84 protein-coding genes are annotated in these 90874 nt (G+C 68.9%); 38 read left to right on the top strand and 46 right to left on the bottom strand.

The genetic code is table 11. The features are described from left to right. The 6 genes from AAHB17_RS13000 to AAHB17_RS12975 form a co-directional block, all read right to left on the bottom strand. Positions 1–2316, bottom strand: a 2316-nt coding sequence (locus AAHB17_RS13000; RefSeq protein WP_342131022.1) for an ATP-binding protein, incomplete at its 3' end; no start/stop codon positions are given. Continuing rightward, complete coding sequence (locus tag AAHB17_RS12995) at positions 2316–3140, bottom strand: ABC transporter substrate-binding protein (protein ID WP_342131021.1); 825 nt, start codon at positions 3138–3140, stop codon at positions 2316–2318. The genes AAHB17_RS12995 and AAHB17_RS13000, both read right to left, overlap by 1 nt. A gap of 105 nt (positions 3141–3245) precedes the next feature. Beyond that, positions 3246–6002 (bottom strand): PAS domain S-box protein, encoded by a 2757-nt coding sequence (locus tag AAHB17_RS12990; RefSeq protein WP_342131020.1) that lies wholly within the window; start codon positions 6000–6002, stop codon positions 3246–3248. After that, positions 5999–7114, bottom strand: a complete 1116-nt coding sequence (locus AAHB17_RS12985; protein WP_342131019.1) for an ABC transporter substrate-binding protein — start codon at positions 7112–7114, stop codon at positions 5999–6001. Before AAHB17_RS12985 ends, AAHB17_RS12990 begins: the two co-directional genes overlap by 4 nt. Before the next feature lie 16 nt (positions 7115–7130). After that, complete coding sequence (locus AAHB17_RS12980; protein ID WP_342131018.1) at positions 7131–9374, bottom strand: putative bifunctional diguanylate cyclase/phosphodiesterase; 2244 nt, start codon at positions 9372–9374, stop codon at positions 7131–7133. 153 nt (positions 9375–9527) lie between these two features. Then, entirely contained in the window at positions 9528–9782 is a 255-nt protein-coding gene (locus AAHB17_RS12975; RefSeq protein ID WP_446719599.1) for a c-type cytochrome, read from the bottom strand. Between the two features lie 177 nt (positions 9783–9959). Here AAHB17_RS12975 and AAHB17_RS12970 point away from each other — a divergent pair, with 177 nt between their 5' ends. From AAHB17_RS12970 to AAHB17_RS12930, 9 genes are all read left to right on the top strand, one after another. Then, the gene (locus tag AAHB17_RS12970; RefSeq protein WP_342131016.1) at positions 9960–10706 is read left to right on the top strand and encodes an MgtC/SapB family protein; all 747 of its coding nucleotides are present in this window, start codon (positions 9960–9962) and stop codon (positions 10704–10706) included. Positions 10707–10974: 268 nt separating this feature from the next. After that, complete coding sequence (locus AAHB17_RS12965) at positions 10975–13308, top strand: bifunctional salicylyl-CoA 5-hydroxylase/oxidoreductase (RefSeq protein ID WP_342131015.1); 2334 nt, start codon at positions 10975–10977, stop codon at positions 13306–13308. Further along, on the top strand, positions 13305–14069 hold the full coding sequence (locus AAHB17_RS12960) for an SDR family NAD(P)-dependent oxidoreductase (RefSeq protein WP_342131014.1): 765 nt from the start codon (positions 13305–13307) through the stop codon (positions 14067–14069). The genes AAHB17_RS12965 and AAHB17_RS12960 overlap by 4 nt, the downstream gene beginning before the upstream one ends. A 20-nt stretch (positions 14070–14089) precedes the next feature. Continuing rightward, a complete protein-coding gene (locus AAHB17_RS12955; protein WP_342131013.1) occupies positions 14090–14941 on the top strand; it encodes an enoyl-CoA hydratase family protein in 852 nt (283 codons plus the stop codon). Position 14942: 1 nt separating this feature from the next. Continuing rightward, a complete protein-coding gene (locus tag AAHB17_RS12950; RefSeq protein ID WP_342131011.1) occupies positions 14943–16094 on the top strand; it encodes an acyl-CoA dehydrogenase family protein in 1152 nt (383 codons plus the stop codon). A 20-nt stretch (positions 16095–16114) separates the two neighbouring features. Further along, positions 16115–17722, top strand: a complete 1608-nt coding sequence (locus AAHB17_RS12945) for an AMP-binding protein (RefSeq protein WP_342131010.1) — start codon at positions 16115–16117, stop codon at positions 17720–17722. 97 nt (positions 17723–17819) lie between these two features. After that, complete coding sequence (locus tag AAHB17_RS12940) at positions 17820–18239, top strand: acyl-CoA thioesterase (RefSeq protein WP_342131009.1); 420 nt, start codon at positions 17820–17822, stop codon at positions 18237–18239. 11 nt (positions 18240–18250) lie between these two features. After that, positions 18251–18643, top strand: coding sequence for a RidA family protein (locus AAHB17_RS12935; RefSeq protein ID WP_342131008.1), 393 nt, complete (start codon positions 18251–18253; stop codon positions 18641–18643). Between the two features lie 190 nt (positions 18644–18833). Next, positions 18834–19280, top strand: a complete 447-nt coding sequence (locus AAHB17_RS12930; RefSeq protein WP_342131007.1) for a MaoC family dehydratase — start codon at positions 18834–18836, stop codon at positions 19278–19280. Positions 19281–19293: 13 nt separating this feature from the next. Here AAHB17_RS12930 and AAHB17_RS12925 read toward each other — a convergent pair whose 3' ends face one another. From AAHB17_RS12925 to AAHB17_RS12880, 10 genes are all read right to left on the bottom strand, one after another. Then, positions 19294–20031, bottom strand: coding sequence for an SDR family oxidoreductase (locus tag AAHB17_RS12925; protein WP_342131006.1), 738 nt, complete (start codon positions 20029–20031; stop codon positions 19294–19296). Continuing rightward, positions 20028–20843, bottom strand: a complete 816-nt coding sequence (locus AAHB17_RS12920) for a cyclase family protein (RefSeq protein ID WP_342131005.1) — start codon at positions 20841–20843, stop codon at positions 20028–20030. Before AAHB17_RS12920 ends, AAHB17_RS12925 begins: the two co-directional genes overlap by 4 nt. A gap of 1 nt (position 20844) precedes the next feature. Next, positions 20845–22098, bottom strand: coding sequence for an SDR family NAD(P)-dependent oxidoreductase (locus tag AAHB17_RS12915; protein ID WP_342131004.1), 1254 nt, complete (start codon positions 22096–22098; stop codon positions 20845–20847). Then, positions 22095–23273 (bottom strand): thiolase family protein, encoded by a 1179-nt coding sequence (locus AAHB17_RS12910; RefSeq protein WP_342131003.1) that lies wholly within the window; start codon positions 23271–23273, stop codon positions 22095–22097. Before AAHB17_RS12910 ends, AAHB17_RS12915 begins: the two co-directional genes overlap by 4 nt. A 47-nt stretch (positions 23274–23320) precedes the next feature. Further along, positions 23321–24286, bottom strand: coding sequence for a Bug family tripartite tricarboxylate transporter substrate binding protein (locus AAHB17_RS12905; RefSeq protein WP_342131002.1), 966 nt, complete (start codon positions 24284–24286; stop codon positions 23321–23323). A 53-nt stretch (positions 24287–24339) separates the two neighbouring features. Next, positions 24340–25953, bottom strand: a complete 1614-nt coding sequence (locus tag AAHB17_RS12900) for an ATP-dependent acyl-CoA ligase (RefSeq protein WP_446719596.1) — start codon at positions 25951–25953, stop codon at positions 24340–24342. 125 nt (positions 25954–26078) lie between these two features. Further along, a complete protein-coding gene (locus AAHB17_RS12895) occupies positions 26079–26561 on the bottom strand; it encodes an aromatic-ring-hydroxylating dioxygenase subunit beta (RefSeq protein WP_342131001.1) in 483 nt (160 codons plus the stop codon). Further along, entirely contained in the window at positions 26558–27889 is a 1332-nt protein-coding gene (locus AAHB17_RS12890; protein ID WP_342131000.1) for an aromatic ring-hydroxylating dioxygenase subunit alpha, read from the bottom strand. Before AAHB17_RS12890 ends, AAHB17_RS12895 begins: the two co-directional genes overlap by 4 nt. A gap of 8 nt (positions 27890–27897) precedes the next feature. Continuing rightward, positions 27898–28860, bottom strand: a complete 963-nt coding sequence (locus AAHB17_RS12885) for a Bug family tripartite tricarboxylate transporter substrate binding protein (protein WP_342130999.1) — start codon at positions 28858–28860, stop codon at positions 27898–27900. Positions 28861–28925: 65 nt separating this feature from the next. Continuing rightward, entirely contained in the window at positions 28926–29909 is a 984-nt protein-coding gene (locus AAHB17_RS12880; protein ID WP_342130998.1) for a PDR/VanB family oxidoreductase, read from the bottom strand. Positions 29910–30089: 180 nt separating this feature from the next. Between AAHB17_RS12880 and AAHB17_RS12875 the strand changes: the two genes are divergently transcribed. Both AAHB17_RS12875 and AAHB17_RS12870 read left to right on the top strand, forming a co-directional pair. Further along, a complete protein-coding gene (locus tag AAHB17_RS12875; RefSeq protein WP_342130997.1) occupies positions 30090–30578 on the top strand; it encodes a MarR family winged helix-turn-helix transcriptional regulator in 489 nt (162 codons plus the stop codon). Between the two features lie 219 nt (positions 30579–30797). Next, the gene (locus AAHB17_RS12870) at positions 30798–31613 is read left to right on the top strand and encodes a Crp/Fnr family transcriptional regulator (protein ID WP_342130996.1); all 816 of its coding nucleotides are present in this window, start codon (positions 30798–30800) and stop codon (positions 31611–31613) included. A gap of 24 nt (positions 31614–31637) precedes the next feature. On the opposite strand, the gene AAHB17_RS12865 is transcribed toward AAHB17_RS12870, so the two are convergent. After that, entirely contained in the window at positions 31638–32528 is an 891-nt protein-coding gene (locus AAHB17_RS12865) for a DMT family transporter (protein ID WP_446719598.1), read from the bottom strand. A 128-nt stretch (positions 32529–32656) separates the two neighbouring features. On the opposite strand from AAHB17_RS12865, the gene AAHB17_RS12860 reads away from it, so the two are divergent. Then, positions 32657–33826, top strand: a complete 1170-nt coding sequence (locus AAHB17_RS12860; protein ID WP_342130994.1) for an acyl-CoA dehydrogenase family protein — start codon at positions 32657–32659, stop codon at positions 33824–33826. Positions 33827–33878: 52 nt separating this feature from the next. Here the strand turns inward: AAHB17_RS12860 and AAHB17_RS12855 are convergent, their stop codons facing one another. Next, positions 33879–34676, bottom strand: a complete 798-nt coding sequence (locus tag AAHB17_RS12855) for an amidohydrolase family protein (protein ID WP_342130993.1) — start codon at positions 34674–34676, stop codon at positions 33879–33881. A gap of 34 nt (positions 34677–34710) precedes the next feature. Between AAHB17_RS12855 and AAHB17_RS12850 the strand changes: the two genes are divergently transcribed. From AAHB17_RS12850 to AAHB17_RS12835, 4 genes are all read left to right on the top strand, one after another. Continuing rightward, positions 34711–35472 (top strand): GntR family transcriptional regulator, encoded by a 762-nt coding sequence (locus AAHB17_RS12850; RefSeq protein WP_342130992.1) that lies wholly within the window; start codon positions 34711–34713, stop codon positions 35470–35472. Between the two features lie 36 nt (positions 35473–35508). After that, positions 35509–36504, top strand: a complete 996-nt coding sequence (locus tag AAHB17_RS12845; RefSeq protein ID WP_446719595.1) for a tripartite tricarboxylate transporter substrate binding protein — start codon at positions 35509–35511, stop codon at positions 36502–36504. A 111-nt stretch (positions 36505–36615) separates the two neighbouring features. Then, positions 36616–38184, top strand: coding sequence for a thymidine phosphorylase family protein (locus AAHB17_RS12840; RefSeq protein WP_342130990.1), 1569 nt, complete (start codon positions 36616–36618; stop codon positions 38182–38184). 5 nt (positions 38185–38189) lie between these two features. Further along, positions 38190–39095, top strand: coding sequence for a ribose-phosphate diphosphokinase (locus AAHB17_RS12835; RefSeq protein WP_342130989.1), 906 nt, complete (start codon positions 38190–38192; stop codon positions 39093–39095). Positions 39096–39109: 14 nt separating this feature from the next. Here AAHB17_RS12835 and AAHB17_RS12830 read toward each other — a convergent pair whose 3' ends face one another. Next, complete coding sequence (locus AAHB17_RS12830) at positions 39110–39778, bottom strand: GntR family transcriptional regulator (protein ID WP_342130988.1); 669 nt, start codon at positions 39776–39778, stop codon at positions 39110–39112. A 196-nt stretch (positions 39779–39974) separates the two neighbouring features. On the opposite strand from AAHB17_RS12830, the gene AAHB17_RS12825 reads away from it, so the two are divergent. Genes AAHB17_RS12825 through AAHB17_RS12815 form a run of 3 tightly spaced genes read left to right on the top strand, consistent with a single transcriptional unit; the run spans position 39975 to position 42527 of the window. Then, a complete protein-coding gene (locus AAHB17_RS12825) occupies positions 39975–40829 on the top strand; it encodes an NAD(P)-binding domain-containing protein (RefSeq protein ID WP_342130987.1) in 855 nt (284 codons plus the stop codon). A 40-nt stretch (positions 40830–40869) separates the two neighbouring features. Beyond that, positions 40870–41844 (top strand): Bug family tripartite tricarboxylate transporter substrate binding protein, encoded by a 975-nt coding sequence (locus AAHB17_RS12820; RefSeq protein WP_342130986.1) that lies wholly within the window; start codon positions 40870–40872, stop codon positions 41842–41844. Between the two features lie 5 nt (positions 41845–41849). Then, the gene (locus AAHB17_RS12815) at positions 41850–42527 is read left to right on the top strand and encodes an RraA family protein (protein ID WP_342130985.1); all 678 of its coding nucleotides are present in this window, start codon (positions 41850–41852) and stop codon (positions 42525–42527) included. Between the two features lie 13 nt (positions 42528–42540). Here AAHB17_RS12815 and AAHB17_RS12810 read toward each other — a convergent pair whose 3' ends face one another. The 3 genes from AAHB17_RS12810 to AAHB17_RS12800 all read right to left on the bottom strand — a co-directional run bounded on the left by AAHB17_RS12810 (position 42541) and on the right by AAHB17_RS12800 (position 45599). Continuing rightward, positions 42541–43425, bottom strand: coding sequence for a Bug family tripartite tricarboxylate transporter substrate binding protein (locus AAHB17_RS12810; protein ID WP_342130984.1), 885 nt, complete (start codon positions 43423–43425; stop codon positions 42541–42543). Between the two features lie 138 nt (positions 43426–43563). Then, positions 43564–44517, bottom strand: a complete 954-nt coding sequence (locus tag AAHB17_RS12805; protein WP_342130983.1) for a PDR/VanB family oxidoreductase — start codon at positions 44515–44517, stop codon at positions 43564–43566. Then, a complete protein-coding gene (locus tag AAHB17_RS12800; RefSeq protein ID WP_342130982.1) occupies positions 44514–45599 on the bottom strand; it encodes an aromatic ring-hydroxylating dioxygenase subunit alpha in 1086 nt (361 codons plus the stop codon). Before AAHB17_RS12800 ends, AAHB17_RS12805 begins: the two co-directional genes overlap by 4 nt. Before the next feature lie 100 nt (positions 45600–45699). On the opposite strand from AAHB17_RS12800, the gene AAHB17_RS12795 reads away from it, so the two are divergent. After that, complete coding sequence (locus AAHB17_RS12795) at positions 45700–46674, top strand: LysR family transcriptional regulator (RefSeq protein WP_342130981.1); 975 nt, start codon at positions 45700–45702, stop codon at positions 46672–46674. 39 nt (positions 46675–46713) lie between these two features. Here the strand turns inward: AAHB17_RS12795 and AAHB17_RS12790 are convergent, their stop codons facing one another. Genes AAHB17_RS12790 through AAHB17_RS12780 form a run of 3 tightly spaced genes read right to left on the bottom strand, consistent with a single transcriptional unit; the run spans position 46714 to position 52602 of the window. Continuing rightward, positions 46714–48198 carry an efflux transporter outer membrane subunit gene (locus tag AAHB17_RS12790; RefSeq protein WP_342130980.1) on the bottom strand — a complete coding sequence of 495 codons (1485 nt, stop codon included), beginning with the start codon at positions 48196–48198 and terminating at the stop codon, positions 46714–46716. Further along, complete coding sequence (locus tag AAHB17_RS12785) at positions 48191–51343, bottom strand: efflux RND transporter permease subunit (RefSeq protein ID WP_342130979.1); 3153 nt, start codon at positions 51341–51343, stop codon at positions 48191–48193. Before AAHB17_RS12785 ends, AAHB17_RS12790 begins: the two co-directional genes overlap by 8 nt. 11 nt (positions 51344–51354) lie before the next feature. Beyond that, the gene (locus AAHB17_RS12780) at positions 51355–52602 is read right to left on the bottom strand and encodes an efflux RND transporter periplasmic adaptor subunit (protein ID WP_342130978.1); all 1248 of its coding nucleotides are present in this window, start codon (positions 52600–52602) and stop codon (positions 51355–51357) included. A 108-nt stretch (positions 52603–52710) separates the two neighbouring features. Here AAHB17_RS12780 and AAHB17_RS12775 point away from each other — a divergent pair, with 108 nt between their 5' ends. Beyond that, positions 52711–53358: a TetR family transcriptional regulator gene (locus AAHB17_RS12775; protein ID WP_342130977.1), complete on the top strand. Its 648-nt coding sequence runs from the start codon at positions 52711–52713 to the stop codon at positions 53356–53358. Positions 53359–53396: 38 nt separating this feature from the next. On the opposite strand, the gene AAHB17_RS12770 is transcribed toward AAHB17_RS12775, so the two are convergent. Together AAHB17_RS12770 and AAHB17_RS12765 are read right to left on the bottom strand one after the other, a co-directional pair. Next, positions 53397–54551 (bottom strand): MFS transporter, encoded by a 1155-nt coding sequence (locus tag AAHB17_RS12770; RefSeq protein ID WP_342130976.1) that lies wholly within the window; start codon positions 54549–54551, stop codon positions 53397–53399. Then, positions 54548–55915, bottom strand: a complete 1368-nt coding sequence (locus AAHB17_RS12765) for a DNA recombination protein RmuC (RefSeq protein WP_342130975.1) — start codon at positions 55913–55915, stop codon at positions 54548–54550. Before AAHB17_RS12765 ends, AAHB17_RS12770 begins: the two co-directional genes overlap by 4 nt. Positions 55916–56131: 216 nt before the next feature. On the opposite strand from AAHB17_RS12765, the gene exaC reads away from it, so the two are divergent. From exaC to AAHB17_RS12750, 3 genes are read left to right on the top strand one after another with little or no spacing between them, the layout of a single operon-like run. Then, positions 56132–57652 (top strand): acetaldehyde dehydrogenase ExaC, encoded by a 1521-nt coding sequence (gene exaC, locus AAHB17_RS12760; RefSeq protein WP_342130974.1) that lies wholly within the window; start codon positions 56132–56134, stop codon positions 57650–57652. A 7-nt stretch (positions 57653–57659) separates the two neighbouring features. Continuing rightward, a complete protein-coding gene (locus tag AAHB17_RS12755) occupies positions 57660–58028 on the top strand; it encodes a DUF779 domain-containing protein (RefSeq protein WP_342130973.1) in 369 nt (122 codons plus the stop codon). Between the two features lie 57 nt (positions 58029–58085). Then, a complete protein-coding gene (locus tag AAHB17_RS12750; RefSeq protein WP_342130972.1) occupies positions 58086–60494 on the top strand; it encodes a Lon protease family protein in 2409 nt (802 codons plus the stop codon). A gap of 84 nt (positions 60495–60578) precedes the next feature. Here AAHB17_RS12750 and AAHB17_RS12745 read toward each other — a convergent pair whose 3' ends face one another. The 3 genes from AAHB17_RS12745 to AAHB17_RS12735 form a co-directional block, all read right to left on the bottom strand. After that, positions 60579–62516 (bottom strand): GNAT family N-acetyltransferase, encoded by a 1938-nt coding sequence (locus tag AAHB17_RS12745; RefSeq protein WP_342130970.1) that lies wholly within the window; start codon positions 62514–62516, stop codon positions 60579–60581. A gap of 89 nt (positions 62517–62605) precedes the next feature. After that, positions 62606–63340 carry an ATP-binding cassette domain-containing protein gene (locus tag AAHB17_RS12740; RefSeq protein ID WP_342130968.1) on the bottom strand — a complete coding sequence of 245 codons (735 nt, stop codon included), beginning with the start codon at positions 63338–63340 and terminating at the stop codon, positions 62606–62608. A gap of 8 nt (positions 63341–63348) precedes the next feature. Then, positions 63349–64389 carry a tripartite tricarboxylate transporter substrate binding protein gene (locus AAHB17_RS12735; protein WP_342130967.1) on the bottom strand — a complete coding sequence of 347 codons (1041 nt, stop codon included), beginning with the start codon at positions 64387–64389 and terminating at the stop codon, positions 63349–63351. 103 nt (positions 64390–64492) lie between these two features. On the opposite strand from AAHB17_RS12735, the gene AAHB17_RS12730 reads away from it, so the two are divergent. The 8 genes from AAHB17_RS12730 (at position 64493) to AAHB17_RS12695 (ending at position 72305) form a co-directional block, all read left to right on the top strand. Then, a complete protein-coding gene (locus AAHB17_RS12730; RefSeq protein WP_342130966.1) occupies positions 64493–65500 on the top strand; it encodes a PQQ-dependent catabolism-associated beta-propeller protein in 1008 nt (335 codons plus the stop codon). Then, positions 65500–66681, top strand: a complete 1182-nt coding sequence (locus AAHB17_RS12725) for a branched-chain amino acid ABC transporter substrate-binding protein (RefSeq protein WP_342130965.1) — start codon at positions 65500–65502, stop codon at positions 66679–66681. The genes AAHB17_RS12730 and AAHB17_RS12725 overlap by 1 nt, the downstream gene beginning before the upstream one ends. Beyond that, positions 66663–67520: an ABC transporter permease gene (locus AAHB17_RS12720; RefSeq protein WP_342130964.1), complete on the top strand. Its 858-nt coding sequence runs from the start codon at positions 66663–66665 to the stop codon at positions 67518–67520. Before AAHB17_RS12725 ends, AAHB17_RS12720 begins: the two co-directional genes overlap by 19 nt. 2 nt (positions 67521–67522) lie before the next feature. Then, positions 67523–68311 carry a quinoprotein dehydrogenase-associated SoxYZ-like carrier gene (locus tag AAHB17_RS12715; RefSeq protein ID WP_342130963.1) on the top strand — a complete coding sequence of 263 codons (789 nt, stop codon included), beginning with the start codon at positions 67523–67525 and terminating at the stop codon, positions 68309–68311. After that, positions 68308–69267: a quinoprotein relay system zinc metallohydrolase 1 gene (locus AAHB17_RS12710; RefSeq protein WP_342130962.1), complete on the top strand. Its 960-nt coding sequence runs from the start codon at positions 68308–68310 to the stop codon at positions 69265–69267. Before AAHB17_RS12715 ends, AAHB17_RS12710 begins: the two co-directional genes overlap by 4 nt. 261 nt (positions 69268–69528) lie before the next feature. Then, positions 69529–71232, top strand: coding sequence for a PQQ-dependent methanol/ethanol family dehydrogenase (locus AAHB17_RS12705; protein WP_342130961.1), 1704 nt, complete (start codon positions 69529–69531; stop codon positions 71230–71232). Further along, on the top strand, positions 71232–71960 hold the full coding sequence (locus tag AAHB17_RS12700) for a hypothetical protein (RefSeq protein ID WP_342130960.1): 729 nt from the start codon (positions 71232–71234) through the stop codon (positions 71958–71960). The genes AAHB17_RS12705 and AAHB17_RS12700 overlap by 1 nt, the downstream gene beginning before the upstream one ends. Positions 71961–71978: 18 nt before the next feature. Further along, on the top strand, positions 71979–72305 hold the full coding sequence (locus AAHB17_RS12695) for a c-type cytochrome (RefSeq protein ID WP_342130959.1): 327 nt from the start codon (positions 71979–71981) through the stop codon (positions 72303–72305). Between the two features lie 152 nt (positions 72306–72457). Here AAHB17_RS12695 and AAHB17_RS12690 read toward each other — a convergent pair whose 3' ends face one another. The 10 genes from AAHB17_RS12690 to pqqA form a co-directional block, all read right to left on the bottom strand. Further along, positions 72458–72727 (bottom strand): hypothetical protein, encoded by a 270-nt coding sequence (locus tag AAHB17_RS12690; protein ID WP_342130958.1) that lies wholly within the window; start codon positions 72725–72727, stop codon positions 72458–72460. A 237-nt stretch (positions 72728–72964) separates the two neighbouring features. Beyond that, a complete protein-coding gene (locus tag AAHB17_RS12685; protein ID WP_342130957.1) occupies positions 72965–73651 on the bottom strand; it encodes a hypothetical protein in 687 nt (228 codons plus the stop codon). An 11-nt stretch (positions 73652–73662) separates the two neighbouring features. Beyond that, positions 73663–74187, bottom strand: a complete 525-nt coding sequence (locus AAHB17_RS12680) for a hypothetical protein (RefSeq protein ID WP_342130956.1) — start codon at positions 74185–74187, stop codon at positions 73663–73665. Positions 74188–74219: 32 nt separating this feature from the next. Beyond that, a complete protein-coding gene (locus AAHB17_RS12675) occupies positions 74220–74831 on the bottom strand; it encodes a hypothetical protein (protein ID WP_342130955.1) in 612 nt (203 codons plus the stop codon). Positions 74832–74920: 89 nt separating this feature from the next. Next, entirely contained in the window at positions 74921–75685 is a 765-nt protein-coding gene (locus AAHB17_RS12670) for a hypothetical protein (RefSeq protein WP_342130954.1), read from the bottom strand. Between the two features lie 6 nt (positions 75686–75691). Then, positions 75692–76816, bottom strand: a complete 1125-nt coding sequence (pqqE, locus tag AAHB17_RS12665) for a pyrroloquinoline quinone biosynthesis protein PqqE (RefSeq protein ID WP_342130953.1) — start codon at positions 76814–76816, stop codon at positions 75692–75694. Beyond that, positions 76809–77078 (bottom strand): pyrroloquinoline quinone biosynthesis peptide chaperone PqqD, encoded by a 270-nt coding sequence (pqqD, locus tag AAHB17_RS12660; protein ID WP_342130952.1) that lies wholly within the window; start codon positions 77076–77078, stop codon positions 76809–76811. Before pqqD ends, pqqE begins: the two co-directional genes overlap by 8 nt. Next, the gene (pqqC, locus tag AAHB17_RS12655) at positions 77075–77806 is read right to left on the bottom strand and encodes a pyrroloquinoline-quinone synthase PqqC (RefSeq protein ID WP_342130951.1); all 732 of its coding nucleotides are present in this window, start codon (positions 77804–77806) and stop codon (positions 77075–77077) included. The genes pqqD and pqqC overlap by 4 nt, the downstream gene beginning before the upstream one ends. Before the next feature lie 11 nt (positions 77807–77817). Beyond that, positions 77818–78732, bottom strand: a complete 915-nt coding sequence (gene pqqB / locus AAHB17_RS12650; RefSeq protein ID WP_342130950.1) for a pyrroloquinoline quinone biosynthesis protein PqqB — start codon at positions 78730–78732, stop codon at positions 77818–77820. A gap of 72 nt (positions 78733–78804) precedes the next feature. Next, positions 78805–78879 (bottom strand): pyrroloquinoline quinone precursor peptide PqqA, encoded by a 75-nt coding sequence (gene pqqA / locus AAHB17_RS12645; protein WP_086121059.1) that lies wholly within the window; start codon positions 78877–78879, stop codon positions 78805–78807. Positions 78880–79079: 200 nt separating this feature from the next. Between pqqA and AAHB17_RS12640 the strand changes: the two genes are divergently transcribed. Together AAHB17_RS12640 and AAHB17_RS12635 are read left to right on the top strand one after the other, a co-directional pair. After that, complete coding sequence (locus AAHB17_RS12640) at positions 79080–80033, top strand: alpha/beta fold hydrolase (RefSeq protein WP_342130949.1); 954 nt, start codon at positions 79080–79082, stop codon at positions 80031–80033. Beyond that, positions 80030–81025 carry an MBL fold metallo-hydrolase gene (locus AAHB17_RS12635; RefSeq protein WP_342130948.1) on the top strand — a complete coding sequence of 332 codons (996 nt, stop codon included), beginning with the start codon at positions 80030–80032 and terminating at the stop codon, positions 81023–81025. Before AAHB17_RS12640 ends, AAHB17_RS12635 begins: the two co-directional genes overlap by 4 nt. 105 nt (positions 81026–81130) lie before the next feature. Here the strand turns inward: AAHB17_RS12635 and AAHB17_RS12630 are convergent, their stop codons facing one another. Further along, entirely contained in the window at positions 81131–83191 is a 2061-nt protein-coding gene (locus AAHB17_RS12630; protein ID WP_342130947.1) for a sigma-54-dependent Fis family transcriptional regulator, read from the bottom strand. A 396-nt stretch (positions 83192–83587) separates the two neighbouring features. Here AAHB17_RS12630 and pedF point away from each other — a divergent pair, with 396 nt between their 5' ends. The 3 genes from pedF (at position 83588) to cynS (ending at position 85484) form a co-directional block, all read left to right on the top strand. After that, positions 83588–84079, top strand: coding sequence for a cytochrome c-550 PedF (gene pedF / locus AAHB17_RS12625; protein ID WP_342130945.1), 492 nt, complete (start codon positions 83588–83590; stop codon positions 84077–84079). Continuing rightward, the gene (locus AAHB17_RS12620; RefSeq protein WP_342130944.1) at positions 84076–84945 is read left to right on the top strand and encodes a substrate-binding periplasmic protein; all 870 of its coding nucleotides are present in this window, start codon (positions 84076–84078) and stop codon (positions 84943–84945) included. Before pedF ends, AAHB17_RS12620 begins: the two co-directional genes overlap by 4 nt. Before the next feature lie 95 nt (positions 84946–85040). Beyond that, entirely contained in the window at positions 85041–85484 is a 444-nt protein-coding gene (cynS, locus tag AAHB17_RS12615; RefSeq protein ID WP_342130943.1) for a cyanase, read from the top strand. A 13-nt stretch (positions 85485–85497) separates the two neighbouring features. Here cynS and AAHB17_RS12610 read toward each other — a convergent pair whose 3' ends face one another. The 5 genes from AAHB17_RS12610 to AAHB17_RS12590 form a co-directional block, all read right to left on the bottom strand. After that, positions 85498–86145, bottom strand: coding sequence for a Crp/Fnr family transcriptional regulator (locus AAHB17_RS12610; protein WP_342130942.1), 648 nt, complete (start codon positions 86143–86145; stop codon positions 85498–85500). A 112-nt stretch (positions 86146–86257) separates the two neighbouring features. After that, the gene (locus AAHB17_RS12605; protein ID WP_342130941.1) at positions 86258–87271 is read right to left on the bottom strand and encodes a TRAP transporter substrate-binding protein; all 1014 of its coding nucleotides are present in this window, start codon (positions 87269–87271) and stop codon (positions 86258–86260) included. A gap of 43 nt (positions 87272–87314) precedes the next feature. Then, positions 87315–88607: a TRAP transporter large permease gene (locus tag AAHB17_RS12600; RefSeq protein WP_342130940.1), complete on the bottom strand. Its 1293-nt coding sequence runs from the start codon at positions 88605–88607 to the stop codon at positions 87315–87317. A gap of 2 nt (positions 88608–88609) precedes the next feature. Then, positions 88610–89125, bottom strand: coding sequence for a TRAP transporter small permease subunit (locus tag AAHB17_RS12595; RefSeq protein ID WP_342130939.1), 516 nt, complete (start codon positions 89123–89125; stop codon positions 88610–88612). Beyond that, complete coding sequence (locus AAHB17_RS12590; protein WP_446719597.1) at positions 89122–89610, bottom strand: gluconokinase; 489 nt, start codon at positions 89608–89610, stop codon at positions 89122–89124. Before AAHB17_RS12590 ends, AAHB17_RS12595 begins: the two co-directional genes overlap by 4 nt. Before the next feature lie 204 nt (positions 89611–89814). Here AAHB17_RS12590 and AAHB17_RS12585 point away from each other — a divergent pair, with 204 nt between their 5' ends. After that, complete coding sequence (locus tag AAHB17_RS12585) at positions 89815–90840, top strand: LacI family DNA-binding transcriptional regulator (RefSeq protein ID WP_342130937.1); 1026 nt, start codon at positions 89815–89817, stop codon at positions 90838–90840. Positions 90841–90874: the final 34 nt, after the last annotated feature.

The following is a 90874-nucleotide window of genomic DNA, read 5'->3' as shown; positions in this document are numbered from 1 at the left end:
GGTTGGTGTCGCCGGCCAGGCAGGCCACGATGTCGGCGTCGCCGGCCGGCCCCGCGCGGGCGGGGCGGCGCCGCGGCCACCCCCCCCCGGCGCGGGCCCCCCGCCCCCCCCCCCCCCCCCCCCCCCCCCCCCCCCCCCCCCCCGCCCCCCCCCCGCGCGCCCGGGCGCGCCCCCGCCCCCCCCCCCCGGCGCGGGTGCCGGTGCGGGGGCCGGCGGCAGTGGCACCTCGAACCAGAAGGTCGCGCCCTCGCCGGCCCGGCTGCGCACACCGATGCGCCCGCCCATGGCCTCCACCAGCTGGCGGCAGATGGACAGGCCCAGCCCGGTGCCACCAAAGGCCCGCGAGCTGGAGCTGTCAACCTGCGAGAAAGGCTGGAACAACCGGGCCTGGGCCTCGCCATCGATGCCGATACCGCTGTCCTGCACCTCCACGTGCAGGCCCGGGAAACGGGTCGGCGCCCCCGCCCGGGTGGGCCCCAGCCGCACGATCACGGCACCCCGCGCGGTGAACTTGATGGCGTTGCCGATCAGGTTGATCAGCACCTGCTGCAGGCGCTTGGCGTCGCCCAGCACGGTCTCGGGCAGCCCTGGCGCCAACACCAGCTGCAGCTCCAGGCCCTTGGCCTGCGCGGTCACGAGCAGCCGGTTGCAGCACACCCGCGCCAGCTCGGCCGGCTGCAGGGGCGCCGGGTACAGCACCAGCTTGCCTGCCTCGACCTTGGAGAAGTCCAGGATGTCGTCGATCAGGTGCAGCAGCGATTCGGCGCTCTCGCGCAGCGTCAGCGCCTGTTCACGTTGCTCGGGCTCCAGGTGGGCATCGAGCAGCAGGCTGACGATGCCGATGACGCCGTTCATGGGCGTGCGGATTTCGTGGCTCATGTTGGCCAGGAAGGCGCTCTTGGCGCGGGTGGCGGCCTCGGCGCGGTCGCGTGCCTGGGCCAGCTCGGCCAGCGTGCGTTTTTCCTCGCTCAGGTCGTGCTCGATGCTCACGCCATGGGTGATCCGGCCCCACACGTCGCGCAAGGGCGCGGCCACCACCTGGGCGACGAAGGTGCTGCCATCGCTGCGCCGGCGCAGCACCTCGCCACGCCAGATCTGGCCAACGCGCAGCTCCCCCAGCATCTGGGCAAAACGTGGCGCCGCCTCGTCGCCACCATCGAACAGCAGCGGCGTGTTGCCGAGCACCTGCGCCGGGGCGCAGCCGGTCAGTTCGCAGAAGAAGCGGTTGCAGTACTCGATGCGCCCCCGATCGTCAAAGATCAGGATGCCGCTGGGGCTTTGCTCCAGGGCCTGCGACAGCCGCACGATGGTGGTCTGCTGCCGAGCCTCGGCGCGCTCGCCCTCGCGGATGCGGCGCATCATCCAGACGTACCCGCTCAGCACCGCCGCCACGCCCAGCAGCGTGGCCAGGCCCAGCGTGAGGGCGCGCCGGTGCCAGTCGACCAGCACGGCGGCGCGGTCGACCTGCACGGAGACAAACACCGGGTACTTGGCCGAGCTGCGGAAAGCGGTGAGCTGCGCACCACTGGCGCTGCCGATCTCCTCCGCGTGGATGCGGGTCAGCAGCTCGGTGAAGGGATAGTCCTGCCCGCTGGGCACGTCGTCGGTGGTGATCAGAACCCGGCCGTCGAGGCGCGCCACGTGCACGCGGTCGCTGTCCTCACGGTGGAAGCGGTCCATGCGGCCCAGCAGGTGGTCCGGGTTGAGGGCGGCCAGCAGCCACACCGCCTGCGCGCCCTCGCCCAGGCGCAGCAGCAGCGGCACCAGGTAGGGCTGGCGGGGGTCGCCCGGTGCCACCGGCTGCGTGGGCCGCCCGCCCGCCAGGTCCCGCCCTTCCCAGACCGGACCGACACGCAACACCGAGGATTCGCCACGCCCGGCATCCTCGGGCAGGAACGCCTGCAGGTCGAGTTGCTGTCCCAGGTTGGCTGGCTGCGAGCTGGCCCGCACACGCCCAGCCTGGTCGAGCACCGACAGCGAACGCATCGAGGGCTGGCTGTGCCTGAGGCGGCGCAACACGTCGTTGAGCTGCTCGGGTGGCGCCTCGCCCAATGGCGCGTCCACCACCTCGGGCAAGGCCCGCAGGGTGTTCTCCACCAGTTGCAGGCTCTGGGTGGTGTCGTCCTCGAAGATCAGCGCGTTGCCTCGGGCCCGCTCCAGCTGCTGCGCCAGTAGCACGTCGTGGTCACGCACGATCGCGTACGCGACGGCACCGACCACGGTGGCGAGGAACAGCGCCAGCAGCGCCTGGGCCAGCCACAGGTAACGCGCGGCACGCGGCGCCGCGGCGTTGTCGACGGTGGCCGACCGGGCCATCAATTGAGCACGGCGATGGACTCGAGCTTGTAGCGGCTGGCCGCGCGCAGCAGGCGGCCGTCGCGCTTGATGTCGCGCACGAACTGCTCCACCCGGCCCAGCCACTTCTCGTCGCCCGGCGCGACAGCGTAGGCGTAGTCGGTCATGTGGTAGCTGCTGGTGGGGGCCACCAGGCGCGCCCAGTCGGTGGTCTCCAGCATGCGCCGGCTGTAAGGGAAGTCGGTCATGAAGACGTCCGCCCGGCCGGACTCGACCTCCTGCTCGCGCGCCATCGGCGTGTCCAGCACCAACAGGGTGGCCGCCTTCAAACGGGCCCGCATCACGGGTTCGTGAAGCGTGCCCTTCATCACGGCCACCACCACGCCGGGCTTGTCGATGTCGTCCCAGGTCTTGATGCGGCGGTTGCTGCGGGTGGTGATGGCGTAGATGTCGCTGGCCAGCGTGGGACGGGTGAACATCAGCTTCTCGGCGCGCTGCGGTGTCACGCCGACGGCGAACATCGCCAGGTCGCAGCGGTCGCCGGTGACGTCGGATACCAGCTTGGCAAAGGAGCTGTCCACGTACTCCACCGCCACGCCCAGGTCCCGGCCCAGCTCCTGCGCCAGGTCGGCGTCGACGCCGGCCAGTTGCTGGGTGCGTGGGCTGCGCAGGCTGACACCGTAGTAGTCGGGCCAGATGCACACGCGCACCTTCTTGGCCGCCAGCACCCGCTCCAGCCGGTTCGCGGCCGGCGGCGTCTGGGCAGCAGACAACTGCACCGTGCCCAGGGCACACAGCAACAGCAAACCCGTCCGAACGGACCGGACCCAGGATGAAGGGAACATGGCGTGTCTCTCGTTGGTGTGTTGGTCAGGCCGGCAAGGCCCGCGGCGAAGCGGCAGCGCCCCACCGCCCTGGCAATTGACATTTTGCAGGATTTCCGTTGCCGCTCACGCCACCCGGTGCTCAGGCGCCACCAGCGGCACCCGCACGTCGAACACCACCCCGCCCTCGGCGCGGTTGCGGAAGTCGATGCCGCCCCCCAGCGCGCCGGCCACGATGTTGCGCACGATGGACAGGCCCAGCCCGCTGCCGCCCTGCCCCAGCTTGGTGGTGAAGAAGGGGTCGAACACATGGCGCCGTGCCGACTCGGGGATGCCCGCGCCGTTGTCGGCGACGCTGAGCAGCAGCATGTCCTGCTCCACCCGCGCCACGATGTCGATGCGGCCGTGCGCGTGGCCGTCCAGGCCATGGATGTGGGCGTTCTGGATCAGGTTGGTGAGCACCTGCCCCATGGCGCCGGGGAAGCTGTCGAGCGCGATGTCCGCCGGCACGTCGCACACCACCTCGTGGGTGCTGCGCTTGAAGGTGGGCTGCAGCGTGAGCAGGATTTCGTCGACCACCTCCAGCAGTTGGAAGTGCCGCCGTTGGTCGCTGGTCTGGTCCACCGCCACCTGCTTGAAGCTGCTGAGCAGCTCGCTGGCACGCTCCAGGTTGCGCAGGGCGATGTCGCCGCCGGTCTCCACCTGCGACACGAAGGCGTCGAGATCGGAGCGGCGCAGACCACCTCCGATGCGCTGGCGGAAATCGCGCACCCGCTCGCGCACGGTGGACACCGCCATGCGCCCGTTGCCGATCGGCGTGTTGAGTTCGTGCGCCACGCCGGCCACCAGCGAGCCCAACGAAGCCAGCTTCTCCGACTGCACCAGGCGGTCCTGCGAGGCCACCAGCCGCTCTTGCGCCAGTTGCACGGTCTGCAGGGCCTGCGCCAGCTCGGTGTTGGCGATGCTCAGGCTCTGGGTGCGTTCGGTGATGCGGGACTCCAGCTGGGCGTTGAGTTCGCGCAGGCCGGCCTCGGCCACCTTGCGCTCGGTGATGTCCACGTCCATGCAGACAAACACCGGCTGGGGTTCGCCGCGTGGCGACTCGCCCGTGATGCGAATGGTGGTGGACAACAGCCAGCGCGTGTGGCCATCGCGGTGCCGGACCTCGCCTTCATAGGGTCCGTGCGGCTGGCCGCTGCGCTCGACCTCGGCCAGCACGGCCATGAACTCGGCCTGCTGCGCGGGGTTGTAGATCATGTCGCCCAGCGTGCGGCCCAGGGCTTCCTCGCGGGTCCAGCCGAACAGGGTGGTGGAAGCCGGATTCCATTCGATCACGCGGCCCTGGGCATCGAACCATTGCACCGCCAGCGTGGGTGTGCTGTCGATGATGGCGCGCAGCCGCTCCTCGCTGCGCCGCACCGCCGCATCGGCGGCGCGCTGTGTCGTCACGTCGATGCCGATGCAGCGGTAGCCCAGCAGCGTGCCGTCGGCCCGGCGGTCGACGCTGGAACTCCAGGCGATGTCGCGCACCGAGCCACGGGTGTCCAGCATGCGCAGGTCCTGCCGGTAGGTGTTGCGGCGCAGATCGGCACCGACCGCCAGGAAGCGCCGGACCTTCTCACGGTCCTGCGGCGCCACCAGGTCGAGGATGTTGCAGCCCGCCAACTCCACGCCATCGCCGCCCAGCGCCTCCTGCGCGCTGCGGTTGCGGTAGAGGATCTGGCCACGGGCGTCGAGTTCGAGCACCAGGTCGGCGGTGTTCTCCACCAGTTCGCGGAAACGCCGGTCCTGCTCGGCGAGCAGGCGTTCGCGCTGGCCGATGGCCAACGCCACCTGCTGCAGATCGGTGCCCAGCCGCTGCAGCTCGACAATGCCGCTGCGGGGCACCGCGCCGTCGTAGCGGCCGGCGGCGATCGCCTGCGCGAAGCGGGTGACGCCATGGACCACGCGGTCGATGCGGCGAGCCAGCCAGCCCGACATCACCACCCCCACCATCAGGCCCACGAACAAGGTGGCCACCGGGATGAACACGGCCTCGTTGCGGGCCGCGTTCACCACCTCCACCGGGTAGGCCACCAGCAGGCCCCAGCCCAGGCGGGCCGAGCGGCGTGTGGTGCCGCTGTAGGCCTTGCCGTCGAACTCGAAACCGCCAAAGGCCTCCTCGCCCACCAGGGCCGACTGCACCAGCGGCAGGTTCATGAGGTTGGTGCGCTCGCGCACCAGGCGCAGGCTGGGCGCCGAGACCAGCTCGCCGTGGCTGTCCACCGCCAGCAGGGTCAGGCCGTCACGCTGGTTGGGCCGGTTGGTCAGCGCCCCCAGCCGCTCCATCGACAGCTCGCCCAACAGCACGCCGCCTTCGAAAGGCAAGGCCACCGCCACCACCGGCAAGCCCTGCACGGGCGACAGGAACTGCGCGCTCCACAGCAGCGTTTTGCTCGCCAGGGCCTCCGACACCACGGCGATGCCGCTGAGGTCGTTGCCCACCCACTCCTCGGCCCGGGCGGCCAGACCCGCGCGCAGGAACACGCGGTGCAGCTTCAGGTTCTGGTCGACCAGGTAGACCGCGTCCAGCAGGTTGTCGTCGGTCAGCAACTGGCGGGTGGTGATGGCCAGCGCGTCGTCTTGCCCACCCCCGGTGGGCACGGCCCCCCGCAGGCCCGCCAGCGCGCGCAGCAGGCCCTGCGTGTTGTCCAGCCCCTGCTCCAGCGTGAGCAAGGCCAGATCGGCCACCCGGCTCTGCTCCTGGCGTGCCTGTGCCTGCACCAGCGGCAGCCGCCAGGTCAGCATCAGCAGCGCCAGCGCCAGCGCGGCCACCGCCATGGCGGCCAGGAACTGGCCCACCAGCAGGCTGCGCAAGCGCCAGGGGCGGCGCGCGACGGTCAAGCCTGTACCTCGTAACGGCCGTTGCGCACCCGGGTCAGGTAGGTCTGGCGCACGGCATCGCCCTGGGGGGTGAATTCCACCGGGTGCTGGGCGCCGTCAAAGCGGCGCACACGCACCAGGGTCTGTTTGAGTGTTTCGCCGTTGGCCTGCGCCGCCAGGGCCTGGACGGCCACGCCCATGGCATCGAAGCCGGCGAGTTCGGCGAAACCGACGCCGCGTCCGAAACGTTGCTGAAAATTTTTCAGCAGTGCCAGGTAGGCCGGCGCCTGGTTGTCGCGGTCGAGGAACTGGGCGGCCATCACACCCTCGGCCGCCGCGCCGGCCAGCGCGAGCAGTTGTTCGGTGGCGGCCCATTCGGCGGTCATCACCGGCAAGGCCGGCCGCAGCTTGCGCACCTGCTGCAGCAGTTGGGCGGCGTCCACCGCCCCGGTCAGCAGCAGCAGGCCATCGGGCTGGTTGACCAGCGCCCGCTGGGCCACCTCGGCAAAGGCCATGCCTGGCTCGAAACGGTAACCGGCGCGGGTGATGACCTCGCCGCCCAGCTGCTGGAACGCCTGCTCGAAGTCGGCCAGCCAGCGTTCGGTGTAGGCCGCATTGGACATGTCCAGGATGGCCGCCACCCGGCTGAGCTTGCCGCGCTGGGCGTGGTAGCGCGCGCTGGCGATGGCGTATTCGCGGGTTGACGAAATGACGCGGAAGAACTGGTCGTCCAGCCCGGTGAGGGCGCTGGTGGTCACGGTGGGCGAGAGCAGCAGCAGGCCCGCGGCATTGGCCATCGGCACCATGACCATGGCCATGGCGCTGGTCATGGGGCCCAGCACCAGGGACACGCCGGCGTCTTGCAGGCGCTTGAAGGCATCGACCGCCCGTTCGGGGTTCTGCTGGTCATCCGCCGTGACCAGTTCCAGCATCCGCCCGTCCACGCCACCGGCCGCGTTGGCCTGCTCCAGCGCCAGCAAGGCACCGTCGCGCCCGGCCACGCCCAGGTCGGCCGTGCGCCCGGTGAGGCCACCCACAAAGCCGATGCGTATCGGTGCCCGGGCACAAGCCGACAGGCCCAGCACGACTCCGGCAAGCGAGCCGATGAAGGCGCGGCGCGGCAGGGCAGACATGGGTCGGGACGTCCCTTCAGTGGGCGGACAGGGGCGAAGTCGCACCTGAGGCGCGCAGGCGCAGCCACTTGAGCAAGCTGTCCCGGTCCATGGGCTGGGCAATGTGGTAGCCCTGCCCCTCGTGGCAGCCCATGGAGCGCAGCGCGATCCACACCTCGGCATCCTCGATGCCTTCGGCCAGCACCCGCAGGCCCAGCTTGCGGCCCAGCTGGGTGACCATCTCGGCGATGCGCGGTCCCCTGGGCTCGGTGATCTGGCGCACGAAGGTGCGGTCGATCTTGATGCGGTCCAGCGGCAGGCGCTCCAGGTAACTGAGCGAGGAGTAGCCGGTGCCGAAGTCGTCGATGGCGATCGACACGCCGCTGGCGCGCAAGCCCGCCAGCGTGGTCTCCAGGTAGGCGGTCGGCAGCACCGCCACCGACTCGGTGATCTCCAGCTCCAGGTGGCCGCCCTGCAGCCGGGTCTGCGCCAGCACCTCGCCGACATGGTCGGCGAAGGCCTGGTCCTGCAACTGCACCACCGACACGTTGACGGCCATGCGCCGTGGCGCCAGCCCCATGTCCAGCAGGTCGCGCATCATGCGGCAGGCCGAACCCAGCACCCACTGGCCCAGCGGCGCCATCAGACCGGAGCGTTCGGCCACCGGAATGAACTGATCCGGTGGCACAAAACGGCCGTCCTCGGTGCGCCAGCGCAGCAGCGCCTCCAGCCCGATCAGTTCCTGCGTCTCCAGGTCCAGCTGGGGCTGGTAGACCAGGTAGAGCCGCTCGGCATCGAAGGCCGCCCGCAGCTCGGACAACATGTAGGCGCGGGCACGCGCCTCCGCGCCCAGGTGGGCGGAAAAAATGACGTAGTGACCCTTGTGGTCCTTCTTGGCTCGCTTGAGGGCGATGCTGGCGTCCTTGAGCAGGTCGGCGCCGGAACTGGCGTCGGCCTGCAGCGCCACGTAGCCGCAGGTGAAGGACAGCTTGTGGGCGATGCCCTCGATCTGGACCGGCAGGCGGGCGCAGGCCATCAGCGCCTCCGGGTGGATGTCTTCCTGTGGCCCGAGCACGCCGTAGGTATCGCTGCCGATGCGGGCGATCACCGTCTGCGGCGGCAGGCTGTCGCGCAGGCGCCGCGCCACCGCGTTGAGCAACAGGTCACCGAAGCGGTGGCCCATGACGTCGTTGGTGGCGCTGAAGTCGTCGATGTCGACCAGGGCCAACGCCTGGCCCAGGGCGCCCTGGGCGATGCGCCGGTCCAGCGACTCGACGAAACTGGCCCGGTTGGGCAGGCCCACCAGCTGGTCGTAGAAGGCGAACTCGTGCAGGCGCTGCATGAGGTTGCGGTTGCGCAGCAGGTTGCCGATGTTGACGCAGAAGACGTCGAGCAGGCTGCGGTCGGTGTCGGTCGGCGCATCCTGGGTGTCGATGAACACCGCCATGTCGTTGCCGTTGCGGTAACCCACGTACAGCGCCACGCCGGCGGCGCTGGACACATTCTCGTGGCCCTGCAGCGCCTGCAACAGCATCTGGCGCACCTCGGCCTGCGGCAGCGTGTCCAGCGGCTGGTCGATCAGGTGGGCGAACTGCCCGGCGGCGGCGAGCACCTTGTAGACCAGGCCGCCGCGTTCGGCCTGGGCGCAGACCAGGCCCTCGGGCGCGGTGCCCAGCAGGCCAGCGAGCTGGGTGATCACCCCTTGCGCGAAGGTGTGCAGGCCGGTCTCCTCCATGAAATCGGCGCTGGAGCGCACGATCAGTTCCAGGCCCCGGCGGTTGGCCTCGATGGCGCAGATCTGCTCGTAGGACCGGATCGCGGTGGTCAGCGTGGTCAGCAGCTTGTGGCGCGTGAGTTCGGACTTGGTCTTGTAGTCGTTGATGTCGTAGCGCAGGATGGTTTCGTGCTCGGGCGCGTAGCCCGGCTGGCCGGTGCGCAGCACGATGCGGGTGGCTTTCAGGCCCGCCTGGTTGCGGATGAAGTCGACCAGTTCCAGGCCCGCGCTTTCGGTCTCCATCACCACGTCGAGCAGCACCAGCGCCAGGTCCGGCGTCTGCAATAGCAACTCACGCGCCTGCGCGCCGTTGTAGGCGTGCAGGAAACGGATGGAGCGGCCAAACACCTGGACGCCGTCCAGCGCAAACAAGGTCGCCTGGTGCACGTCGTCGTCGTCGTCGACCACCAGCACCAGCCACTCGCGCGCCGCCCTCGCGGGCACCGCAACGCCCCCCTCAGGGTGCTCGTCCTCAAAAGCAAACAGCTCGTCGTGTGGCTGACCCATGTGCACCGCGCCATTGAAATAATTGGTCTCAGGTGTGAGGTATATCACGCCACCCTACCGTCCAAGCGCGACGGGCGCCGCGGGACAAAAAAAAGCGCCCCCCGCGAAGACGGGGGACGCCTGACGCACCGTGGCGCGTCGACCGGGCAGGCCTTACTTGGCGCCGCCCAGTATCCAGCTGGCCAGGGTCTTGGCATCGGCGTCGCTCAGCGCGGCCTGGGCGGGCATGGGCACCGCGCCCCATTTGCCGGAGCCACCGGCCTTGATGCTCTTGACCAGGGCGTCGACCGCGTCCTTCTGCCCCGCGTACTTCTTGGCCACGTCCTGGTAGGCCGGGCCCACCAGCTTCTTGTCCACCGCGTGGCAGGCCATGCAGGCGTTTTTCTGCGCCAGGGCCAGGTTGGCCATGGCCGGACTGGTGGCCAGGGCGGCCAGGGCCGCAGCGGCCAGAACAAAAGCGTGTTTCATGAAGATCTCCAGAATGAACGGATGAGAAAAACGACAGGACAAATGAAAACGCCTGGACCGGAGCCAACACTCGGCGTTAAATATCATTATCCACTGATTTAGCATCCCCACAGCGCCATGAACACGCCTGTCACCGTCAACACCTACTGGTCGCTTCCCTTCATCGAGGTCAACCTGCTGGTGTTCGCCAACCTGCTGGGCGCCCTGCTGCTGGGCCTGCTGGTGGGCTACGAACGCTCCTACCACGGACGCGCCGCCGGCATGCGCACCTACGGCATCGTCTGCATGGCCTCGGCCGCGCTCACCGTGTTCGCCGGCTACCCCGGCTTCTGGTGGGGTGGCATCGAAGGCGGCGCCGCGCCGGTGGACCCGACCCGCGTGGTGCAGGGCATCGTCACCGGCGTCGGTTTCCTGGGCGCGGGCGTGATCATGAAGGAAGGCATGAACATCAGCGGCCTGACCACGGCCGCCTCGATCTGGGCGTCCTCGGCCATCGGCGTGCTGGTGGGCGTGGGCTTTTACGCCGCGGCCATCCTGCTCGCGCTGCTGTCCGCCGGTCTGATGATGTGGGGCTCCAAGCTGGAGATGCGCCTGCCCTCGCGCCGCGCGCTGGGCGTGACGCTGGGTTTCGCCAGCGGTGTCGAACCCGACGAGGTAGGCATGCGGGCCCACATGCGGCACTGGGGCTACAGCGTGGCCGAGGGCTCGCTGCACATCGCCCGCCACCACCACCAGGTGACCTGGCAGTTTGTCATGGTGGCCAACACCAGCAAGCCCGAGGCGGGTTCGCTGTTCGAACTCTCGCGTCGCCTGCGGCAGCTCGACGGCGTGGACACCCTGCAACTCTCCCACGCCAGGAACTGAGTACGCCCCCCTGCGCCGCCTGCGGCGTCACCCCCCCAGGGGGCGACACTGGCCGTCCGGCGGAGCCGGCCCGGCGGTGTCCTCGGCTGGAGGCACTTCGCGCCGGTGAGGCGAGCCGCACGACTTCGGGTAAACCCCCATGCAGGGATTTTTCAGACCGCTTGCCAAACGGGTCCAGTCCTTCTAAACTGCGGTCAAATACTTTAAACATAAACTATTCGGCTCTGAATTGAGTCGCCCTTGATCCGACCCAACTGAAGGAACTGCGATGAAGATTGTGTGTATTGGTGGCGGCCCGGCCGGTCTGTATTTCGGCTTGCTGATGAAGCAACTGGACCCCGCCCACGACATCACCGTGGTCGAGCGCAACAAGCCCTACGACACCTTTGGCTGGGGCGTGGTGTTCTCCGACGCCACCATGGACAACATGCGTCAGTGGGACCCGGCCACCGCCGCCGAGATCGAGCAGGCCTTCAACCACTGGGACGACATCGAGCTGCTGTTCAAGGGCCGCACCATCCGCTCGGGCGGCCACGGTTTTGTCGGCATCGGCCGCAAGAAGCTGCTCAACATCCTGCAGGCGCGCTGCGAGCAGTTGGGCGTGAAGCTGGTGTTCGAGACCAACGCCGATTCCGACCTGGCCTACGCCGACGCGGACCTGATCATCGCCAGCGACGGCATCAACTCGCAGATCCGCACCCGCTACGCCGACACCTTCAAGCCCGACATCGTCACCCGCCCCAACCGCTACATCTGGCTGGGCACGAACAAGCTCTACGACGCCTTCACCTTCGATTTCGTGCGCACCGAGCACGGCTGGTTCCAGGCCCACATCTACAAGTTCGACGACCAGACCACCACCTTCATCGTCGAGTGCCCCGAAGAGGTCTTCCTGGCCCATGGCCTGGACCAGGCCGACCAGGAGCAGTCCATCGCCTTCTGCGAAAAGATCTTCGCCGACAACCTTCAGGGCGCCAAGCTCATGACCAACGCGCGCCACCTGCGCGGCTCGGCCTGGCTCAACTTCCAGCGCGTGGTGTGCGAGCAGTGGTGGCTCAAGAACGAACACAACAGCCACGTGGTGCTGATGGGCGACGCCGTGCACACCGCCCACTTCGCCATCGGCTCGGGCACCAAGCTGGCCATCGAGGACGCGATCGAGCTGACCCGCCAGTTCAAGCTGCTGGGCGACAGCCCCGACAAGATCGGCGAGGTGCTGACGACCTACCAGGAACTGCGCCGTGTGGAGACGCTGCGTCTGCAGAACGCCGCCTGGAACGCCATGGAGTGGTTCGAGGTCTGCGGCAAGCGCTACTGCGACCAGCTGCCGCCCGAGCAGTTCATGTACTCCATGCTCACGCGCAGCCAGCGCATCAGCCACGAAAACCTGCGCCTGCGCGACAAGGGCTGGCTGGACGGCTACGAACAGTGGTTCGCGAAACAGGCCGGTGTCGACAGCCCCGTGCCGGTGCCGCCCATGTTCACGCCCTACACCGTGCGTGGCCTCACGCTCAAGAACCGCGTGGTGGTTTCGCCCATGGCGCAGTACAGCGCGGTGGACGGCGTGGCCGGCGACTACCACCTGGTGCACCTGGGCGCGCGCGCCATGGGCGGCGCCGGCCTGGTGTTTGCCGAGATGAGCTGCGTCAGCGCCGAAGGCCGCATCACCCCGGGCTGCCCGGGCCTGTACAAGCCCGAACACACCACCGCCTTCAAACGCATCGCCGACTGGATCCACACGAACACCGATGCCAAGTTCGGCATCCAGATCGGCCACGCCGGCGCCAAGGCCTCCACCCGCCTGGCCTGGGACGGCATCGACCAGCCGCTGCCCGAGGGCAACTGGCCCATCATGTCGGCCTCCGAGCAGCAGTACCTCGAAGGTGTGAGCCAGGTTTCCAAGGCCATGACCCGTGCCGACATGGACACCGTGCTGGCCCAGTTCGTGGCGTCCGCCCAGGCCGCCCACGCCGCTGGCGCCGACTGGCTGGAGCTGCACTGCGCCCACGGCTACCTGCTCTCCAGCTTCATCTCGCCGCTGACCAACCACCGTTCGGACGAATACGGCGGCAGCCTGGCCAACCGCCTGCGTTATCCGCTGGAAGTGTTCAAGGCCGTGCGCGAAGTCTGGCCGGCGGGCAAGCCGATGTCGGTGCGCATTTCAGCGCACGACTGGGTCGAGGGCGGCATCACGCCCGACGACGCGGTCGAGATCGCCAAGGCCTTCAAGGCCGCCGGCGCCGACATGATCGACTGCTCGTCGGGCCAGGTCAGCAAGAAGGAAAAACCGGTCTACGGCCGCATGTTCCAGACCCCGTTCGCCGACCGCATCCGCCAGGAAGCCGGCATCCCCACCATCGCGGTGGGCGCCATCAGCGAGGCCGACCACGCCAACTCCATCCTGGCCGCCGGCCGCGCCGACCTCTGCGCCGTGGCCCGCCCGCACCTGGCCAACCCGGCCTGGACCCTGACCGAAGCGGCCAAGATCGGCTTCACCCCGGTGAGCTGGCCCAAGCAATACCGCTCGGCCAAGGGCCAGATGGAATCCATCTTCGCCCGCGAGAAGGCCATGGCGGCCGCAACGGCAGCAGGCAGCAAATGAGCAGCGTGCCACGCCATGCGCTGGTGACCGGCGGCGGCCAGGGCATCGGTGCCGCTGTCGCCCGCGCCCTGGTGGCGCGTGGCCTGAACGTGACCGTGCTGGGTCGCCGGCTGGACGTCGTCCAGGCCCTGGCCGACTCCGACCCCGCCCACCTGCACGCGGTGCGCGCCGATGTGGCCGACCCGGACCAGGTGGCGGCGGCGGTGGCCGAAGCGGTGGCCCGTTTTGGTCCGGTCGACGTGCTGGTCAACAACGCCGGCCAGGCCCAGACCGCGCCCTTCCTCAAGATGGACCTGGCGCTGTGGAACCAGATGCTCAGCGTCAACCTCACCGGCACCCTGGTCTGCACCCAGGCCGTGCTGCCCGGCATGGTGGCGCGCGGCTGGGGCCGCGTGGTCAACGTGGCCAGCACCGCCGGCCAGGTGGGCTACGCCTACGTGTCGGCCTACTGCGCGGCCAAACACGGCGTGGTCGGCCTGACCAAATCGCTGGCGCTGGAGATGGCCAAAAAAGGCGTCACCGTCAACGCCGTCTGCCCCGGCTACACCGAAACCGACATCGTGCGCGAGAGCATAGCCCGCGTGGTCGCCAAGACCGGCCGCAGCGCCGAGGAAGCCCGTGCCGAATTCGTCAAGTCCAACCCCCAGGGCCGGCTGGTCCAGCCCGAACAGGTTGCCGATGCGGTGGCCTGGCTGTGTGGCGATGGTGCGTCGGCCGTGACCGGCCAGCAAATTTCCGTCGCCGGTGGCGAAGTCATGTGAACACGAACTAGGAAGACAAGATGAACAAGCCCCTCGATCCCTCCCTGCTCGCCGGCAACCACAAGCCCCTGGCCGGCTACCAGGCCCAGCACTTCCTGTGGTCCGTGCAAGACGGCGTCGGCACCATCACCCTCAACCGCCCCGAGCGCAAGAACCCGCTGACCTTCGACAGCTACGCCGAACTGCGTGACCTGTTCCACAACCTCAAGTGGGCCAGCGACGTCAAGACCGTGGTGGTCACCGGTGCGGGTGGCAATTTCTGCTCGGGCGGCGACGTGCATGAAATCATCGGCCCGCTGATCGACCTCAAGGCCCCCGAGCTGCTGATGTTCACCCGCATGACGGGCGAGCTGGTCAAGATGATGCGCGTGTGCCCGCAGCCCATCGTGGCCGCCATCGACGGTGTCTGCGCCGGCGCCGGCGCCATCATCGCCATGGCCTCCGACCTGCGTCTGGGCACGGCCCGCAGCAAGACCGCCTTCCTGTTCAACCGCGTTGGCCTGGCCGGCTGCGACATGGGCGCCTGCGCCATGCTGCCGCGCATCATCGGCCAGGGCCGCGCCAGCGAGCTGCTCTACACCGGCCGCAGCCTGGGCGGCGAGGAAGGCGAGCGCTGGGGCTTCTTCAACCGCCTGTGCGAGCCCGAGGCCCTGCTGGCCGAGGCGCACAAGCTGGCCGCCGACCTCACCGCCGGCCCGAGTTTTGCCAACGGCATCACCAAGACCATGCTGCACCAGGAATGGGCCATGACCATCGAGCAGGCCATCGAGGCCGAGGCCCAGGCCCAGGCCATCTGCATGCTGACCGAGGACTACGGGCGCGCCTACCGCGCCTTCGTGGCCAAACAGAAACCCGTGTTTCAAGGCAACTGACATGGCCGACACCAACTACCTCGACTGGCCCTTCTTCGAGCCACGCCACGCCGACCTGGCCCGTGCCCTGGACGCCTGGGCGAGCGAGAACATCCCGCACGATCACGGTCCGGACGTGGACGCCGAGTGCAAGGCCTTGGTCAAGTCCCTGGGCGCGGCCGGCTGGCTGCGCCATGCGGTGGGCGAGTCCGCGCAAACCATGGACGCACGCGCCATCTGCGTGATCCGCGAAACCCTGGCCCGCCACAGCGGGCTGGCCGATTTCGCCTTTGCCATGCAAGGCCTGGGCTCGGGCGCCATCTCGCTGCACGGCACGCCCGAGCAGCGCCAGAAATACCTCAGCAAGGTCGCCACCGGTGAAGCCATCTCGGCCTTCGCCCTGTCCGAGCCCGACGCCGGCTCCGACGTGGCGGCCATGGCCTGCGCGGCCCTGGCCGATGGCGACGGCTACGTGCTCAACGGCGAAAAGACCTGGATCTCCAACGGCGGCATCGCCGACTTCTACGTCGTTTTCGCCCGCACCGGCGAGGCCCCCGGCGCACGCGGCATCAGCGCCTTCATCGTCGAGGCCGGCACGCCCGGTTTCGAGATCGCCGAGCGCATCAACGTCATCGCGCCCCACCCGCTGGCGCGCCTGCGCTTCACCGACTGCCGCATCCCCGCCACGCAGCGCGTGGGCGCCGCCGGCGAGGGCTTCAAGGTGGCCATGCGCACGCTGGACGTATTCCGCACCTCGGTGGCGGCCGCCTCGCTGGGCTTCGCGCGCCGCGCGCTCGACGAAGCCCTGCTGCGCGCCACCACCCGCAAGATGTTTGGCGGCGTGCTGGCCGATTTCCAGCTCACCCAGGCCAAGCTGGCCCAGATGGCGACCATGATCGACAGCGCCGCCCTGCTGACCTACCGCGCCGCCTGGCGACGCGACCAGGGCCACAGCGTGACCAAGGAAGCGGCCATGGCCAAACTCACCGCCACCGAAAACGCGCAGCAGGTGATCGACGCCGCCGTGCAGATGTTCGGCGGTCTGGGCGTGGTCAGCGAGCAGCCGGTGGAGCGCCTCTACCGCGAGATCCGCTCGCTGCGCATCTACGAAGGCGCGACCGAGGTGCAGCAGCTCATCATCGGCCGCGAGCTCCTGAAAGAAGCCGCCCGCTGACCCCCTGGGAGACACACGCCATGACCACCGCCCACGTCGACACCTTCGCCCGCGACAACCTGCCACCGGCCGACCAGCAGCCCGAGTTCGTCTTCGACCTGCCCGAGCTGCAGTTCCCCGACCAGCTCAACTGCGCCACCGAACTGCTGGACCGCCACGTGGCCGCTGGCCACGGCGACCGCGTCTGCATCCGCGCGCCCGGCCTGACCTGGACCTACGCCGATCTGCAGGACAAGGCCAACCGCATCGCCAACGTGCTGGTGCAGGACATGGGCCTGGTGCCGGGCAACCGCGTGCTGCTGCGCGCGCCCAACAACCCCATGCTGGCGGCCTGCTGGTTCGCGGTCATGAAGGCCGGCGGCATCGCCGTGGCCACCATGCCGCTGCTGCGCGCCAAGGAGCTCAAGGCCATCGTCGACATCGGCCAGGTCAGCCACGCGCTGTGCGACGCCGCGCTGGCCGACGAGATGCGCCTGACCGCGCTCGACGCGCCCACCCTGCGTCACCTGCGCCACTTCAACTACCAGGGCCCGGACAGCCTGGAAGCGGCCATGGAGCGCGCATCGCCCTGGTTCGACAACGTGGCCACCGCGTCCGATGACACCTGCCTGCTGGGCTTCACCTCCGGCACCACGGGCGTGCCCAAGGCCACCATGCACTTCCACCGCGACGTGATGGCCATCTGCCACTGCTGGCCACCGCACGTGCTCAAGCCCACGGCCGACGACGTGTTCATCGGCAGCCCGCCGCTGGCCTTCACCTTCGGCCTCGGTGGCCTGGTGCTGTTCCCCATGTCGGTGGGCGCCTCCACCGTTCTGCTGGAAAAAGCCAGCCCGCCGCAACTGCTCGACGGCATCAAGGAATTCCACGCCACCGTGCTGTTCACCGCGCCCACCTCCTACCGCACGCTGGCCGCGCGCGGCGTGGAGCTGCGCCGCACGCCGCTGCGCAAGTGTGTGTCGGCCGGCGAGGCCCTGCCCGCCTCCACCCGCGCGCTGTGGAAAGAGGCCACCGGCATCGAGCTGATCGACGGCATCGGCGCGACCGAACTGCTGCACATCTTCATTTCGCACGACGAGAACAACGCCCGCCCCGGCGCCACCGGCAAACCCGTGCCCGGCTACCAGGCCAAGGTGGTGGACGACCAAGGCCGGGAAGTGCCCCCCGGCACCGTGGGCAAGCTCGCGGTGAAAGGCCCGACCGGCTGCCGCTACCTGGCGGACGCACGCCAGAAGGCCTACGTGAAGGACGGCTGGAACCTCACCGGCGACGCCTACCTGATGGACGCCGACGGCTACTTCTTCTACCAGGCCCGCACCGACGACATGATCATCTCGGCCGGCTACAACATCGCCGCGCCCGAAGTGGAAGACGCGCTGATGCTGCACCCGGCCGTGGCCGAATGTGCGGTGATCGGCGTGGCCGACGCCGAGCGCGGCCAGATCGTCAAGGCGTATGTGGTGCTGCGCCCCGGCCAGGAACAGGACGCCGGCATGGTCAAGACCTTGCAGGACTTCGTCAAACAGACCGTGGCGCCCTACAAGTACCCACGCGCCATCGAGTTCACCGACAAGCTGCCGCGCACCCAGACCGGCAAGCTGCAGCGCTTCAAGCTGCATGAGTCATGAAACCCCCACGCTCCACCGCTGCGCGGGTCGCTGCCCCCCCAGGGGACGGGCCTTGCTTGGCGCGGCCCGGCGCGGCGGCCGTCACGGACCACACACCATGAAACGCTTCGAAAAACCGCTGCGCATCCGCTTCGGTCACTGCGACCCGGCCGGCATCGTCTATTTTCCGCAGTACCTGGTGATGCTCAACGGCCACCTGGAGGACTGGTTCACCGACGGCCTGGGCGTGAGCTACGCCGAGCTGCTGGGGCCACGCCGCGTCGGCACGCCCACGGTGCGGCTGGAATGCGACTTCAAGGCCATCAGCCGGCCCGGCGATGACGTGGTGCTGAGCCTGCAGGTGCAACACCTGGGCCGCAGCTCCTTCACCGTCGATTTCGACATCCGCGCCGGCGACGAACTGCGCATGAACGCGCGCAAGGTGCTGGTGTTCACCAGCCTGGACACCCACAAGCCCATCCCGGCGCCCGACGACGTGCGCCAGGCCATCGAGACCCGTTTTCTGAACCTTCCCTGACTGGAGACCACATGCAAGTTCTGCTTCCCCCCGGCTGGCCCCGCCCGCGTGGCTACGCCAATGGTGTGACCGCCCGCGGCCGCATGGTGTTCGTGGCCGGCATGATCGGCTGGGACGCCCAAGGCGAATTCCACACCGACGACATGGCCGGCCAGGTGCGCCAGGCGCTGCAAAACATCGTCGACGTCCTGACCGCCGGTGGCGCCAAGCCCGAGCACATCGTGCGCATGACCTGGTACGTGACCAACAAGAAAGAATATGTGGCCGCCTACCCCGAGATCGGCAAGGCTTTCAAGGAGCTGATCGGCAGCTTCAACGCCGCCATGACCGCGGTGGAAGTCGCCGCACTGGTGGAAGACCGCGCCAAGGTCGAGATCGAGGTCACGGCCGTGGTGCCGGACTGAACCCACCCCCGTCGCTTGCCCGCTGCGCGCGACCGCATCCCCTCTCAAGGGGGCGCACCCGGTGGACCGGCACAGCCGGACCCACGGGTACACTGAGTGAAGACACCTCGCGCCGCGCCTTGCGCGTTGGCGAGGTGCCAGATCGAGACCGGGGTACACCGGTCACAACAAAAAGCACCAGGGAGACACCATGAACGAAATGAACGGCCACGACATCGAGGACCTGCGTCCCGGTCAGAGCGCCACGTTTTCACGCACCATCACCGAGGCCGACATCGTCCTGTTCGCGGGCGTTTCGGGCGACAACAACGCGGTGCACCTGAACGACGAGTTCGCGCGCACCACCGCGTTCGGTGGGCGCATCGCCCACGGCATGCTCAGCGCCAGCGTGATCTCGGCCGCCATCGCCAACCGCCTGCCCGGCCCGGGCACCGTCTACCTGAGCCAGCAGCTCAAGTTCCGCGCACCGGTGCGCCCTGGCGACACGGTGCATGCCACGGTGGAAGTGGTGTCGGTGGACCTGGCGCGCTCACGGGCCGTGTTGTCCACCACCTGCCGCGTGCGCGATCAGGTGGTGATCGACGGCGAGGCCACCGTCATGGCCACCTCGTCGCGCCAGCGCGCCCAGGCCGCCTGAGGCCAAGGCGGACTCAGAGCGCCAGGCTGCCCACGCTGGTGCCGCCGCAGACGTACAAGACCTGGCCGGTGACGAAGCTGTTGCGCTCATCGGCGAAGAAGCCCACCGCACGCGCCACGTCGGCCGACTCGCCCAGGCGCTTGACCGGCACCGACGCGGCCAGGGCACGTTCCCGCTCGCTGCCCTGCTCCACCACGTCGTAGAACATGTCGGTGCGTATCGGCCCCGGCGCCACCACGTTGACCGTGATGCCCTCGGGCGCCAGCTCCAGCGCCCAGGTGCGCGCCATGCCCAGCATGCCGGCCTTGGTGGCCGAGTAGCTGGTTCGGGTCTGCAGGCCCAGCGCCGCGCGCGAGGACAGCAGCACCACCCGCCCGAAATGGCGCGCGCGCATGGCCGGCAGCGTGGCCTGGACCAGCTGGATGGCACAGCCCAGGTGCAGGTCGACCAGGGCATCGAGGTCGTCCAGCTTCACGTCGGGCAGCAGCGCGGCGCGGATCACGCCGGCGTTGTGCACCACCGTGGTCACCTCGTGTTGTTTCACCATCTCGCGCACCGCCTCGCCGGTGGCGGCGCGGTCGCTCAGGTCCACCTCCACGCTGTGCAGGCGCGGGTGGGCGATGTCGGTGGCGCGGCGCGACAGCGAGACCACCTCGTAGCCATCGGCCAGCAGCTGTTCGCAGATCACACGGCCGATGCCGGCGCTACCGCCGGTGACCGCGGCGACACGGTTCGGGTGGGCCGCGCTCATGCGCCGCCTCCCACCAGGGCCAGCACGCGCAGCGGGCTGCCACTGCCCTTCTGGATCTTGAGCGGCGCGCTCATGATGACCGCTCCGGTGGGCGGCAGCTGGTCGAGGTTGGTCAGGCACTGCAGGCCGTACTTGCCGGCGCCGTGCATCAGCGAATGGCAGGGGTAAGGCGGGCGCAGGTGGTAGCCCTGGCCAGCGTCGGTTCCGATGGCCTCGGAACCGAAACCCAGCACGTCGCGTTCCTCCACCAGGAAACGCACGGCCTCGGTGCTGGGGCCGGGCGTGTGCTGGCCGGTTTCGTCGAAGTTCTGGTAGGCCTCGCCGTCGTGGTGGCGCGACCAGCGCTGCGACCAGTCGGTGCGCATCAGCACCCAGGCGCCGGCGGGAATGCGGCCGTGCGCGGCCTCGAAGGCCTCGATATCGGCCACCGTCATCAGGTAGTCCGGGTCGCTGGCGGCCTGCGCCGTGCAGTCGATCACACAGGCCGGCGCCACGAAGTGCTGTGGCGGGATCGTGTCGACCGAGTTGTTGGGCAGGTCGCGGCCCGAGATCCAGTGGATGGGCGCGTCGAAGTGGGTGCCCGTGTGTTCACCGCAGGAAAAATTGTTCCAGTACCAACCCGGCCCGCGCTCGTCGTAGGCCGAGATCTGCTCCATGCGGAAGGACTGGCTCTGGCCCATCTCGGGCGGCAGCACGATGGCCGGGAATTCGGGCATCAGCGTCTGGGTCAGGTCGACCACGCGCACGCCGCCACTGGCCAGCGCCGCCACCAGGCCACCGAGCACGCCGCCCGCTTGTGTTGTTGTGCTCATCTCAAAGACCTCCTGCGGCAAGTTCACGTTCCAGCACCTTGGGGTTGTCGCGCCAGCGGGCCAGCCACTCCTGCGCCACGTCGCCGGGGTAGATGTCCTCGACGCCGTCCTGCAGGCCCTTGACGATGGCCGAGGCCAGCGCGGCCGGGGTCAGCTTGGGCGGTGGCATGTTCTGGTTCCATTCGTCGTCGATGGGACCGGGAAAGGCGTTGAGCACGCGGATGCCGGCCGGGCGCATCTCGGCGCGCAGGCACTGGGCCAGCGACAGCGCCGCCGCCTTGGACGCCGAAAAAGTCCCATGGGCCGGGAAGTTGGCCAGCGCGAACACCGACAGCACATTGACCCAGGCCGTCGCATGGTTCACACCGTCGGCCGCGCGGCCCTTGAGCGCCGGACCAAAGGCCTGGGCCAGGCGCAGCAGGCCGAAGTAGTTGATCTCCATCTCGGCCTTGGCGACGTCGGTGCCACGGCGCGCCGCGATGCCGAACGTGCGGTGCAGCTCGGCCGTGTTGACGACGATGTCGACCTTGCCGCCGATCTCGCCCGCGAGTTCGGTCACCGAGCGCTCGTCGCTCAGGTCCAGCGGCACCAGCGTGACCTGGGGCATCGCGGCGATCTCGGCCAGGCCGGGCAGCTTCTTCCAGGGTTCGGCGTGGCCGACCCAGACGATGTCGGCACCGGCCTTGACCAGCGCCCGCACCACCGCCTGGCCCACCGGGGTCTTGCCATCGGTGACCAGCACCTTGCGCTGGCGCGGGTCGCTGCCCATTTCGCGCAGCATCTTGTCCTGGTTCATGGTTTCGCTCTCTTTCTCGGGGAATCCGATCAACACCGCCTGGCCTGCGCGGTCCAGCCGCGCACCGATGCGAACACGGGCCGGCGCATCGCCGACCTCGCCGTGCAGGTGCACCATCACGCTGGGGCCGGCGTCCAGCCGCACCATGCCCAGCCGCCACGGCAGGCGTTCGCGGAAATACAGGTCGTTGCTGTGGCCCAGCGTGGTGGTGGCCAGCAGCGTGCCTTCGCCGCTCTGGGGCTGCCAGCGCAGATCGGGCGACACGCAGCGCAGGCAGGCTTCGCGCGGCGGGTACTGCACGGCGCCGCAGCAATCGCACACCTGCAGCTCCAGCCGGCCTTCGGCGGCGGCGGCCGTCAGGCCCAGGGCCACGCGGCCGCGCGCGCTGGGCGGCAGGTTCATCTGCGGCGTGCGCAGGACGGGGTTCTTGCGCTTGGGGCGCGGGATGGGGATGCTCATGCCGACGCTCCAAGGATGACCGCGCCCGTGCACAGGCAGCGGTCGTAGGTCACCATGCCAAAACCGCCGACCAGGCCCAGTTTCGCATCGGGCACGGCGCGTTCGCCGGCCTGGCCGGTGAGCTGGCGCAGGGTTTCGGTCAGGCCCATGAAGCCGCCGGCCGCGCCGGCCTGCCCGGCCGAGAGCTGGCCGCCGCTGGTGTTGTTGGGGAAGTCGCCGTCGTGGGTCATGCGATGCCCGCGCACGAAGGCCGGGCCTTCGCCCTTGTCGCAAAAGCCCAGGTCCTCGAACTGCATCATGACGATGACCGGGTAGTCGTCGTAGGTCTGGATCAGGTCGATGTCGGCCGGCCGGGCATCGGCCATGGCGTAGAGCTCGTCGCGGTCGACGCGCCAGCCGCCGCGCACCATGATGGGATCGTCGGCGAAGGCGTTGTGGCGTTCGATGGCGCCGCGCACCAGCGCATGGGGCAGGCCCAGCTCGCGCGCCTTGGCCTCGCTCATGACCAGAAAGGCTTCGGCGCCGGCGCAGGGCATGACGCAGTCGAACAGGTGGATGGGGTCGGAAATGGCCTTGGCGTTCAGGTACTCGTCCAGCGTGAGCGGCTTCTTGAACAGCGCGTTGGGGTTCTTCAGCGCGTTGCTGCGCTGGTCGACCGCGATGCGGCCGAAGTCGGCGCGGGTGGCGCCGTACTGGCGCATGTAGTGGTCGGTGATGAAGGCGAACACCGAGTTGGGGCCGCCGGCACCGTAGGGATAGGTGGCGTCGCGGGCGAAGTCGCTGAAGGCGCCCAGGGTCAGGCGAAAGGAGTCGACGTGGTTGGTGTCGCCGGCCAGGCAGGCCACGATGTCGGCGTCGCCGGCCTGCACCGCGCGGGCGGCGCGGCGCAGCGCCATCACGCCCGAGGCGCCACCGGTGGGGATGTGGTCCAGCCATCGCGGCGACAGACCCAGGTGCTGGGTCACGCCCACCGCGGTGTCGGGTGCCAGCGAGAAGCTGCTGACGGTCAGGCCGTCGATCTGCGCCTTGTCCAGCCCCGACTGCTGGAGCAGCGCGTGCAGCGCCTGCCCCAGGAACCAGTGCGCGCCGCGGGTGGAATAGCGCTCGTAGGGCACGGTGACGGGAACCGCCACCGCCACCCCTTCGTAGCCTTTGCGTGTGTGGAAATGAGCCATGCGTGGTTGTCAGAACAGGCGACGCGAAGCGGCGCGGGGGGAGGCCATCAGTCGATGCGAATGCCGGCGCTCTTGATGATGCGGGAGAACTTCACGGTGTCGTCCTTGATGGTCTGGGCAAACTGCTCGGGCGTGCCGGCCACCACCGTCATGCCCATGCCCGAAAGCTGCTCGCGCACCTCGCGCAGTTGCAGGATGCGCACGATCTCGTGGTTGAGCTTGGCCACGATGGCCTTGTCCACGCCGGCCGGGGTGAGGAAGCCGATCCAGGTCACGAGGTCGATGCCGGGCACGCCGGCCTCGGCCAGGGTAGGCACCTCGGGCAGCAGCGGGCTGCGCGTGGCGCTGGTCACGGCCAGGGCACGCACCTTGTTGCCCTTGATGTGGGCCATGGCCGGGCCAAGGGCGTCGAAGATCACCGGCACGGTGCCGCCGATGGTGTCGGTCATGGCGGGCGCGCCGCCCTTGTAGGGCACGGCCAGGATGTCTGCGCCGGTGCTGGCCTTGAAGGTCTCGCCGGCCACCTGTGCGGGCAGCGCGCCATGGGCGTAGGCCAGTTGGCCGCCACGCTCCTTGGCCAGGGCCAGCAGCTCCTTGACGTTCTGGGCCTTCACCGAGGGATGGACCGCCAGCACCATGGGCATGTTGATGGCCATGGTCACCGGCGCGAAGCTGGCCACCGGGTCGTAGGGCAGCTTGGCGTAGAGCGAGGGGTTCATGGCCAGCGTCGAGTCGATGGCGACAAACAGGGTGTAACCGTCGGGCGCTGCCTTGGCCGCCGCCTCGGCACCGATCAGGGTGTTGCCGCCGGGCCGGTTGTCCACTGTCACCGGCACCTTCCAGCTCTCGCTCAGGCGGGCGGCCACGGCGCGGCCCACGGTGTCGGTGCCACCGCCCGGCGGGAAGGGCACGATGATGCGGATGGGCTTGCTGGGATAGGCGTCCTGGGCCAGGGCGGCCACGGACAACAACGTGGCACAGGCCACGGTCAACAGCGTGCGGATCGGTTTCATGCGGACAACTCCTGAGGGACAAGAAAGTGGCACAACGGTGGGTCAACAGGCGCTCAACGCGCGAGTTTGTAGCCGGCCGCCTCGCGGTCCCAGGTGTCGGGGGTCACGCCGCGTTCGCGCAGCTTGAATTTCTGGATCTTGCCGTTTTCGGTGGCCGGCAGCTGGGCCAGGAATTCCACGTAACGCGGCACCGCGAAATAAGACAGGCGCGGCTCGCAGAAGCGCATCAGCTCGACCTCGTCGAGCGAGGCGCCTTCGCGCAGCACGATGGCGGTCATGACCTCGTCCTCGGCCATCTCGCTCTTGACCGGGAACACCGCCGCCACCTCCACCGCCGGGTGGCTCAGCAGCACCTGCTCGACCTCGTAGGACGAGATGTTCTCGCCCCGGCGTCGGATCGCGTCCTTGAGGCGGTCCATGAAAGTGAAGTAGCCGTCGGCGTCGCGGACCACGCGGTCGCCGGTGTGGAACCACAGGTTGCGCCACGCCTCGACGGTCTTGTCGGGCATGCCGAAGTAGCCGGTGGCGAAGGCAAAGGGCTCGCTGGCGCGCAGCAGCAGCTCGCCCGGCGTGCCGGCGGGCAGTTCGTTGTCGTCCTCGTCCACCACCCGGGCCTCGAAGCCGGGACGCACCCGGCCCATGGTGCCGGGGCGCTGGTCGGCGATCTCGGCGCCGATGACGAAGTTGCTTTCGGTGGAGCCGTAGCCGTCGAGCAGGGCCATGCCGAAGCGCTCGGTGAAGTCGGCATGGAACTGCGGCGGCACGCCCGGCGCCAGGGCGATGCGCACACGGTGCGCCTTGTCGTCTGCGGTGGCGTCCTTGGACAGCAGGATGGGCACCATGGCGCCCAGCACGTAGGTGACGGTGGCCTGGTGGCGCACCAGCGCGGCCCAGAAGGCCGACGCCGAGAAACGCTTTTCCACCACCAGCGTGGCGCCCATCATCAGGGCCTGGAAAAACGCGTTCATGGCGTTGGTGTGGAACAGCGGCAGCGTGGTCAGCAGCACGTCGCCTTCGACCAGGCCCAGCAGGGTGCTGCTATGGGCGCCCCACCAGAAGAACTGGCCATGGGGGCAGCACACGCCCTTGGACAGGCCGGTGGTGCCCGAGGTGTAGAGGATGGCCAGGGTGTCCGCCGGGCGCACGGCGGCGGCGGGCAGGTCGCTCTGGCCCGGGTCGGCGGGAAAGGCGCTGCAGCGGCGGTCGCTGCCGGCCGCCAGCGTGCCGTCGATCAGCCAGATGGCTTCCAGCGGCAGGGGCGCGCCGTCCTGTGCGTCCAGCGCCTGCACCACCTGCAGGCCATCGGCCTCGGTCACCAGCAAGCGGGCGCCGGAGTTGGTCAGGACGTGGCGCAACTGCGCGCCGCGCGAGGCGGTGTTGATGGGCACGGTGACGGCGCCTATCCACGCGCAGCCCAGGAAGACCTGCATGAACTCGGCGCGGTTGGAGCACAGCAGCGCCACCCGGTCGCCGGCCCGGATGCCGGCCCGGACCAGGGCCGCGCCATAGGCCTGCGCCTGCGACAGGGCCTGGGCATAGCTCCAGCGCACCTCGCCGGCGACGAACAGCGGGCGGTCCGCGTGTTGCGCGGCCTGCCGCGCCAGGATGCGGGGCAGGCAGCGTTCAGACGCGGGAAAGGCTTGGGCGAAGGCGGTCAACATGTCCATGGCGGGTCTACGGTGAAATCGATACAACGGTCGTCACGGCCCCAGTGTCGGGTCGGCGGCGCAGCGGGGCAATCCGTTTTACGAGCGTCCCTGTCCGGAAAACGCCAAACTGCCCGCCGGCGGCGCTACATGAAAAGCTGGATGTTGCCGAAGGCGGCGTCGCAGTTGACGAGGTCGACCCGCTTGAGGCGGATGCGCAGCGCGCCGTCCTGCCACACCAGGGTGTGGGTGGCCCAGCCGGCGTACAGCGTCTGGGTGTCGAGCCGGCTTTCGACATAGTGGAAGGCCGTGCGACAGGTGTAGCTGCCGGCCGCGTCGTCGCGCGCCGTCACCACCGGCAGCTGCAGCAGGTGGTGGCAGCGGCTGGTGGGTTGCTGCGAGAAGGTGCGTGTGCCGTGCAGCCGCGCGATGCGCACCTGCAGCAGCAGCTTGTCCTCATACATCAGCGAGGCATGCAGGCGGGCGTCGGTCTGGCCGTGGGCCAGCGGCATCCAGTAGTGGCCGTCGTCGGTGAACAGCTGCAGCCAGTCGTCGAAGCGCAGTTCGTCGAGCAGGGCCGCCTCGGCGACCACGAAGTCGATCAGTTGCTGGTTCGTGGGCGCGTTCATGGCGTGACCTCCTCTTTCATGCTGGCCGTCATGTACTTCACCCAGGCCCGCATCTGGCTGCGCATCTGCCATTCGTTGGTGCCGTTGGTGACGACGTTGGCCTGGCTGCGTTCGGCCGGGTCGTACAGGCGGCCGACGTTGATCCACTGCGACCCGCGCGAGTGCAGGCCCTCCTGGGCGCGTTCGTACATCTCCAGGTCGTCGTGGCCGACCACCGAGGTCGGCGCGTTGACCAGGCGGTTGTACATGAGGGTGCGCTCCAGCAGCAGGTCGGGCGCGCCCACCAGGCGGAAGGTCCAGCTCTCCACCAGGGTCTGGCGGGCCGAGATGGGCTTGAAGATGCGCAGCGTCTGCACCGGCCCCTTGACCATGATGTTGGGGAAGTAGACGGTGTTGTGGCGCACGTCACCCACGATGGCCTGGGCACGTTCCTCGCCGTAGGCCGCCACCATGCTTTCCCAGTAACCGGGGGCGGGCGAATACTCGGCGTGGATGGAATCGCTGACGCCGGTGTGGCCGTGGCCGTTGTCCCACACCCGTATGCCCATGTTCTCGAAGAACTCGTAGGGACTGACGAAGGGTGCGAACAGCTCCACCGCCATGGGCTTGGGCGTGCCGGCCGGGGCCTGGTTCCAGACCTGGACGGCGGTGCCGGCCGAGGACTCGTGCGCCACCATGGGGTGGCAGGTGTCGGTCTGGTTGTCGACCAGCATCTTCCAGTTGCACTGATGCATGTAGCGCATCACGCCACCGGCCACCTCCAGCCGGCCCTCGGGCGAGCGGTCGACCATGTTGTCCAGGGTGCTGAGCGAGGCGCCGAAGTAGTCCTCGAAACCCACGCCCTCGGGGTTGAGGCGACAGAAGACGAAGTCGCGGTAGACCTGCACCGCGCCCACGGCGGCCATGCCCTGCGCGGCCTCGCTGCCCTCGAAGCCTGTGTTGTCGTAGCCCTTCTTCAATGGGATGGACAACAGCTGGCCGTCGGTGCGGTAGGTCCAGGCGTGGTAGGGGCAGCGGAAGAACTTGCCTGTGTTGCCACAGCCCTCGGGCGCGACCTTCACGCCCTTGTGGGCGCAGCGGTTGTGCAGCACCCGGATGCTGCGGTCGGTGTGGCGCACCATCACCACCGGCTGGTCGCCCACGGTGGTGGCGTAGAAGTCGCCGGGCTTGGGCACCTGGCTGGCGTGGCCGACGTAGACCCAGGTGTTGGCGAACAGGTGCGCCATCTCCAGCTCGAAGATCTCGTCGTCGATGTAGCAGTCCTTGTGCACCTCGGTGTCGCGCACCAGGGCCGCCACGGCCCCGGGCTGGTTGCGGTACTTGGCCATGGCCTGCCTCAGTCCAGCTTGATGCCGGCTTCGCGGATCACACGGCCCCAGCGGTCGCGCTCCTGGGCGGCGTAGCGGGCCAGCTCCAGGGAGCTGGTGGGCAGCGGCTCGATGCCCAAGGTCTGCATGCGGGCCTTGACGACGGTGGAGTTGAGCGCCTCGTTGAGGTGCTTGTTGAGCAGGGCCACGGTGGCCGGCGTGGCGCCGGCCGGCGCCACCAGCGCCTGCCAGGCGTAGGCCTCGAAGCCGGCCAGGCCCTGTTCGATCAGGGTCGGGATCTCGGGCATGGTGGACAGGCGCTGGGCGCTGGCCACGCCGATGGGGCGCACCTTGCCGGAGGTGATGAAGGCGCCACCGCTGGAGGTGTCGACGAACATGAAGGGCAACTGGCCGCCGACCACGTCGGCCATGGCCGGCGCGGCGCCACGGTAGGCGACGTGGGTCAGGTTCAGGCCGGTCTGCAGGCGGAACAGCTCGCTCACCAGGTGGTGCGGGCTGCCGTTGCCAGGGCTGCCGTAGCTGGCGTTCCTGGCGTCGCTCTTGACCCAGGCCAGGAACTCCTTGAAATTCTTCACCGGCACGCTGGGGTTGACCACCAGCACCAGCGGAAAGCGGGCAATCATGCCCACGGGAGCGAAGTCCTTTTCGGCGCTGTAGCTGAGCTTGCTGAACAGGAAGGGGTTGGCGGCCAGCACGGCCGAGTCGGCGGTGAACACCGTGTGTTCAACCTCGCGCGCCTTGGCCACGTAGTCGGCCGCGATGTTGGAGCCGGCGCCGGGCTTGTTGACCACCAGCACGGTCTGGCTCAGGCTCTTGCCCATGGCGTCCGCCAGCATGCGCGCCACCACGTCGGAGCCGCCGCCGGCGGCGTAGCCCACCACCCACTCCAGGGGTTTGCCGTCACCGGGGGCGGCCATGGCCACCATGGGGCTCAAAGCCAGCAAGACACGCATCAACAGCTTGGAAATCATCACAAAACTCCTGGGTCTGGGTTGAAAGGAAACGGAAAGGGGAAACGGGGGTGGCGGGGACGGGCTCAGAGATCAAGCACCAGTCGGGCACCCTTGGCGCGCGAGACGCAGATCTGCATCACCCGGCCAGCGGCTTTTTCACTGGCGCTGAGCACGTGGTCGCGGTGGTCGACCTCGCCTTCGATGACGGGCACGGCGCAGACGCCACATTCGCCACGCTGGCAGTCGAACAGCGGGTCGCAGCCGTGGGCGACCAGGCAGTCCAGCAGGGTCTGGTCGGCGGGCACGGTCAGGGTCTGGCCGCTCTGGGCCAGCACCACCTCGAAGGGCTGGTCGCCGGCCTGGGCGGCGGGCGCGGCGAACAGCTCGAAGCGCACCCGCTCGGGCGCCCAGCCACGGGCCTGGGCGGCGGCCAGCACGGCGTCGAGCATGACCCGCGGGCCACACACGTGCAGGGTGTCGTCGGCGCCACAGGCGTCCAGCAAGGCCCCGGCGTCGAGCGGCGCGCCCTGCTCCGCGTCGGCATGCACCACCAGGTCGTCGCCCAACAAGGCCTGCAGTTCGGGCAGGAATGCCATCAGTTCGCGGCTGCGCCCGGCGTAGACCAGGCGCACCGGCCGGCCCTGCGCCCGACAGGCCGCGGCCATGCCGGTCAGGGGCGTGACGCCGATGCCGCCGGCCACCAGCACGGCGCGGCCGGCCGGGACGCCGGCCAGGGGAAAGTCGTTCCTGGGCGGCTCGATGCTCAGGGTGTCGCCTTCCCGCAGCGTGTGCATGTAACGCGAACCGCCACGCCCTTCGTCCTCGCGCCGCACGGCGATGGTGTAGCGGGCGGGGGCTTCGGTCGCCCCGGCCCCGGTACCGAGGTCGATCAACGAATAGTGGCGCCAGTCGGTCGTGCCGTCGGGCAGGGTCACCGACACCCGCACATGGGCGCCAGCGCTGAAACCCGGCAGGGCCGCGCCATCGGTGGCGCGCAACGTGAGGGCACAAATCAGCGGATTGAGCATCCGCGACGCGACCACCTGGACCTCAAGCTTGCTGCTCATCTGCATTCTCCAAACCACAAACAACGCCCTGCCATGCTGCTTCACTCCGTGCCGGCGAGGGCCTTAATTACATCCATATGGATATATTTAGGAGTGATTAAATTCGTTTGGAATCGATTTGAACATGAGGGTTTGTACGTAGCCCACGGACCGTGCCGACCGGCGGGCGACAATCGGCCCATGAAGTCAGCCGCCCAAGCGCCCGCCGAATCCCGCCCGCTGTTTGCCAGCGACTACCTGCCCGCCCTGCTGGCGCAGGCAAGCGAATTGATCTCGCACGAATTCCACCGGGTGGTGCTGAGCAAGGGGTTCACCGTGACCGAGTGGCGGGTGCTGGCCTCGCTGTCCAATGCCGTGGCCTTGTCCATCGGCCAGATCGCCCGGCTGTCGGTGACCACCCAGCCGACGGTGACACGGGTGATCGACAAACTGGAAGCGCGGGGCGATGTGCGCCGCCTGGCCGGCCAGGGCGACCGGCGCATCACGATGGTGGAGATCACGCCCGCCGGGCGCGAGGTGGTGGCCGAACTCATCGACCTGGCCCGCCAGAACGAGCAGCGGGTGCTGTTGCCCTTTGGCCAGAAGCGCTCGGCCGAGCTGAAAGCGGCGCTGCAGCAGATCATCGCGCTGCACGGCGGCGACCAGCCCCCGGCCCAGGCCAGGGACTGACACGGCTTCGCCTTCAAGCGCGGAGCCAGGCGGTCGCCGCAGACAGTGCGCCGCGCCCACGCCACGCGGGTCTGCGCGGCCACATCCGTACGGCAGCGTACGCTGACCGCACAAGCCCCCTTTCATCCGCAGACTCCGCCTGAACAGATCGCCCCTTGCCGGGCGTTTTCCCGCCCCCGGGCAGGTTTCAGGAAATGCCGATGCAACACCAACCGTCCGTTGTGGGCACCACCGCGCCAGGCCGCGCAGGGGTGTGGCCCGCAGGCGTCAACCCAGGCCCTCCGAGGATCCCATCGGACATGCGCCACCGCGCCGGTTGAGAAAGCCTGTATCAACCACGCCCTGGGCAACCGACTTCTGAAACGGCTGGAGCCACACGGCCGGCAGCGCCTTCTGGCGCAGGCCGAGCTGGTCGAGCTGAGCCCGTCCACCGCGCTGGGCGAGGGAGGCGTGGCGCCCACCCATGCCTACTTTCCCACCAGCTGCATGATCTCGTTGCTGGCGCCCGCACAGGACGGCAAACAACTCAACCTGGGCCTGACCGGGTACGAGGGCGTGTACGGAGGTGCCTGCGCCTTGGGCATCTTTGCCTCGGCCTTTGGGGCGGTGGTGAGTGCCGCGGGCCTGGCGTGGAAAATCGAGGCAGACCGACTGGCACGGCATGGCAGGGACCATCCGCAGTTGGTCCGGCTCGTCAGCCATTTTCTGTACGTGGAGCTGCGCCAGCTGGGCCTGCAGGCCGCTTGCAACCACTTTCATCCCGTGCTCCAGCGGCTCACGCGTTACCTGCTCATGAGCCAGGACCGCATGCGCTCGCGCGATCTCTGGCTGACCCACGACCACCTGGCCGACATGCTGGGCGTGCGGCGTGCCGGCGTCACCGAAGCGGCCGGCCAACTGCAACGGCTGGGGCTGATCCACTACAACCGCGGGCACATCTATATCACCGACCGACCCGCCCTGCTCAGGGCCAGCTGCGGCTGCTACCAGCAGGGTCGCGCCATCTACCGGCAGGCGATGGGCATCACGGGCTAAGCACCGTCAAGCCGGGCCAGTCTTTCAAGCCAGCAACGCCGCCCGGCGTTCGCGCACCGTCAGCCACGCGCCCAGCGCGCCACAGCCGGCGATCATGGCCATGCCCAGCAGCGACAGCGCGTCGGGCACGTGGCTGAACACCAGCCAGCCGCCCACCATGGCAAAGGCGATCTGGGCGTACAGGTAGGGCATCAGCGTGGACGCCGGTGCCCGCTGGTAGGCCAGGATCAGCAGGTAGTGCGAAAGGGTGCCGAACACACCGATGGCGACCAGGCCCGCCCAGTGGGACAGGGAATCGATGTCGGCCCAGACCCAGGGCAGCGGCAGGGTGGCGATCAGCGCGCCGATCCAGCCGCTGTAGAACTGCATGGTCATGGGGTCTTCGGTGCGCGACATGCGGCTGGTCAGCAACTGGAAACCGGTGGTGGACGCCACCAGTCCCACCGCCAGCAGGCCGTTCCAGCCCAGCTCGTCGCCGCCCGGGCGGGTGATGACCAGGGTGCCGGCAAACCCGCCCAGCACCAGCAGCCAGCGCAACAGCGTGACCCGCTCACCGAGCATGCGCGCCGACAGCAGCGTGACCAGCAGGGGCGTGATCATGACCACGGCGGTGAACTCGCCCACCGGCATCACACGCAGGCACATGAAGGCAAAGAAACTGCTCGACAACAAGGCCACGCCCCGCCCCAGGTGCAGCCACGGGTGCTCGGTGCGCAGCAGTGCCCGGCCACGGCGTGGCCACTCGGTGGCACTGACTGCCACGGCCTGGAACAGGTAGCGGAACCACAACACCATGAGCAAAGGTACGCTGGCGGTCACCCATTTGGTGGTGGTGTCCAGGGTGGCGAACCCGGCCACGGCGCACAGGGCGAGAAGGATGCCGGTCAGTGTCTGGAGGGGATGTCCCACGGGCAGGGCGCGGCGGGCCGCGTGTACTGGTAGAAACCCTGATCATAAAAGCATGAGCCGCGGGTGACAGTGGCTGGGCACAGAGCCCCGCGATACTGCCGGCCTTTTCCACCCCACCGCGCCGCCCACCCACCATGGACTTCAGCCTCAGCCCCGCCCAGATCGACCTGCAGGCGCGCACGCGCCGCTTCATCGCCGACGAGATCATCCCGATGGAAAAGGATCCGCGCCAGGACAGCCATGGCCCCCACGAGGCGCTGCGCCGCGATCTGGTCGAGCGCGCCCGGCGCGCCGGCCTGCTCACGCCCCACGCCAGCACCGAACTCGGCGGCCTGGGCCTGTCCCACATCGACAAGGCCATCGTTTTCGAGGAAGCCGGCTACTCGCCGCTGGGTCCGGTGGCGCTCAACATCCACGCCCCCGACGAAGGCAACATCCACCTGATGGAGGTGGTCGCCACCCACGAACAGAAAGAACGCTGGCTGCGGCCGCTGGTGCAAGGCCACATCCGCTCGTGTTTCTGCATGACCGAGCCGGCGCCCGGCTCCGGCTCCGACCCGTCCATGCTGCAGACCACCGCCACACGCGTCCACGACAGCGGCGGCGACCACTACCTCATCAACGGCCTCAAGTGGTTCATCACCGGCGCCACCGGGGCCAGCTTCGCCATCATCATGGCGCGCATGGAAGACGGCAGCGCCACCATGTTCCTGAGCGACATGGACCGCGACGGCATCGTCATCGAACGCCAGATCGACGCCCTGGACAGCTGCTTCACCGGCGGCCACGGCGTGGTGCGCTTCACGAACCTGCGCGTGCCTGCCAGCGACGTGCTGGGCCGGATCGGCGAGGGCTTCCGCTACGCCCAGGTGCGGCTGGCGCCGGCCCGCCTGACCCACTGCATGCGCTGGCAGGGCCAGGCGCGGCGCGCCCACGAGGTGGCCACCGCCTACGCGCGCCAGCGCCAGGCCTTCGGCAAACCCCTGATCGAACACGAGGGCGTGGGCTTCATGCTGGCCGACAACGACATGGACCTGCACAGCGCCCGCCTGGCCATCTGGCACTGCGCCTGGGTGCTGGACCAGGGACACAAGGGCCGCCACGAGTCGAGCATGGCCAAGGTGCTGTGCTCCGAGGCCCAGTGGCGCGTGGTCGACCGCTCGGTGCAGGTGCTGGGCGCCAGTGGCGTATCGGACGAGACCATCGTCGCCCGCATCTTCAAGGACATCCGCGCCTTCCGCGTCTACGACGGCCCGTCCGAGGTGCACCGCTGGAGCATGGCCAACCGGCTGGGCCGCGGCTGAAAAAATGCAAACTGCGCGCTGAAGCCGGGGCAGCGCCCTTATCGGCGGCGGCTCACAGCCCCCAGTACAGCGCCAGGGGGTTGTCCCGCAGCACCTTCTCGGCCACGGCATCGCCGACCCATTGGCGCAGCGCGTTCAGCAGGCCCGCATAGTTGACCTCGGTCTCGTGGTTGGTCCACGGCCAGTCGCTGCCCCACACCAGACGGTCCTCACCGAGCAGGGACAGCCACAGCCGGGCCACATCGCGGGCGGGGCGCCCACCCAGCCGGTAGGGCCCGCTGAGTTTGACATGGACCGAGGACCGGCGAAGGCGTTGCAGCACGCATTGGAATGTGGGGTCGTTGGCGGCCGCGCGATCGGGCTTGCCCATGTGGTCGATCACCAGCGGCAGATCACCGGGCAGCTGGCTCAGCACATCCGACAAGGCCCCCACATCGGTGTGCAACTCCAGATGCCAGCCCAACTCGGCCATCACCGACCACAAGCGGTCGGCCTCGCGCCATTGCGGGATCTGGTGTGAAACGCCCGCCAGGTTGATGCGGATACCCCGCACGCCGCCCACATGCCATTGCCGCAGCAGCGCTGGCTCGACATCCGGCGCCACCACCACCACCCCCCGCAGGCGTTCAGGCTCGGCCGCCAGTTCGTGCAAGAGGCGGCTGTTGTCCGTGCCCATGAAGCTGGTTTGCACCAGCACACCACGCCCCACGCCAGCGGCCAGGGCAAGCCCTTGCCAGTCGCTGAGCGAGGCACGGTAGGCCGGCTTGTAGCGCGCACCGGGCAGGCCATCGCCTGCGTTGAACACGTGAAAGTGGGCATCGACCGCTGGTTTTGACATGTTGCTGTTCATGCCGTATATTCTAGTCATCTAGAGGACTAAATCAATGAAAATCACACCAACCAGCTCGCCGGTGACGCCAGAAGGTGAACCCGAACCAGGCCAGAGCCGCTATGGCTGGCTGGCGGCCGGCATGCGGTCGCGCATCGTCCAGGGTGAGTGGCCAGCCGGCGAGCCGATCCCACCTGAGGCCCTGCTGGCCAAGACCCATGGGGTGGCGCTGGGGACGATCCGCCAGGCACTGGCCCTGCTGGTGGCAGAAGGCCTGCTCGAACGGCGACACGGCAAGGGCACCTATGTCAGGGCCGGCCTGGGTGGGGCGTCGATGATGAGATTCTTCCGGTTTCGCCACGGCAGTGAAGACCAGTCCGTGCCGCAATCGCGCATCTTGCGCGTCAAACGGCGGCTGGCCGATGCCGACGAGGCCGACGCGCTGGGCCTGCCTGAAGGTGGCAGCGTGCTGCAGGTGGAGCGCATGCGCTCACTGCACGGCCGGCCTTGTCTGCTGGAGCACCTGGTGCTGGGCCTGCCACGCTTTGACGCCCTGGCCGAATCCAACCCCAAGGACTGGGACGACCTGCTCTACCCGATGTACCAGCGGGTCTGTGGCGTGGTGATCTTGCGCGCGCAGGATGAGCTGAGTTTTGAACTGCTCAACAGCGCCGACGCCAGGCGGCTTGAGCTGGACACCGCACACCCCTGCGTTCGGGTGCAGCGCAAAGCCTTCGACATGAGCAACCAGTGCGTCGAGTTGCGCACCACACTGGGTGACGCCTTTGCCTTTCAGTACACCGCGCAGGTTCGGTAATTCCATACCGCCAGTTTCAACACCCCGGAGACATCCATGAAAACATCCGCATCCCATCTGCCCACACGCCGCCACCTGCTTCCCCTGGTGGCGCTGGGTCTGTGTTGCCTCAACACACCCGGCTGGGCACAAGGCGCCTGGCCCAGCAAACCCATCACGCTGGTGGTGACCTATCCGCCTGGCGGCGGTGCCGATGCCATGGCCCGCCTGTTGGCACCCAAGTTGGGTGAGGCCCTGGGCCAGAGCGTGGTGGTGGAAAACCGTCCCGGGGCGGGTGGACAAATCGGTGCGGGCGCGGTGGCCCGGTCCCCGTCTGACGGGCACACACTGCTGTTCGATGCATCGTCGTTTGCGGTCAACCCATCGCTCTACCCCAAACTGCCCTACGACACCAGCAAAGCCTTCCAGACCATCGGTGTCGTCGCGCTCTTCCCGAATGTGGTGCTGGTCAACGCACAGTTCCCTGCCAAAAACATCGCTGAGCTGACGGCGCTTGCAAAGACCAAAAAAGACGCAGTCTCCTACGCTTCGTCGGGCAATGGTTCTGCGCAGCATCTGGCCGGCGCCCTGTTCGAATCGGCGGCAGCGGTCGACATGGTGCATGTGCCCTACAAAGGCGGTGGTCCCGCACTCAACGACGTCATCGGTGGTCAGGTGCCGCTGTTCTTCGGCAACCTGGCCTCCACCTTGCAGCATGTGCAATCCGGCAAGTTGCGCGCCCTGGCAGTCACTTCCAACAAACGGGCGTCGGCGCTGCCGGACGTGCCCACACTCGCCGAGGCCGGAGTGCCAGGCGCCGAGATCCACGAGTGGAATGCCTTGTTCGCGCCTGCAGGCACGCCCGCTGCCGTCATCGCCAAGTTGTCCGACGCCATGCAGAAAGCCCTCGATGCGCCCGAGGTGAAGGCACGCATTGCCCAACTCGGCGGGGTGGTTCAGTCCGGCGGCCCGGGGGCTGCGCATGCGTTTGTTCAGACCCAGATGACACAGTGGGCCCAACTGATCAAGGCCAAGAACATCACTGTCGAGTGATGCGTGACATGTGGCCGCCGGCATGGCGGCTTGACGGAGCGTGAATACAAGCCGCAAGGTGTGCGGCTGCGCTAGGATGGCATCCGAGACAGCCCCTACAAGAAGCGCGCCATGCACCACGCCCCCCCCGCCACCGACGGCGCCGCCACGCTGGCACTGCGCCGCGTCGCCATCGACACCCACCACGAGAACGTGGCCTACCTGCACCGCGATTGCGCCCTCTACCGTGCCGAAGGCTTCCAGGCGCTGTCCAAGATCGAGGTGCGGGCCAACGGCAAACGCATCCTGGCGGTGCTCCACGTCAGCAGCGACCCGCGTATCGTCCAGTGCGACGAACTGGGCCTGTCGCAGGATGCCTTCGACCGCCTGGGCCTGGCGAAAGGCCACCCGGTCACGGTCTCGCAGGCCGAGCCACCCGAGTCCATCCCGGCGCTGTTCCGCAAGATCGAGGGTGAGCGCCTGACCCAGGCCGACTTCACCGCCATCGTGCGCGACATCGCCGACCACCGCTACTCCAAGATCGAGCTGACCGCCTTCGTGGTGGCCTGCAACCGCGCCGAACTCGACCGCGAGGAGGTCTATTTCCTGACCGAGGCCATGGTGGCCGCCGGCCGCCGACTCGACTGGCAGGCGCCGCTGGTGGTGGACAAGCACTGCATCGGCGGCCTGCCGGGCAACCGCACCTCCATGCTGGTGGTGCCCATCGTGGCCGCCGCGGGCCTGGTGTTTCCCAAGACCTCGTCGCGCGCCATCACGTCGCCCGCCGGCACGGCCGACACCATGGAGGTGATGGCCCGGGTCGAACTGCCGGTCGAAGAACTCACCGCCATCGTGCGCCGCCACAAGGCCTGCCTGGCCTGGGGCGGCACGGCCGACCTGTCGCCCGCCGACGACGTGCTGATCTCGGTCGAGCGGCCGCTGTCCATCGATTCACCGGGCCAGATGGTGGCCTCCATCCTGTCCAAGAAAATCGCGGCTGGCGCCACCCACCTGGTGCTGGACATCCCCATCGGCCCGACGGCCAAGGTGCGCTCCATGCCCGAGGCGCAACGCCTGCGCCGCCTGTTCGAGTACGTGGCGCAGCGCCTGCACCTGACGCTGGACGTTGTCATCACAGACGGCCGCCAGCCCATCGGCCAGGGCGTCGGTCCGGTGCTGGAAGCGCGCGACGTGATGCGGGTGCTGGAGAACGATCCGCTGGCGCCCATGGACCTGCGGCAGAAGTCCCTGCGCCTGGCCGGCCGCCTGATCGAGAACAACCCCGACGTGCGCGGTGGCGACGGCTTCGCCATCGCCCGCGACATCCTCGATTCAGGACGGGCGCTGGCGCAGATGAACGCGATGATCGAAGCACAAGGCTCGCGCCATTTCGACCACCACCACCCGCCGCTCGGCCAACTGCACTTTGAGGTGCTGGCGCCGGCCCATGGCGTGGTCACCGGCATCGACAACCTGCAGATCGCGCGCATCGCCCGGCTGGCCGGCGCGCCCAAGGTGCAGGGCGCCGGCGTGGACCTGTTTCACAAACTGGGCGACACGGTCGCGGCCGGCGAACCGCTGTACCGCGTCTACGCCGACCACACGGCCGACCTGGCGTTCGCGCGCCAGGCCACCTTGCGTTCCACCGCCTACAGCCTGGGCACCCCCGAGCAGCTGCCTCACGTTTTTGTCGAGTTCTGAAACCCATGTCCGCGAACGCCTGCCTCCTGTGCCTGGAAGACGAAGCCGGCATTGCCGGGCGCGCGGCGACCGCCGCCGGCCTGCCACTGCAAGTGGTGGAGCGCCACCGCTTCCCCGATGGCGAACTGCGCCTGCGCCTGCCGCCTGCCTTGCCCCCACACGTGGTGCTGTGGCGCACCCTGGACCACCCCAATGAAAAGCTGGTCGAGCTGCTGCTGATCGCACGCAGCGCGCGGGCCGCGGGCGCGTCCTGGCTCGGTCTGGTGGCGCCCTACCTGGCCTACATGCGCCAGGACATCGCCTTCCAGCCCGGCGAAGTCGTGAGCCAGCGCGTCGTGGGTGGTTTCCTGGCCGAGCTGTTCGATGCCGTGCTGACGGTGGACCCACACCTTCACCGCGTGGCAACGCTGCTGGAAGCCGTGCCGCTGCGCGATCCGGCGCTGGCCGTGGTGCTCAGCGGCGCGCCGCTGTTGGCCGCCCTGATCGCGCAGCACCACACGGCGCCGCTGCTGCTGGGGCCGGACGAGGAATCGCTGCAGTGGGTGGCCAGCGCCGCCCAGGCCCGAGGCTGGGACCACGCCGTGTGCGTCAAGCAGCGCCATGGCGACCGCCACGTCGAGATCGCCCTGCCCGACGTGCCGGTGGCCGGCCGCGCCGTGGTGCTGTTGGACGACGTGGCCAGCTCCGGCCAGACGCTGGTGGCCGCCACGCGCCTGCTGCTCGCCGCCGGCGCCACCTCGGTGGACGTGGCGGTGACCCACGCCCTGTTCGCGGGCGACGCCATCGAGCGTGTGCGGTCCTCGGGTGCGCGGCACGTCTGGAGCAGCGACTGCATCGCCCACGCCAGCAATGCGGTCAGCATCGTGCCGGCGGTGGCCGCCGTGTTGCGCGGCTGGGCCGCCAGGGACTGAGCCGGCCGCCGCCCTCAGGCGCCCGCGTTCGCCGCCGCCGCCGCCGCGCGGTATTCGGTGCGGTGTGTCATGAAGCGCATGTTGGCCATGCGCAGGTGCAGCTGCATCACCTGGCGGGCCAGTTCGCCATCGCGCGCTGCCACCGCCTGGGTCAGGTCCTCGTGGTGGTGCAGGCTTTGGCGGTGCTCGTCCGGGGTGGCGATGTAGAAGGAGCGCACGATGATGGGCATGTCGATCATGGTCTCCAGCATGCCGCGCAGCCGGGGCGCGCCGCAGGCGCCGACCAGGGCCCGGTGGAAATCGCTGTTGGCGGCCTGTATGCCAGCGATGTCGCCGGCCGCGATGGCTTGTGCCATGCGCGTGTTGCTCTCGCGCAGGCTCTGGGTCAGCTCGTCGCCGCCGCGCACCGCCGCCAGACTGGCGGCAAAGGGCTCCAGCAGCAGCCGCAACTGAAAGGTCTCGTCGATGTCGGCCTCGGTCCATTGCGAAGCGTGCACGCCCTGGCCCGCGTCGGCCGTGGCCAGGCCGTCGTCCACCAACCGCTTCAAGGCCGCGCGCACCGGGGTGCGGCTGAGGTTCAGTTCGCGCGCCAGCGGCTCTTCCTTCAGCTGGGTGCCGGGCTTGTAGTGCCCGCCCACCAAGCGCTCACGGATGATTTCGTAGGCCTTGTCTGATCCCTTCATTGCCACCTGCTCGCCTGTCGTTTGGATGCGCCATTCTAGGCCAGGGGCCTGCATGGCTCAGTGAACGATTGTTTGAATGTACTTTTTATGTTTATTAATTAGTGAATTTTAGGGGTTTACCCGCAGTTTTGTTTTATTTTTGTACTTTCTTTGTTTTTTATTTGTACACTTCGACACCAACACAGGAAGCACAGCAATGAAACTCGCACTCATCGGTGGTGGCATGGTGGGCCGGTGCTACGGCGGCGCCTTCGCCGCCCAGGGCATGGCGCTCTGCGGTATCTGGGACGCCCAAGCCACCGAGGCCTTGACCCGCTTTGCGCACAGCCACGGCACCTCCTTGCACGCCCGCGCAGGGCGTTGGTTGAGCGAAGCCGACATGGTGATCAGCGCCGTGTTCGGCACCGCCGCGCTGGATGTCGCCAGCGCCGCCTTGCCCCACCTGCGCCCGGGCGCTCTCTACATCGACATGACCACCGCCGACCCCGAGGACATGCGGCGTGCGCAGGTCATAGCCACGCAGGCCGGCCCGCATTTTGTCGATGTGGCGATCACCGGCGCGGTGAATCTGCACGGCACCAAGACACCCCTGCTGTGTGCCGGCGAACACGCTCCGCAAGTGGCCGAACTGTTCCGCGCGCTGGGCGCCCCCATTCAGGTGGTGGGCACACAGGCCGGGGACGCTGCCTCGCTCAAGCTGCTGCGCAGCATCTTCACCAAAGGACTGGAAGCGCTGTCGGTCGAATGCCTGCTGACGGCACAGCGCCAGGGCCTGCGGCAGCAGTTGCACGACATCCTGTCCGACATCGACCAAGGGCACCTGCAGACCTTGATGGAGTCCATGGTCCAGACCCACATCGAGCACTCGGCACGGCGGCAGAAGGAAGTGGCCGAAGCGCAGCGCCAGATGCGGCAGGTGGGCCTGAGCCCCCTGGTGCTGCCCGCGGTCGAGGCGCTGTTTCAACGCACGGCGACCCACCAGACGCGCACGCCCTACAAGGGCCAGGGCATTGAAGACGCCCTGGAGTGGCTGAACGAATCGGCCCGCTGACCTCACCCCACACCCCCACCGATCACCAGGAGACAAGACCATGCAACTCATCCGCACCTGCCTCGTCGCGGCTGCCGTCAGCGCCATCGCCGCCACCGTTCCGGCAACCGCCCAGACCTATCCCGAGCGCCCCATCCGCATCGTCGTGCCCTTTCCCGCCGGCGGCGGCACCGACAGCCTGACCCGCCTGATCGCCAACGCCGCCAACACCAAATACGGCTGGACCATCGTGGTGGAGAACAAACCTGGGGCCGGTGGCAACCTGGCGCTCGAAACCGTCTCCAAGTCCAAGCCCGACGGCTACACCCTGGTCATGGCGCAGACCGACAACGCGGTCCTCAACCCGCTGCTGTACAAAAAGCTCAGCTACGACGCGGTCAAGGATTTCGAGCCCCTGGGCATGGTGGCCAAGGGCGCGGCCGTGCTGACGGTGAAGGCCGACTCACCCTACAAGACCCTCGCCGACGTGGTGGCCGCCGCCAAGGCCAAGCCCGGACGCGTGACCTTTGCCACGCCAGGCACCGGCACCGTGGCCCACATGATCCTGCAGCTCTGGGAAGGCGCCTCGGGCATCGAATTCACCCACGTGCCCTACAAGGGCGTGGCGCAGGCCCTGCCCGACCTGATCGGCGGCCAGGTCGACCTCTACATGGGCTCCGTGCCCACCATGCAAAGCCACATCGATGGCGGCAAGGTGCGCGCCCTGGGCGTGACCTCGGGCCAGCGTTCCAGCGTGCTGAAGAACACCCCCACCTTCACCGAGGCCGGCATCCGTGGCGTCGAACTGGCCAGCGTCTGGGGTCTGATGGCACCGGCCGGCACGCCCGCGCCCGTGGTGGACAAGTGGAACAGCGTGATCAACGAGCTGATCGCCCAGCCGGACGTGCGCCAGAAGATCCTGGACACCGGCGGCGAGATCGTCGGCGGCAGCGCCAAACAGATGAAGGAGGCCTATGCCGCCGACCGCGCGCGCCTGGCCCCGCTGATCCAGAAATCCAACATCACCCTCGACTGAACACCATGAACCACGGACTTCGCATTCTCAAGCGCCAGCGCGCGGTCGACCTCGCACTCGCCCGCCAGTTTCTGACGGTGCCGGTGGCCAACGTGAGCGACTGCATGGCCCGCATGACGGCCGGTGGCGCCCGCCTGCGCCCCATGCACGCCGGTGGCCGCATGGCCGGCCCGGCGCTGACCGTCAAGACCCGCCCCGGCGACAACCTGATGGTCCACAAGGCCCTGATGCTGGCCCAGCCCGGCGACGTGATCGTGGTCGACGCGGGCGGCGATCTGACCAACGCGCTGATCGGCGAGATCATGGTCGGCGACGCGGCGCTCAAAAAGCTGGGCGGCATCGTGATCAATGGCGCCATCCGCGATGCCGACGAACTCCGGCGCCTGGATTTTCCCGTCTTCGCGGCCGGCATCACCCACCGCGGCCCCTACAAGGACGGCCCCGGCGAGATCAACGTGCCCATCGCCATCGACGGCATGGTGATCGCCCCCGGCGACCTGGTCATAGGCGATGGCGACGGTCTGCTGTGTGTGCCCTTCGACGACGCCAAGGCCCTGCTGCACGCCGCCCACCAGAAGCAGGCGGTCGAAGCCCACATGGTGGCCGGTATCGCCGACGGCAGCTACGACCGCAGCTGGGTCGATGCCACGCTGGCCCGGCTGGGTTGCTTCGTCGAGACTTGAACAGCCAGGCCCCTCACTGCGGGGCTTCAATGCCCAGCTCGCGGATGCGCTTGGTGACGGTGTCGAACTCGGCCTTGTAGTCCGCCGCGAACTGCTCTGGCGTGGAGTTCATGATCTCAAAGCCTCGGCCGGTGAACAGCTGGCCGATGTCCTGAGACGCGACCACCGCCCTCACCTCGCTGGCCAGGCGGTCCACGATGTGTGGCGGCGTTTTCGCTGGCGCCAGCAAGCCGATCCACACGTTGCTGTCGTAGATGGGATCGGTGAACCCCAGCTCGCGCATGGTGGGCACCTGTGGCAAGGAAGTCGATCGTTGTCGCCCGAGCACGGCCAATGGGATGAGCCTGCCACCGGGCACATGCTGCATCGCGCTGGCCACCGATGACAGGCCCGTGTCCACGGTGCCCGAGAGCAGGTCGGTGATGACCGGCGCTTCGCCGCGCTGGGGCACGTGGACCATGCCGGCCTTCAAACTGCGGTTCAGGCTTTCACCGGCGATGTGTCCCAGTCCCCCGATGCCCCAGGAGGCATAACTCAGCTTGGCGCCATCGCGGGTGGCCCGGGCCCTCAACTCATTCATGCTGCGTATGCCGGTGCCCGCGTGCGTGGAAATCAAGGCCGGACTGCGCACCACCTGCGTGATGCCGATGAAATCCTTCTGCGGGTCGTAGGCCAGCACCTTGTACAAGGCGGTGTTGTTGATCTGCGAGTCTGTGATGGTCATCAGCAAGGTGTGGCCATCGGGGCGCGCGCGCGCCACCTCCGACGCACCGATGGCGCCGGCAGCCCCGGATTTGTTGTCGATCACAACGGCTTGGCCCAGCGCCTTGGACAGGCGTTCCCCCACCGTGCGGGCCACAAAATCGGTGGCTCCACCGGCCGCATAGGGCACAACCATTCGAATGGGTTTGTTGGGGTAGGCATCTTGCGCAACAGCTCCAGTACAAACGAAAGCCACAGCGGCAACGAGCGAGATGAAAGATCGAACCATGGAATGTCTCCGGTGTTTTGAGGGGTCGTTGAAATCAGGAAAAGATCAGAGGTCGAGCACCAGTTCGTCGGACAGCGCCCTTGAAACACAAGGCAAGATGGTTCTCTGGTGGCTGCGCTCTTGGTCGCTCAAGACATGGTCACGGTGGTCGGCCTCGCCGCCCAACAGCGGCAGCTCGCAACTGCGGCACAGGCCTTCGCGGCAGGCGTGGGGCGACGCGATGCCATGGCGCTCCAGCACGTCCAGGATGCTGGCGCCGGCCTCGACGACCAGGCGCTGTCCGCTGCGCTGCAAGACCACGGTGAAGCTTTTGTCGTCCTGGCTGGAGTGGGCGGCGGCGGTGGCGCCGAAACGCTCGAAATGAACGCTTTCCGCAGGCAACGCCAGGTCCTGGACCGCTTGCGCCACGACCTCCATCTGGGCCACGGGCCCGCAGCAGTACATATGCGCGCCCGGAGGCAGCGCCGCCAGGTGGGCCTGGAAGTCGGCGGCGCGACCCAGGTGCTCCTCATCCACATGGAGCGTGACCCGGCCGCAAAACGGCGCCAAGGCCCAGAGATAGGCGGCACGTGCCTGTGACCTGACACAGTAGAGCAGGCGCCAGGGCATGGACCGCGCCTCGCACCAGCGGATCATGCTGAGGATGGGGGTGATGCCGATGCCCCCGGCCACAAAGACGTGCTCCGTCGCCGCCGGATCGATGCCGAACAACGAGCGTGGCACCCCCACCTCCAGGTGATCGCCCACGCTGAGGTGTTCGTGCAGGTAGCTCGAGCCCCCTCGCGAGGCCGGCGCGCGCCCCACGCCCAGTTCGTACCGGTCCCGCTCGCGGCAGTCGTTGACCAGTGAATAGGAGCGGCGCAGGCCACCCGGCAGGTTCACATCGATGTGCGAGCCCGGGGTGAACGCCGGCAGCACCTGGCCATCGGCACCCCGCAGCTCGATGCCCAGCACACCGTCCGCTTCGTGCGTCAGCCGTGTCACGGTCGCGCGGGTCATGGCCGGGCCACCGCGACGTTTGGGCCTATCGATGCCGGCGCTTGGACGGCATCCATCGCGGCCTTCGCTTCGGCCTCGATGCGCCGGGCCACCACCCAGCGGAATTGGGACAGCGCGGCGTCGATGCCAAACGGCACCATCTTGAAATCGGGATCGAGGGCCAGGCTGCGCTGCTGGGCCGTGATGATGGCGCGGTCTTCGTCGAAGGCGGTCACCACCGCCTGGTGGACGGACGCCGTGACGTCGGGCTGGTCCAGCGCGAAGTTGTGCGGATGGGCAAAGAAGTAGTGGCTGGAATGCTCGGTTTCGGGGGTGATGGCCTGGCAGCCCCGAAACTCGATGGCGTCCTTGCGCTCACCCCGCTCGGCACCGCTGCCGGCGGGCGCCATGCCGGAGTCCATCAACAGCGTGGCGGGCACCGTGAAGTTGTAGATGTTCCAACGGTCCACTTTGCCCTCCCAGGCCCTGACGGTCTGTGCAAACGGCGGCACCTCGGTGTCGAAGGCCCAGCGCGTGATGCGCACGCCGTTGTCCAGCCGCTCCACCTTGGGCGACACGGCCGCGTAATCGGGACTGCCACCCAGTGTCGTCGGGTGCACAAACGGCAGATGAGAGAAATCCAGCAGGTTGTCGCAAATCAGCAGGTAGTTCACGTCGTAGTGGATGTACCCGTCCAGGCTGCGCCAATCCGGGTGGTCCAGCCACTGGGTGTCGGGGACCAGCGCGGGATCGGCAAGCGCCGGGTCGCCCATCCAGATCCAGACCCAGCGGTGGCTTTCCACGACCGGGAACTTGCGCACCCTGGCCTGCGGTGGAATGCGCGACTGCGCGGGTGCGTCGATACACTGCCCGTCGGCGTTGAACTTGAGCCCGTGGTACATGCAGCGCACGCAATCACCTTCGCGCCGGCCCACCGACAGCGGCGCTCCCCGATGGCAGCAACGGTCTTCCATCGCGGTGATGTGGCCGTCCTGCGTCCGGTACATGAGCACGGGCACGCCGATGATGGTGCGGGCAAACAGGCCCTCCGTGCTCACTTCCTTGTCCCAGGCCGCGACGTACCAGGTGTTTTTGATGAACATGTGTGTCTCCTTGCGTCTCACCACAAGACGGTCTGTGTGGCGATGGCGAAGGTTATGAAAAGGAAGACAATGCGTCTACCGCATGACACGCATACTCAAAATGAACGATATACATTCTCAGAGTCTGGATCTGAACCTGTTGTCGGTGTTCGACGCCATGTTTCGCGAGCGCAGCGTGACCCGCGCCGCGCACGGCCTGGGGCTCACCCAAAGCGCCATGAGCCACGCGTTGAACCGCCTGCGGACCTTCTTCGACGACCCTTTGTTCGTCAAGTCCGGGGACGCCATGCTGCCGACCCGCAAGGCAGAGACCCTGCGCCAGCCCGTGCTGGACGTCATGTCCCTGGTACGTCAACAGATTCTGTCCTCAGCGCGTTTTGACCCCCAGACCGCGCGCCGGGTGTTCACCCTGTGCATGACCGACATGGGTGAGTTCGTGTTCCTGCCGCCGCTGCTGCAGCGGCTTCGCAAGGAAGCGCCTCACTGCAGCGTTCGCACCCTGCAGGTTCCCATCGAGCAAATCGAAGGCCTGCTCTCGCAAGGTGACGCGGACCTGGCCGTGGGCTCCATCCGCAGCGCGCCGGAAGGGCTGTACCAGCAGCGGCTGTTCATGCACTCGTTTGTCACCATCGTCAACACCCACCATCCGGTCAAGGACGACAGGCTGACGCTTCAGCATTTCCAGGACATGCCACATGTGGTGGTGTCGCTGACCGGCCGGGCCAACGAAGCCTACGACAGCGCATTGGAGGCACATGGCGTCCAGCGCCAGGTGCTGGTGACAACGCCACACTTCCTGATCGTGCCCCTGCTGCTGGAACGCCACCCCGACCTGATCGCCACCGTCCCGCAGGAGCTGGCGACGGTCTATGCCCGCTATGGGACGGTGCGTGTCATGGAGCCGCCGGTGCCCTTGCCGACATTTGCGTTGAACCAGCATTGGCACCCCCGCTTCCACAACGATCCGGCCATCGTCTGGTTGCGCGAGCTGATGAAGCACACGTTCGAGAAATATCCGGAGATCGTGGTGGACGCGCCCGCCGCACCGCCGCGGCCCAAGCGCCCCAGAAAATGAGCGCCGCGGAGGCTTGCGGCGCACTGTTCCCCCCGGGGTTCAGCCCGGCGCCTTCCAGCCCCCGCCCAGGGCCTTGTACAAGGCCACCTGGTTCTGCGCCAGCGCCAGCCGCGTCTGCAGCAGAGCCTGCTGTGCACCGAACAGCGAACGCTGAGCGTCCAGCAGTTCGAGCTGGCTGGCGACGCCGCCGCTGACCCGCAGGTCGGTGAGGCGGGCGCGTTCGGATTCCGCCACCAGCAATGCCTGCTGGGCGCGCCACTGCTCGGCCAGCGGCTCGCGCGCGACCAGCGCGTCAGCCACATCCTTGAACGCGGTCTGGATCGCCTTCTCGTACTGCGCCACGGCAATGGCCTGGCCGGCCCGGGCCGATTCGAGGCCGGCCTGATTGCGTCCGGCGTCGAAGATGGGCAGCACCGCCTGGGGCGCCAGGGTCCAGCCCCAGGACCCGCTGGAGAACAGGTTGGAGAGCTGGGTGCTGGCCGTGCCCACGCTGGCCGTGAGACTGATGCGCGGGAAAAAGGCCGCGCGGGCGGCGCCGATCTGGGCGTTGGCCGCCACCAGCTGCTGCTCGGCGGCGCGCACGTCGGGGCGCTGAAGCAACACATCGGAGGGCAGGCCCACCGGCACCTCGGCCAGCGGCATGGCCTGGTCGAACACCGGCACGCGGCTGGCGGGCGCGGCGGGCAGGGCCGCGCCCTGCCCCACCAGCAGCGCCAGGGCATTGGCCTCCTGGGCACGCTGGCGCGTCAGCTGCGCCAGCGTGGCCTGGGCCGACGCCACCAGCGACTCGGCCTGGCGCAGGTCCAGCGCGGTGGCGGTGCCGTTGTCAAAACGCAGCTTGGTGAGTCCCAGCCCATCGACACGCGAGGCCAGCGTCTGGCGGGTCAGCGCGATCTGGTCGTCGGTGTTCTGCAGCCCCAGCCAGGCGCTGCTGACCGACGCCACCAGGCTGACCTGCACCGCCTGGCGGGTGGCCTCGCTGGCCAGGAACTGGGACAGCGCGGCTTCCTTGAGGCTGGCCACGCGGCCAAACAGGTCCAGCTCCCAGCTCGCCATGGCCAGGCCGGCGGTGTAGGTGCTGGCGATGCTTTCGCCATCGGTGGCCGGCTGGCGGTTGCCGGTGGCGGCCGCGTTGACGGTGGGGTACTGGTCGGCGCGGCGGATCTGGAACTGGGCCCGCGCCTGCTCGATCTGCAGCACCGCCACGCGCAGGTCGCGGTTGTTGTCGATGGCACGCGCGATCAGTTCACGCAGCTCGGGCTCGCGCACGAAGTCCTGCCAGGCCAGGTCGCGCGCCGGCGTGGCGGCGGCCGTGCCCGCCGAGGGGAAGGCGGCCGGCACATCCACCGCCGGGCGCTGGTACACCGGCAGCTGCGAGCAGGCCGACAACAAGCCAACAACAGCAAGCGCGACACAAGAAGTGACCCAACCGGGAACACCGCCGGGCTGGCTTTGCCAGACGGCTGGTGTTGCCCCGTTGGGGGTGACGCCGAAGGCGGCGCGGGGGGTACTCGGTTCAATCATGTTTGATCCCCATGTGCTGGGCGTCATGCGCATGCACCAGTTGCTGGCGCGCGCTGCCCTTGAAGATGCCGCGCACGACCACGAAGAAGATGGGCACGAACAGCACGGCCAGGACCGTGCCGGTCAACATGCCGCCGATCACGCCGGTGCCGATGGCGCGCTGGCTGGCCGCGCCGGCACCGCTGGCGATGGCCAGGGGCAGCACGCCGAGTGTGAACGCCAGCGAGGTCATCAGGATGGGGCGGAAACGCAGGTGGGCCGCTTCCAGCGCCGCCTCGATCAGGCTGCGCCCCTGGGCCTGGAGGTCCTTGGCGAACTCGATGATCAGGATGGCGTTCTTGGCCGACAGGCCGATGATGGTGATCAGGCCGACCTGGAAGTAGACGTCGTTGGCATAGCCCCGGCCCCAGGTGGCCGCGAGCACGCCGATCACGCCCAGCGGCACCACCAGGATGACCGCCAGCGGGATGGTCCAGCTCTCGTACAGCGCAGCCAGGCACAGGAACACCGCCAGCACCGCGAAGCCGTAGAGGATGAGGGCCTGCGAGCCGGCGAGCTTTTCCTCGCGCGACTGGCCGGTCCACTCGAAGCCGAAGCCCGGGGGCAGCTGGCCGGCGAGTTTCTCCATCTCGGCCATGGCCGCGCCGGTGCTGTGGCCCGGGGCGGCACTGCCGCTCAGGCGCATGGCCGGGTAGCCGTTGTAGCGCACGGTCTGCATGGGGCCGGTCACCCAGCGGGTGGTGGCGAAGGCCGACAGCGGCACCATCTGGCCCCGGCCATTGGGCACGGTGAGCTTGAGCACGTCCTCGGGCTGCATGCGGGCCGCCGCTTCGGCCTGCACCACCACGCGCTGCAGGCGTCCGCCGCTGGGGAAGTCGTTGACGTAGGCCGAGCCCAGCGCGGTGGAGATGGCGCTGTTGATGCCGTCAAAACCCACGCCCAGCGCGAAGGCGCGCTCGCGGTCGATATCGACCTGCAGCTGGGGGGCGTCCTCCAGGCCGTCGGGACGCATCTGTGTCACCACCTTGCTCTGCGAGGCCATGCCCAGCAGTTGGTTGCGGGCGTTGAGCAGGGCTTCGTGGCCCAGGCCCGCGCGGTCCTGCAGGCGGAAGCTGAAGCCCGAGGACACCCCGAGTTCGGGAATCGGCGGCGGGCTCAGCGGGTAGATGAAGGCGTCGCGTATGCCCATGAGGCCACCGAAGGCGCGCCCGGCCACGGCCTCGGCGCTGCTGCCAGGCGCCTTGCGCTCGGACCAGTCCTTGAGGGTGACGAAGGCCAGGCCGGCGTTCTGGCCCTGGCCAGAGAAGCTGAAGCCCATCACCGCCACCATGCTCTGCACCTCGGGCTGCTTGAGGATGAAGCTCTCGACCTGCTCCATCACGCTGCGCGTGCGTTCCTGCGTCGCACCCGGCGGCAGCTGCACGTTGACGATGATGTAGCCCTGGTCTTCACCGGGCAGGAAGGACGTGGGCAGGCGGGCGTACATCCAGCCCACCGCACCGGTGATGGCGGCGTAGATGACCAGGTAACGCGCGGCGCGCGGCAGCAGCCGGGCGATGAAGCCCTCGTAGCCCTTGGCGGTGCGCGCGAAGCCGCGGTTGAACCAGCCGAAGAAGCCGGTCTTGGCGTGGGCGTGGCCGGCCTCCACCGGCTTGAGCAGGGTGCCACACAGGGCGGGTGTGAGCGACAGCGCCATGAAGGCGGACAGGCCGATGGACGCCACCATCACGGTGGAGAACTGGCGGTAGATGTTGCCCACCGAGCCGCTGAAGAAAGCCAGCGGCACGAACACCGAGATCAGCACCACGGTGATGCCGACGATGGCGCCCGAGATCTGGCCCATGGCCTTGTGGGTGGCCTCGCGTGGCGGCAGGCCCTCTTCGCTCATGATGCGTTCGACGTTCTCCACCACCACGATGGCGTCGTCCACCACGATGCCGATCACCAGCACCATGCCGAACATGGTCAGCACGTTGATCGAGTAGCCCATGGCCAGCAGCACGCCCATGGTGCCCGTCAGGGCCACCGGCACCACGATGGTGGGGATCAGGGTGTAGCGCCAGTTCTGCAGGAACAGGAACATCACCAGGAAGACCAGCAGCACGGCCTCGACCAGGGTCTCGGCCACCTGTTCGATGGATATCTTGACGAAGCCCGAGCTGTCGTAGGGGATCTCCCACTTCATGCCCTGGGGAAAGAAGCGTTCCAGCTCGTGCATCTTGGCACGCACCGCCTTGGCGGTGGCCAGCGCGTTGCCGCTGGGCGAGAGCTGCACGCCGATACCGACAGAGGGCTTGCCGTTCAGGCGCGCCGAGGTGGCGTAGGCCTGGCCACCGAGTTCGATGCGGGCCACGTCCTTGAGGCGCACCGAGGAGCCATCGGCGTTGGCGCGCAGCACCACGGCCCCAAATTGCTCGACGCTGGTGAGCTGGCCCTTGACCACCACGGTGGCCGCCACCTGCTGGCCGGCGATGTTGGGCAAGGCGCCGATCTCACCGGCCGACACCTGGGCGTTCTGGGCCCGGATGGCGGCTGTCACATCGGCCGAGCTCAGGCCGTAGCCGAGCAGCTTGGCCGGGTCGACCCAGACGCGCATGGCGCGTTCGGAACCGAACAGCTGGGCCTGGCCGACGCCGGGCAGGCGCTGCAGCTCGGGCACCACGCTGCGGGCGGCGTAATCGCCCAGGGCCACCGGGTCCAGGGCCGGATCGTCGCTGGACAGGATGGCGAACAGCAGGAAGTTGTTGCGCGACTTGTCCACGCGCACGCCCTGCTGCGTCACGGCCGAGGGCAGACGCGGCGTCGCGCGCGACAGGCGGTTCTGCACCTCCACCTGGGCCAGGTCGTCGTTGGTGCCGGGCTCGAAGCTCAGGGTGATGTTGCCGCTGCCGTCAGCCTGGGCGACCGACTCCATGTAGATCAGGCCGGGCGCGCCGTTCATCTCGCGCTCGATGACGGACAACACGCTGTCCTCCAGCGTCTGCGCCGAGGCACCGGGATAGGCGGCGTTGATGACGATGGCGGGCGGCGCCACCGGCGGGTATTGCGCGATCGGCAGCTGGGTGATGGACACCCCGCCGACCACCAGCACGAACAGCGCGATCACCCACGCGAAGATGGGGCGTTCAATGAAAAAACGGGCCATGCCTCACTCCCTCAAGGCTTGGCCGCGGCGGGGGCGGCGGGCGCGGCGGCGGCCGGCGACCAGGGCACACCCTTCACCGGCGCGGTGGGCGGCAGCATCATCAGCTTCTGGAAGCCGTCGACCATCACCTGCTCGCCGGCCTTGAGGCCGTCGGTCACCACCCACTGGCCGTTCTGCTGGCCGGCGATCTTGACCTGGCGCGGCACACGCTTGCCTTCGGCGTCGATCAGCGTGACGGTGTCGCCCTGCTGGGTGCGGGTCACGGCCTGCTGCGGCAGGCCGATGGCGTTGCCGGCCTTGGCCTGTTCCAGGCGCACGCGCACGTACAGCCCGGGCAGCAGCTTGCCGCCGGGGTTGGGCACCTCGGCGCGCAGCGTCACCTGGCCGCTGGTGCTGTCCACCGAGAGGTCGGCGAACAGCAGCTTGCCGGCCTGGGGGTGTTCGCTGCCATCGTCCAGCACCACACGGACGCTGGCGGCCTGTGCGCCACTGCGCTTGAAACGGCCGGCCTCGATGGCGCGGGTCAGCTGCAGCACCTCGGCGGCCGACTGGGTGAAGTTCACGAACAGCGGGTCGATCTGCTGCACCACCGCCAGCGGGGTGGCCTCGCCCTGCCCCACCAGTGCGCCCTCGGTCACCAGCGCGCGGCCGATGCGGCCGGCAATGGGCGAGGTGACGTTGGCGTAGTCGCGGTTGATGCGGGCGGTCTGCACCGCGGCCTGGGCCACGCCCAGGTCGGCCTGGGCCAGCTGTTGGGCCGCCTCGGCGTTGACAAAGTCCTGCTGGCTCACCGCGCGCTGGGCCACCAGCGGACGGTAGCGCTCCACCGTGGCCGTGGCCTGCGCCAGGTTGGCCTGGGCCTTGGCCACCTGGGCCTCGGCGCTGGCCAGGGCGGCGGCGTAAGGAGCGGCGTCGATGCGGAACAGGGCCTGGCCGGCCTTGACGTCGCTGCCTTCCTTGAACAGGCGCTGCTGCACGATGCCGGCGGCGCGCGCACGCACCTGCGCCACGCGCGAGGCCTCCAGGCGGCCCGGCAGCTCGGTGGTCAGGCCCACATCGGTGGGGGACACGGTGACCACGCCCACCTCCACCGGTGGCATGCCGCCCCCGGCAGCGGCCGCGGGCGCGGCCGCGTCCTTGGCGCCGCAAGCGGCCAGCAGGCAAGCGGCCGCCAGGGCCGCGGTCGCCACGGCCACGGGGCCGCGGGCAAGGCCGCGCAAGGGCGGCCGGACAGAAACAGGGGTAGGGAACGCTGCCATGGATGGACTCCGAACGGGGCGGGCAAGGGGTGTGGAAAAATCAGCAGCGGAGTATACATACAAGATTGAATGTATATTTGATACCCAGGAATAGCCCCACGACCACACATGGCAAGACGCACCAAGGCCGACGCACAGGCCACACGAGACAAGCTGCTGGATGCCGCCGAACACCTGTTCGTGGCCCAGGGGGTGGCGCGCACCTCGCTCAACGACATCGCCGTGGCCGCGGGCACCACGCGCGGCGCCATCTACTGGCACTTCCAGGACAAGGCCGACCTGTTCAACGCCATGATGGAGCGGGCCACCCTGCCTTTCGAGGAATCGCTGGCCATGGCAGCCCGCGCCGTGGCCGACCCGACCACCAGCGGCACCTCGGCGGTGGAGCGCCTGCGCGCCAACATCCGCGAGGGGCTGGCGCTCATCAGCCACGACGAGCGCACCCGCCGCGTGTTCGAGATCGCCACCCACAAGGTCGAGTACGTGGACGACATGCAGGCGGTGCGCGAGCGCCACCTGGCCGCGCGCCAGGACTGCGTGATGCTCAACACCGCCTTGCTGGCCCAGGCCGCGCGCGATGCCGGCCAGGTGCTGCCGGTGCCGCCCGAGGAGGCCGCCATGGGCATGTTCGTGCTCTTCGATGGCCTGCTGCAGAACTGGATGCTGTCGCCGGCCAGCTTCGAACTGGAGGCCATGGGCCAGCGCATGCTGGACACCTACCTGGTGGGCCTCGGCCTGCTCAACAACATCGACTGAGCTGGCGGGGCTCGGCCCCTCAGAACGTGTTTGCGTTCTCAGTGCCTGGAGCGGCCCTGCCCCAGCCGTATGGCCGCCGGCGAGGCCATGCCCACCACCCCGCCCACGAACCAGAACACGCCGCTGGCGCCCAGCACGGCGCCAACACTGCCGAACAGCAGGGGCATCAACACGCTGGAGCCGTTGATCGCCATCATGCGCAGGCCGATCGCCTCGCCGTGGCGGTGTGCAGGCGTGATCTGGTGCAGGGTGCTCATGATCATGGGCTGGACCGCGCCCAGCGCAAACCCCAGCAGCACCGACAGCAGGCCCATGCTCCAGGCCGTGTGGGCCAGCGGATAGACCGCGAACAGCGCGGCCGTGCACACCATGGCAGCGGTCACCACCACGGCCTCGCGCACGTGTTCGGCCACCAGCGGCAGCAGGACACGCACGCCGGTGGCCGCCAGCGCGAAGGCGCCCAGCACCGTGCCGATGGCCGAGGCGCTCAGGCCACGCTCATGGCCCAGCACCGGCACCAGGAAGGTATGCACGTCCCAGCACGACGACAACAGCCAGTTGACCACCATCAGGCGGCGAAACGGCGGCTCGCGCAGCAGGTCCCACGAGGAGGAGCGGCGGCCGTCCTGCACGGGCGCCTCGGGCGCCTTGCGCACGGCCATGGCGTGCACGCCCCACCAGCTGGCCAGCGGCACCAGGGCCAGGAAGGCGAAGGCGGTGCGGAAACCGGCGTGGTCGATCAACAGGCCGGCCGCGAAGGGCCCCGCGAAGTTGGACAGCGCCGGCCCGATCGCCAGCCAGCCAAACACCTGCTTGAGCTCGGTCGGGTTACCGGCCAGGAAACCGGCCTGCCGCTGCACGGCGATGGTGGCCGAACCGGTGGCGCCGCCGGTGAGCAGGGCCGCGAAACACAGCACCCCGAAGGTGGGCCAGAGGGCGGCCGAGCCGGCGCCGATCAAGGCCGCCAGCACCGCGAACGCCACCGGCCGGCGCAGGCCGTGCCGGTCCGCGAAGCGGCCCGCCGGCAGCGAGAGGAACACCTGCGACAGCGCGAACAGCGCCAGCAGCACGCCCACCGAGGCCGGGCTGTGGCCCTCGCGCAGGGCCAGCAGCGGCGCCGCCATGCGGGTGCCGGCCATGCACATGTGCAGGCAGACCTGGGCGGCGATCAGGCGCGTCAGCTCGCGTTTCATTCGTCGGCGTCGGGCAGCGGCAGCAACGTGGCGGCCTGTTCGGCCGGCAGGGCCTCCACCTGCTTGAGCGCGCGGCCCATGGCGCGGCTGCGCACCTCGGCGCTGTCCAGGGTGTTGAGCACGGTCTGGGTCTGGGCCTTGACCTTGGCCAGCACGTCGCCGAACTTGCCGAACTCGGTCTTGACCGCGCCCAGCACCTGCCAGACCTCGCTGCTGCGCTTCTCCAGCGCCAGGGTGCGAAAACCCATCTGCAGCGAATTGAGCATGGCCAGCAAGGTGGTGGGGCCGGCCAGCGTGACCCGGTGGTCGCGCTGCAGCGACTCCATCAGGCCGGGGCGGCGCAGCACCTCGGCGTACAAGCCTTCGGTGGGCAGGAACAGCAGCGCGAAATCGGTGGTGTGGGGCGGCTCCACGTATTTCTCGGCCATGGACCTGGCCTCCAGCCGGATGCGTGCCTCCAGCGCCTTGCCCGCGGCCTCGGCGGCCACCACGTCAGCGCGTTGCTGGGCGTCGAGCAGGCGCTCGTAGTCTTCGTTGGGGAACTTGGCGTCGATGGGCAGCCAGCAGGGCGCGCCGTCGTCGCCCCGGCCCGGCAGGCGGATGGCGAAGTCGACCACGTTCTTGCTGCCGGGTCGCGTGGCCACCTGGGTGGCGTACTGGTCGGGCGCGAACACCTGCTCCAGCAGCGCGGCCAGCTGGGCCTCGCCAAACATGCCCCGGGTCTTGACGTTGCTCAGCAGGTGCTTGAGGTCGCCCACGCCCTGGGCCAGGGTCTGCATCTCGCCCAGGCCCTTGTGCACCTGCTCCAGCCGCTCGGCCACCTGCTTGAAACTTTCGCCCAGGCGGGCCTCCAGCGTGGCGTGCAGCTTTTCGTCCACCGTGGCGCGCATCTCGTCGAGCTTGGCGGCGTTGTTCTGCTGCAGCTGCGCGAGCTGCTGCTCCAGCGTGGCGCGCACCTCGGCCAGGCGGCGCGCATTGCTTTCACTGAGGTCCTGCAACTGCCGGGTGAGCGTGTCGCTGAGCGTGCCCCGCAGCTGCAGCAGCTGCTGGGCGAAGGCGTCGATCTGGGCGTTCTGGGTGCGCGTGGCCTCGGCGCCCTGCTGCGACAGGCTGCCCTGGAAGGCGCTCAGGGTCTGCAGCAGTTCCTGGCGGCCGGCGCGGGCGGAATCGGTCACCTCGCGGCGCAGCTCGCGCTCCAGGCGTTCGTTGCCCGATGTCACCGCCTCCAGCAACTGCTGGCGGCGCAGGGCCTGTTCGGGGCTGTCCTCGGCGACCGGGGGTTTGCGCCACCACAGCGCCAGCACGAGCAACACGTTGATGAAGGCCAGCGCCAGCAGCAGGCCCGATTCGATGGTCAATGACATGGGGCCATTATCCGGTGCGGGCGCATGGCCCCGCTGTCACGCATTCGCACAGCTGTTCCGCAATGGCACGCTCCGTGCCCTGGCGGCTGTGACAGATTGGCCCGTTTTCGCAGCCAACATGCGGTCTGGCGGGGCGTGGCGGGCATGGCACGGAAGTTGAGTTGAGGTGTGGGCCACACGGCATTGTGTTCACCCCACCACCACGAGAGAGACAGCATGATTTACGCAGCCCCCGGCACCGACGGTGCCAAGATCGACTACAAAGCCCAATACGACAACTTCATCGGCGGCCAATGGGTGCCACCGGTGGGCGGCCAGTATTTCGACGTGATCACGCCCATCAACGGCCGGGTCTACACCCGCGCGGCCCGCTCCACCGCCGACGACATCGACCTGGCGCTGGACGCGGCCCACGCCGCCGCCGACCGCTGGGGCAAGACCTCGGCCGGCGAGCGCGCCAGCCTGCTGCTCAAGATCGCCGACCGCCTGGAAGCCAACCTCGAGCGGCTGGCCTACGCCGAGACCGTGGACAACGGCAAGCCGATCCGCGAAACCCTCAACGCCGACATCCCGCTGGCGGTGGACCACTTCCGCTATTTCGCCGGCTGCGTGAGGGCGCAGGAAGGCGGCATCAGCGAGATCGACAGCGACACCATGGCCTACCACATCCACGAGCCGCTGGGCGTGGTCGGCCAGATCATTCCCTGGAACTTCCCCATCCTGATGGCGGCCTGGAAATTGGCGCCGGCCCTGGGCGCGGGCAACTGCGTGGTGCTCAAGCCAGCCGAATCCACGCCCATCAGCCTGCTGGTCCTGGTCGAGCTGATCGCCGACCTGCTGCCGCCCGGCGTGCTCAACATCGTCAACGGTTTTGGCCGCGAAGCCGGCATGCCGCTGGCCACCTCCAAGCGCATCGCCAAGATCGCCTTCACCGGCTCCACCAGCACCGGCCGCGTGATCGCGCAGGCGGCGGCCAACAACCTGATCCCGGCCACGCTGGAGCTGGGCGGCAAGTCGCCCAACGTCTTCTTCGCCGACGTGATGGACAAGGACGACAGCTTCCTCGACAAGGCCATCGAAGGCCTGGTGCTGTTCGCCTTCAACCAGGGCGAGGTCTGCACCTGCCCGTCGCGCGCGCTGATCCAGGAAAGCATCTACGAACCCTTCATGGAGCGCGTGCTCCAGCGCGTGAAGGCCATCCAGCACGGCAACCCGCTGGACACCGGCACCATGATGGGCGCCCAGGCGTCCAAGGAACAGCTGACCAAGATCCTGTCCTACCTGTCGCTCGGCCGCGAGGAGGGCGCGCAGGTGCTGGCCGGTGGCGAACAAGCCTACTTCGGCAACGAACTCGACGGCGGCTACTACGTGCAGCCGACCCTGTTCAAGGGCCACAACAAGATGCGCATCTTTCAGGAAGAGATCTTCGGCCCGGTGCTGGCCGTGACCACCTTCAAGGACGAAGCCGAGGCCCTGGCCATCGCCAACGACACGCTGTATGGCCTGGGCGCCGGTGTCTGGAGCCGCAACGGCAACGTGGCCTACCGCATGGGCCGCGCCATCAAGGCCGGCCGCGTGTGGACCAACTGCTACCACGCCTATCCGGCCCACGCCGCCTTCGGCGGCTACAAGGAGTCCGGCATCGGCCGCGAGACCCACAAGATGATGCTGGACCACTACCAGCAGACCAAGAACCTGCTGGTGAGCTACAGCGAAAGCAAACTCGGCTTTTTCTGACCACCCCATGGTCGACAAGGTGATCGCCACCCCCGCCGCGCTGGCGCTGATCGAACAGCTCAAGCACCAGCACGGCCCGGGCCTGATGTTCCACCAGTCAGGCGGCTGCTGCGACAACAGCGCCGCCAACTGCTACCTGCTGGGCGAGCTGACCACGGGCGCGGGCGATGTCCACCTCGGAGACATCGGCGGCTGCCCGTTCTACATCAGCAAGAGCCAGTACGCCTACTGGCGCCACACCCAGCTCATCATCGACGTCATCGAGGGCCACGGCGGCACCTTCTCGCTGGAAGGCCCGACCGGCCGGGCCTTCCACACGCGCTCGCGCGTGTTCAGCGCGAACGAGCTGGCCGAGCTGGATCGCGAGCCGGGCTGAGGCGAAGGACGCGGACGGGGCGTGCATTTCATGCCTTGTCTGCGCACAATGGTGGCCATGCTCGCCACACTGTCGCCCATCGACCTGCGCCGGATCATCGATGCCGCCGCGCTGGGATTCCAGGACACGTCCGAACTCGATCAGCAGGCCCTGCCCTGGATCGGCCAGGAGCGCGCCGAACAGGCGGCCCGCTTCGGCCTTCAGATGGACCTGCCCGACTACCACCTGTTCGTGCTGGGCGAGGTGGGCAGCGGCCGCAGCACCCTGATGTGCCAGATGATGCGTGCCGTCGCCGCCACCCGGCCGGTGCCGCCCGACCTGTGCTACCTGCACAACTTCGACGCCCCCGAACACCCGCGCGCGCTGCGCATGCCGGCCGGCCAGGGCCGGCAGCTGCGCCAGCTGATGGCGCAGTTCGTCCGCACGTTGCAGGCCGAGATCCCCAAGCGCCTCTCGGCGCCCGACTTCAAGGCCGAGCAGGAACGCATCACCCACCGCTACAAGGCCGAGGAGGACCACGCCTACGAAGAACTCAGCGCCTTCGCCGAGGCGCGCCACTTCGGCCTCATGCGCGAGCAAGGGCACATGGTGTTCTCGTTGCGCAACGACCAGGGCGAGGTCATGACCGAAGGCCAGGCGCTGGCCCTGCCCAAGGACAGGCGCGCCGAGTTCGCCCATGCCGAAGACGAACTGCGCGCCGAGATCGCCCGCTTCCTCGATGCCTCGCGGTCCATGGAGCGTGTGATGAACGAAGGACTGGCTGCCTTGCGCCGCCAGACCATCAAGCCGCTGCTGGAACACGAGCTGCAGGAGATGCGCAGCGGGCTGCGCAAGCAGATCAAGGACAGCGTCAAGCTCGGCAACTACCTCGACCAGGTGCAGCACGAGGTGCTGGAGCACCTGGAGCTGTTCCAGCCCGGCGAGGACGAGGACGGCCTGCGCGCGGAGGCGCTCAACGAGGTGCTGGCCCGCCTGCGCGTGAACACGGTGGTCGACAACCACGGTCTTGAAGGCGCGCCCGTGATCGTCGAGGACAACCCGGTCTACCGGCAGCTGTTCGGCAGCATCGACTACCAGGCCGACGCCGACGTGCTGGTCACCGACTTCTCGCGGATACGTGCCGGCAGCCTGCTCAAGGCCCACGGCGGCTTCCTGATGCTGCACCTGCGCGACCTGCTGAGCGACGAGCCGGTGTGGGAAAAGCTGCGCCGCTTCCTGCGCAGCGGACGGGTCCAGATCGAGGAGCCTGCCACGATGTTCGCGCCCATGGCCACCCTGTCGCTGGAGCCCGAGGCGGTGGACGCCGAGGTCAAGCTGGTGCTGATCGCCTCGGTCGAGGACTACTACGCGGTGCAGGAGGGCGACCCCGAGTTCGCCCGCCGTTTCCGTTGCAAGGTCGATTTCGCCGACAGCTTCCGGGCCCAGGCCGACACCCGCCTGGCCACCGCCACCTTCGTCGCCCACACCTGCCGGCGGCTGGGACTGCCCCATTTCACCGCCGCCGGCGTGGCCGCGCTGCTCGAGGAAACCCACCGCGAGGCCGAGGACCAGGTGCGCCAGAGCGCCATCTTCGCCCACACCGAGGCGCTGCTGATGGAAAGCGCGACGCTGGCGCGCCAGCGTGGCGCGCCCCTGGTGGATGCCGCCGATGTGGCGGCGGCGCGCCAGGCCCGGCACCACCGCCACAACGCGATGGAGGAGCGGCTGCAGGACACCATCGTCGACGGCGAACGCTTGATCGATCTGCAGGGCGAGCGGGTGGGCCAGGTCAACGGCCTGACCGTGGTCGACACCGGCGACCACAGCTTCGGCTTCCCGGTGCGGGTGACGGCGCGCACGCACGCGGGCGACAAGGGCCTGGTCAACATCGAGCGCGAGGTCAAGCTCTCCGGACCCATCCACGACAAGGGCGTGCTGATCCTGCACGGGCATCTGGCCTCGCTGTTCGCCCACATCGCGCCGCTGGCGCTCAACGCCACCGTCGTGTTCGAGCAAGAGTACAACGGCGTCGAGGGCGACTCGGCCTCGTGTGCCGAGTTCTATGCGCTGCTGTCCAGCCTGTCGGGGCTGCCGCTGGCCCAGGGCATCGCGGTCACTGGCGCCATCAACCAGCACGGTGAGATGTTGCCGGTGGGCGGCGTCAACGAAAAGATCGAGGGCCATTTCCGCCTCTGCGCCCGCCTGGGACTCACCGGCCAGCAAGGCGTGCTGATCCCGCACCGCAACCGCCGCCACCTCATGCTCGATCCGCAGGTGGTGGACGCGGTGGCGCGCGGTGTCTTCCATATCCACACGGCCGAACGGGCCAGCGAGGGCATGGAGCTGCTGTGCGGGCAAGGCTACGGCAGCCTGGCCGAGGGCGGCTACCCGGCCGACACGGTCCTCGGGCGGGCCCAGGCCACCCTGCAGGCGTACCGGCGCCAGTGCCAGGCGCTGGGCGCGGCCGGGCACGGCGCGGCCGGCTGACCGCGGCTGGCGTCCATCGCCAAGCCGCAGCCCGCCTTGCGTGTGGGCGTGCCCGCCTTGCAGATCGTGGGCGCGGCCTCGCGGTCAGAACAGCACGGTCACGTGCACCGAGTCCTCGTCGCGCTCGACGGTGACCTTGTCCGAGCCCCGGCGCGCCAGCGCGATCATCTTGGCGTTCTGGGGCAGGATGTCGGCCACGAAGCCCTGCACGCCACGCGCCTGAGCATGCTCCATCAGTCGCTGCTGCATGGCGCTGCCCAGGCCCGAGCCCTGCCAGCGCGGATCGACCATGAAGGCGGTGTCGGCGAGGTTGGTGCGCACATTGTTGAAGTAGCAGGCCTGGCCGACGATGACCTCCTGCTCGCGCGGACCGGTCACGGCCACGAAACCGACCTCGTTCTCGTTGCTGAAGTTGCACAGGCGCTCGATGTCCTGGTGGGTGGGCGCGTGCACGCGGCGGAAGAAGCGGGTGAAGATGTCGTCGGGTGGCAGCTTGAAGAACAGGTCGCGCAGGCCCTCCGCATCGGCCGCGCGCGAGGGCCGCAGCAGCACCTGGCGGCCGTCCTTGAGCGTGACGTGGCGCTCGGCCTCCACCTCGTAGGCCCGCAGGTTCTGCAGGGTCTGGTCGGCGGGCAGGTAGCCCAGGCGCCGGGCCTCGTCGAGCAGGCCCTGGCGGAACTTGGGGTGGGCCAGCTGGATGAGGGCGATGGCACGCTCGCGCATGCCCTTGCCGAACAGGTAGGCCACGCCGTATTCGGTGATGACGAAATGGACCTCGGAGCGTGGCACGGTGACGCCCTCGCCCTCGAGCAGCATGGGGCGGATGCGGGAGACCTCGCCGTCGTCGGTGGTGGACGCCATGCAGATGATGGCCTTGCCACCGGGCGAGCGCGAGGCGCCGCGCAGGAACTCGCCCTGGGCCGCGATGCCGCTGTAGAACTCGCCCTGGAACTGGTCGGAACAGACCTGCCCGGTGAGGTCGATGGCAAAGGCCTGGGTGACCGACACCATCTGTTTCTGGGCGGCGATGGTGAAGGGGTCGCAGACCACGTCGATGGGCTGGAAGGAAAACAGCGGGTTGCGCTCGATGATGTCGTAGAGCTTGCGCGTGCCCATGGCGAAGCTGGTGACGATCTTGCCGCGCTGCTGGCTCTTGTTGCGCCCGGTCAGGATGCCGCGCTCCAGCAGCGGGATGATGGCATCGGTGATGACGTCGGAGTGGATGCCCAGGTCCTTGCGGTCGTCGAGGTACTTCAGCGCCTCGTTGGGGATGCGGCCCAGGCCGATCTGCAGCGTGGAGCCGTCCTCGATGATGCCGGCGATGTAGCGCGCGATGCGCTCGACCACCTCGGGCGCGAACTGGTGGTGGAACTCGATCATGGGCGTGTCCACCGGCACCAGGTGGTCGATCTGGTCCATGTGGATGGCCGAGTCGCCCAGGGTCCAGGGCATGTGGGGGTTGACCTCGGCGATCACCAGCTTGGCCTTCTGCACGGCGGCGGCCACCACGTCCACCGACACGCCCAGGCTGACGTAGCCGAAGCGGTCGGGCGGCGAGACCTGGATCAACGCGACGTCGACCGGGATGCGACCGACGCCGATCAGCTCGGGCACCCGTGCGATCGAGATCGGCAGGTACTCGGCCTGGCCGGCGCGCACCGCCGCGCGGATGTCGGCGCCGACGAAGAAGCTGCGGTGGCGGTAGCGCGTGGTCGCCCGGCCCTCGGCGTCGTGCGGCACCATGCCATCGGTGAAGAAGTGCACCAGCTCCAGGTCGGGCGCCTTGTGGGGAAACTGCTCCAGCGCCTGCACCAGCGTGCGCGGCGTGGCGCAGGCGGTGCCCACGAAGACGTGGCTGCCGGGCGGGATCAGCTGCACCGCCGAGCCGGCGCTGATGATCTTGTCGTCGTAGCGGCCCTCGGTGTCCCACGGGCGGGCGCCGCCCGGTGCGGCGTCCGGCACGGCCGGCCCGGCCTTGATCGCGCTCAGGCGCTCGGCGATGAACTGGAAGAATTTGGACATGGCGGCGGCGGGTGGGGTGTCGATGGCGCGCGAAACGCGCCGGCCATGATAGGCGCGATCGCGGCGCCCGGGCGTCCCCTGTGCAACCCTCAGCGTACCGGATCGAACTGCCGCAGCACCTCGTCCTGCAGGCTCTTGTCCCGCGCCTGCTCGGTGAAGGCCGTCACCGTGCCGGCGAAGCGCACCTGCCCCTGGTGCAGCACCACCAGGCGGTCGGCCTGTTCGATCTCTTCGATCAGGTGGGTGGCCCACAACACGGCCACGCCCTGCTCGCGCGTGAGGGCGCGCACCAGGGCCAGCATCTGCTGTCGCGAGGCCGGGTCCAGGCCCACGGTGGCCTCGTCCATGAGCAGCACGCGCGGCGCATGCAGCAGCGCGCGCAGCAGCTCGACCTTGCGCCGCGTGCCGCCCGAGAGGCTGCGCAGCGCAGCGCCGGCCTGCCCGTCCAGGCCCATGCGCCGCAGGCCATCGTCGATGCGCTCGCGCGCCACGGCGCGTGGCAGGCCGTGCAGGTCGGTGTGGAACAGCAGGTTGGCCGTCACGCTGAGGTCGAGGTCGAGCGCCGTCTGCTGGAACACCACGCCCAGGCCCGCCAGCGCGCGGCTGGCCTGGGTGCGCATGTCGTGCCCCAGCACCTCGACGCCGCCCTGGTCGGGGCTGAACAGGCCGGTGAGCAGCTGCATCAGCGTGGACTTGCCGGCGCCGTTGGGGCCGAGCAGCACCACCAGTTCTCCGGCCGCGAGCGTGAGGCTCACGTCCTGGAGCGCGACCTTGGCACCATAGGATTTGTGGAGCCGGTCGGCGCGCAGCAGGGTGGGGGTCATGGGGGTTCTCAACGTGTGGCCAACAGGTTCAGGCGGCGCAGCAGGCGCGCTTCGCGCGCCACGGTGTCGAGCACCGCGCGCCGGTAGGCCGCCGTGTCCAGGTACTCGACCTGCTGATCGTAGCGGGCCAACTCGGCCATGTGGCGCGGCCGGAGCATGGCCTGGTGGAAGGCGTCGTGCAGGACCTGCACGGTGCCCTCGTCCACCCCGCGTGGCACGGCCAGGCCCCAGGGCGAGGTATAGACCGCCCGCTCATAGCCCAGCTCGCGCAGCGTGGGCACCTCGGGCCAACGTGGGCTGCGGCTGGCGCCGAACACGGCCAGCAGGCGCAGCGCGCCCTGATCGACCCAGGGCGCGAAGCCGGTGGAGTTGACACCGGCCATGAGGTTGCCCGAGGCCAGCGCCAGCATCTGCTCGGTCGTGCCCTTGTAGGGCACGTGGGTGTAGCGCAGCTCGTGCTGGAGCAGGATGTCTTCCATCGCCAGGTGGGGCGTGCTGCCGATGCCGGTCGAGCCCATCAGCAGCTCGCCCGGCCGGGCACGGGCCCAGGCCAGCATGTCGGCCAGGCTGTGCCACGGGCTCTTGGCCGGCACCAGCAGTCCGAAGGTGGTGCCCGAGACCTGGATCACCGGGCTGAGGTCGGTCACGGGGTCCCAGGGCACGGCGTTCATGAGCGCGTGGCGGTAGACCGTGATGGGCACCTGGCCCAGGGTGTGGCCATCGGCCGGCGCGGCCTTCAGCAGGGAGGCCACCAGGGTGCCGGCCGCGCCCGGGCGGTTGACGATCACCACCGGCTGTCCGAGCAGCGGCGCGACCTCCTCGCACAGGATGCGCAGGGTCAGGTCGGTGGCGCCGCCCGCGGGCCAGGGCACGATGAGCTGCAGCGGCTTGTGCGGCCAGCCCATGGGCCGGGTGGCCGCGGTGGTGGCCGTGGCCATGGCCGGCCACAGCCCTGCCATCCCGAGGCCGGTGGCACCCAGGACGGTCTTGAGCAATTGTCTCCGGCCACCCGGCTGGGCCGGGCTTGTTGTAGGGTTGGGGCGGGGCATGAAGCTGCGTGAAAGCAAATAACGTTCCCGCTTTTCAGGCATCGTTTTTGCTTAAACGCTCACACAACAGGCTGACCACCAGCCCATGAGGAGACAGACAAAGATGACAACCCCCTGGTCCATGGCCTGGCCCACTGGCCTGCGCCCACTCGCCGCTGCCGCGCTGGCCCTCGGCCTGGCCGCCACGGCCGCCGCACAGTCCGCCCCCGCCAACCGCGTCTACGTGTCCAGCGAGAAGGACCACAAGGTCCATGTGTTCGACGGCAAGGGCGAACGGGTCGGCAGCATCGACGTCTGCCAGCGCCCGCGCCACATGATGTTCAACGCCAGCCGCAGCCAGCTCTACGTCTGCTGCGGCGACAGCAACCAGCTCGGCATCGTCGACCTCGCCCAGGGGCGCATGACCCGCACCGTGGCGCTGGGCGACAGCCCCGAGATCTTCGACCTCAGCCCCGATGGCAAGACCGCCTACGTCTCCATCGAGGACGAGAACGTGATGGCCGCCTACGACCTGGACAAAGGCGGCAAGCTGTTCGAGGTCAAGACCGGCGGCGAACCCGAGGGCATCCTGGTCATGCCCGACGGCAAGACCGCCTACGTCACCTCCGAGGTGGCCAACGTGGTCCATCTGATCGACCTGCAGAGCCGCAAGGTGCTCAAGAACATCAAGGTCGGCAACCGCCCGCGCCGCTTTGCCCTGGCCGCCGACGGCAAGGAGCTGTGGGTCAGCAACGAGCTGGGTGCCAGCGTGACGGTGCTGGCCACCACCGACCAGAAGACCCTGGCGACGGTGGAGTTCAAGGTGCCCGGCATGCGCGCCAGCGACATCACGCCCGTGGGCCTGGCGCCCAGCGCCGATGGCAAGACCGTGTGGGTGGGCCTGGGCCGGGCCAACCACGTGGCCGAGGTGGACGTGGCGACGCGCCAGGTCAGACGCCAGGTGCTGGTGGGCAAACGCGCCTGGGGCCTGACCCTGCACCCCGACGGCAAGACGCTGTACGTGGCCAACGGTCTGTCCGACGACATGAGCCTGGTCGACACCCAGGCCGGCAAGGCGCTGCGCTCGGTGCCCGTGGGCCGCGTGCCCCACACCGTGCTGGTGACGCCCTGATGCGCCGCGCCGCTCTGGTCCTGCTGACCACGCTGCTCGCCCCGGCGGGGTGGGCCGCCAACACCACGGTGAACGTGGCGGTGGTCAGCCTGGCCGGCGACGCGCGCTACGCGCCGCGCCGGCTGGAGCGCGCCTACCCCGGCCACCCGGGCGGCAGTCCCTGGGCCGCGGCACAGCTGGGTGCCGACGACGCCCGGGTGGAGCTGGACACCGCCGGTGTCTCGCTCAGGCTCATCGACGCCGTGCTGCCCGGCGCAGACGGCCTGCCCAGGCTGCTGGCCGACCTGAAGGCGGCCAAGGTGCAGCACATCGTGGCCGCCCTGCCCACGCCCGAACTGCGCCAGCTGGTCGCCGCCGCGCCGGCCGCGCTGGGCGGCGCGCTGGTGATCAACACCTCGCAGGCGGACGATGCCCTGCGCGGCGCCCAGTGCGCCCCCCACCTGCTGCACACCCTGCCCAGCCAGCAGATGGGCAGCGACGCCCTGGCGCAGTACCTGGCGGCGCGCAACTGGCGCAAACTGCTGCTGCTGCAAGGCCCCTCGCCGGACGATCAGCTGATGGGCGAGGCGATGAACCGCTCCGCGAAACGCTACGGCCTCAAGCTGGTGGCGACCCGGCCCTTCAAGCTCTCCGGCGACCCGCGCGAACGCGATCTGGCCAACCCACGCCTGCTCACCGGTGACCGCGAACACGAGGTGGTGGCGGTGATGGACGCCGACGGCGAATTTGCCCGTGGCCTGCCCTACGCCACCCAGTGGCCGCGCCCGGTGGCCGGCGCCAGCGGCCTGGTGGCGCTGGCCTGGCACCCGCAGTGGGAACGCAACGGCGGACCGCAGCTCTCGCGCCGCTTCATGCGCGCGGCCCAGCGGCCCATGGCCGGTCACGACTGGGCGGCCTGGATGGCGGTCAAGGCGGTGGCCACGGTGCTGGCCGACAACCCCAAGGCGCCCATCGCCACCCAGCTGGCGCGGCTGCGCGGCGGCGCCATCGGCCTGGACGGCTTCAAGGGCCCGCGCCTGAGCTTTCGCCCCTGGGACGGGCAGTTGCGCCAGCCGCTGTTCATCAGCCACGTGGACGGCGTCGTGGGCACCGCGCCCCTGGACGGCGTGCTGCACCCGACCGAGGTGCTCGACACCCTGGGCGTCGACCAGAAGGAGTCCACATGTCCGGCCAAGTCCTGAGCAGCGCGCCCGCCTACGCACCCCATCCCGTGGGCCGGGGACTCCACCTGCTGCGCGCCCTGCGCGCGGTGGTGGGCCGCGAGCTGCGCAAGTTCCTGCGCCAGCCCTCGCGCCTGGCCTCCGCCCTGGTGCGTCCGCTGCTGTGGTTCGTGGTGTTCTCGGCCGGCTTCCACAACGTCTTCGGTGTGGCCATCGTGCCGCCCTACGAGACCTACATCGAGTATTCGGTCTACATGCTGCCCGGCCTGCTGGGCATGATCGCGCTCTTCAACGGCATGCAGAGTTCGCTCTCCATGGTCTACGACCGCGAGATGGGCGTGATGCGCCTGCTGCTCACCGCGCCACTGCCACGCGGCTGGCTGCTGGCCTTCAAGCTGCTCGCCGGCACCAGCCTGTCGCTGCTGCAGATGGCCGTGTTCCTGGCCATCGCCTGGGGCTTCGGCAGCCGCTTCGAGCTGGCCCACGCGCCCGGCCTGTTGCTGGCCATGGTCTGCGGTGCCACGCTGCTGGCGGCCCTCGGGCTGATGCTGTCGGTGTACGTCAAGCAGCTGGAGAACTTCGCCGGCACCATGAACTTCGTCATCTTCCCCATGTTCTTCATCAGCCCGGCGCTCTACCCGCTGTGGAAGCTGGAGGAATCGGGCGCCTGGTGGCTGTTCCAGCTGGCACAGCTCAACCCCTTCACCCACGTGGTGGAGGCCCTGCGTTTTGCCATGTACGGCCAGTTCAACGCGTTGTCCTGGGCCGTGGTGCTGCTGGGTGGCGCGGTCTTCTTCGGCCTGGCCTGGTGGGGCTACGACCCGCAGCGCGGCTGGATCAAACAAAAGGGAGGAGGCTGAACATGCACGCCCGTCGCACCTTGCTGCAACTGGGCGCCGGCCTGGCGCTGCCCACGGCCCGGGCCCAGGAAGACCCCACCGGTGGCGACCCGCTGGGCGCCATGACCTGGCCCACGCTGCGCCGCCAGCACCTGGGCCAGAGCCCCATGCGCTTCAGCCAGGAAGTGAAGGTTCTGGGCCCGGCCTTCGCCGACGACGCCATGAACGTGCCGCTGCTGGTGGACGCGCGCGCGCTGGCCGGCAGCGGTGGTGGCATCGCGCGCATCCGGGTGGTGGTGGACCGCAACCCGGTGCGCGAGGTGCTGGACTTCGAGCCGCTGCGCGCCCTGCCCATGCTGGCCTTTCGTTTCCGCCTGGAGCAGGCCTCGCCGGTGCGCGCCATGGTGCTCACGCGCGACGGCCAGTGGCACGTGGGCGGCACCTGGGTGCAGGCGGCCGGCGGCGGCTGCACGGTGCCCGGCCTCACCCGCGCCGACGGCTCCTGGAGCCGCACCCTGGGCCAGGTGCAGGCGCGGCTGTTCCCCAACGTGATCGAGGGCAGCCACCGGCTGCGCCTGCGCGTGATGCACCCCATGGACACCGGCCTGGTGGCCGGCATCCCGGCTTTCTACATCGAACAGCTGCAGCTGACCGACGCCCAGCAGCGCCCGCTGTGGCGGCTGGCCCTGCACGAGCCGGTGTCGGAAAACCCGCTGCTGACCTTCGAGCTGGGCGAGCGCCCGCAGGCCCCCCTGCGCCTGAGCGGGCGCGACAACAACGGCAACCTGATCGTGGCCGAGGTGGCGGCATGACGCGGCGGGTGCTCGCGGTTGTGCTGGCCCTGCTCGCGCAATGGGCGCCCCTGCCCGCGCGCGCGCAGGCCACGCTGGACTACGCGCTCACGCCGCGCCAGATCGCCCCGCGCACCTGGGTCATCGAAGGCGCGGTGGACGACTTCCGGCCCGCCAACGGCTGCAACATCATCAACACCGGCTTCATCGCCACCGGCGCGGGCGTGGTGGTGGTCAACACCGGCCCCTCACGCCGCTATGGCGAGCAGCAGCGCCGCGCGATCGAACGCCTCACGGCCGAGCCGGTGGTGCTGGTGCTCAACCTCAACCAGCACCCCGACTACTTCTTCGGCAACCAGGCCTGGACCGACACGCCCACGGCCGCGCTGGCGGGCAGCATGGCCGGCATGGTGGCCGAAGGGCCGAGCTACGCCGACAACCTCTACCGCCTGTGTGGCGGCTGGATGGCGGGCACCGAATCCACGCCGGCGCGCGAGGCCGTGGCGCCGCGCGCGTGGCAGATCGGCCAGCACAGGCTGCAGCTGCTGCGGCTGCAAGGCCACACCGGCGACGACCTGGTGCTGCTGGATCACGGCACCGGCGTGCTGTTCGCGGGCGGGCTGGTGTTCGCGCAGCGCGTGCCCACCACGCCCCATGCCGACATCGAGCGCTGGCTGGCCAGCCTGTCGCGGCTCGACACCCTGCTGGCGGCCGACAGCGTGGTCGTGCCCAGCCACGGCCCGGTGCACCGCGGCCACGCCGGCATCGAGCAGACGCGCGACTGGCTGCTGTGGGTGCGCGACACCCTGGCGCGCAGCGCCGAGCAGGGCCTGGACATCGGCGAGCTGATGCGCCAGCCCCTGCCCAGCCGTTTTGCCGGCTGGGCCGCGCAGCCGGCCGAATGGCACCGCACGCTGGCGGCGCTGTACCCGGCGTTCGAGGCACGTGCGCTGTTGCGTTCTGCGCCGCGCCAGTGATTCATTTCTGAACACTGTCACACCGGCGGCACAGCCGGTATGAAACGAAAAACCTATGGCAGCGGCTTTTGCCGCCCGCCAAGCCCGCCCACGGGCCCGTCCAGCTCGCAAAAACCGCATTTCGCCACTGGCACAGAAGTTGCCCCTCAGGGTCCGTGAACCGCATGGCAAAGCGCCTGCGGACACAAGGTAAACCCACGCCGCAGCCGCGGCGCCATCCACCACGAGACAGCAGGAGACAACACTGTGAAACGCACCCTATTGAGCCTTTTGGTCCTGGCCGCCAGCGCCCACGTGAGCGCCCAGGTGACCGACGCGATGATCGCCAACGACGCCGCCACCCCCGACAACGTGCTGACCTGGGGCCTGGGCACACAGGGCCAGCGCCACTCGCCGCTGACCGGCATCAACGAGAAGACCATCCAGCGCCTGGTGCCGGTGTGGTCCATGTCCTTCGGTGGCGAGAAGCAGCGCGGCCAACAGTCGCAGCCACTGGTCAACAAGGGCAAGATGTTCGTCACCGCGTCCTACTCGCGCATCTACGCGGTGGACAGCAAGACCGGCCGCAAGCTCTGGAAATACGAACACCGCCTGCCCGAAGGCATCATGCCCTGCTGCGACGTGATCAACCGCGGCGCCGCGCTCTACGACAACCTGGTGATCTTCGGCACGCTGGACGCCCAGCTCGTGGCCCTGGACCAGGACACCGGCAAGGTGGTCTGGCGCGAGAAGATCGACGACTACTCCGCCGGCTACAGCTACACCGCCGCGCCGCTGATCGCCGAAGGCCTGCTCATGACCGGCGTGTCGGGCGGCGAGTTCGGCGTCATCGGCCGCGTCGAGGCGCGCGACCCCAAGACCGGCAAGATGGTCTGGACGCGCCCGGTGGTCGAAGGCCACATGGGCTACAAAGACGGCAAGGAAAACGGCATCAGCGGCACCACCAACGCCACCTGGCCGGGCGAGACCTGGAAAACCGGCGGCGCGGCCACCTGGCTGGGCGGCACCTACGACGCCAAGACCGGCCTGGCCTACTTCGGCACCGGCAACCCCGGCCCGTGGAACAGCCACGTGCGCAAGGGCGACAACCTCTACTCGGCCTCCACCGTGGCCATCGAGGTCAAGACCGGCCAGATCAAGTGGCACTACCAGAGCACGCCCAACGACGGCTGGGACTACGACGGCGTCAACGAGTTCGTCACCTTCGACATGGACGGCAAGCGCATGGGCGCCAAGGCCGACCGCAACGGCTTCTTCTACGTCAACGACGCCGCCACCGGCAAGCTGGTCAACGCCTTCCCCTTCGTGAAGAAGGTCACCTGGGCCACCGGCATCGACCTCAAGACCGGCCGCCCCAACTTCGTCGACGAAAACCGCCCGGGCGACCCGACCGGCCCCGGCAGCGACGGCACCAAGGGCAAATCGGTGTTCGCGGCGCCGGGCTTCCTGGGCGGCAAGAACCAGATGCCCATGGCCTACAGCCCCAAGACCGGCCTGTTCTACGTGCCCACCAACGAATGGGGCATGGAGATCTGGAACGAACCCATCACCTACAAGAAGGGCGCCGCCTTCCTGGGCGCGGGCTTCACCATCAAGCCGCTGTTCGACGACCACATCGGCTCGCTGCGCGCGATCGATCCCAAGACCGGCAAGGTGGCCTGGGAAGTCAAGAACGAGGCCCCACTGTGGGGTGGTGTGCTGACCGCCGGCGACCTGGTGTTCTGGGGCACGCCCGAGGGCTACCTCAAGGCCGCCGATGCCAAGACCGGCAAGGTGGTGTGGCAGTTCCAGACCGGCTCCGGCGTGGTGGCCCCGCCCATCACCTGGACCGAAGGCGGCGAACAGTACGTGAGCGTGGTCTCCGGCTGGGGTGGCGCCGTGCCGCTGTGGGGCGGTGAAGTGGCCAAGAAGGTCAACTTCCTCGAACAGGGCGGCTCGGTCTGGACCTTCAAGCTGATGAAGTGATGGCACGCGCCACCCACCACTGGGTGGCGCTGGCCCTGGCCGGCGCCGCCCTCGCCCCCTGGGCCCGGGCCGGCGACGGCCCCTTCCTGCACACCACCACCGCCGTGGTGGAAGACGATGACGAGCGGGTGTTCGAATTCAGCACCACCCTGGTGAACCAGCGCCACCAGCGCGGCTGGCGCACCCAGCTGGGCTACAGCTTCTCCCCCACCCTGAGCGCCGAGCTGGAGCTGGGCCGCGAATGGGAAAAAGGCGCAACCGGCAGCGAACGCGAGCTGGGCGTGGGCCTGTGGCAGGCCTGGCTGGACCCCGCCCGCGAAGGCTGGGGCCTGGCCTCCAGCATCGAACTCGAATGGGCGCGCGCCACCGGCTCGCCGTGGCAGCGGCCGGCCTTGAACGCGGTGCTGGCCGCCTCGCTGCCGCTGCTCGACCACACGCTTTGGCTGCACGCCAACCTGGGCGCGCGCAACGCACCCGGTGACGAACACCGCCGCTGGGACGGCCTGTGGTCGGTGGCGGCCCAGTACAAACTGGCGCGGCGCACCGAGACCTTCATCGAAACCGGCGGCACCACCCGGGGCAGCGAACGCAGCACCCAGCTGGGCCTGCGCCAATGGCTGGTGCGCGAAAAGATCGCCGCCGACATCGGCATCGGCCGCCGCCTGGCCGATGGCGAGCGCCACCGCTTCGTGGCCATGCGCCTGTCCTTCTTCGACATCTCTCCTTAACGACTTTCAGGTTGCCCCATGCACGCGATTTCCTCTTCCCTCCTCCTGTCCACCGCCCTGCTCTGTGGCGCCGGTGCCTGGGCACAGACCACCCCCTCGGCGGCCGACCTGGCCAAGGCCAGCGGCTGCTATTCCTGCCACGCCAACGGCGAAAAGATCGTCGGTCCGGCGTTTGCGTCCATCGCCGAGAAATACGCCAGCGACAAGGACGCCGCCGCCTCGCTGGCCCAGTCCATACAGAACGGCTCCAAGGGCAAATGGGGCCGCATCGCCATGCCACCCCACGCCAGCCTCAGCAGCGCCGAACTCAAAACCCTGGCCAGCTGGGTGATGACGGTGAAGTAGAGCTCCCCCCGCGCCGCCTGCGGCGTCACCCCCCAGGGGGCGATGCCAGCCGACCGGCAGAGCCGGATCGGCGGCATCCTGGGTTAGGCGGCGGCACTCGGGACGGTTCACGCTCCGGCGACGCGAGGAACAGGGCCACGCCACCGGACCCCTCAAGCGCCCGGCACGATCTCCAGCCAGTCGCAGCGCAGGACACCGCGCAGGTGCAGGCGCCGCCGCCAGTTCACGTAGAGGCCGGGCGAGAGGAACAGGCTCAGGCTCACCGGCAGGGCCCAGGGCCACAACAGGAACACCAGCGGCGTGCTGACGCAGCCCATCATCCAGCAGGTCAGCACCACGTCCCAGGCGTGGTATTCGATCGGGTGTTCGCCGCGGTGCGCCACCTGCCAGCGCTTGATGAGGGTGAGTTGGCTCAGCTTCATGGGCGGCCTTTCACAAGGCGGGTCCACCATTCTTCTCCCATCCCGCCGCCAGCGCCAGAGGCCCGAGTGTTCTGGTCGGGTTAGGGCCTGTTCACGCTATTTTTCCAAGATGCGTTGCGAGTCAAAAAGGCCATGCGCAAGGCGCGAAACGCCGCCGGGGCATCTCCCCGGCAAGGCTTCGCAACGCGGCGCATGGCCTTTTTGGCCGCAACCCGAAGGGAATGGTGTGAACAGGCCCTAACGCACCCATTCCGCCGTGAGCAGGCCCCCGGTCAGAAAGCCGCTCGGCACCTTTTCCTCGCGCTCGAACTTCACCAGCCCCTTGCCACGGCAATACCACTCGCGGCTGATCAGGGGCACGTCGGTGAAGCCGTTGACGGGGTCGGTGTAGAGGTTGAGGCGGCCACGTCCTTCCACCCGCAGGCAGGGCCTGAAGCTGCCAGCCGGGGTGCTCACGATCTCGTCCACCGCCTCGATGCGCCAGGTCATCAGCGTGCGGTGCGAATGCTTGAGTTCGCGCGGGTGTTCGTTGCGCCGCCTCAGCAGGTGAGGCACGGTGGGCTGGGTCCACTCGGTGCCCACCACATAGGGCGCCTTGAGCACCCACAGGGGCTCGGGATCGGCCTGCGGCACGTCGTCGATGTCGGTGCGTATGGCCACGCGGCGCACGCCTTGTTCGTCACTGACCAGGTGGTAGCCGACGCCGGCCGAGTGGTGGCGCACCATGGTCTGGTGTTCATGGAAAGGCACCGGGCCGTGCACCCGCAGCGTCCATTCCTCGGCGGCCTGCGGCTCGTCGCCACCGATCTCCACTCGGTAGACCTGCTCGTCGCCGTCCACCAGCGGGAACCAGGCCTCGGGCTGGCCGCGCTGGCAGGCCGCCAGGGCCAGCAGCAGCACGATCACGATCGTCCACCGGATCATCGCGATCCCGCTCATTTCTCGGGCAGCTGCGCGCGTGGCAGGTCGCTGAGCTTGATCTGAAGGCGGTCGTTGCCGGCGGGGCGCAGCCAGGCGAAGCCGCCCGCACCGCGCAGGGGTTCGGTGCTGCCCATCTGCGTGTTGCCCTCGCGCGCCTTCTTGATGCCGTCGCCCAGGAGGCGGTGCAGGTCCTTTTCGTAGGGCAGGCGGAACACCCTGGGCATGGCCAGCGGCTGGTTGTCCTTCATCGGGTTGACCCAGACGTAGATCGCACCGGGCTGGTTGCGCGCCGGGCTGGGTTCGTCGAACACCGCCGACAGCAGCACAAAACGGCGCGGCAGTTCGTCGTCGCTGGGCCACCCCGAGACACCCAGCAGCGCCTGGTGGCTGAAGGCGTAGAAGCCGCTGACCAGCAGCACGCCCACGGCCTTGACCGCCCAGTGCCAGCGCGTGGCCAGGCACAGGCACAGCAGCAAAAAGGCCAGCAGCGCATAGACGATGGCCAGCAGGGTGAGTTGGGAGGTGACGGCGGGAATCATGGCGGAGTGGTGTTCAGAACGTGTTTGCGATCTCAGAGCCCGGCGCGCTGCACGATGGTCAAGGGGCGGGTGTTGAGGTCGGTCACGCGGCCGCTGCTGTCCAGCGTGAAGCGCACCAGGGTGCGTTCGTCGCCCTTGCGCGGGATCTGCACCGTGCCGGTGTAGATCACCTCGGCCTGCGGGTTGATCTTGACCACCGTGGCGCTGACGTCCACCGGCTGCTGGTCGGCGCTGTCGTAGTAGTGGGCGTTGACCACGTATTCGCCCGGCACCACCCCGCGCAGGGTGACGATCTCCTGGCGGTAGGGGCTGCTGATCTCGCGGCCGTTGACGATCAGGGTGTTGTTCTTGGCGCCCCGGTCGTCGCGGTCCAGGTGCAGCATGCCGGCGTCGCGCTGGCGAAACCACAGGACCTTGCCACTGGGTTCCTGCACCCAGGCGTCAACGTCGTTGGGGTTGTGGTCGGGCCAGGAGACGGTGACCATGAACTCGGCCTTGGCCGGGATGTCGCCGGCCTTGCGGGCCAGCGGGTTGAAGGACAACATGGCCACCACGAAGCAGAACACGAAGGCGATCAGCATGTTGAACAACATGTCGTAGAACGGGTCGGTCTCGGTGTCCCGCACGCGGCGGCCGATGGCCATGTCAGTGCCGCCCGGCCGCCCGAAGGCACTGTTGCGCCCCCTTGGGGGGCAGCGATACGCGGAGCGAAGGGCGTGGGGGTCTTTTCACTTCACGGGGCCTCCGGCGCATCGCAACGCGCCCGCTCGGCCGCCAGCAGGGCATCGGCCACCAGCGCGTCGGCGAAGCGGTCCAGGCGCATGAGCTGCAGGCCCAGCAGGATGTTGCCGCTCAGCCCGGTCATGGTGGTCAGCAGCGCAATGCCCAGGCCGCCGGTCAGGTTCTTGAGCAGGCGGGCCGACTGGCTGGGGTCGAAGCTGTCCATCTGCCCCAGCTGCAGCGCCAGGATGGAAAAACCGATCACCTTGCCCAGCAGGCCCAGCTTGAGCTGTATGCCGTTGAGCCACCAGGCCATCTCGTGCGGGCCGTGCGCCTGTTCGCCCAACACCTGCTGCCAGGTGCCGCGGTCGGCGCCGGGGCGTGCACAGCCTTTCAGAAATGCACCGCTCCAGCCACTGGGCAGTGGTGCGCCGTCCGGGTCGGCCAGGCAGCGGTCGAGCTGTTCGCGTTCGCGCCCCAGGCGCCAGGCGCGCTGGCCCACCCACAGCGAACAGCCCGTGAACAGCAGCACGATGACCACGGTCAGGCCGGTCGGGTCGGCCTCCACCAGCCGGTGCCACAGGCCCTGGCGCCACATCAGCACGGCACCGAACCACAGCAGCCCCATGAAGGCCAGCCAGAGCAGGAACAGGCCCTGCCCGCCCCGCTCCAGCGCCACCGGAGCGGCGCGCGCGCCGGGCAGCTGGCGCACCAGCCAGGCGCCCAGCATCTGGCGGTGGGCCTGGCTGCCGGCGGCGGTGCTGGGGGGCGTTGCCATGCGTTCTCAGAGGGGGTGCAGCTCGCGCGAGGCCGCGTCGGTGCGGAACACGATGGGCTGCTCGCGGCGGCTGGGCGCCTGGCGCACCAGCTGCACCACACGGTCGTGGTGCGGCGACTTGCCGCACACCGGGTCGGCCTGGGCGGCGTCGCCCGTGATCTGAAAGGCCTGGCAGCGGCAGCCGCCAAAGTCCTTGTGGCGCTCGTCGCAGTCGCGGCAGGGCGGCTTCATCCAGGCCTCGCCGCGGTAGGCGTTGAAGGCGGTGCTGCGGGCCCAGATGTCGGCCAGCGGCGTGTCCTGCACCCGTGGCAGCTGCAGACCGGGCAGGTTGCGCGCGTTGTGGCAGGGCTGGGCCACACCATCGGGCGCGATGGCCAGGAAGACCGCGCCCCAGCCGTTCATGCAGGCCTTGGGCCGCTGCTCGAAGTAGTCGGGCACCACGAACAGGATGCGGCAGCGGTTGTCGGCTTCAGCGCGGTAGCGCTGCACCACGGCCTCTGCCTCGCGCAGTTGCTCGGCCGTGGGCATGAGCTGGTCGCGGTTGACCCAGGCCCAGCCGTAATACTGGGTGTTGGCCAGTTCCAGGTACTCGGCGTCCAGGGCCTGCGCCATCTCGATGATCTTGTCCACGTGGGGCAGGTTGTGCCGGTGCAGCACGCAGTTCATGACCATGGGCCAGTCGTGCTGCTTGATCAGTCGCGCCACCTTCTGCTTGAGTTCGAAGGTTTTGGTGTGGCTCAGGAAGTCGTTGAGCTCGCGCGTGGAGTCCTGGAAGGACAGCTGGATGTGGTCCAGCCCGGCGTCCTTGAGGCGGCGCGCGCGCGTTTCGTTGAAACCCACGCCAGAGGTGATGAGGTTGGTGTAGTAGCCCATGGCGCGGGCTTCCTGCACCAGCTCCTCCAGGTCGTCGCGCAACAGCGGTTCGCCGCCCGAAAAACCCAGTTGCGTGGCGCCCAGGGCACGCGCCTGGCGCATCACGTCCACCCACTGCGCGGTGTCCATCTCCTGCTGCAGGCGCGCGTGTTGCGTGGGGTTGTAGCAGAACACGCAGTGCAGCGGGCAGCGGTAGGTCAGCTCGGCCAGCAGCCACAGCGGCGGCGACACCTCGGCCGGCACAAGGGGGTCAGGCAATCCAGCCACGGCGTTGGCCCTCCTGCAACAAGTCCCTCACCTGGGGGCCGAGGCCCGACACCGCGAACTGGGTCTCCAGCTCGGCCACGATCTCGTCCACGCTGCGCTGCCCGTCGCAGCGGCGCAGGATCTCGGCGGCACTGTCGTTGAGCTTGACCATGCCCTCGGGATAAAGCAGCACCCAGGCGGTCTGCACAGGCTCGTACTGCATGCGGAACAGGCGCGCCAGGCGCGGGCGCTCGGGCAGCACGGCGGTATTCATTGCGAAGCCTTCTCGATGGCGTCCAGCATGGTCCAGAGGATGTCGAGCTTGAACTGCAGGATGTCCAGCGCGCGCACCTGGTCGGCTCGGGTCCTGAAGTGGTCCAGCGTGACGCGCAGGCCGTGTTCGACATCCCGGCTGGCCAGCGGGATGCGGCTGCGGAAATAGCTCAGGCCCGAGGCCTCTATCCACGGGTAGTGCAGCGGCCAGGTGGCCAGGCGGTCCTTGTGGATCTGTGGCGCGAACATCTCGGTGAGCGAGGAACACACCGCCTCCTGCCAGGGCGCGCGGGCCGCGAAGTTGACGTAGGCATCGCAGGCGAAACGCACGGCCGGCACCACGCCCTGCAGCGACCACAGGTCGTCGCGTGCAATGCCCACCGCCTCGCCCAGGCGCGTCCAGGCCTCGATGCCACCGGCCGCGTTGCCCTGGTGGTCGCCGTAGCCGTCGTGGTCGAGGATGCGCTCGACCCACAGGCGGCGCTCGGCGCGGTCGGGCATGTTGGCCAGGATCGCGGCGTCCTTGCGCGGGATGCAGATCTGGTAGTAGAAGCGGTTGGCCACCCAGCAGCGGATCTCGTCCGGCGTGCAGCCGCCGCTGTTCATGCGCACGTTGAATGGGTGGTGGATGTGGTAGGCCTTGCCCTTGGCGCGCAGGTGCTGCTCGAATTCGTCGCGGCTCCAGGGCGGGGCCACGGTATCGAGGGTATGGGTGTGTGCGATGTCCATGGTGTTCTTGCTCAGAATGCGATTTCCATGCCGTCGAAGGCGACCTCGATGCCGTGCGCCGTCAGCTCGGCGCGTTCGGGCGCGTCGTCGCGCAGGATGGGGTTGGTGTTGTTGATGTGGATCAGCACCTTGCGCACGCCGCTCGGCAGGCGGTCGAGCTGCGCGATCATGCCGCCGGCACCGCTTTGCGGCAGGTGGCCCATCTCGGCCGCGGCCTTGCGCGACAGGCCCATGCGGATCATCTCGTCCTCGGTCCAGAAGGTGCCGTCCACCAGCACCACGTCGCAGCCGCGCATGGTCGCCAGCACGGCGTCGCTGACCTCGCCCAGGCCAGGCGCGTAGAACAGGCGCCGGCCGGTCTGCGGGTTGGCCAGCAGCAAGCCGATGTTGTCGCCGCGGCGCGGCCGTTCGCGGAAGGGCGAATACGGCGGCGGCTTGGACGGCAGCGGCAGGGCCAGCACCGTGACGCCGGGCAGGCCCGGCACCGCCTGCGGCGCGTCCAGCGCCAGCGGCAACGGCGCCACGCCGCAGTAGTGCGACAGCACACGGGTCAGCGGCAGGCCGTCGCTCAGGTCGGACAAGACCTCGGGCGTCGCCATCAGCGGCAGCGGCGTGCTGCGCTCGCGCAGCATCAGCAGGCCGGTGACGTGGTCGATCTGGGCGTCCATCAGCAGCACGGCGGCGATGCCGCTGTCGCGGATGGCGCGGGCCGGCTGCAGCGCCGGCGCGGCACGCAACTGGGTCAGCACATCGGGCGAGGCGTTGACCAGCAGCCAGTCGACACCGTTGGCCGACACGGCAATGGACGACTGCGTGCGCGCCGTGGCGCGGATGCTGCCGCGGCGCAGGCCGTCACAGTTGGGGCAATTGCAGTTCCACTGCGGGAATCCGCCACCGGCGGCCGAACCCAGGACCCGAACAAGCATGTGTGCGCCTCACAAGGACAAAAAAAGGCGCACGCGTGAAACACCCGTGCGCCGGTACGAACACGCCGCGGATCAGCGGTTGGCGATGTACATGGTGATTTCAAAACCGAAGCGCATGTCGGTGAAGGCGGGGGTGGTCCATTGCATAACTTGTCTCCAATAATGGTTGGCACGGAATGTGTCTGCTCACCTGGGCATGTGTTCCACACCTCGGCTTGCGAGGCATTCAAAGCAATATCGATGCCATGGCCCTGCCCCGCAATTCCGCACCCCCACCACGCCGCCAGGCCCCCTCTTCAAAGGCCTGGCCAGCCCCGCACCGGCTGCCGCTGGCGCGCGGCGCACACATGGCCTGGTGGCAGGTGGGCCAGGGCAGCGGCACGCCCTGGCTGGTCCTGCACGGCGGCCCCGGCAGCGGCAGCAGCGCCGGCCTGCTGGCGCCTTTTGACCTGAACACACAGCGCGTGATCCTGCCCGACCAGCGCGGCGCTGGCGCCTCCACGCCCCGTGGGAGCCTGCGTGGCAACCACACGGCGCAGCTGGTGGCCGACCTGGAGCGCCTGCGCCAGCACCTGGGCCTCGCGCGCTGGCATGTGCTGGCCGGCTCCTGGGGCACGGTGCTGGCCCTGGCCTACGCGCAGCGCCACCCCGGGCGCGTGGCCTCGCTGGTGCTCAGGGGCGGGTTTGCCCTGAGCCGGCGCGAGATCGACCGCCTGCTGAGCCGCGCCCCACCCCCGGCGTGTTACGCCAACCGCGCCGCCCAACGTGCCCGGCTGTCACAGGTGCTGCAATTTGGAACACTCGCTGTTGCAACACAACAGGTGCGCGCCTGGCAGCTGCTGGAGCAGGCGGCCGTGCAACACGGACAGTGGCGGGCGCTGCGGCACACCCCGGCCGGCAGCGCCCACCATGCGGCCCGCCGCGCCTGGGCCCAGACCCGCCGCGCCCACCGCCGCGGCCTGGCCAGCCGGCACCGGCCCGGCCGCACACGCGGCGACCACGGCCAGGCCATCAAATTCCTCATCCAGGCGCGCTACCTCCAGCGGCGCGGCTTCGTGCGCCCTGGCGCACTGGACGGCGCGGTGCGCCAGCTCGCGCAACACGGTGTGCCGGTGGACTGGGTGCATGGCCGTTGTGACGCCGTGTGCCCGCCCGCCAACAGCCGGCGCTGGCTGGCCGTGGGCACGGCCGCCGCGCGGGACGCCGGCACACAGCCGCCCCGCGCCCACTGGCCCGTGGCCGGGCACCTCGGCGGCGAGCCGGCCCTGCTGCTGGCCCTGCGTGCCGTGGTGCAGCGATGAGCCGCTGGCTGGGCCACCTGGTGGGCGCGCTGGCCGCGCTGGTGCTGGCCGCCTGCGCCACGCCCGCGCCCTCCTGCGACACCCAGGCCCCCGTGCCCTGGCGCGCGGTGGCACCCGGCGTGTGGGTGTGGGAGCCGGCGGCGCCCGCCGACATCAGCACCGCCAATCAGGGCCATGTGGCCACCACCAGCGTGTTCATCGATGGCGGCGAGGCGCTGGTGGTGGACCCCGGCCCCAGCCTGCGCCACGGCCAGCGCGTGCGGGCCTCGCTGACCTGCCGTTTTGGCGCCCGCGTGCGCTGGGTGGTCAACACCCACGCCCACGCCGAGAACGTGCTGGGCAACGCCGCCTTCGCCGACCTGCAGCACCGTGGCCAGCTCGACATCGTGGCCACGCCGGGCACGCAGGCGGGCATGCGCCAGCGCTGCGACCAGTGCCTGGCACACATCACCGAGGCCGCCGGCGCGCAGGCCCTGGCGGGCACCACCGTCGTGTGGCCCCACCGCGCGCTGGCCCACGGCGAGCGGCTGACCGTGGGCAGGCAACAGTTGCAGGTGCTGCGTGTGGCCCAGGCCCACACCGAGGACGACCTGCTGTTGTGGTGGCCCGCGCAACGCGTGTTGTGGGCAGGTGGACTGGTGTACGGGGACCGCCTGCCCGAACTGGCGCAAGGCAGCCTGAGCGGCTGGCTGCGTGCGCTGACGGTGATCGATGCGCTGCGGCCCCAGGTGGTGATCGGCGGCACCGCCTCGTCGGCCGAGGGCGGCCGCGTGCCGACACTCGAATCCACCCGGCGCTACCTGCGGGCCTTGCGCGACGCGGTCTGGGCCGCCATGGACAGCGGCCGGCACGCCAGCGAAGCAGCGACCCTCGCCCTTCCGGATTTCGCCCACTGGGCCGGCTACGCGCAGCGCCAGGGCTTCAACGTGTTGCGCGCGTGGCGCGAACTGGAGCCGCTTTGGATGAACAAGGGAGAAGCTCCCGATCGGTAGGTGTCCCACCGGGAGACACCGCCGGGCCGGCTCCGCCGGACGGCTGGTGTCGCCCCCTGGAGGGGGGATGCGGCCACGCGCAGCGGGCAAGCGACGGGGGTGGGTTCACCCCCAGACGTCAGGCGGTAGCTGGTCTTTTTTCCGGTAGATGGTGTTGCGAGATACCCCCAGGGCCTTGGCCGCGGCCGACACATTGCCCTTGTGTTCGCGCAGCACCCGGGCCATGGCGGTCAGGGCCACGTCCTGCAGGCTGCCGCCTTCGGGCTCGCGGGGCGCCTGGGCCCAGGTGGGCGCCGTGTCGGGGTAGGCGACCTCGGGGTCCACGCCGCTGGGCACGCGCTCGGGCCGCACGGCGGCCGTGGGCACCACCGGCCGCAGCTCCGAGAGGAAATCGTCGGGCAGGTGCATGCGCTGGATGGCACCGCCCGAGCCCACCATCACCACCGCCGTGCGCAGCAGGTTGTGCAGCTGGCGGAAATTGCCCGGCCAGTGGTAGCCCCGGAACAGGGCCATGACGTCCTCGGAGATCGTGACCACCTGGCCCCTGTCGCACAGCGTGCCCAGGATCTTCTGCACCACCAGGTCGAAGTCGGTGCGCTCGCGCAGCGCGGGCAGGCGCACCACCAGGCCGTTGAGGCGGTAGTAGAGGTCCTCGCGGAAGTCGCCGCGCGCGATCAGCTCCTTGAGGTTGCGGTGCGTGGCGCAGACCACGGCGACGTCGATGTCGACCTCGCGGTGCGAGCCCAGCGGGCTCACGCGGCGCTCCTGCAGCACGCGCAGCAGGCGCGCCTGCAACTGCTTGGGCATGTCGCCGATCTCGTCGAGGAACAGCGTGCCGCCGTTGGCCTGCTGGATCTTGCCGATGGCGCCCTTCTTGCGCGCGCCGGTGAAGGCGCCCTCCTCGTAACCGAACAGCTCGGACTCGATCAGGGTTTCGGGGATGGAGGCGCAGTTGACGGACACAAAGGGCTGCCCGGCGCGCGCCGAATCGCCGTGGATGGCCTGGGCCAGCAGGTCCTTGCCGGTGCCGGTCTCGCCCAGGATCATGACGGGGATGTCGCGCCCCTGCACCATGCGCAGCTTCTGGATCACGGTGGCCACCTGCGCGTCGCCGGTGTCCAGGTACTTGAGGGTGGACAGGCGGGGCTTGGCCGCCGGTGCCGCGCGCGCCGGGGCGGACACCACCACGGGCGCGGCCTCGTCGGCACTGTCCTGCGGGGCCGACGTCGACACGCCGTTGAACCACTGCCCGGCCTGCTTGAACTTGAAGCGGCACCAGACCGACACGCCGTTGTGCAGGTAAAGCAGGTGCGGCTTGGGCATGCCGCTGCTGGAGAGTTCGTAGAGCTGCGACACCGGGATGCCGAACAGCGACGAGAAGGTGTGGGTCTTGAGCGCGTTGAAGGACAGCCCGAGCTGGAACTGCGCGCTGCGGTTGGCCGACAGGAAACGGCCCTCGGGCGAGAACACCGCGATGCCTTCGACCAGGGTGCCCAGGAATTCCGAGCGGGTGTGAAAATGGATGCGGATCGCCTTGGGGAAGATGTCGGCGAACATGTGGTTCTCGATCATCTGCGCCGACATGCGCACCAGGGCCATGGTGTGCTGGTGGAAGCTGCGGTAGTCGCCGGTCACGTCCAGCGCGCCGATCACCTGGCCGAAGGGGTCGAAGATGGGCGTGCACGAGCAGGTCAGGAACTGGTTGGCGTTCATGTAGTGCTGGTTGCCATGCACGATCACCGGTTGCTCTTCCTTGAGCGCGGTGCCAATGGCGTTGGTGCCCTTGCTCTGCTCCGACCAGTCCACCCCCGGCAGCAGCGCCACCTGCGAGGCCTTCTCCAGGAAGTCGGTGTCGCCCAGCGAATGCAGCACCAGGCCCTTGGCCGAGGTCAGCAACACCATGCTGTGGGTGTTGGCGATCTGCTCGAACAGGGTCTCCATCACCGGTGCCGCGTGCTGGAACAGGAACTTGTTCTCGTCGCGCGCCTCGTTGACCGCGACCCGTCCCTTGTTGGAAAAATCCGGCCGGTCGTCGGAGCTGATGCCGTAGCCCCGCGAACGCTGGTGCGATTCGGCGATCAGCGCGCGGTGGCGCTCGCCCTCCAGGTCCCATTCGGCCTGGGACGCGGGGCGGTCATTGGTCGGCGTGTACGCGGCATCCCGCATGGGGTCTCCAGCATGGTCGGCTGCGAGGGTCCAGGTCCCGCTGTCCCACTCCATCGGTGGCAGGGCCAGTTCGGGACTTGTCTCCTCGGTTGCTCTGTCTTGTGTGTCCACCAAATTGTCCTTTGTTCTGTGACAGTGTTCAACCACCTAGCAAAAGCCCGGCCACGGGAAAATCCCAACGAAATCAAGGGTTAACCCGCGGAAATCCGTGGCCCGCTTGACACAGCGAACAGCGGTGGATCACACCGGTGATCCGTTTTGGAACAGCGCACAGGCCAGGGCCGGGCCGCCCGTTGGAGACCGCCAGAGGGCGCACACCCTGCGGGCAAGGTCGGGCCGGCGAATGGCACGCTTATTGCCTTTTTGGCTCCGACCACCCCATCAGCAGGAGACACCATGAAACGACACATCCCCCACCTTCCCGCGGCCGCACGTGCTGCCATCGCCTTTGCCGCCGCCCTTGGCGTGGCCGCCGCCGTGTTCGCCCATGGCGACGTGACACCACAGTCGGTGGACACCCACACCCTGCCCCAGTTGGGCGCGAAGTGGCTGCCCAGCAATCCCTACAAGGAAGGCGCGGCACGCACCGAGGCGCTGCGCATCGGCACCTCGGCCTACAACCAGAACTGCGCCCGCTGCCATGGCCTGGAAGCCATCTCCGGCGGCATCTCGCCCGACCTGCGCAAGCTCGACAGCGACTGCACCGGCCTGGCCGACGCCACCAAGAAGCAGGCCTGTTTCGCCGAGATGGACGAGTTCTATGCCGCCACCGTGCGGCGTGGACGCGTGCGCGACGGCCGCGTCTACATGCCGCCCTTCGAAGGCACGCTGACGCAGGAAGCGGTCTGGGCCATCCGCACCTACCTCGAGACGCGGAGGGAGCCGTGAGCACCGCGCACCCCCTGCTGCCGCGCCGCGCCTTCGTCGCGCTGGCCGCCTCGGCGCTGGCCTGGCCGGCGGCGCAGGCCCAGACCGAGCTGAGCGACCTCGCCAAGATCCGTGCCAGCGGCGTGCTCAAGGTGGCGGTCTACAAGGACAACGCACCCTTCTCCAACGGCAAGGGCGCGGACATGGACGGGCTGGACGTGGCCCTGGCCACCGCCTTGGCCGAGCAGCTGCAGCTCAAGCTGACGCTGCTGCCCTTCGACGCCGGCGAGAACATGAACGACGACCTGCGCAACATGGTCTGGCGCGGCCATTACCTGGGCTATGGCCCGGCCGACCTGATGCTGCACGTGCCGGTGGACAAGTACCTGATGCAGAAGAACCGGCAGGTGCTGATCCTGGCGCCCTACATGCGCCAGGTGCAGGTGCTGATGCACCACACTGCCACGCTGCCGCAGGTGAGCGGTCCCCAGGACCTGCAGGGCCACAAGCTCGCTGTGGAGCGCGGCACCGGCACCGCCAGCGCCTTGATGGGCCACGGCGGTGGCCTGCTGCGCAAGGACGTGGTGCTGTTCAACAGCGGTATCGAAGCGGCCACGGCGGTGCTCGATGGCAAGGCGGCGGCGGCCTACGTGCTGCGCTCGCAGGCGGAAGCGGCCATCGCCAGCAGCGGCAGCAAGACGCCGGTGGCCCTGTCGGCCCTGCCGCTGCCCGGCGTGCCCGACAACGGCTGGCCGCTGGGCATGGCCATCAAGTCGGAGCACAAGGAGCTGGGCCAGGCGCTGGAGAAGGCGATGACAGAGCTGCGCGCCAGCGGCCGTCTGCTGGCACTGTTCAGGCAGCAGGGCATGACACTCACCGCGCCTTGAGAACGTGTTGACGTTCCGACGCCCAGGCGGGCAGCGGTGTGGCACATGGCTTGCTTGACTTGGCGCCAGCACAGCCAACCCCACCGGAGCCCGCCATGAACCGCAACGACGTCACCGAGAAGATCATCACCGTCAAGGTGAGCAAAGGCATCAGATGGGAGGACGTCGCCAGGAAAGTGGGTGAAAGCAAGGAGTGGACAACCGCCCTGTGCCTGGGCCAGATGACCGCGTCGCCGGCCCAGGCCAAGGTGCTGGGCAAGATCTTCGGCCTCACCGCCGACGAGCAGAAATGGCTGCAGGTCGTGCCCTACAAGGGCTCGCTGCCCACGCCCGTGCCCACCGATCCGCTGATCTACCGCTGGTACGAAATCGTCAATGTCTACGGCAGCACCATCAAGGAGCTGATCCACGAGGAATTCGGTGACGGCATCATGAGCGCGATCGACTTCAGCATGGACATCCAGCGCCAGCCCGACCCCAAGGGCGACCGCGTGAACGTGGTGCTGTCGGGCAAGTTCCTGCCCTACAAGACCTACTGACCCGCGCGGCGGGTCAGCGGACCTCGACCGGCTCCAGCGCGACCGGCTGGGTGGGAGGCGGCACCTGCGGCCCGCGCTGGCGCGCGTTGCGCTCCACGATGGTCTGCATCACATAGGTACCAAATGACGGGTCCTGGTAGAAGACCTGCCAGAACTTCTCGGCCGTCAGGCTGCCGATGCGCACATCGGTGAGGCAGGTGGCGCCGGCCGTGCGCTGGTGGCTGCGGGTGAACACGCCCATTTCGCCCAGCAGCTCGCCCTTGCCCAGCTCGATGTGGACCCGTTCGATGAGCACCCGCCCCTCCAGGATCAGATAGATGTGCTCGACCGGGTCGCCTTCCTGGAAGATGTGGTGGCCCGCCGGGTACTGGCTGACCGACATGTAGGGCAGCAGCATGTCGAGCGAAAAGCGGCCACCCGCCACGCGCCTGACCTGCCCGAGCAGGTCGCGCATCTGGTGCAGGCGCCAGAGGTTGAGCGGCAGCAGCAGACCATGCAACACCATCACCGGCACCAGGCCGGCCGCCAGGCCATAGCTGAAAAAGGCCACGTTGCTGGCGATGGCCGCCACGCGCAGGGCCACCATGGTCTTGAGCGAAAAACTCAGCAGCACCAGGCTGGCGGCGGCCCAGCCCAGCAGTTCGGTCGGGCTGAAGGGCATGTGTGTGGGGGGGTGGTGAGGGATGGAGGTGGGCTGATGATAGAACCTAGACCGCCCATCCATCAAAAAAAAAACCGGCCCCAGGGGGCCGGCGTGTTCGGAAAGGAACCGCTTACTTGCGTGCCTGAGCGACGGCGCCCTGCACGTCCTTCCACAAGGCCTCACCCACGTTGGCGGCGATGCTGGCGTTGACCGCGCCCAGCTTCTCGCGCATGCGGTTGGCCTCGGCGGCCGACAGCTCGTTCACCACCATGCCCTTGCCCTTGAGATCGGCCAGGGCCTTGGCGGCCTCGTCGCGGGTGTCCTTGCGTTCGAAGTCGCGGCTCTTGGCTGCGGCGTCCATCAGCACCTTCTGCTCGGCCTTGCTCAGGCCGTCCCAGTACTTCTTGCTCACCGTCACGATCCAGGGGCTGTAGACGTGGTTGGTCACGGTGAGGTATTTCTGCACCTCGTAGAACTTGCTGGACAGGATGGTGTTGTAGGGGTTCTCCTGGCCGTCCACCGTCTTGGTCTCCAGCGCGGTGAACAGCTCGGAGAAAGGCAGCGGCACGGCGTTGGCGCCCAGGGTCTTGAAGCTGTCGAGGAAGACGTTGTTCTGCATCACGCGCAGCTTGATGCCGTCCATGTCCTCCAGTTTGGTGACGGCGCGCTTGTTGTTGGTCAGGTTGCGAAAGCCGTTCTCCCAGTAGACCAGGCCCACCAGGCCCTTCTCCTGCAGCTTGTCCATCACCTTCTGGCCCACCGGACCGTCCAGCACCACATCGGCCTCCTTGGCGTTGTTGAACAGGAAGGGCGTGTCCCAGATGGCCATCTCCTTGGTGATGCCGACCAGGGTGGCGGTGGAACCCACCATCATTTCCTGCGCGCCGCCGATCAGGGCCTGCTGCATCTGCACGTCCGAGCCCAGGGCGGCGGCGCCCACGGCGCGGATCTTCATCTTGCCGCCCGAGGCCTTTTCCACCTCCTCGGCAAACAGCTTGACCGCGCGGCCCTGGTTGGACACTTCGTTGAGGCCGTAGCCAAAACGGATGATGCGCGGCTTGATGTCCTGGGCGATGGCGCCGAAAGACGCCACCAGGGCGGCGGCGGACACGGCGGCCAGCACGGTGCGGCGGAAGGTTGTCATGGGAGTCTCCTTGGGGTTGGGTCGGGGTGAAAAAAAGACGGGCTCAGCGCATCCAGCGCACCGGCTCGATGACGATCTGCGGGAACACCACCAGCAGCGCCAGGATGAACACGTAGGTGATGAGGAAAGGGTTGACGCCGCGGATCACGCTGGGCAGCGAGATGCGGCCAACACCCGCCACCACGTTGAGCACCGTGCCCACGGGCGGCGTGATCAGGCCGATGGCGCCGTTGAGCACGAACATCAGGCCGAAGTAGACCGGGTCGATGCCGGCCTTGACGGCAATGGGCAGCATCACCGGCGCGAAGATCAGGATGGTGGGCGTGAGGTCCAGGGCGGTGCCGATCAGCACCAGCACCACCATCATCACCGCCATCAGCACCCGCGGGTTCTCGACCATGGGTCCGAGCCAGCCGGTCAGCAGGTTGGGCAGGTCGGCCAGGGTGATCATGTAGCTGGCCACCTGGGCCCCGGCACACAGGAACATCACGATGGACGTGGTCTTGGCGGCGCGCACCAGCACACCGTGCACAGCGCTGAACTTCATCTCGCGGTGCACGAACAAGGCCACGAACAGCGCGTAGAACGCGGCCACCACGGCGGCTTCGGTGGGCGTGAACACGCCCGACTTCATGCCGCCGATGATGATCAGCGGCATCAGCATGGCCCAGAAGGCACGGGCGGTGGAACGCAAGCGCTCCTTCAGCGGCAGCGGCTCGCCCTGGGGCAGGTTCAGGTCCTTGAGCACCCAGCGCCAGGCGAAGATCAGACCCACGCCCATCAACAACCCCGGCACGATGCCCGAGACGAACAGCGCCGAGATCGAGGTGTTGGTGGTCACGCCATAGATCACGAAAGGCATGGACGGCGGGATGATGGGCGCGATGATGCCGCCCGAGGCGATCAGACCGGCCGAGGTGTTCATGGGGTAGCCCTGCTGGCGCATCATGGGCAGCAGGATGGTGGCCAGCGCCGCGGTGTCGGCCAGGGCCGAGCCACTCATGCTGGCCATCAGCACCGCCGCGCCGATCGCCACGTAACCCAGGCCGCCGCGGATGTGGCCCACCCAGGCCTGGGCCATGGCGATGATGCGCCGGCTGATGCCGCCCGCGTTCATCAGCTCGCCGGCCAGGATGAAGAAGGGCACGGCCAGCAGCGGAAAGCTGTCGACGCCGGCCACCAGGTTCTGCGCCAGCAGCTGGGCGTCCCAGAAGTCCAGCACCCAGGCCATGCCGGCCCCGGTCAGCACCAGGGCCAGGCCCATGTTCATGCCGGTGCCCATCAGCACCAGCATGCCCAGCGAAAAGACCACGAAGGCCTGTGCTTCAGCGCTCATCATCACTCCACTTCCGCGCCGTGGCCCAGGTCCAGCGGCTTGCGCGTGACCAGTTCCACCACAGCCATCACAGCGATGGCCACCGAACACAACAGGGCCGGCAGCGGCAGCAGCGCCGCCGAATACCCCATGACCACCGAATGGCTGCCCAGTCCCACCAGCACCTGCTGCCAGGCGCCCCAGGCCAGCATCGCGCAAGCGGCAATGACCAGCAGGCGGATCACCGCCGTGATGGCGGCAAAGGCCAGTGGCCGCTGCGCCAGCAGGCCGGCCAGGCTGGTGAACGCCATGTGTTCGCCGGCCGGGTAGGACACGGCGGCACCGATGAAAACCATCCAGACGAACAGCAGCCGCGACAACTCCTCGCTCGCGGCCACGCCGCTGCCGAAGCCATAGCGCAGGACCACGTTGATGAAGACCGAGGTGGCCATGATCGCCAGGCACACGGCCATGGCGGTGTTGGCCAGGCGCTGGGCGGCGCCGCGACGCGGCTCGTGGGGCGAGGTGTGGGCACTCATGGGGCAGCCTCCGAGGTGTGGAGCCAGGCGGTGGCCTGGTCCTGCAGTTGGGCGATGGGCAAGCGCGCATCGAGGCGCAGCACGCCGGCTTCACCCACCGGCGATTCGAGCGTGGCGAACTGGCTGTCGACCAGTGCGCTGGAGAAGAAATGGGTGTCGGCGCGCGCGGCCACACGCTGGCCGGCATGGACGCGGTCGATGTCCAGGAACACGAAGCGCAAACCTGGGCAGGCGGCGCGCAGCTGCTCGCGGTAGGCGCGCTTGAGGGCCGAGCAGGTCAGCACGGCACCCTCGCCGTGCGCCTGCAGCAGCCGGCCCAGGGCCTGCAGCCAGCCGGCCCGGTCGGCGTCGGTCAGGGCAATGCCCTGGCGCATCTTGTCGCGGCTGGCGGGGCTGTGGTGGTCGTCCCCTTCGATCAGGGGCACGCCCACCGCGCCGGCCAGGGCCGCGCCCAGGCTGGACTTGCCGCAGCCGGCCACGCCCATGACCACCACAAACACCGATGTCGGTGAAATATTCATTTGGACAGCGCTATCCCAAAAGTTCAAAAAAGGGCTTCCCGAAGGAAGCCGGCCACCGGTGCCGATACTTGGGCCGATGACGGAAAATGTGCCGCCCGACAGCTTGTTCAAGTCATCGGACAGCGCTATCCTAACCGGATTGAACCGCCACCCATTTAGGGAAAACCCTTGAACCGCCCCGAACCCAAACGCCGTTCCAGCGGCCGCGTCACCCTCAGCGATGTCGCCCAGTTGGCCACCGTGAGCCCCATCACCGCCTCGCGTGCGCTGCGCGGCGAACGCAGCGTGGCGCCCGATCTGGTGGCCCGCGTGTTGGCGGCCGCCCAGCAGCTGGGCTACGTGCCCGACCCGGCCGCCCGGGCCCTGGCCTCGCAGCGCAGCAGCCAGGTGCCGGTGCTGGTGCCCCTGCTGTCCAACGCGCTGTTCGTGGACGTGCTCGACGCGGTGCACCGCACCCTGCATCCGCACGGCTTCCAGACGCTGATCGGTGTCACCCACTACGACCCCCAGGAAGAGGAGCAGCTGCTGCGCTCCTACCTGGCGCACCGGCCCGCCGGTCTGCTGCTGACCGGCTTCGACCGCACCGAGGCGGCGCGCCAGATGATCGCGGCCAGCGGCGTGCCCTGCGTCTACCTGATGGAGCTGACCCAGGCGCCCAACGTCTACTGTGTGGGCTTCTCGCAGCAGGATGCCGGCCACGCCATCACCGAACACCTGCTGGCGCGCGGGCGCCGGCGCATCGCCTTCGTGGCCGCGCAACTGGACCCGCGCACCCTGCAGCGGGCCGAGGGCTACCGCCGCTGCCTGCGCGAACACGGCCTCTACGACCCCAAGCTCGAACGCCTGGTGCCCGAACCCTCCAGCATGCGACTGGGCGGCGAACTGTTCACCGAACTGCTGCGGGCGCGACCCGACTGCGACGCCGTCTTCTTCAACAACGACGACCTGGCCCAGGGCGGGCTGCTGGCCGCGCTGCGCCTGGGTGTTGCCGTGCCCGACCGCGTGGCCGTGGCCGGCTTCAACGACCTGTCGGGCAGCGATCAGATGCTGCCGCCGCTGACCACGGTGCACACACCACGCTCGGAGATCGGCCAGGCCAGCGCCGCCATGCTGCTGGCGCTGATGCGGGGCGAGATGCCCCAACCCAACTCACTGGACCTGGGCTTCGAGCTGCGGCTGCGCGGCAGCAGCTGAGCGCGTGGCCCGGCCCACCGGCGCGCGCGGGCGT

Source organism: Hydrogenophaga sp. OTU3427 (genome assembly GCF_038440225.1).
Classification (GTDB): domain Bacteria; phylum Pseudomonadota; class Gammaproteobacteria; order Burkholderiales; family Burkholderiaceae_C; genus Hydrogenophaga.
The sequence above is the reverse complement of the archived record's forward strand: the minus strand, read 5'-3'. Positions and strand labels throughout refer to the sequence as shown.

What these genes read in the sequence shown, in the direction of transcription:
- AAHB17_RS12995 (WP_342131021.1), bottom strand. Translation starts at nt 3,140, where the DNA reads ATGTTCCCTTCATCCTGGGTCCGGTCCGTTCGGACGGGTTTGCTGTTG.
- AAHB17_RS12985 (WP_342131019.1), bottom strand. Translation starts at nt 7,114, where the DNA reads ATGTCTGCCCTGCCGCGCCGCGCCTTCATCGGCTCGCTTGCCGGAGTC.
- AAHB17_RS12980 (WP_342131018.1), bottom strand. Translation starts at nt 9,374, where the DNA reads ATGGGTCAGCCACACGACGAGCTGTTTGCTTTTGAGGACGAGCACCCT.
- AAHB17_RS12975 (WP_446719599.1), bottom strand. Translation starts at nt 9,782, where the DNA reads ATGGCCAACCTGGCCCTGGCGCAGAAAAACGCCTGCATGGCCTGCCAC.
- AAHB17_RS12970 (WP_342131016.1), top strand. Translation starts at nt 9,960, where the DNA reads ATGAACACGCCTGTCACCGTCAACACCTACTGGTCGCTTCCCTTCATC.
- AAHB17_RS12965 (WP_342131015.1), top strand. Translation starts at nt 10,975, where the DNA reads ATGAAGATTGTGTGTATTGGTGGCGGCCCGGCCGGTCTGTATTTCGGC.
- AAHB17_RS12960 (WP_342131014.1), top strand. Translation starts at nt 13,305, where the DNA reads ATGAGCAGCGTGCCACGCCATGCGCTGGTGACCGGCGGCGGCCAGGGC.
- AAHB17_RS12955 (WP_342131013.1), top strand. Translation starts at nt 14,090, where the DNA reads ATGAACAAGCCCCTCGATCCCTCCCTGCTCGCCGGCAACCACAAGCCC.
- AAHB17_RS12950 (WP_342131011.1), top strand. Translation starts at nt 14,943, where the DNA reads ATGGCCGACACCAACTACCTCGACTGGCCCTTCTTCGAGCCACGCCAC.
- AAHB17_RS12945 (WP_342131010.1), top strand. Translation starts at nt 16,115, where the DNA reads ATGACCACCGCCCACGTCGACACCTTCGCCCGCGACAACCTGCCACCG.
- AAHB17_RS12940 (WP_342131009.1), top strand. Translation starts at nt 17,820, where the DNA reads ATGAAACGCTTCGAAAAACCGCTGCGCATCCGCTTCGGTCACTGCGAC.
- AAHB17_RS12935 (WP_342131008.1), top strand. Translation starts at nt 18,251, where the DNA reads ATGCAAGTTCTGCTTCCCCCCGGCTGGCCCCGCCCGCGTGGCTACGCC.
- AAHB17_RS12930 (WP_342131007.1), top strand. Translation starts at nt 18,834, where the DNA reads ATGAACGAAATGAACGGCCACGACATCGAGGACCTGCGTCCCGGTCAG.
- AAHB17_RS12925 (WP_342131006.1), bottom strand. Translation starts at nt 20,031, where the DNA reads ATGAGCGCGGCCCACCCGAACCGTGTCGCCGCGGTCACCGGCGGTAGC.
- AAHB17_RS12920 (WP_342131005.1), bottom strand. Translation starts at nt 20,843, where the DNA reads ATGAGCACAACAACACAAGCGGGCGGCGTGCTCGGTGGCCTGGTGGCG.
- AAHB17_RS12915 (WP_342131004.1), bottom strand. Translation starts at nt 22,098, where the DNA reads ATGAGCATCCCCATCCCGCGCCCCAAGCGCAAGAACCCCGTCCTGCGC.
- AAHB17_RS12910 (WP_342131003.1), bottom strand. Translation starts at nt 23,273, where the DNA reads ATGGCTCATTTCCACACACGCAAAGGCTACGAAGGGGTGGCGGTGGCG.
- AAHB17_RS12905 (WP_342131002.1), bottom strand. Translation starts at nt 24,286, where the DNA reads ATGAAACCGATCCGCACGCTGTTGACCGTGGCCTGTGCCACGTTGTTG.
- AAHB17_RS12900 (WP_446719596.1), bottom strand. Translation starts at nt 25,953, where the DNA reads ATGGACATGTTGACCGCCTTCGCCCAAGCCTTTCCCGCGTCTGAACGC.
- AAHB17_RS12895 (WP_342131001.1), bottom strand. Translation starts at nt 26,561, where the DNA reads ATGAACGCGCCCACGAACCAGCAACTGATCGACTTCGTGGTCGCCGAG.
- AAHB17_RS12890 (WP_342131000.1), bottom strand. Translation starts at nt 27,889, where the DNA reads ATGGCCAAGTACCGCAACCAGCCCGGGGCCGTGGCGGCCCTGGTGCGC.
- AAHB17_RS12885 (WP_342130999.1), bottom strand. Translation starts at nt 28,860, where the DNA reads ATGATTTCCAAGCTGTTGATGCGTGTCTTGCTGGCTTTGAGCCCCATG.
- AAHB17_RS12880 (WP_342130998.1), bottom strand. Translation starts at nt 29,909, where the DNA reads ATGAGCAGCAAGCTTGAGGTCCAGGTGGTCGCGTCGCGGATGCTCAAT.
- AAHB17_RS12875 (WP_342130997.1), top strand. Translation starts at nt 30,090, where the DNA reads ATGAAGTCAGCCGCCCAAGCGCCCGCCGAATCCCGCCCGCTGTTTGCC.
- AAHB17_RS12860 (WP_342130994.1), top strand. Translation starts at nt 32,657, where the DNA reads ATGGACTTCAGCCTCAGCCCCGCCCAGATCGACCTGCAGGCGCGCACG.
- AAHB17_RS12855 (WP_342130993.1), bottom strand. Translation starts at nt 34,676, where the DNA reads ATGAACAGCAACATGTCAAAACCAGCGGTCGATGCCCACTTTCACGTG.
- AAHB17_RS12850 (WP_342130992.1), top strand. Translation starts at nt 34,711, where the DNA reads ATGAAAATCACACCAACCAGCTCGCCGGTGACGCCAGAAGGTGAACCC.
- AAHB17_RS12845 (WP_446719595.1), top strand. Translation starts at nt 35,509, where the DNA reads ATGAAAACATCCGCATCCCATCTGCCCACACGCCGCCACCTGCTTCCC.
- AAHB17_RS12840 (WP_342130990.1), top strand. Translation starts at nt 36,616, where the DNA reads ATGCACCACGCCCCCCCCGCCACCGACGGCGCCGCCACGCTGGCACTG.
- AAHB17_RS12835 (WP_342130989.1), top strand. Translation starts at nt 38,190, where the DNA reads ATGTCCGCGAACGCCTGCCTCCTGTGCCTGGAAGACGAAGCCGGCATT.
- AAHB17_RS12830 (WP_342130988.1), bottom strand. Translation starts at nt 39,778, where the DNA reads ATGAAGGGATCAGACAAGGCCTACGAAATCATCCGTGAGCGCTTGGTG.
- AAHB17_RS12825 (WP_342130987.1), top strand. Translation starts at nt 39,975, where the DNA reads ATGAAACTCGCACTCATCGGTGGTGGCATGGTGGGCCGGTGCTACGGC.
- AAHB17_RS12820 (WP_342130986.1), top strand. Translation starts at nt 40,870, where the DNA reads ATGCAACTCATCCGCACCTGCCTCGTCGCGGCTGCCGTCAGCGCCATC.
- AAHB17_RS12815 (WP_342130985.1), top strand. Translation starts at nt 41,850, where the DNA reads ATGAACCACGGACTTCGCATTCTCAAGCGCCAGCGCGCGGTCGACCTC.
- AAHB17_RS12810 (WP_342130984.1), bottom strand. Translation starts at nt 43,425, where the DNA reads ATGGTTGTGCCCTATGCGGCCGGTGGAGCCACCGATTTTGTGGCCCGC.
- AAHB17_RS12805 (WP_342130983.1), bottom strand. Translation starts at nt 44,517, where the DNA reads ATGACCCGCGCGACCGTGACACGGCTGACGCACGAAGCGGACGGTGTG.
- AAHB17_RS12800 (WP_342130982.1), bottom strand. Translation starts at nt 45,599, where the DNA reads ATGTTCATCAAAAACACCTGGTACGTCGCGGCCTGGGACAAGGAAGTG.
- AAHB17_RS12795 (WP_342130981.1), top strand. Translation starts at nt 45,700, where the DNA reads ATGAACGATATACATTCTCAGAGTCTGGATCTGAACCTGTTGTCGGTG.
- AAHB17_RS12790 (WP_342130980.1), bottom strand. Translation starts at nt 48,198, where the DNA reads ATGATTGAACCGAGTACCCCCCGCGCCGCCTTCGGCGTCACCCCCAAC.
- AAHB17_RS12785 (WP_342130979.1), bottom strand. Translation starts at nt 51,343, where the DNA reads ATGGCCCGTTTTTTCATTGAACGCCCCATCTTCGCGTGGGTGATCGCG.
- AAHB17_RS12780 (WP_342130978.1), bottom strand. Translation starts at nt 52,602, where the DNA reads ATGGCAGCGTTCCCTACCCCTGTTTCTGTCCGGCCGCCCTTGCGCGGC.
- AAHB17_RS12775 (WP_342130977.1), top strand. Translation starts at nt 52,711, where the DNA reads ATGGCAAGACGCACCAAGGCCGACGCACAGGCCACACGAGACAAGCTG.
- AAHB17_RS12770 (WP_342130976.1), bottom strand. Translation starts at nt 54,551, where the DNA reads ATGAAACGCGAGCTGACGCGCCTGATCGCCGCCCAGGTCTGCCTGCAC.
- AAHB17_RS12765 (WP_342130975.1), bottom strand. Translation starts at nt 55,915, where the DNA reads ATGTCATTGACCATCGAATCGGGCCTGCTGCTGGCGCTGGCCTTCATC.
- exaC (WP_342130974.1), top strand. Translation starts at nt 56,132, where the DNA reads ATGATTTACGCAGCCCCCGGCACCGACGGTGCCAAGATCGACTACAAA.
- AAHB17_RS12755 (WP_342130973.1), top strand. Translation starts at nt 57,660, where the DNA reads ATGGTCGACAAGGTGATCGCCACCCCCGCCGCGCTGGCGCTGATCGAA.
- AAHB17_RS12750 (WP_342130972.1), top strand. Translation starts at nt 58,086, where the DNA reads ATGCTCGCCACACTGTCGCCCATCGACCTGCGCCGGATCATCGATGCC.
- AAHB17_RS12745 (WP_342130970.1), bottom strand. Translation starts at nt 62,516, where the DNA reads ATGTCCAAATTCTTCCAGTTCATCGCCGAGCGCCTGAGCGCGATCAAG.
- AAHB17_RS12740 (WP_342130968.1), bottom strand. Translation starts at nt 63,340, where the DNA reads ATGACCCCCACCCTGCTGCGCGCCGACCGGCTCCACAAATCCTATGGT.
- AAHB17_RS12735 (WP_342130967.1), bottom strand. Translation starts at nt 64,389, where the DNA reads ATGCCCCGCCCCAACCCTACAACAAGCCCGGCCCAGCCGGGTGGCCGG.
- AAHB17_RS12730 (WP_342130966.1), top strand. Translation starts at nt 64,493, where the DNA reads ATGACAACCCCCTGGTCCATGGCCTGGCCCACTGGCCTGCGCCCACTC.
- AAHB17_RS12725 (WP_342130965.1), top strand. Translation starts at nt 65,500, where the DNA reads ATGCGCCGCGCCGCTCTGGTCCTGCTGACCACGCTGCTCGCCCCGGCG.
- AAHB17_RS12720 (WP_342130964.1), top strand. Translation starts at nt 66,663, where the DNA reads ATGTCCGGCCAAGTCCTGAGCAGCGCGCCCGCCTACGCACCCCATCCC.
- AAHB17_RS12715 (WP_342130963.1), top strand. Translation starts at nt 67,523, where the DNA reads ATGCACGCCCGTCGCACCTTGCTGCAACTGGGCGCCGGCCTGGCGCTG.
- AAHB17_RS12710 (WP_342130962.1), top strand. Translation starts at nt 68,308, where the DNA reads ATGACGCGGCGGGTGCTCGCGGTTGTGCTGGCCCTGCTCGCGCAATGG.
- AAHB17_RS12700 (WP_342130960.1), top strand. Translation starts at nt 71,232, where the DNA reads ATGGCACGCGCCACCCACCACTGGGTGGCGCTGGCCCTGGCCGGCGCC.
- AAHB17_RS12695 (WP_342130959.1), top strand. Translation starts at nt 71,979, where the DNA reads ATGCACGCGATTTCCTCTTCCCTCCTCCTGTCCACCGCCCTGCTCTGT.
- AAHB17_RS12690 (WP_342130958.1), bottom strand. Translation starts at nt 72,727, where the DNA reads ATGAAGCTGAGCCAACTCACCCTCATCAAGCGCTGGCAGGTGGCGCAC.
- AAHB17_RS12685 (WP_342130957.1), bottom strand. Translation starts at nt 73,651, where the DNA reads ATGATCCGGTGGACGATCGTGATCGTGCTGCTGCTGGCCCTGGCGGCC.
- AAHB17_RS12680 (WP_342130956.1), bottom strand. Translation starts at nt 74,187, where the DNA reads ATGATTCCCGCCGTCACCTCCCAACTCACCCTGCTGGCCATCGTCTAT.
- AAHB17_RS12675 (WP_342130955.1), bottom strand. Translation starts at nt 74,831, where the DNA reads ATGGCCATCGGCCGCCGCGTGCGGGACACCGAGACCGACCCGTTCTAC.
- AAHB17_RS12670 (WP_342130954.1), bottom strand. Translation starts at nt 75,685, where the DNA reads ATGGCAACGCCCCCCAGCACCGCCGCCGGCAGCCAGGCCCACCGCCAG.
- pqqD (WP_342130952.1), bottom strand. Translation starts at nt 77,078, where the DNA reads ATGAATACCGCCGTGCTGCCCGAGCGCCCGCGCCTGGCGCGCCTGTTC.
- pqqC (WP_342130951.1), bottom strand. Translation starts at nt 77,806, where the DNA reads ATGGACATCGCACACACCCATACCCTCGATACCGTGGCCCCGCCCTGG.
- pqqB (WP_342130950.1), bottom strand. Translation starts at nt 78,732, where the DNA reads ATGCTTGTTCGGGTCCTGGGTTCGGCCGCCGGTGGCGGATTCCCGCAG.
- AAHB17_RS12640 (WP_342130949.1), top strand. Translation starts at nt 79,080, where the DNA reads ATGGCCTGGTGGCAGGTGGGCCAGGGCAGCGGCACGCCCTGGCTGGTC.
- AAHB17_RS12635 (WP_342130948.1), top strand. Translation starts at nt 80,030, where the DNA reads ATGAGCCGCTGGCTGGGCCACCTGGTGGGCGCGCTGGCCGCGCTGGTG.
- AAHB17_RS12630 (WP_342130947.1), bottom strand. Translation starts at nt 83,191, where the DNA reads ATGCGGGATGCCGCGTACACGCCGACCAATGACCGCCCCGCGTCCCAG.
- pedF (WP_342130945.1), top strand. Translation starts at nt 83,588, where the DNA reads ATGAAACGACACATCCCCCACCTTCCCGCGGCCGCACGTGCTGCCATC.
- cynS (WP_342130943.1), top strand. Translation starts at nt 85,041, where the DNA reads ATGAACCGCAACGACGTCACCGAGAAGATCATCACCGTCAAGGTGAGC.
- AAHB17_RS12610 (WP_342130942.1), bottom strand. Translation starts at nt 86,145, where the DNA reads ATGCCCTTCAGCCCGACCGAACTGCTGGGCTGGGCCGCCGCCAGCCTG.
- AAHB17_RS12605 (WP_342130941.1), bottom strand. Translation starts at nt 87,271, where the DNA reads ATGACAACCTTCCGCCGCACCGTGCTGGCCGCCGTGTCCGCCGCCGCC.
- AAHB17_RS12600 (WP_342130940.1), bottom strand. Translation starts at nt 88,607, where the DNA reads ATGAGCGCTGAAGCACAGGCCTTCGTGGTCTTTTCGCTGGGCATGCTG.
- AAHB17_RS12595 (WP_342130939.1), bottom strand. Translation starts at nt 89,125, where the DNA reads ATGAGTGCCCACACCTCGCCCCACGAGCCGCGTCGCGGCGCCGCCCAG.
- AAHB17_RS12590 (WP_446719597.1), bottom strand. Translation starts at nt 89,610, where the DNA reads ATGGGCGTGGCCGGCTGCGGCAAGTCCAGCCTGGGCGCGGCCCTGGCC.